Below are 111,061 nucleotides of genomic sequence, written 5' to 3'. Positions count from 1 at the left end.
AGCGAAAGCGGCGGGACGGGGCGGTGCTGCTGGACATGGATGGCGGCGTATTGTCGTTGGCATGGGCGGCCGGCGGGCCGGCGCGGGCGCGCGGCCCGGCACGCATTCTACGATGCCCGATCGGGGCAGGTCACCCTCGGGCTGCGTCAAGGTGCCGCATAGGTCACGCGGTAGATGGCGCCCGCGTAGTCGTCGCTCACGAGCAGCGAGCCGTCCGGCAGCGGCAGTACGTCGGCCGGGCGTCCCCATGCCGTGCCGTCGGGCCGCAGCCAGCCCGTGACGAACGGAGTCTGGTGCGCATGGCTGCCGTCCGCCGAGACGACGACGCGCATCACGCGGTAGCCCACTTTCTTGCTGCGGTTCCACGAGCCGTGTTCGGCGATGAACACGTTATTGCGATACGACGCCGGAAACATCGGGCCCGTATAGAAGCGCATGCCGAGTGCCGCGACGTGCGCGCCGAGTTTCAGCACGGGTGGCACGTAGCGGGGGCACACGTCGGCGCTGCCGAATTCGGGGTCGGGTGTGTCGCCGCCATGGCAGTACGGGAAGCCGAAGTCGAGGCCGGCGCGCGGCGCGCGGTTCAGTTTGTCGTCGGGCACGTCGTCGCCCATCATGTCGCGCCCGTTGTCGGTAAACCACAGCTCGCCCGAATCGGGGTGCCACGCGAAGCCGACCGTATTGCGTACGCCGCGCGCGACGATCTCTCTTCCGCTGCCGTCCGGCTTCATGCGTGCGATGACCGCGAAGCGGCTGCGATCGGCGAGACAGACGTTGCACGGCGCGCCGGTCGGCACGTACAGCTTGCCGTCGGGGCCGAACGCGATGAATTTCCAGCCGTGATGGTGTTCGGTCGGCAGCGAGTCGGTGACGACGGCGGGGGCCGGTGGGGTGGCGAGCCGGTCGTCGATGTGATCGACGCGCAGGATGCGCGATACCGCGGATATATAGAGTGCGCCGTCACGATAGGCGACGCCGACGGGCATGTCGAGCCCGGACGCGATCACGTAGTGCGCGGTGATCCGGCCCTCTTGCATCGCGAACGCATGCACGCGGCCTTCCCGGGTGCCGACATACAGGATGCCGCGCGGCGACCACGCCATTTCGCGGGCGGTCGGTACCGTGTCGGTCAGCACTTCGACGTGAAAGCCCGGCGGCACGACGAGTTCGCCCACGGGCAACGGCGCGGCAAGCGCCGGTGCACACGTGAGGCAGGCAAGCCCGGCGAACAGCGCCGCAAAACGGTGCTGCCCGCCGCGCATCGAAGCGGCGCGAAGGGGTGGCATGACGGTGTGGAACGTCCCGGACACGACGATTGTAGGCCCGGCGGACAGGCCGTCCGCGGAATTTTTCCGCGTAAGTGTTTGTTGTACCTCTGGTTTCCGGCTATAATCGCGTGTTTCAGTAGTTTCGAACCCGGTTTTCCCGAAGGACATCATATGGTTATCATCCGTCTGGCTCGTGGCGGCTCGAAGAAGCGCCCGTTCTACAACATCGTTGCTACCGATTCGCGCAACCGTCGTGACGGCCGCTTCATCGAGCGCGTCGGCTTCTACAACCCGGTCGCCACGAAGGGCGAATCGCTGCGTATCGCTCAGGATCGCCTGACGTACTGGCAAGGCGTTGGCGCGCAACTGTCGCCGACCGTCCAGCGTCTCGTGAAGGAAGCGCAAAAGGCGCAACCGGCTGCCTAACATGGCACGGTGTGCCGGTCGTGCCGGCTGTGAGGTGCATTGATGGCGGGTCACGATTCCGGTAATGCAAGGCGCGGGCGTGCGTCGTTTGGCGCATTCGTCCGCAAGCCGGTCGAGCGCGACGCTGTCGCGAACGCCGGTCAGGCTGCCGAGCAGGGCAGTCTCGAAGTGGCGCAGGCGTGGCCCGACGATGCCGTCGAGGTCGGGGCGGTAGTCGACGCCTATGGCCTGAAGGGCTGGGTCAAGGTGGCGACGCATGCCGACGCCGGCCGCGGTGGCGATGCGCTGCTCAATGCGCGCCGCTGGTGGCTGGAACGCGGTGCGGAGCGGCTTTCCGTCCGCATCATGCAGTCGAAGACGCACAGCGACACCGTCGTTGCGCAACCCGCGGGCGTCAGCGACCGCGATGCCGCGCTCGCCATGCGCGGCTTTCGCGTGTTCGTGCGCCGGGAAGATTTCCCGGCATTGGCCGCGGACGAATTCTATTGGGTCGACCTGATCGGTCTCGACGTCGTCAACGAGCAGTCGGTGGCGCTCGGGAAGGTGAGCGGGATGATCGACAACGGCGTGCATTCGATCATGCGCGTCGAGTATCCGGCGACCGGCAAAGACGGTCAGCCGACCACCGACGAGCGGTTGATTCCGTTCGTCGGCGTCTACGTCAAAACGGTGGATCAGGCGGCGCGTCGTATCGTCGTCGACTGGGAAGCCGATTACTGAAATGAACCAGGTTATCGAGCGCGCGGTGCAGTTCGACGTCGTCACGCTCTTTCCCGAGATGTTCCGTGCACTGACCGACTGGGGGATCACCAGCCGGGCCGTCAAGCAAGGGCGCTTCGGGTTGCGCACTTGGAACCCGCGTGATTTCACGACGGACAACTACCGCACGGTCGACGATCGTCCGTACGGCGGCGGTCCGGGCATGGTGATGCTGGCCAGGCCGCTCGAAGCCGCGATCGATGCCGCGAAAGCGGCACAGGCGGAGCAGGGTATTGCGGGCACGCGCGTCGTGATGATGTCGCCGCAGGGCGCGCCGCTCACGCACGAGCGTGCGGTGCGGATGGCGCAGGAACCCGGCGTCGTCGTGCTGTGCGGCCGCTACGAAGCGATCGACCAGCGCCTGCTCGATCGTTGCGTCGACGAGGAAATCAGCCTCGGCGATTTCGTGCTGTCAGGCGGCGAATTGCCGGCGATGGCGATGATGGATGCCGTCGTGCGGTTGCTGCCCGGTGTGCTGAACGATTCGTTGTCGGCCGTGCAGGACAGCTTCGCCGACGGCCTGCTCGATTGCCCGCACTACACGCGTCCCGAGGAATACGACGGCGTGCGTGTGCCGGACGTGCTGCTCGGCGGGCATCATGCCGAGATCGAGCGGTGGCGGCGCCAGGAAGCATTGAGGAATACGTTGCGGAAGCGGCCGGACCTGATCGTCCGGGCGCGCCGCGAGAAGTTGTTGAGCCGGGCCGACGAGGCGTGGCTTGCGAACCTCGCACGCGAAGCGAAGGACGCCTCCTGAGGCGGCTGCGCGAGCGGGAATTGGCGGCGCCGTCCATGCGTGTACGGCGCCTGATGTGAATCCATCCTCTATCGGGGCCAGGCCTGGAAGCAGGCGGGTGCTAACGCCGACACGATGGCATAAGGAGTCAGTAATGAATCTGATCGCAAAACTTGAGCAGGAAGAAATCGAGCGCGCGCTCGCCGGCAAGACGATCCCCGATTTCGCCCCGGGCGACACGGTGATCGTGAACGTGAACGTGGTTGAAGGTAACCGCAAGCGCGTTCAGGCTTACGAAGGCGTCGTGATCGCGATTCGCAACCGTGGTCTGAACTCGAACTTCATCGTTCGCAAGATCTCGTCGGGCGAAGGCGTCGAGCGTACGTTCCAGACGTACTCGCCGCTGCTGGCAAGCATCGTCGTGAAGCGTCGCGGTGATGTGCGTCGTGCGAAGCTGTACTACCTGCGCGAGCGTTCGGGCAAGTCGGCTCGTATCAAGGAAAAGCTGGTGTCGAAGGATCGCGCCGCAGCAGCTTCCCAAGAGTAAGAGCTGTAAGGAAAAAGCACCCACCCGGGTGCTTTTTTCATTCTGGCGCGACAATATGCTCGATACGACACGAACCCGAGAGCCCCATTGAATCGCCGCCCCATCATCGATCCCGAGGTCCTGCCGGTCGAAGGCACCGGCGCCGGTCTGCCGGCCATCGATTCCAGCCTGATGACGCCGTCCGGCCTGCGCGATCGTTTCGCGCGCACGCTCGAATGGAGCGTCGAACCCGGCGAGGCCACGCTGCAGGACGGCATCGATCCGCGTAGCGCGGCCGTACTCGTGCCGCTCGTCGCCCGCGAGTCGGGCCTCACCGTGCTGCTCACCCAGCGCGCCGATCACCTGAACGACCACGCCGGGCAGATCAGCTTTCCCGGCGGCCGCCGCGAACCGTTCGATCGCGGTGCAACCGCCACCGCGTTGCGCGAGGCGAAGGAAGAGATCGGGCTGGCCGCGGAACGCGTCGAGATCCTCGGCGCGCTGCCCGACTACCTGACCGGCACGGGCTTCTGCGTGACGCCGGTGGTCGGCCTCGTGCATCCGCCGTTCACCGTGCAGGCCGACACGTTCGAAGTCGCCGAGATTTTCGAGGTGCCGCTTGCGTTCCTGATGAATCCCGCGAACCATCAGGTCCGCGTGTTCCGCTGGGAAGGCGGCGAGCGTCGTTTTTTTGCGATGCCTTATCCGAATGGCGAACCCGGCGGGCAATACTTCATCTGGGGCGCAACTGCCGCCATGTTGCGCAATCTGTACCGCTTCTTGGTCGCAGGCTAGGCACGCACGGCGTCAGGCGCGCGCGGCCGATAGTCGGGCGACCGCGCCGGCAGCCATCCGGCGCTTACGCTGTGCTATCGTTATGCAAAAAATGACATAACTCCGAAGACGGCGCCACGCATGACTTTCTTTTCGGTTCTCCTCGCTCTCATCATCGAACAGGTCCGCGCGTTGTCGCCGAACAATCCGGTGTTCGCGCTGTTCCAGTTTCATGCGGAAACCGTCGCGCATGGTCTCGACGCAGGCAAGCAGAAGCACGGCATCCTCGCATGGCTCGCGGTCGTGCTGCCGTGGGTGCTGATCGTCGCGCTGATCTATTTCCTGCTGTACAAGGTGAGCTTCGTGCTTGCCTTCATCTGGAACGTCGTCGTCGTGTATTTCACGCTCGGCTTCCGCCAGTTCAGCCACTACTTCACCGACATCCATCTCGCGCTCAACAACGACGACGTGCCGCGTGCGCGCGAAATCCTGCAGGAGTGGACGGGCATCGACACGGTCGACATGCCGGTCGGCGAAATCGTCCGCCATACGCTGATTCACGCCGTCGTCGCATCGCACCGCCACGTATTCGGCGTGTTCTTCTGGTACGTGCTGCCGATCGGCCCGGCCGGCGCCGTGCTGTACCGGATTTCCGAATACCTCGCGCGCAGCTGGTCAACGCCGGGCGACGACCGCACGGCGGCCTTCTCGACGTTCGCGCAGCGCGCGTTCTTCGTGATCGACTGGATTCCCTCGCGGCTGACCGCGCTCGGCTTCGCGATCGTCGGCAATTTCGAGGATGCGATCTACGCATGGCGCAACCACACGCGCCAGTGGCCCGACCCGAACGACGGCGTGCTGCTGGCAGCGGGCAGCGGGGCGCTCGGCGCACGTCTGGCGGGGCCGCTCGCGGAACCGTCGAGCCTCGATGCGCTGGCAGTGGGCGACAGCGGCCCGTTGTCGGTCGGTGACGACTGCACGCCGCGCACGCTGCAATCCGCGGTCGGCCTCGTGTGGCGCGCGGTGATCCTGTGGATGATTCTGCTGCTGATGCTGACGCTTGCCGTCTGGGTGTCGTGACGGGGCAGCGCGGTACGCGATGAATGGCAGAAGGCCGGCTCGATGCCGGCCTTTTTGCTGATCGGTCAGTCGTCGCGCGGGTCGCGTACGCCGCCGCATTGCCAGCACGCGGTGAATTGCGCCTCGAGCACCTCGCCGCATTGCCGGCAGCGCCACGGCGCGGCGCCGGCCGACGGGCCGTGCGACGCGGCATCGAGCAGCCGGCGCGCGAGCGCATCGTCGCGTTCGTCGTCGAGCCACAGCTCCGGCGTGCAGGCATCGGCAGGCAGGCCGCCGAGCGCGCCCCTCGCGTAGCAGTTGTGCAGCTCGCAACCGATGCCGGCCACCTGAAGCACGTTGGCCCAATGCTGCGCCGTCGCGAGATCGGGTGCCTTGAAACGCATCGCGGCTCCTGTCGGTGAAAGCCGGCCTGCACGGCGCCGGCTGGCCGTCGCGCGCACCGCGCGATCAGCGGACGATCTGGCTTGCCTCGTGCACGAGCTGCGCGTACAGCGCATGCCGCGACGGCGCGATGCGGCCGTCGGCGACGGCTTCGAGAATCGCGCAGCCGGGCTCGTGCAGATGATGACAATTATAGAAACGGCAGTCGGCGAGCAGCGGCCGGAATTCCGGAAATGCGCGTTCGAGACGGCCTTCGGTCAGGTGGTAGAGGCCGAATTCCTGGAAGCCCGGCGAATCGATCAGCGCGCCGCCGCCTTCCAGCGGGTAGAGGCGCGTGAACGTCGTCGTGTGACGGCCGCTGTTGAGCGCGGCCGAAATCTCGCGCGTGGCGGCTTCGGCATCGGGAACGAGCAGGTTCACGAGCGTCGACTTGCCCATCCCGGACTGGCCGAGCAGGATCGTCGAATGCCTGGAGAGATGCGGCATCAGCTGCGCGCGTGCATCGTCGGGCGAGCCCTTCACCGACAGTTCCAGCACGTCGTAGCCGAGTGCGCGGTAGGGCGCGAGGCGCTCGCGCGCGACCGGCAGCGCGGCTTCGACATCGATCTTGTTCAGGACGACGAGAGGCTTCAGCTCGTTCGCCTCGGCGGCGATCAGCGCGCGGCCGAGCAGATCCTCGCTGAAGTAGGGCTCGGTCGCGAGCACGATCAGCAACTGGTCGAGGTTGGCCGCGAACAGCTTCGACTTGAACTGGTCGGAGCGGTACAGCAGGTTGCGTCGTTCGCCGATCTCGACGATCACACCCTGGTCGGCCGAGGCGAGTTCGTACACGACACGGTCGCCGACCGCGATATCGCTCTTCTTGCCGCGAGGGAAGCATTGCAGCATCGGGCCGCCGTCGTCGGGCGCGACGATGTAGTGGCGCCCGTGCGCCGCGATCACGCGGCCTTCGGCACGTTGCGCGCTCGACGCGCGCGGGGCCGGCTTGCGGGAGGTCGGTCGGCTCATGCGCGCTGCAGCAGGCGGTCGATCCGCTGCGACGCGGGCGGATGCGAATAGTAGAAGGCCGTGTAGACCGGGTCGGGCGTCAGCGTCGACGCGTTGTCCTCGTAGAGCTTCACGAGTGCGCTGACGAGATCGTGCGCGTCGGTCTGGCTGGCCGCGAAGGCGTCGGCCTCGAATTCATGCTTGCGCGACGTGAGGCTGCCGAACGGCGTCGCGAAGAACAGGAACACGGGAATCGCGAGGAAGAACAGCACGAGCGCGGCGCCCGCGTTGCTCGTGTCGAGCGACGGCGTGACGCCGAGCCCCGTGTAGAACCACGTGCGTTGCGCGAGCCAGCCGAGCAGCGCAAGCAGCACGAGGCTCAGCACGAACGACACGAGCATCCGCTTCATCACGTGGCGACGCTTGAAGTGGCCGAGTTCGTGCGCGAGCACGGCCTCGATTTCCTGGCCGGAAAGGCGCGCGAGCAGCGTGTCGAAGAACACGATCCGCTTCGACGCGCCGAAGCCCGTGAAGTATGCGTTGCCGTGCGCGGAGCGGCGGCTGCCGTCCATCACGAACAGCCCCTTCGCCGCGAAGCCGCAGCGCTTCATCAGCGACTCGATGCGCGCGCGCAGCGCGTCGTCCTTCAGCGGCTCGAACTTGTTGAAGATCGGCGCGATGAAGGTCGGGTAGATCAGCAGCACGAGCATCTGGAACGCGACCCAGACGATCCAGGTCCACAGCCACCACAGGCTGCCGGCCTGGTTCATCAGCCACAGCACGACGAACAGCAGCGGCAGGCCGAGCACGGCGCCGAGCAACGCGTTTTTCAGCATGTCGGTGAAGAACAGCCGCTTCGTCATCCGGTTGAAGCCGAAGCGCTGTTCGATCCCGAACTGGCGGTAATACTCGAACGGGACGTCGATGACGCTCGTGATCACGAGCACCGCCGCGACGAGCGCGACCTGCTGCCCGTAGCCGCGGCCGAGCCAGCCGGTGAGGAGGGTGTCGAGCGCGCCGACGCCGCCGAGCAGCGTGAGGCCGACCAGCACGGCCGCGCTGACGACGATCTCAAGCATCGTGAGCCGGGTGCGCTCGACCGTGTAGTCGGCCGCGCGCTGGTGAGCGGTGAGCGGGATGGTCGCGCTGAACTGCGCGGGGACGCCGTTGCGGTGCGCGGCGACGAAGCGGATCTGCCGCGACGCGAGCCACAGCTTGGTGACGACCATCGCGAGCACGGCGAGCGCGAACAGCAGGGTGAACGAAAAGGGTGACATCGAAGGCGCCAAATGGTTCTATGCGAGAATTATATGTTCTTGCGGACCGGGCCCGCTGATGCGATGCCGGCCGCCCGGGCGGCGCCGCGCGCCGTCCGCCATTTTCCAGGATGACTCATGACCGATACCGCCGCTTCCGCCAGCCAGCCCGCGCTCGTGCGCAACGAGTTGAACCTCGTCTGGCTCGACATGGAGATGACGGGCCTCGACCCGGATAACGACCGCATCATCGAGATCGCTGTCGTCGTGACCAATTCGACGCTCGACATCGCCGTCGAAGGCCCCGTGTTCGCGATCCACCAGAGCGACGAAACGCTCGCGAAGATGGACGACTGGAACAAGTCGACGCACGGCCGCTCGGGCCTGATCGAGCGCGTGCGCGCATCGACCGTGACCGAGGCGGACGCTGCCGCGCAACTTCAGGCGTTCCTCGCGCAGTACGTGTCGCCCGGCAAGTCGCCGATGTGCGGCAACTCGATCTGCCAGGATCGCCGCTTCATGGCGCGCTGGATGCCGGAATTCGAGCGGTTCTTCCACTACCGCAATCTCGACGTCAGCACGCTGAAGGAACTGTGCCGCCGCTGGCAGCCCGCGATCTACAAGGGCTTCCAGAAGCGGGCGATGCACACGGCGCTCGCGGACATCCACGAGTCGATCGACGAGCTGAAGTACTACCGCGAGCATTTCCTGATTCCGGCCGCATCGGCCGCATCGGCCGCATCGGCCGCATCGGCCGCATCGGCCGCATCGGCCACATCGGCCGCGGCCGGCGAGTCCGCGCCGGCCGCCTGAGCGGGCCGGCGCGCGCCCGGCGCCGGGTAGAGGCTCAGCGCCGCGCGCTTTTCGGCCGGAACGCCGCGACCACCGCGGCGTCGGTCTCGACGTACGGGCCGCCGATCAGGTCGATGCAGTAGGGCACCGCGGCGAAGATGCCGGGCACGGTCGACTTGCCGTCGGCGTCGCGCAGCCCTTCGAGCGTTTCCTGGATCGACTTCGGCTGGCCGGGCAGGTTGATGATCAGCGCCGCATGGTCGGCCGTCTCGCGGATCACCGCGACCTGCCGCGACAGGATCGCGGTCGGCACGAAATTCAGGCTGATCTGCCGCATCTGTTCGCCGAATCCCGGCATTTCCTTGGTCGCCACGGCCAGCGTGGCCTCGGGTGTCACGTCACGGCGCGCGGGGCCGGTGCCGCCCGTCGTCAGCACGAGGTCGCACCCCGCGACGTCGACGAGCTCGGCGAGCGTCGCGGAGATCGTCGGCGCATCGTCCTGGATCAGGCGCGTTTCGGCGCGCCATGGCGACGTCAGCGCGCCGGCGAGCCACGCCTGTAGCGCCGGAATGCCCTTGTCTTCGTAGACGCCCGTGCTCGCGCGGTCGCTGATCGACACGAGGCCGACGACGAGCTCGTCCGGGTGGTTACGCTTCGTCGTCATGGTCGTCTCCGGCGTCGTCCGCCGCTTCGTCATCCCCGTCGGGCGTGCCGGCCGCGGTCTTGATCCACTGGAACAGCTCGCGGAAATAGCGCGGCGGTTTTCCTTGCTGCGCTTCCTTGCGGGCGTTGCGGATCAGCGTGCGGCCTTCCTGGATGTCGGCTTCCGGGTGCTGGCGCAGGAATTCGGTCAGTGCGTCGTCGTTCGCGAGCAGCTGTTCGCGCGTGCGTTCGATCCAGTGCAGGCGGGCCGTCGCGGCCTTGTTCACGCCGCGCTGCGCGTCGAGCGCGGTGCGCAGCGCGGCCGTTTCGTCGTCGGTCAGCGAGCGCATCACGCGGCCGACGTACTGGAGCTGGCGGCGCTTGCCCTCGTGATCGGTGATCCGGCGCGCTTCGCGCACGGCGTCGGCGAGGGCTTCGGGCATCGGCATGCGCTTGAGCGCGTCTTTCGGCAGGTCGACGAGGGCCTGGCCGAGCTCCTGCAGCGCGTGCATCTCGCGCTTCAACTGGGATTTGCTGGGGCGATCGTAGCCATTGTCGTCGTCTTCGACGGCATGCTCGATCGGCTGGATTCGGGTTTTGCGTGTCATGGGCGGCATTGTATCGCGGCGCGGACACCCCAAGCTTGTCGGTATCCGGCCCCGGACCTTGCTATGATCGCGGGATACGCAACATTTTGACCATGCGGGCGCCCGCCCGCCACCGGATATCAAGACGATGGCAGCCAATCTCGACGTACAAGCGCGCTATTTCCCGCACACGCAGGACCAGCTCAAAGAAATCGCCTCGGACATCCTTCGCCATGCGAAGGCGCTCGGCGCGACGGACGCCGCGACCGAAATCTCCGAGGGCGACGGCCTGTCGGTGTCGGTGCGCCGCGGCGAAGTCGAAACGATCGAGCACAACCGCGACAAGATGGTCGGCGTGACCGTGTTCATCGGCAAGAAGCGCGGCAACGCGAGCACGTCGGATTTCTCGCCGGGTGCGATCAAGGATACCGTCGCCGCCGCGTACAACATCGCGCGCTTCACGGCCGAGGACGAAGCGGCCGGTCTGGCCGAAGCCGAGCTGCTCGAAACCGACCCGCGCGACCTCGATCTGTACCACCCGTGGGCGCTGTCGGCCGACGAGGCCGTCGAACTTGCCCGCCGCGCGGAAGACGCCGCATTCGCGGTCAGCCCGCAGATCCGCAATTCGGAGGGTGCGAGCGTGTCGGCCCAGCATTCGCAGTTCGTGCTGGCAACGTCGCGCGGTTTCCTGTCCGGCTACCCGTATTCGCGGCACTACATCGCCTGCGCGCCGATCGCGGGCAGCGGCCGCCACATGCAGCGCGACGACTGGTATTCGTCGAAGCGCAGCGCGATCGATCTCGCGGCGCCCGAGGCAGTGGGCCGTTACGCGGCCGAGCGCGCGCTCGCGCGCATGGGCGCACGCCGTCTCGACACCCGCAAGGTACCCGTGCTGTTCGAGGCGCCGCTCGCGGCCGGCCTGCTCGGCGCATTCGTGCAGGCGGTGAGCGGCGGCGCGCTGTACCGCAAGACGTCGTTCCTCGTCGACAGCCTCGGCAAGCCGGTGTTCGCACCGCACATCCAGGTCGTCGAGGATCCGCACGTGCCGCGCGCGATGGGCAGTGCGCCATTCGACGAGGAAGGCGTGCGCACGCGTGCGCGCAGCGTCGTGAAGGACGGCGTCGTCGAAGGCTACTTCCTGTCGACCTATTCGGCGCGCAAGCTCGGCACGCAGACCACCGGCAACGCAGGCGGCTCGCACAACCTCGCGCTGCGCAGCTCGAACACGCAGCCGGGCGACGATTTCGACGCGATGCTGAAGAAGCTCGGCACGGGCCTGCTGCTGACCGAGCTGATGGGGCAGGGCGTGAACTACGTGACGGGCGATTATTCGCGCGGCGCGGCGGGCTTCTGGGTCGAGAACGGCGTGATCCAGTATCCGGTCGAGGAAATCACCGTCGCGAGCACGCTGCAGGAAATGTTCCGCCATATCGTCGCGATCGGTGCCGATTCGATCGTGCGCGGCACGAAGGAAACGGGCTCGGTGCTGATCGAGCAGATGACGATCGCCGGGCAGTAAGCGGCACGCGGCATCGGCCGCGATCAAACGAAAACGCCCGATCGGCTCACGGCCGATCGGGCGTTTTTCGTGGTGCGTGACGTATCAGCCGCGCTTGCGCTCGTAGACGACGAACGCATAGCCGAACGTGTTCGGTGCGGCCGCTTCATGCGCATCGCGCGACACTTCGCGCCACTGCGCGGCGTCGGGCGCGGGGAACGACGCATCGCCGTCGAAGTCGGCATCGATCTCGGTGACGACCAGCTTGTCGGCGAGTGCGAGACCTTCCGCGTAGAGTTGCGCGCCGCCGATCAGGAACGCCTCCGGCACGCCGTCGCGCGCGGCGAGCGCCAGCGCGTCGGCGAGCGACGTGACCGTGTCGCAGCCGTCGAAGCGGCGCGTGGCATCGCGCGTGACGACGATATTGCGGCGGCCCGGCAGCGGCCGGCCGATTGATTCGTGGGTCTTGCGTCCCATCACGATCGGCGCGCCCATCGTCGTGCGCTTGAAGAAGGCGAGATCCTCGGGAAGTTTCCAGGGCAACTGGTTGTCGCGGCCGATGATGCCGTTGCGGGCACGCGCGACGATCAGGGTCAACGTCGTCATGAAGGTCGGGGAAGAGGAAAACCGGAATGGCGCCGATTCTACCGGAACCGCGCCGCGCGCCGGTTCCGGGCGCGCGCATCCGCCTTTCCGCAATGCGCGCCGCGACGCGTTGCCTGAAACGTCGCGGCGACGGAATGAATAAAAAGCGTGCCCGCCGGGGAACGGAGCACAAAACCGGTCCGTGTTGCGAGATCGACGCCGCCGGCGCTGATCGACGCTGCCCGGTTCGTTCAAATCAATACGTCATCCTGATCAAATGAATCGATGCGTGCGTCACTGATGCGTCCGGCCTTGCGCGGTGCCTTCCATCGCGTGCTGTACGTCGTCCGGCTGCGGTGCCGGGAGCGGCACCGGCAACTGCGGCGGCGGGATCTCGTCCCACAGCGTCACCGAAGTCCTGCCGCCCGGCGGCGATCGCGGCGCTGCCACGGTCACGATGCCGAACCCGTTGCCGTGCTGCATGCCCGGTGCGTTTGCCGCAAGCAGCATCGCGCGGTCCGCAGGCGTGCCTTCGTCTGCGCGTGCGGCCGTGGGCGGGCCGGCGGCCGCGACCGCGATGGCCAGCGGCACGAAAGAAAGTAAAAGATGTTTTCGCATGGTCGCTGTCTCCGACGTTTTCCTTATTCAGCGAAATGCATGCCATCGCGCCGTGACCATTGTCGAGCCTGCGATTCGTGCGCAAGCGTTGCGAATTGTGTCGTGAAACGGCTGAAAATGTTTCAGCCGTGAAACGAGGGGGCTCGGGAATACTGCGGATTCAACCGATACGCTTCAAGGATGAAAATCGGCGCATGCATTGACGACCGAACGTATCGCTGCGCAAGTGCTATGTGCAGACGATTGACATGCATCGACTTCCCGAGCATCCGGCCGCATCGCGTGCCGGACTGAAACCGGATTGTCGTATTCGGTGGCTATAGATAAGCTGTCTTGAACAAAAATAACTGGACGCGAGATAAGCGCCATCATGCGAGGCCTTGTCGTTGCCGAGCATCGGCATGGCGAATCGAGCCGCCTTCGGCTGACCCGATTCGAACCTTTCTGCACGTGACCTGCGTGCACGGCAATCGTTAGACGGTTGATGAACGGGGTGAGCATATGGGAGCCGATCAGCGGCACGTGATCTACTATTCGCGCGAACCGAACGACGCGTTGCGCGGCCATTTCGACGAATGCGGCTGGCGTGTCGATCTCGCGGAGACCGTGCGAGATGTGCGGCGCGTCGTGCAGCATGGTGTCGCGACCGCCGGACTGCTCGATTTTTCGCCGGGCTTCAAGCCCTCGGATCTGCGCGAACTCGAATCCTGTCTGAGCATTCAGCACATCGGCTGGATCGCGGCGACGCGTCGCGGCCAGTTGCAGGACGCCACGCTGCGCCATCTCATTCGCGACTACTGTTTCGACTACGTGACGATGCCGTACGAGACGTCGCGGATCGTCGAGACTGTCGGTCATGCGCACGGCATGGTCGCGCTCACCGAGACCGCTGCACCGCCTGTCGGCGCCGGACGCAGCGAAGGCGAGATGGTCGGCACCTGCGATGCGATGCTCGGCCTCTTCAGGACGATCCGTCGCGTCGCGGCAACCGACGCGCCGGTGTTCATCTCCGGCGAATCGGGCACCGGCAAGGAACTGACGGCGGTTGCGATTCACGAACGTTCGTCGCGCGCGCAGGCGCCGTTCATCGCGATCAATTGCGGCGCGATTCCGTCGACGCTGCTGCAGGCCGAGCTGTTCGGCTATGAGCGCGGCGCATTCACCGGCGCGAACCAGCGCAAGATCGGCCGCGTCGAAGCCGCCAACGGCGGCACGCTGTTTCTCGACGAGATCGGCGACTTGCCGCTCGAAAGCCAGGCCAGCCTGCTGCGCTTCCTGCAGGAAGGCAAGATCGAGCGGCTGGGTGCGCACGTGTCGGTGCCCGTCGACGTGCGCGTGATCTGCGCGACGCACGTGGACATGGAAGCGGCGCTGCGTGAAGGGCGGTTCCGCGAAGACCTGTTCCATCGCCTGTGCGTGCTGAGGATCGAGGAGCCGCCGCTGCGTGCGCGCGGCAAGGACATCGAGGTGCTCGCGCGTCACATGCTCGAACGTTTCAAGGGTGACGCGCATCGTCGGCTGCGCGGCTTTTCCCCCGACGCGGTCGCGTCACTGTACGGCTATTCGTGGCCGGGCAACGTGCGCGAGCTGATCAATCGCGTGCGCCGTGCGATCGTCATGTCGGAGGGCCGGATGATCACCGCGGCCGATCTCGAGCTGAACGAGTTCGCGACGCTCGCGCCCGTGTCGCTGCTGGAGGCGCGCGAGGCGGCCGAACGGCAGGCGATCGAGCAGGCGCTGTTGCGCCATCGCGGCCGTTTCGCGGATGCCGCGCGCGAGCTCGGCGTGTCGCGCGTCACGCTCTACCGGCTGATGTGCGCGCACGGCATGCGCGATCGCGGCGATACGCTGGCAGGGTTTTCGGCGCCGTTGCCGGAGCTTCCGCATCACGCTTGCTAAAATTGGCGGGTACGGCCGCCCTCGCGGCCGAAGGAACCCGCATGAAACAGTATCTCGATCTCGTTCGTACCATTCTCGATACCGGCACCTGGCAGGAGAACCGCACGGGAATCCGCACCATCAGCATGCCGGGCGCGATGCTGCGCTTCGACCTGCAGCAAGGCTTCCCGGCCGTGACGACCAAGAAGCTCGCGTTCAAGTCCGCGATCGGCGAACTGGTCGGCTTCCTGCGCGCATCGCGCAGCGCGGCCGATTTCCGCGCGCTCGGCTGCAAGGTATGGGACGCGAACGCGAACGAGAACGCGCAGTGGCTCGCGAACCCGTATCGCCAGGGCGTCGACGATCTCGGCGACGTGTACGGCGTGCAATGGCGCCAGTGGCCGGGCTACAAGGTGCTCGACGCGGGCGCCGACGCGCAGATCGCCGATGCGACGCGCCGCGGCTTCCGGATCGTCACGCGTTTCGACGAAGACGGCGCGCCGAAGGTGCTGCTGTACAAGGCGATCGACCAGTTGCGTCAGTGCCTCGACACGATCATGGAGAACCCGTCCGACCGCCGCATCCTGTTTCATGCGTGGAATCCGGCCGTGCTCGACCAGATCGCGCTGCCCGCATGCCATCTGCTGTATCAGTTCCTGCCGAACGCGACGAAGCGCGAAATCTCGCTGTGCCTGTACATCCGCAGCAACGACGTCGGCCTCGGCACGCCGTTCAATCTGACGGAAGGGGCCGCGCTGCTGGCGCTCGTCGGCCGTCTGACGGGCTATACGCCGCGCTGGTTCACGTATTTCATCGGCGACGCGCACATCTACGAGAACCAGCTCGACATGCTGCAGCAGCAGCTCACGCGCGAGCCTTACGACAGCCCGCGGCTCGAGATTGCAGACCGTGTGCCCGACTATGCGAAGACGGGCGTCTACGCGCCCGAATGGCTGGAGCAGGTCGAACCGTCCGATTTCTCGCTCGTCGGCTACCGCCACCACGAGCCGCTGACCGCGCCGATGGCGGTCTGATCGCGCGATCGATGCCGCGCGCGCGCATCGATCCGCGCGCCGCAGGAACGAGGCCCGACCGGCTGATACCGGTCGGGCTTTTTTGTTTCACGTTTGCGGCACTCACTGGCGATGCCGCTCTTCGTGGCCGCCTTGTGGCGGCGGGTTGCCCGGGTGCGGTGCCTCGACGTGCGGCGCCGGCTGCGGCCGCGGTTCCATGCGCGGGGCGGGCATCGACGGGCGCGGCTCCATGCGGGGCGCCGGTTGCGGCCGCGGCTCCACGTGTGGCGCTTGCGGTTGCGGCCGCGGCACGTCATGGGCGGCGGGGGCCGGCGCCCGGTACTCGTTCACGCGCGGCGGGGCGACTTCACGGTGCGGCGCCGGTTGCGCGAATTCAGCGCGCGGTTGCGGTGCAGGCGCCGCGCGTTCCGGTTGCGGTTGTTCATGCCGGGGCGGCGTCGGGAAATCGGGGCGCGGACGCGGCTGCGGGATCTGCGCCGTAGTGTCGAGCCGGGGCTGCGGCAGTGCACGCGGTGCTTCGTTCCGGGCGCCGGGCTGCGCGCCCTGCGGGCTCGGCACCCCGTCCGGATGCGGTACCGCTGCGCTACGCACGGGCGGCAGCGCATTCTGTCCGGCCGCATGCAGCGCGGTGGGCGGGGCCGGGCGCTGACGCTCCATCGGCGTGTGCGGCTGCATCCACGCGGGCGACGGCGCTTCGGTCGCGTGCGCATTGCCGATGCCCGGCGGCGTGTTGTTCGCCGTCGGCGGATGCGGGACGCCGTTGCCGGGCCCGCGCGCCTGATTCGGCATCGGGTTGCCGGGCGCCGGCGGCATCCCGCCGTTGGCGAAACGCGCTGCGTCGGGTTTTTCGCCGTTCGCCGGCCGTGCGGCGTTCGGCATGCCCGGCATCGGTGCGCTTGGCCGCCCGGCCTGCGCGGCGGCCGGCTGGCCTTCGTGCGGCGCGCGGGCCGGCTGCACGACGGGCCCGTGCGGATTCACGAGCTGCACGTTGTGCATCGCCCATGCGCCGCCGCCGGGCTTGCCTGGAACGCGGACCGGGCGAGCCGTATAGTCGGCCGGCACTTTCGTATTCACGACGGGCGCGCCGGCACCCGGCACACGCCCGCCTTGCTGCGCGAGATGGGCTGCGGCCTGGTCGCGATACGCGGCCGGCACGGCAGGATTGCGCGTCGCGACGTACGGGTGTTGCGCAAGCGCCGCGGGCGGCCGGTAGCTCGCATTGCGCAGCCCGCCGGTGAAGCTCTGGCGCACCGGTGCGATACCCGGCGTACCCGGCGTGACGTGCGCATTGCGCCATTGCAGCGGATCGACGTGCTGCGCGAAGTGCGCGACGGGCTGGCCGTGCACGAACGCGGACGCCGGTACGGCCGTGATCGCGTGCGGCGCGCGGAAGTTGACGTACGTCTTGTTGATGTTGGTGATGTTCGTCACGTTCACGGTCTTGTTCACGTTGACGTTGTTCACGACGATGTTGCGGTTCACGCGGTCGTAGTAGTGCGGGCTCCAGCGGCCCCAGCCCGGATGCCACGCTTCGCCCGGACCGAGCGCGAACCACGCGCAGCCGGCAGCGGCGACGCCGCCCACCGTGAGCGCGACGCTCCAGTCGGGGCCGCCGCCCCCGCCCACGAACGCGACGAGCGCCGGTGCATAGGCCGGCGGCTGGCTGACGACCTGCGGGCCCGGCACCCACGCCCAGCTATCGTCCACGTAGGCCCAGCGGCCGTAGTGATACGGCGCGAAACCCCACGGCGCGTCGTCGACCCACGTCCAGCCCCACGGCGCCTGCCAGATCCAGTGGCCGTCGTGATACGGAGCCCAGCCGGCCGGCGTGTCGTTCGGCACCCATACCTGGCCGTAATTCGGGGTTTCGCGCCACGTGCCGTTCGCGTCGAGATCCTGGTAGCCGGGGACGTCGCGGGACACGTAACGGGCCGACACCGAGCGCTCCTCGGCCGCGTCGCGGCTGGCGGCCCACTGGTCGAGCGCGTCGGGCCCCGGCGCGGCGGATTGCTGCGCGACCTGCAGGTCGGTGCCCGTGAACACGACCTGCTGGCCCGCGGACAGCGGGTACTGCCCGTTGCTGCCGTAGACGGTCGCACTGCCGCTGCGCACCGTGACCGTCGTGCTCGCGCCGTTCGGTGCGACGTCGACGCGATAGTCGCCGGGGCCCGCGATGCCGAGCGCGAGATTCGGCGTGTCGATTTCGTACGATCCGCCGGCCGGCAGAGCGCGAACGTGCGTCGAGACGGTGCCGAGCCCCACTTTCAGCTGGGTGGTCGTGTCGTCGAGGTTCAGCACCGACAGGCTCGTCGATTCGCCGAGCCGTACCGCGGTCGAGCCGACGTGCAGTTCCGAGCGCGCGCCGGCGTCGTTCCAGATCTGGTCGCCGGTCGTCAGGGGCCGGTTCACCGCGGCATACGACCACGTATCGGTGCCGGCCGGTTCGGTCGTCACGGCGCCCGACAGGTAATTGAGCCGCGCGACGCGGCTGGGCGGATCGCCGCCCGGTTGTTGTGCGACGGCTGCGGACGGCGCGGGCGATTGCGCGAATGCGGGGGGCAGTGCCGCAAGCGCAACGAACGCGAACAGCGTGCAGCGGGCGGTGCGCTTGAGCGTGAACAGGGTGGCCATGGTGAGCGTCTTCGTCATGATCGACGGCACGTCGATTCGTGCCGCTGAGTTCACGATATCCGCTCGGCCTGTTTCAATGCGCGGTGTTTTGTAAGTCGAATGGCACGCGATGTAACAAAACCTGTCGATCGCGCGCCGTTGTCGTGAAGACGCAATGCGGGCGTCAAGCGGACGTAAGCCACCCGTCGAAAACCTGCTGTCCGGGCACGGTGACACGCAGCACGCGCGGCCGCGCCGCGCGCTCGATCCAGCCGTGCGCGCAGAAGCTCTCGAGCAGCGCCGCACCGAGCGCGCCGCCGAGGTGCGAGCGCCGCTCGCTCCAGTCGAGGCAGCCGCACGCGAAGCGGCGCCGGCGCGTGCGCTGCTTGGCGACGTCGATGCCCCATTGCGCGAGCGCCTGGGTGCCGAGCTCGGTGGTCTCGATCGCGTCGCCGTCCGCAAGCAGCCAGCCACGCGCGGTGAGCCCGTCGAAGATGCGCACCGCGAGTTCGCCGGCCATGTGGTCGTAGCAGGTGCGCGCATACCGCAATTCGGCGGGGACCGTGCGGGACGGCGACGGCACCGGGCGATGCGGCGCGGCCGCACGGGCGACGTTTGCGAGCGCCTCGAGCGACGCCGCGATGTCGGCCGACGCGATCCGGTAGTAGCGGTGGCGGCCGCGCACGTCGAGCGCGAGCAGGCCGCCATCGGTCAGGCGCGCGAGGTGGGCGCTCGCGGCGGAAGGCGACAGCCCCGCGATCATCGTCAGTTCGCCGGCCGGTCGTGCGCTGCCGTCCATCAGCGCCCACAGCATCGCGGCGCGTCCGGGATCGGCGATCAGCGAGCCGATGCGGCTCAGGCCCGGAAAGTGGTGGTCGTCCTGGTCGGTCATCGTCGTGTCTCGTCTGGCGGGATGATCATCAGTGTAGTGGGCGCGCGCATTCGATGTTTCGCTTTCGGCTGAAATGTCGGATGCACGGATGTCGGCGGCGTCGAGGCTGCGCACCGGGCTGCGACCGCTTGCTGCGCGCGCGTAGAATGGCCGAAAGCGACGGCAGCGGGCCGCCGCACGTGACACGAAGCAACGATGAAGACGATTTTCTGTTTGTTGGCCGCCGCTTTCGTTTGCGCGGCCTGTGCGCAGGGCGGGGCGGGTTCGGCCGGCGAGCGCGGCGGCAGCATCGAGATGTACGGAACGATCGATCAGGGCATCACGGTGCGCCGCTGACCGCCGCCGGGCGCGTGCGCACCCGGCACGGCCCCGGCAGCCGCGCCACGCGGGGCGCCCCGCGGCGCGTTGCTGCAGTGCAACCAACGTATAATGGCCCGATTACAGCGCCCCCGCCGCCTGGAGCCACCAAGATGTCCCAACCGTCCCCCGTACCGGCCGCCCTCGACCGCACCGAAACCGTATTTCGCTTCCTCGCCGAGCCGTCGTCCGTAAACTTCGGCGGCAAGGTGCACGGCGGCGCGCTGATGAAGTGGATCGACGAGGTCGCGTACGCGTGCGCGGCCGTCTGGTCGAGCCGCTATTGCGTGACGGTCAGCGTCGGCAACATCCGTTTCCAGCGGCCGATCATGGTCGGCAATCTGGTCGAGCTGAAGGCGCGCGTCGTCGCGACGGGCCGCACCAGCATGCACATCCACGTATCCGTGCATGCCGGCGATCCGAAGGGCGGCATGCTGCGCCAGACGACCGATTGCCTCGTCGTGTTCGTCGCGGTCGACGAGAACGGCAACCCGGTGCCGGTGCCGCCGTTCGTGCCCGAGACCGACGAGCAGAAGGTGCTCGCGAAATATGCGGCCGACGTGCGGGCCGCGCTCGACAAGCTCGTCGAGATGAAACCGGAAGAGGTGGCGAAGGGCGCGGTCTGAGCGCCGCGGGCGCCGCGCATCGCGGCGCGCCCCCGCGCCATCCTGCCGTTAGCGCGTCCCGATCATCTGCTCGGGGCGCACCCACGCATCGAATTCCGCCTCGGTCAGATAGCCGAGCGCGAGCGCGGCCGCCTTCAGCGTCGTGCCTTCCTTGTGCGCCTTCTTCGCGATCTGCGCCGACTTGTCGTAGCCGATGTGCGGATTGAGCGCCGTCACGAGCATCAGCGATTCGTTCAGCAGCAGGTCGATCCGCGCGCGGTTCGGCTCGATGCCCACCGCGCAGTGATCGTTGAAGCTCTGCGCGCCGTCGGCGAGCAGTCGCACCGATTGCAGCACGTTGTGCGCGATCATCGGCCGGAACACGTTCAGCTCGAAATTGCCGCTCGCGCCGCCGACGTTGACCGCGACGTCGTTGCCGAACACCTGGCAGCACAGCATCGTCACGGCTTCCGACTGTGTCGGGTTCACCTTGCCCGGCATGATCGAGCTGCCCGGCTCGTTCTCCGGAATCGACAGCTCGCCGAGCCCGCAGCGCGGCCCGCTCGCGAGCCAGCGCACGTCGTTCGCGATCTTCATCAGGCCGGCCGCGACCGTCTTCAGCGCACCGTGCGCGAACACCAGCGCATCGGCGGCCGCCATCACCTCGAACTTGCTCGGCGCCGTCACGAACGGCAGCTTCGCGAGCCGGCCGATTTCCTCGGCGACGCGCACCGCGAACTCCGGATGCGCGTTCAGCCCCGTGCCGACCGCGGTGCCGCCGAGCGCGAGTTCGTACAGGTGCGGCAGCGCGGATTCGACGTGACGGATGCCCTGGTCGAGCTGCGCGACGTAGCCGGAAAACTCCTGGCCGAGCGTGAGCGGCGTCGCGTCCTGCAGGTGCGTGCGGCCGATCTTCACGATGTCGGCGAACGCCTTCGATTTTGCGTCGAGCGTCGTGCGCAGCGTGCGCAGCGCCGGCAGCAGGTGATTGACGATCGCATACGCGGCCGCGACGTGCATCGCGGTCGGGAACACGTCGTTCGACGACTGGCCGCGGTTCACGTCGTCGTTCGGATGCACCTTGCGCGCTTCGCCGCGCTCGCCGCCCATCAGTTCGCTCGCGCGATTCGCGATCACCTCGTTGAGGTTCATGTTGGTCTGCGTGCCGGAACCCGTCTGCCAGACGGCGAGCGGGAATTCGCGCGGATGCTTGCCGGCGATGATCTCGTCGGCCGCGGCGATGATCGCGCGCGCCTTGTCGTCGGCCAGCACGCCGAGCGACTGGTTCACGGCCGCCGCGGCGCGCTTGACGATCGCGAGCGCGTGGATCAGCTCGGGCGACTGCTTCTCGGTCGAGATCCGGAAATTCTGCAGCGAGCGCTCGGTCTGCGCGCCCCACAGCCGGTCGGCCGGCACGGCGATCTCGCCGAACGTATCGCGTTCCATCCGCACTGCTTCGTTCATGATCCACTCCTCCAGAAAAGGGGAAAGGCCGCGCGTCGTCGCGCGGCAACAGACGTTATCAGGCGTATCGTGAGGCAGTCGCGCCGCTTGCGCGGCGTCTCGGGGGCTTCAACCGACTAGCATAGCGCCGGCCCGGATTTCGCGTGTTGTCGCGCTCAGTGCGGCGACGCGCTCTTCAGATGAAAGCGCCATGCCATCAGCACGGCCACGCTTGCGAGGCCGGCCGCGAGGCCCCACCAGAGGCCTCGCGCACCGAGGCCGACGTGGAATGCGAACCAGTAGCCGGTCGGAAAACCGATGCCCCAGTAGCCGAGGGTTGCCGCGAGCATCGGGATGCGCGTGTCCTTCAGGCCGCGCAGCGCGCCCGACGCGACGGTCTGCGCGCCGTCGACGATCTGGAACACCGCGGCGATGCCGAGCAGCGACGCGGCGAGCGACACGGTGGCCGCGTTGGCCGGATCGTCGAGGTTCAGGTACAGGCCGACGATCGCATGCGGCGCGACGATCAGCACGATCCCCGACAGCGACATGAACGCGACACCGAGGCCGAGTGCGACGAAGCCCGCATGCCGCGCGGCGACGGGCGCCCCCGCGCCGACCCAGTAGCCGACCCGCACGTTGGCCGCCTGACCGATCGCGAGCGGCACCATGAACGCCACCGAGGCGACGTTCAGCGCGATCTGGTGGGCGGCCAGCGACGTCGCGCCGAGCACGCCGATCGTCAGGCCCGTCGCGAGAAACAGCGTCGACTCGACCCCGTACGTGATCGCGACCGGCCAGCCGATGCCGATCAGTTCGCCCATCATCGGCAGCTTCGGGCGCGCGGCGGTGACGAAATGACGGAAGCGTTGCCGGCCGTGCAGCAGCCAGATCAGCGAGAGCGCGGTGAGCCAGATCGTGATCGTCGTCGCGACCGCGGAACCGAGGAAGCCGAGGCGCGGCAGCCCGAACGCGCCGTGGATCAGCCCGTAGTTCAGCACGCCGTTCACGCCGACGCCGCCGATCGACACCCACAGCAGCCGCCGCGCCGCGCCGATCGCCGGCAGGAAGGCGCGCATCAGCCCGACGCCGATCAGGCTGCCGAGCGCGGCGAAGCGCAGGATGCCCGTATATTCGCCGACGTGATGCGCGAGCAACGGCGGCTCGTGGAACATCAACAGGATCGGTTCGGACAGCGACAGCGCGACGATGGCCGGAATCGCGAGCAGCACGGACAGCACGAAGCCGGTCCAGTAGATGTGCGGCACGCGCTCGTCGGCCTTGGCGCCGCGCGCATGCGCGACGCTCACGCTGACCGACGACAGCACGCCTTGCAGCACCGTCACGATGACGAAGAAGAAGTTCGCCCCGAGGCCGCCCGCCGCGAGCGAATCGGGGCCGAGCGAGCCGAGCAGCACCGTGTCGGTGACGCTCATCGCCATCTGCGAGAGCTGCGCGATCGCGAGCGGCGCGGCGAGGCGCGCGGTATCGGCGGCGTGACTGGACAGGGACGGCGGCGCGGCGGCCGTCCGCGTAAGACCGGAATGCGACATGGAATGGGCGCTCGCGCGGGTGCGGGCCCGCGCTATATGTATTTATTTTGAGAGACGGCTAGCTTACGGCTTTATTCGAACCGTGTCGAACGCGCGCGCCGATGGCCATGTCGCAGGCAGGGGGAACGGCTCGGGTGCTAGGCCTCGCGCACGGCGATGCGCGTGTCGCCGAGCAGCACGACCTGGCCTGCGCGGATCTTGCAGGTCTTGCGCAGCTCGACCGCACCGTCGACTTTCACCGCGCCGGACGCGACGATCAGTTTCGCGGAACCGCCGCTGTCCGCGAGGCCGGTGATCTTGAGAAGGTTGTGCAGCTCGACGTATTCGCCGGTCAGCGTGAAATCCAGATTGGGCATGACGAAGATGGTGCGCGATGCGCGGGAGGAATCGCTCCGCATCATACGGCACCGCGGGCCGGCGCGCGAGCGCGGCCGACGGCCGCCCTCAGTTGTGAGGGAGTGTGAGCGATTCGTCAGCAAATGAAACGGTGGGTAACAGTCTGAGAGATTCGAGAACCGGTCGTGCGGGCCGCGGGTCTTTTGTCGTACCTGCCGCGTGTTGCGGCGGGGCGCATCGGACCGCATCACCGTGGTCCGGGCTCACAACTTCCTGAGGAGAATTGTCATGTCCAAGATTCGTACGATGCTGATCGGTGCCGCGCTGACGGCGTTCGCCACGTCGGCCGCCTTTGCCCAGACGGGCACCGCGGCGCAGGGCGCAGCCGGTGCCGGTGTACAGGCGCAGACGCCGGCTGCGGGTGTCGGCATGCAGGGCGGTGCGGGCGCGAACGCGTCGGGCAATGCGGCCGGCGGTGCGACCGATGCGGTCGGCGCGGCAGCCGACGGCGCGAAGGATACGGGGTCGTCGGCCGTCCACTCGACCAAGAAGCACGCGAAGCATGCCGCGAAGTCGGCCAAGAGCCATGCGGGCTCGGCCAAGACGAAGGCCGGCGAAGCGACCGAAGGCGGCGCATCGGCCGGCGTGCAAGGCGGCGCATCGGCCCAGGGCGCCACGCAGTAAGCGGTGTCCGGCGCCGCGCGACGCCCGTGCCTGGCGGCGCGTCGAGGCGGCCATCCGGCGGCCCGGTTCGCATCGTGCGCACCGGGCCGTTTTCATGGTCGGGCGCGCAGGGGTGCGTCGTTACGGCCGGCGCTGTCCTTGTCCTTGTCCTTGCACCGGCCCCTGCGCCGGCCGCGCGGCAGCCGGGGTGAATACGCTGCGCAGCCATGCGGCGAACCGCGCGAAGACGTCGTACGGCTCCTCGACGAAGATCTCCGGCTTCAGCAGCCGCAGGTATTCCATGATCTGCTGCGCTTCCTGCTTCTGGAACGAGCCGTGCGCGAGCCCGAGCCGCAGCAGCCCGCGCAGTTCGCCGAGCTTGTCGCGCGCGGTGCTGCCGACGCTCATCTCGCAGGCGAGCTTGGCCTCGTAGACCCGTTGCCGCAGCGATTCCGCGAGCCGCCACGCGGGCGTCTGCATCAGTTCCTCGAGGGTCTGGATGTCTTGCGCGGCGCCCTTGATCTGCGATGCGAGCGGATCGACCAGCGACGGGTCGCCCTGCGCTTCGGCGACGATCGCTTTCGCCCAGTCGCGGCACGCCTTCGCGAGCTCGTCCGGGGTCCATTCGGAGCGCGACGCGAAGCCGAAGCCGAATTCGCCGGCCTGTCGCATCAGGATCGCGACGACGTCCGGGAACTCCTTGTCGAGCGTGCGTTTGGCCCACGCGTACTGGCCGCCCTGCAGCATCCGCTGCACCGCGTGCTCGGTCAGCGGCACCATGTTGTCGAGCAGTTTGGCGCGCAGGAAATCCTCGAACGACGGTGTCGCGAACTGCGGGTCGAGTTTCAGCGACACGCGGACGAACGCGTCGTAGTCCTTGCGCAGGGACTCGAGCGTGTCGTCCTTGAGGGAAAGGGTGATCTGGCCCATGAATCGTCTCGATGGCGGCCCGCGCAAGCCGGCGGCCGGCACGGCGCACCGGAGCGGGCGCCGCGTCGACTGACCGGTGCGCGCCGAGGCCGGTGGCGGGTCTTCATCCGTTATATCGACGCGCCGGGCGAAAACTTGAGCACGCGCGACCGAGCGTGTGCTCAGGCGGGCAGCCAGTGCGGCAGCACGACCCCTTGCCAGAAAAAGAACACCGCGAGCCCCGCTGCGATCGTCACGAGCGGGCGGCGGGTCGCGGCCGACACGAGCACGGCGGCGAGCGCGCCGACCAGCTGCGGATTGCGCCACGTCAGCTCGGCCGTGCCGCCGTGCGGCGAGACGACCATCGGCACGATGATCGCGGTCAGCACGGTGACGGGCACGAAGCCGAGCGCGGTCCGCACGAGCGGCGGAAACGCCAGCCGTTCGCCGAACAGGAACAGCGTCGAACGGATCGCGTACGTGATGACCGCCATCCCGAGAATCAGCAGCGCGTAGCTCACGAGGCGGCCTCCGTGCGCGAGCCGGCGCGCGTGCGGTCGTGCAGCAGCGTGAGCGCGACGCCGATCGCGACGCCGGCGGCGACCGCGCCGAGCAGCCCGAGCTTGTACGGCCAGCCCTGCCAGAAGTACGCGAGCGTGCCGGCCGTCACGGCCGCCGCGAAATAACGCAGCGTGCCGAGCTGCGGGACGACGATCGCGATGAAGGTCGCCGCCATCGCGAAATCGAGGCCGAGCGACTGCAGGCCCGGGAACGCCGCGCCGAAGCCGATGCCCGCGAGCGTCCAGACCTGCCAGTTCAGGTACATCGCGAGGCCCGAGCCGAAGAAGTAGTGGGGGCCGATCGTGCCGGGCGGGAAGTGCCGGTAGTGCGCATAGGCGACCGCGAACACTTCGTCGGTCATCAGCGCGCCGAGCGTCGCGCGCCAGCGCAGCGGCAGGTGCGCGACATAGGGCGCGAGCGTCGCGCTGTACAGCAGGTGACGCAGGTTCACGATCAGCGTGGTCGCGAGCACGACTGCGAAGCTCGCGCTGCCCGCGATCAGGCCGAGCGCGATGAACTGGGCGGAGCCCGCGAACACGACGAGCGACATCAGCGCGCCGTGCCATGCGGCGAGCGGGCCGCCGCCGACGAGCGTGCCGAAAATCACGCCGAACGGGGCGGCGCCGATCATCATCGGGATCGTGTCGCGCGCGCCGTCGAGCCATTCGTTGAGCGGGCGGCGGGCGGGTGATGCGGGTATTGGGTTCAAAGCGTATGCCTCCATGAACGGGAGGATAGCGGGCAGCGGGTGGGCGGGCTTGTATGTTCTTGCGCTTGCGGACCGGTGCGGGGCCGCTTGCCTGCGCCGGGGAGCTCGGGCGGTATCGGGCGGTATCGGGCGATATGGCGGTGGTGGGCCGGACGCCGCGCGTCAGCTCGCCTGCCAGCGCCCGGGCGGCACGCCGAACATGCGTTTGAAATGCCGCGTGAAGTGGCTTTGGTCGACGAAGCCGCTGGCCGCCGCGACGTCGGCGACGGGCACGCCCGCGCGCAGCGGCGCCAGTGCGCGCTGTAGGCGCAACTGGTTGCGCCATGCATGCGGCGGCATGCCGGTCGTGCGGGTGAACAGGCGCGCCGCGTGGAACGGCGACAGGCCGGCCGCCTGCGCGACTTCGTCGAGCGTCACCGGGCACAGGAGATCGGCGGCGAGCCATTCACGCATCGCGTCGACGCGCGGTTCGTCCGCCGCGAGCGGCGCCGCTCGCGGCAGTGCGTCGGCATGGCGCACGATCAGCGTCGACAACGCGTCGAGCATCGCCGTTTCGGCGGCGAGCGGATCGTAGATGCGCGGTGCGTCGCCCGGTGAGTCGTTCGCCGGCTGCCCGTGCGCCTGCGCGCCGAGTGCGCGTTCGCTGCCGGCCTCCATCATCCGATGCGCGAGCGTGAGCCGGGCCGCGAGATCGGCGTCGCGAATCACGTCGGGCGCGAACCACGGCGCGTCCTGCGGGCGGTCGGCAATCGCACTCGTGAGTTCGCGGATGAATTCGACCGGGATGTAGCTGACGCGATAGCACCAGCCTTCGTCGGCTGCGCGCGAACCCGTATGCACCTCGCCCGGATTGATCACGGGCACGGAGCCGGTTTCGGCGACATGGGCGCTGCCGCGGTAGGTGTAGCGTTCCGCGCCTTCGAGAATCACGGGGATCGTGTACGCGTCGTGCCAGTGGGGGGCGAACGTGTGGTCGCGATAGGTGGCCGTGAGGAGATCCGCATCCGGCAGCAGCGGCGTGCGCCAGTAGCGTGCGGAGTCTGGAAGGCGGGCGGCGGACATGAGCGGGCGCGAGAGCGGTCGAACCGACAGTGTATCGCTCGCGCGCCCGGGCGGGCCTTACTTGACCGGAATCGTCGTGCCGGCCGGCATCGGCACCGCGGTGACGGCGTTCTTCGGGCTGCCGCTGACGACGCGGTCGCTGTAGGTCAGATAGACGAGCGTGTTGCGCTTCTTGTCGACCACGCGCACGACGTGCAGCGTCTTGAAGATGAACGACATGCGCTCGCTGAACACGTCGGTCTGCTGCTTGAGCGGTTCCTTGAAACTGATCGGGCCGACCTGCCGGCATGCGATCGACGCTTCGCTCGGATCTTCGGCGACGCCGAGCGTGCCCTTGATCCCGCCGGTGCGGGCGCGCGACACGTAGCAGGTCACGCCGTTCACGACCGGATCGTCGTACGCCTCGACGACCACGCGATCGGAGCCCGTGACGCGGAAATGGGTGTTGACGCTGCCGACTTCCTCCGCGTGCGCGAGCGGTGCCGCGGCGAACACGGAAAGCAGGAGGGCGAGGGGGGCTGAGCGGAAGAGACGATGCTTCATCGACGGAACCGGATGCGAATGCGGGACAGAGACTCTAGCATGCGCGGGACCGGCCGATGAAAGCCGAGAGAGCGGCCGAAAAACAAAAGGCCCGTCGAATGACGGGCCTTTCGCTATTTGGCTCCCCGACCTGGGCTCGAACCAGGGACCTACGGATTAACAGTCCGGCGCTCTACCGACTGAGCTATCGGGGAATAAATCGGTACATCTGCGTGTGTTGTTTCCAACAAAAAACCCGTCCACTTTCAACGGGCCTTCGTGTTTTTTGGCTCCCCGACCTGGGCTCGAACCAGGGACCTACGGATTAACAGTCCGGCGCTCTACCGACTGAGCTATCGGGGAACAAACAACAACAGCAGAGAAACGAGATTGTATGGAGCGTTCGCTAACGTGTCAATACTTTCGGGCGGCGGAACGCGAAATTTTTTTCGGTGCCGCGGCGCGATCAGCGCTCGAGCAGGTGCAGCTTGTCCTGCACGTCCTTCCACTCGTCCGCGTCGGCCGGTGCCGGCTTGGTCTTCGTGATGGACGGCCAGCCCTTCGCCAGCTCGGCATTCAACGCGGTGAACTGCTGCTGGTCGCCCGGAACGTCTTCTTCGGCATAGATCGCATTGGTCGGGCACTCGGCGACGCACACGGCGCAGTCGATGCACTCGTCCGGATCGATGGCGAGAAAGTTGGGACCTTCACGGAAGCAATCCACCGGGCACACATCCACGCAATCCGTGTATTTGCACTTGATGCAGCCTTCGGTCACAACGTGAGTCATTAAAACGCTCCTGCTTGGCGGTATATATGGGGTGGCGTTTGCGCCAAAACCGGCATTGTAACTGAAGCGCAAAACCCGCATGACGTGGTCGGCTATCCGGCTTATATCGTTTCGTGATTAGTTTATGGCGCGTACTCGGGGGACGCAGAAGGATGTCGACACCGGGGCGTACGCGGGTCGTACGGCCGGGTGACGGTGCGCCGGGAGCAGGGCGCCAGGCGGTTTCACGATGGTCGGGCACGCATTCGGGTAACATGGCCGACAGACCGGGCGGCGCGCGGTGCGCCGGGCCCTGTCTCGATATTGGCGGTGCCGCAAACATGATCATCACTTCGCTGCTCGACACGGATCTCTACAAGTTCACGATGATGCAGGTCGTCCTGCATCACTTCCCCGCCGCAAGCGTCGAATACCGGTTCCGGTGCCGCACGCCCGGCGTCGATCTCGTGCCGTACATCGACGAGATCCGCGACGAGGTGCGCGGCCTGTGCGCGCTGCGTTTTTCGGACGTCGAACTCGACTACCTGCGGCGCATGCGCTTCATCAAGAGCGATTTCGTCGATTTCCTCGCGCTGTTCCACCTGAACGAGAAGTACATCTCGATCACGCCGTCGCCGAAGGGCAACGGCGAAATCGACATCGAGATCACTGGGCCGTGGCTGCATACGATCCTGTTCGAAATCCCGGTGCTCGCGATCGTCAACGAAGTGTATTTCCGCAACACGCAGCGCGAGCCCGACTATCGCGAAGGCCGCGAGCGGCTGCGCGAGAAGATCAAGCTGCTCGGCGCGGAGCCCGAGTTCGCCGACTGCAAGATCGCCGATTACGGCACGCGCCGGCGTTTCTCGAAGGTCTGGCACGAGGAAGTCGCGCTCACGCTGCGCGACGGGCTCGGCCCGCAGTTCGCGGGCACGAGCAACGTGCTGTACGCGATGAAGCACGGCATCACGCCGCTCGGCACGATGGCGCACGAGTACCTGCAGGCATGCCAGGCGCTCGGCCCGCGGCTGCGCGATTCGCAGATCTACGGCTTCGAGATGTGGGCGAAGGAATATCGCGGCGACCTCGGGATCGCGTTGTCGGACGTCTACGGGATGGACGCGTTCCTGAACGACTTCGACATGTACTTCTGCAAGCTGTTCGACGGCGCGCGCCACGATTCGGGCGATCCGTTCGACTGGGGCGAGCGGATGCTGCGCCATTACGAGATGAACCGGTGCGACCCGCGTACCAAGGTGCTCGTGTTCTCGGACGCGCTCGACATCCCGAAGGTCATGCAGTTGTACGAACGGTTCCGCGGCCGCTGCAAGCTCGCGTTCGGCGTCGGCACGAACCTCACCAACGATCTCGGCTACGTGCCGCTGCAGATCGTGATCAAGATGGTCCGCTGCAACGGCCAGCCGGTCGCGAAGCTGTCCGATTCGCCGGGCAAGAGCATGTGCGACGACAAGGCGTATCTCGCGTACTTGCGCCAGGTGTTCGGCATCGCGCAGCCGGTCGAGGAAGACGCGTCGAAGTAAGCGCCGGCCGTTCGGCCAAGGTGCGTGGCGGCAGGGGCGGCCGGTATAATCCGACGGTATTGCACGCCAACGTCACGAGGACCGTTCATGGACACTTCCGCTGCCCGTCGTCAGATCCTCGCGCGCATTCGCGCGGCGCAGGCTCGCGCGGCCGAACCCGACGCAGCGGAGCGCGACGGCGTGGCCGACTACCTCGCCCGTCATCCGCAGGGCCCGCGCCCGCCGGCGCCGGCCGACCTCGTCGCTGCCTTCGTCGACGAAGCGGCGCGGCTGTCGACCACGGTCGACGAAGTCGCGACGCTGGCCGACGCGCCTGCCGCCGCCGCCCGCTATCTTTCCGCTCAGGGCCTGCCGATGCAGGCCGTTGCATGGCGCACGCTGGCCGATCTCGACTGGGCCGGCGCCGGCCTGTCGGTCGAGTGCCGCAAACCGCGCGACGGCGATCTGGTCGGCCTCACCGGCTGTTTTTGCGCGACCGCCGAAACGGGCTCGCTGGTGCTGCTGTCCGGCCCCGACACCTATGCGTCGGCCGGTCTGCTGCCGGAAACGCACATCGCGCTCGTTCCCGCGTCGCGGATCGTCGCCGGTCATGAAGACGCATTTGCACTGATCCGCTCGGAGCGCGGCGAATTGCCGCGCGCGGTCAATTTCGTGTCGGGCCCGTCGCGCACGGGCGATATCGAGCAGACCATCGTACTGGGCGCGCACGGCCCGTACCGCGTTCACGTGATCGTCGTACGGGGCGCATGACGCGCCCGCCGCATCCACTACCACTCGACCAAGGAAGTTCTGCATGAAACGACATGCCGCCTGGGCCGGCATGGCGTCGGGGGTTGCGCTTGGCGCCGTCCCGGCGCTGGCATCGGCCGCAACGCTCGACGGCGCCACGCTGTCTGCCCTGTGGGGTATCCCGTTCGCCGGGATCCTGCTGTCCATCGCGCTGTTCCCGCTCGTCGCCCCGGTGTTCTGGCATCACCACTTCGGCAAGATCGCGGCCGGGTGGGCGATCGTGTTCCTGATTCCGTTCGGGTTCGCGTTCGGCGCGGGCACCGCGTTCGGCACGCTCGTGCACGCGCTGCTCGAGGAATACATTCCGTTCATCGTGCTGCTCACCGCGCTCTATACGGTCGCCGGCGGCATCTGCGTGAACGGCAACCTGCATGGATCGCCGAAGCTGAATACCGCGATCCTCGCGCTCGGCACGCTGCTCGCGAGCGTGATGGGCACGACGGGCGCCGCGATGCTGCTGATCCGGCCGCTGCTGCGTGCGAACGACAACCGCAAGCACGTCGTGCACGTCGTGATCTTCTTCATCTTCCTCGTCGCGAACGCGGGCGGGTCGCTGTCGCCGCTTGGCGATCCGCCGCTGTTCCTCGGGTTCCTGAACGGCGTGAGCTTCTTCTGGACGACCACGCACCTCGCGCTGCCGATGCTGTTCATCTGCGCGGTGCTGCTGACGCTGTTCTTCGCGCTCGATACGTATTTCTACCGCAAGGGCGGCGAGGAGCGGCCGGCCACGCTCGACCCGACGCCCGACAGCGCCAGGCTGTCGATCGACGGCAAGATCAATTTCGTGCTGCTCGCCGCCGTGATCGGCCTCGTGCTGATGAGCGGCGTGTGGAAGCCGGATGTCACGTTCGATGTCTGGGGCACGCACGTCGCGCTGCAGAACCTCGTGCGCGATGTCGCGCTCGCGGTCGTGACGCTCGCGTCGCTCGCGCTGACGCCGCGCTCCGCGCGCGAGGGCAACGCATTCAACTGGGCGCCGATCGAGGAAGTCGCGAAGCTGTTCGCGGGGATCTTCGTGACGATCGCGCCGGTGATCGTGATCCTGCGCGCGGGTGCCGACGGCGCGTTCGCGCAGATCGTCCATCTCGTCACGGGGCCGGACGGCAAGCCGATCGACGCGATGTACTTCTGGGCGACGGGCATTCTGTCGTCGTTCCTCGACAATGCGCCGACCTATCTCGTGTTCTTCAACCTCGCGGGCGGCGATGCGCAGTCGCTGATGACGACCGGCGCGTCGACGCTCGCCGCGATTTCCGCGGGCGCGGTGTTCATGGGCGCGAACAGCTATATCGGCAATGCGCCGAACTTCATGGTTAAGGCGATCGCCGAATCGCGCGGCGTGAAGATGCCGAGCTTCTTCGCGTATCTCGGCTGGGCGCTGGTCGTGCTGATACCGGTATTCCTGCTGACGTCGTGGCTTTTCTTCACGGCGTAAGCTGACGATTTTCAACCCTCGGGCGGGCGGTTCCGGCAGCGCATGGCGCGCAACGATCCGTCCGCCGCATGCGGAGATGGCGATGCAGAAGATCCTGGTCGCGCGTCCGATCTTTCCGGACGTGATCGAACGGCTCAAGCAGTATTTCGACGTCGACTGGAACAACGGCGACGCACTCGCGCCCGACGCGCTCGCCGCGCGTCTGGCCGACAAGGACGGCGCACTGACGGCCGGCGATCCGGTCGGCGCGGCCGCGCTCGCGGCGGCGCCGCGCCTGCGCGTCGTCGCGAACATGGCAGTCGGCTACAACAATTTCGACATGGCCGCGTTCAATGCGGCGAACGTGCTCGGCACCAACACGCCCGACGTGCTGAACGAGTCGACCGCCGATTTCGGCTGGGCGCTGATGATGGCGGCCGCACGCCGGATCGCCGAATCCGAGCACTGGCTGCGCGCCGGCCACTGGCAGAAGTGGGCGTATGACGGTTTCCTCGGTTCCGACATTTACGGCTCGACGCTCGGCGTGATCGGGATGGGGCGCATCGGCCAGGCGCTCGCGCGCCGCGCGCGCGGCTTCGGGATGCAGGTGATCTATCACAACCGTTCGCGGGTCGCGCCCGAGATCGAGGCCGAGCTGAATGCCGAATACGTGCCGAAGGATGCGCTGCTCGCCCGTGCCGATCACGTCGTGCTCGTGCTGCCGTACACGAAGGAGAACCATCACACGATCGGGGCGGCCGAGCTGGCCAGGATGAAGCCCACCGCGACGCTGACCAACATCGCGCGCGGCGGGATCGTCGACGACGCGGCGCTGGCCGCCGCGTTGCGCGACGGGACGATCGCCGCGGCCGGCCTCGACGTGTACGAAGGCGAGCCGACGGTCCATCCGGCGCTGCTCGAGGTACCGAACGTCGTGCTGACGCCGCATATCGCGAGCGCGACCGAAAAGACGCGTCGTGCGATGGCGAACCTCGCCGCCGACAACCTGATCGCCGCACTCGGCGAAGGGCCGCGCGCCGGGCAGCCGCCGAATCCGATCAACCCTGACGTGATCGGGAAGCCGCGCGCATGACGATGACGTTGTTGCTGGCGGCGGTCGTCGTGCTGGCCGTCGCGCTCGCGGTGGCGATCGTCGTGCTCGTGCGCGGCGGGGGCCGTCACGACGATACGGCGGTACTGGGCGACCAGATCGAGGACGCCGCGCATGCGCAGGCGCGGGCGGTCGAGCGGCTCGAACGCGAATTGCGCGGCGAGATCGTCGAGAGCGCGCGCGGCTCGCGCACCGAGCTGGCCGGCAGTTTCTCGCAGCTTCAGCAGATGCTCGCCGCGCAACTGACGAGCGTGGCGACCGTACAGAACAACCAGATCGAGGGTTTCGCGCAGCAGCTCGGCAAGCTCGTGGCCGGCAATGCGCAGCAGTTCGACGCGATGCGCGAGAGCCTGCAGCGGCAGGCGCAGCAGGCGCGCGACGAGCAGACGGGCGCGCTCAGGCTGTTCGGCGACACGCTGCACCGGCAGCTCACGCAACTGACCGAGGCGAACGACCGCCGGATCGGCGAGGTGCGTGCGACGCTCGAGCAGCGGCTGAAGGAAATCGAGACGAACAACGCGGCGAAGCTCGAGGAGATGCGCCGCACCGTCGACGAGAAGCTGCACGCGACGCTCGAACAGCGGCTCGGCGAATCGTTCAAGCTGGTGTCGGACCGGCTCGAGCAGGTGCATCGCGGGCTCGGCGAGATGCAGACGCTCGCGGCGGGCGTCGGCGACCTGAAGAAAGTGCTGACCAACGTGAAGACGCGTGGCACCTGGGGCGAAGTGCAGCTCGAAGCGTTGCTCGAACAGATGCTGACGCCCGACCAGTACGCGAAGAACGTCGCGACGGTGCCGAAGAGCAGCGAACGCGTCGAGTTCGCGATCCGGCTGCCGGGGCGCGAAGCCGGCACGCGCGATGCGCCGCCCGTATGGCTGCCGATCGACGCGAAATTCCCACGCGAAGACTACGAGCGGTTGATCGATGCGCAGGAGCGCGCCGATGCGGTGGCGGTCGAGGAAGCGGCGCGCGCGCTCGAAGCGCGCGTGCGGCAGGAGGCGCGCACGATCGCCGAGAAGTACGTCGCGCCGCCGCACACGACCGATTTCGCGCTGCTGTTCCTGCCGACCGAAGGGCTCTACGCGGAGATTCTGCGTCGCCCGGGGCTGACCGACCTGCTGCAACGCGACTATCGCGTGACGGTGGCTGGCCCCACGACGCTCACCGCACTGCTGAACAGCCTGCAGATGGGGTTCCGCACGCTCGCGATCGAGCAGCGCTCGAGCGAGGTGTGGCAGGTGCTCGGCGCTGTGAAGACGGAGTTCGGCAAGTTCGGCGACGTGCTCGCGCGCACGAAGGCGCAGCTCGAAACGGTCACGCGCTCGATCGAGTCCGCCGAGCAGCGTACGCGCGTGATGAGCCGCAAGCTGAAGCAGGTCGAGGCGCTGCCGGGCGACACGGCGGCGGGGCTGCTGGGTGCGGAAGGCGCCGACGGCGCCGATGCGGACGACGCATGACACGTGCTGCGTGTCGCTGTCGGAAAGAATACGGGCGCCGAGGCGCCCGTATTCTTTTGCAACGTTCACCGGCACGGGGCCGGTGCGGGGTCATTGCCCGGCCAGCGTGTCCAGCGCGTCGCCCGTGACGCGAACGATGCGCCAGTCGGGCAGCACGGTGGCGCCCATTTTTTCGTAGAAATCGATCGCAGGCTGGTTCCAGTCGAGAACCGACCATTCGAAGCGTCCGCAGCGGCGCTCGACGGCCAGCGCCGCGAGGTGGCGCAGCATCGCGGTGCCGAGACCGGTGCCGCGCTGCGACGGCTGCACGTACAGATCTTCGAGATAAAGGCCGCGACGGCCGAGGAACGTCGAATAATTGTGGAAGAACAGCGCATACGCGACGATCGCGCCGTCTTGCTCGGCCACCCGTGCCTCGGCGGCGGGGTGTTCGCCGAACAGCGCGTCGGCGAGATCGGCTTGCGTCGCAACGAACAGATCCGTGAGCTTTTCGAACTCGGCCAGTTCGCGCATCAGCGCGAGGATCGCGCCGACGTCGCGAGCCTCGGCCGCGCGAATCAGCGGCGTGCCGCTCACGCTTCCTCCGGCGGATCGGACAGCACGATCTCGATGCCGCCGAAGCGCGATGCGACCCAGTTGTACGCGTGGCATGCGATCCACAGCAGCACGAAGCCGAGGATCGCGTTCAGCAGCAGCGCGCTCAGGATCGTGCTCAGTTCGACCATCCCGTAGCGGACGTAAGCGACGAGAATGCCGAGCAGCACGATCGGCACGCTGAACGTCAGGTAGACGAGAATCAGCGCCTTGGCGGTCTGCCCCGCGGCGATCGACGAAATTTGCTTCTTCATGTGCGGATTGCCCCCGTAGAAATATACCGATAGTGGAATTCAGATCAGGCCGTCGAACGGCAGGATATCGACCGGGGTGCCCGCGTCGACTGCCGCGGTATCGTGGCCCAGGACGATGAAACAATTGGCGGCCGACAGGCCGCTCAGCGATGCGGAACTCTGCGAGCCGGCCGGTGCGACGTGCCAGTGGCCGTCGGCGGCGCGTGTCGCGATGCCGCGCAGGTAGTCGGTGCGCCCCGTGCGTGTCTTCAGCGCGTGCGTGCTGAGCGCCGTGTACATCGCCGGCGGCTGCGCCTGCGCGCCGGCCAGCGTCAGCAGCGCGGGCCGCACGATCGCGTAGAACGTCACGGCGGACGCGACCGGATTGCCGGGTAGCCCGAAGAACAGCGTGTGACCGGCGCCGTCGGCCGGGCGGGCGAGCGTGCCGCACGCGAGCGGCCGGCCGGGGCGCAGCGCGAGGCTGGCGAACGTCACGTCGCCGAGCGTGGCCATGACGTCGCGCGTGAAGTCGGCTTCGCCGACCGATACGCCGCCCGACGTGATCACCGCGTCGGCCTGCGCGGCGACGGCGTCGCGCAAGGCGGTTTCGAGTGCGGCCGGGTCGTCGCGGACGATCCCGAGATCGATCGCGTCGACATGCAGCCTTTCGAGCATCGCGATCAGCATCCCGCGATTGCTGTCGTACAGGGTGCCGCGGCCGAACGGCGCGCCGGGCTCGCGCAATTCGTCGCCGGTGGAGAAGACGGCGACGCGCACGCGCCGGCGCACCGCGACTTCGGAGAAACCGAACGACGCGAGCAGACCGAGATCGGACGGCCGCAGGATGCGGCCCGCGGCGAGCGCGCAGGCGCCGCGCGCGAGATCCTCGCCGGCCTTGCGGCAGTTCGCGCCGCGCGCGATGTCGTGCGCGGCGAAGTGGATCGTGTCGCCGTCGACGCGCACGCGTTCCTGCGGAATCACGGTGTCGCATCCGGCCGGCATCGGCGCGCCCGTCATGATGCGCACGCATGATCCGGCCGTCACCGCGCCGTCGAACGGATGGCCGGCGAGCGCGGTGCCGGCGATCGTCAGCGCGACGTCGGCTGGCGGCGCCGCGTGCGTGCCGGCACTGCCGTCGAACGCATAGCCGTCCATCGCCGAGTTGTCGTACGCGGGAATGTCGAATGGCGCGTTCACGTCGGCCGCGAGCACGCGGTCGAGCGCATCGCGCAGCGCGACCGTGGCGCACGCGTCGACCGGCACCGCGAAGCGGCACGCGAGCGCCTGTGCGTCCGCGAGCGACAGCGGGGCATCGGAATCGGGTGCGCTTCGGGACGCGGAGGAGGATTGCGTGATCATCAGTCGGACTGCGCCGCAAGGCGTATCGGGTTCGTGGCCGGTGGCGCGGGGAGGATGCCTGGGCGCGGGCTTCGCGTGCGGCGGGCGCCGGGCGGGAACCGCACGGGTGCCGTCAGCGGCGGGCCAGCGCGGCGAGTTCCTGCCAGGAGTTGGCATTGTAAAACGCACGCTCGTCGCGAAACTCGACTTCGACCGTCTTGTGGCGTGCGTACCACGCACGCACCTTGCGGTCGCCGGCCGCGAGCCGGGCGGCGAGATCGTCGGCCAGCGACGTGCGCAGCAGCGCGAACGTCGGCTGCGGCGAGCGCGCCTGCCGGGCGTCGACGGTCACCGCCATCGCGATGTCGGCCTGCCGCGTGTCGAGCGCCGCCAGCAGCCGTGCGACGAGGTCGGCAGGCAGATAGGGCGTATCGCACGGCGAGCACGCGACGAGCGGCGCGCGCGCCGCCCGCATGCCGGCGAGCAGGCCCGCGAGCGGGCCGGGAAAGTCGGGGGTTTCGTCCGCGACGATGCGCGCGTCGAACGGCGCACCGAGTTCGGCATAGCGATCGGCATGGCGATTCGCGCTGATCAGCGTCTCGTCGACCTGCGGCGAGAGCCGGCGCAGCACGTGCAGCGCGAGCGGCGTGCCGTCGAGCAGCTGCAGGCCCTTGTCGACACCGTCCATGCGCGTGGCGCGCCCGCCTGCGAGCAGCAGGCCGGCGATCGAAGGCGGGGTGGAAGCGGGCATCGTCGGAAGGCGGGAAGGGCGGCGCGTCAGCCGCCGATATACGACATTTCGACCCGCTTGCCGCCGCCGTCGGGCAGTGCGTCGGCCGATGCACTGCCGCGCAGTTGCGAATAGCGGTCGGTGCGCGCCTGCCAGATGCGGGCGATCGCGGTCGCGATCTCGGCGTCGCTCGCGCCGCCGCGCACGAGCGCGCGCAGGTCGTGGCCCGTCGATGCGAACAGGCACAGGTACAGCTTGCCTTCGGTTGAAAGCCGCGCGCGCGTGCAGTCGCCGCAGAAGGCCTGCGTGACGCTCGAAATCACGCCGATCTCGCCGCTGCCGTCCGCATAGCCCCAGCGCTGCGCGGTTTCCGCCGCGGTGTGCGGGTCGAGCGGGACGAGCGGGAAGTGCTCGGCGATCCGTGCGACCACGTCCGCCGACGGCAGCACCTCGGTCATGTTCCAGCCGTTCGACGTGCCGACGTCCATGTATTCGATGAAGCGCAGGATCACGCCGGTGCCGCGGAACCGCTCGGCCATCGGCAGGATCTCGCTGTCGTTGGTGCCGCGTTTCACGACCATGTTGACCTTGACCGGCGCGAGGCCGGCGGCCTGCGCGGCGAAGATACCGTCGAGCACGTCGGCGCTCGCGAACTCGGCATCGTTCATGCGCTTGAACAACGTGTCGTCGAGCGCGTCGAGGCTGACCGTCACGCGCGTGAGCCCGGCGTCCTTCAGCGCACGCGCCTTGCGTGCGAGCAGCGAGCCGTTGGTCGTGAGCGTCAGGTCGAGCGGACGGCCGTCATGCGTGGTCAGCCGTGCGAGGCGCTCGATCAGGAATTCGAGATTCTTGCGCAGCAGCGGCTCGCCGCCGGTGATGCGGATCTTCTCGACGCCATGCGCGACAAAGAGCCGCGCCACGCGTTCGATTTCCTCGTGCGTGAGGAGCGCGCTGTGCGGCAGGAACGGGTAGTCCTTGTCGAAGACGGCGCGCGGCATGCAGTACACGCAACGGAAGTTGCAGCGATCCGTCACCGAAATGCGCAGGTCGCGCAGCGGCCTGGCGAATGTGTCGGCCAGCGTGCCGTTCGGGGCGTGCGCGACGCCGGAGACGTCCGGCATCCCGCTGACGTCGGCGAGAGGAATGATGCGTCGGGACATGTTGGAAGAAGTGCGGACCAGACCTCTATTTTAGCCGCAAGCGGCGAGCCGGGCCGGGGGGCGGAAACCCGCAGCGCGGACGTGAAAAAGCCCGCCGGCGGCGGGCTTTTTCGGGTCGGACGACGCGTCGGTCAGTGATGCGTCGTTTCAACCTGCTGCATCGGGGTCGTATCGACCGGAGGCAGCGGCTTGCGTTCGCGCGGCACGCGAGCCGGACGCGGAAGGCGCGATGCGGCTTCCTGCGCGGCGGCGAACTTGCCGGCGTCCGTGTTCACCCAGACGAGACCGGCCTGCTCCAGCACGGCGTCCAGGCTCGCCGAAGCGGGCGCGGCTGCCGGCTGTGCGGGGGCCGGTGCAGGCGCCGGAGCTGCGGCAGCTTCGACCGGCGCTACTTCGATCGGCGCTGCTTCGACACGGGCCGGCTCGACTGCCACCGGAGCGGCTTCGCTCGTCGCGACCGGTGCGGCCTGCTCGACGGGTGCGGGTTGCGGTGCGTCGACGGCGGCAGGCGCTGCCGGCACTTCGAACGCGTCGGTCGGCGAAACCGCGACCGGAGCCGGACCGGCTTCGGTTTCGACAGCCGGTGCGACCGGTGCCGGTTCCGCTGCGTGGGCGACGACTGCCGGCTCGGCCGGTGCAGCCGGGGCTGCTTCGACGTGTACCGGTGCCGGCTGCGGCTCGACAGCGGCCGGCGCAACCGGTTCGGCACGGTGCTCGATCACGGCTTCGACGACGACGGCGCTCGCTGCCGCCGCAACCACGGTGACTGCCGGTGCGGCCGTATGAGCCGGCTCGACGGCAGCCGGTGCTTCCGGCGTCACGGCTTGCACGGTGCCTTCGCCTTCCGCGCCTTGCTCGGCGTGGTCGACGACTGCGCCGTCTTCCTCGCGCTCGCGACGACCGCCGCGGCGGCCGCGACGGCGACGGCGGCGTTCGTCGCCATCACGCGCGCCGGCTTCCGCATCGGCTGCCAGCTCGGCGCCCGGCAGGGCTTCAGCCGCGGCCTTGTCGGCTTCCGGTTCCGGATGGGTTTCGCCACGGGTGACGGTTTCGAGCGTAGCCGCATGCTGGGTCGGCTTGCGGCGCTCGCCGCGCTCGCGACGTTCGCCGCGTTCCTGGCGCTCGCCACGACCGGCTGCGTCGACGCCTTCCGGCAGTTCGGCGCGCTCGCGCGGTTCGCGGCTCTCACGCGGTTCGCGCGGCTCACGGCTTTCACGCGGCTCGCGGCCTTCGCGCGGGGCGCGACCTTCGCGACCCTCACGGCCTTCGCGGTTCTCGCGACCTTCACGCGGTTCACGACCCTCGCGCAGTTCGCGGTTTTCGCGCGGCTCACGCACTTCACGCGGCTCGCGTCCTTCCTTGCCTTCGCGTTCCTGGCGTTGCGACTGGCCACGGCCGGCTGCCGCCTGGTCGCGGCCGCCTTGCGCCTGCTGGGCGCCGCCGCGACGGTTGCGGTTGCGATCGCCGCCGCGTTCGCCGCGCTGCTCGGACTTCTCGGCGCGTTCGCCGCGAGCCGGACGGGCTGCCTGCTCCTTCGCCGGTGCCGGAGCGGCCGGTGCGGGCGCCGGTGCCGGCGACACGCCGAACAGGCCCTTCAGCCAGCCGATGAAGCCGCCGCTTGCCGGCGCGACCGGTGCGGGCGCTGCAACGGGCTCGACCGGGCGCTGCGGTGCGGGGCTCGGGGCCGGACGCTCGGGCGTGATGCCCTTGACCGCGGCTTCCTGCTTCGGCTTCACTTCCGCCGCGCGCTTGCTGTAGCCGGTTTCCGACTCGAGTTCGCGGGCCGCTTCCTCGGCCATCTTCCACGACGCGCGCGGATCGTCGAGGCGTGCGTCGTCGTGACGCAGGCGCTCGAGCTTGTAGTGCGGCGTATCGAGGTGCTTGTTCGGGATCAGCACGATGCCGACCTTGAAGCGCGACTCGATCTTGTTGATTTCCTGACGCTTTTCGTTGAGCAGGAAGGCGGTCACCTCGACCGGCACCTGGCAATGGATCGCCGCGGTGTTTTCCTTCATCGCTTCTTCCTGAATGATCCGCAGAACCTGCAGCGCGGACGATTCGGTATCGCGAATGTGGCCGGTGCCGTTGCAGCGCGGGCAGGTCACGTGGCTGCCTTCCGACAGCGCCGGACGCAGGCGCTGGCGCGACAGTTCCATCAGGCCGAAACGGGAGATCTTGCCCATCTGGACGCGCGCTCGGTCATGCTTGAGCGCGTCTTTCAGGCGCTGCTCGACTTCGCGCTGGCTCTTCGCCGATTCCATGTCGATGAAATCGATCACGATCAGGCCGCCGAGGTCGCGCAGGCGCAGCTGGCGGGCGACTTCGTCGGCCGCTTCGAGGTTCGTGCGGGTGGCCGTTTCCTCGATGTCCGCGCCCTTGGTCGCGCGCGCCGAGTTCACGTCGATCGCGACGAGCGCTTCGGTGTGGTCGATCACGATCGCGCCGCCCGACGGTAGCGGCACCGTGCGCGAGTACGCGGTCTCGATCTGGTGCTCGATCTGGAAGCGGGAGAACAGCGGCACGTCGTCGTGATAGCGCTTCACCTTCGCGACGTTGTCCGGCATCACGATATCCATGAAGGCGCGGGCCTGGTCGTGGATTTCGTTCGTGTCGATCAGGATTTCGCCGATATCGGGCTGGAAATAGTCCCGGATCGCGCGGATCACGAGGCTCGATTCCAGATAGATCAGCATCGGCTGGCCGGCATTGCCGCTCTGCGACGCCGCTTCGATCGCGCGCCACAGTTGCAGCAGGTAGTTCAGGTCCCACTGCAGTTCCTCGGCGCTGCGGCCGATGCCCGCGGTACGGGCGATCATGCTCATGCCGTCCGGGATCTGCAGTTGCGCCATCGTCTCGCGCAGTTCCTGACGCTCGTCGCCTTCGATCCGGCGCGACACGCCGCCGCCGCGCGGGTTGTTCGGCATCAGCACGAGGTAGCGGCCGGCGAGCGAGATGAAGGTGGTGAGGGCGGCGCCCTTGTTGCCGCGCTCTTCCTTCTCGACCTGGACGATCAGCTCCTGGCCTTCGCGCAGGGCATCCTGGATGCGCGCGGAGCGCATGTCGATGCCTTCCTTGAAGTATTGACGCGCGACTTCCTTGAACGGCAGGAAGCCGTGGCGGTCTTCGCCGTAGTTGACGAAGCACGCTTCGAGCGACGGCTCGATACGGGTGATGACACCTTTGTAGATATTGCCTTTGCGCTGTTCGCGCCCGGCTGTCTCGATGTCGATGTCGATGAGCTTTTGCCCATCGACGATGGCGACGCGCAGCTCCTCCTGCTGCGTCGCATTGAACAGCATGCGTTTCATGAACGACTCCAGGCGGCTCCGCTGCCGGCGCCTCGCGGTTGTCAGACGCGAGGGCGGTAACGACGGCAGGCCGCACCTTGTTGTGTTGTCACAAGCACGCTGGAGCGGGAAAGATGGCGGGGAGAATTGCCTGAAGAGGCGCTTGGGCCCGAAAGACGGGGCCGGCGGCCATAGGGCACCTGCGAATACGGTTTCAAAGCACGGCGTTCACACACCGCACGCTGCACAAGCGCGCTAAGCCTGAGTCCGGGCATTGCCACGGGCGCGCGCAATGCGTCGCGCGCGCCGACGGGCGGCAGATGCTGCGGCTTGGGCCGCAGCGGGGAGTATCGAATCCAGCCCGACTTTCCCGCTTGGGGTGTACTTCCCTGGTTTGACGTCGCCAAGCTCCGCACGCTTCGCGGAGCCAAATCGGGCGCAACGCCGTAATATTCGCAACCGGCAGCCTGCGGACGCACTTCGCGCCGTCCGGCTGCCGATCAAATTCTTTTCAACCAACTTTCCGTTACCGCGGCGCCTTGCCGACCGAATCCGCCTGTGGGCGCGATCCTTGCCGGCGAGCGGCGCCGTGCGTGCAACTTGCTGCATCTCTTTGATCAGGGGCGAGCAGCGGACCCCCGGCGCAAGTAAAATAGCGGTTTGCGCTTGCGCCTTGCCCAATTCAGCCGGGGCCGGCCGGTCAGGCCACCCTCAACGTCAGGCTGGGCAAAATTATATTCAGTATGAATGAGTTAGGCAAAATATCCCAGAATTCGCTCGCAAGCGGCCAGGTATCGATGATCGAGATCGACGAAAACTCGGCCGGTCAGCGGATCGACAACTTCCTGCTGCGCGTCTGTAAGGGCGTGCCGAAAAGCCATATTTACCGGATCCTGCGCAGCGGCGAAGTGCGCGTCAACAAGGGCCGGGTCGACGCGCAGTACCGTCTTGCCCACGGCGACGTCGTGCGCGTGCCGCCCGTGCGCGTGGCGGCGGCGGACCTCGCGCGCGCCGATACGCCCGTCGTGCCGCCCGCGAATTTCAACGTGCTGTACGAGGACGACGCGATGCTCGTCATCGACAAGCCGGCCGGGGTCGCCGTCCACGGCGGCAGCGGCGTCGCGTTCGGCGTGATCGAGCAGATGCGCCAGGCGCGCCCGCGCGCGAAATTCCTCGAACTCGTGCACCGGCTCGACCGCGAGACGTCCGGGATCCTGATGCTCGCGAAAAAGCGAACGGCGCTGGTGGGCCTGCACGAGCAGATTCGCGAAAACAGGATGGACAAACGCTATTTCGCATGCGCGCACGGCGAATGGCAGCCTGACTGGGGCCGCCGCCGCGCGGTGAAGGCGCCGCTGTTCAAGTATTCGACCCCGGAAGGGGAGCGCCGCGTGCGCGTGCAGGACGACGGGCTGCCGTCGCATACGGTGTTCAACCTCATCGACCGCTGGCCTGAATACGCGCTGGTCGAAGCGGAACTCAAAACGGGTCGGACCCATCAGATCCGTGTGCACCTCGCGCATCTCGGCCTGCCGATCGCCGGCGACGCCAAGTATGGCGATTTCGCACTGAACAAGGCGCTGGCGCGCGCGAACGCGCAGCCGTCGTTGAAACGGATGTTCCTGCATGCGTACCGGCTGCGGCTCGCCCACCCGCTGACCGGCGAGGCGCTGCAGTTCGATGCGCCGCTGCCGGACGAATGCCGGCGCTTCCTCGACCAACTCAGCGCACTGCGCGATACCGCCTGAACCGCATGGCTCGACAGCAATTTGACCTGATCGTCTTCGACTGGGACGGCACGCTGATGGATTCGACTGCGCACATCGCGCACAGCATCCAGGCCGCGTGCCGCGATCTCGGCCTGCCCACGCCGTCCGACGAGGCGTCGCGCTACGTGATCGGCCTCGGCCTGCGCGATGCGCTGCAGATTACCGCTCCGACCCTCGATCCGTCCGATTATTCGCGGCTCGCCGAGCGCTACCGCTATCACTATCTGCTCGACGACCAGCGTATCGAGCTGTTCGCCGGCGTGCGCGAACTGCTCGCCGAATTGCGCGACACGGGCTATCTGCTCGCCGTCGCGACCGGCAAGGGCCGGGTCGGTTTGAACCGCGTGCTCGATCAGTCGAAGCTGACGAGCCTGTTCGATGCGACGCGCTGCGCGGACGAAACCTTCTCGAAACCCCATCCGGCGATGCTGCACGAGCTGTCCCGTGAATTGGGGCAGGACCTGGCGCGCACCGTGATGATCGGCGACACGACGCACGATCTGCAGATGGCCGCGAGTGCCGGCGCGGCCGGCGTCGGCGTCGCGTACGGCGCGCACACGGCCGAGGCGCTGGCGGCGCTCGCGCCGCGTTTCGTCGCGCCGGACGTCGACGCGCTGGCCGCCTGGCTGCGGGAGCACGCATGAGCGCGGCGCCGGACGCCGTGCGCGTGTGCGCATCGGACGCGCTGGCAGACGGCGGCGCCGGCGTGCGCGTCGATGCGACGCTGCGCGGCGAGCAGGCCGTCGTATTCTTCGTGCGCTACGAGGGCCGCGCGTACGGCTACCTGAACCGCTGCGCGCACGTGCCGATGGAGCTCGACTGGGCCGAAGGGCAGTTCTTCGAATCGTCGGGCCTGTACCTGATGTGCGCGACGCATGGCGCGATCTACGAACCGAACACCGGCAAGTGCGTCGGCGGCCCGTGCCGCGGCGGCCGCCTGCGGCCGGTCGAGGTCGACGAGCGCGACACGTCCGACGGGCGTGCGGTATTCTGGGTGCCCGACGCCGACCTGCGTCCCGCTGTTTCCGCTACGACCGACTGACGACATCACTGCATGGCCGACCAACCGAATTCCCCGCAATCCTCCTCCCTTCCCGACAGCCGTGAACCGAACTGGGAGCGCGCGGCGCTCGAGCGGATCGCGCTGGCGGCCGTCAAGGAGCAGCGCGCGGCGCGGCGCTGGAAGATCTTCTTCCGCTTCGCGTTCCTCGGCGTGTTCGTGCTGCTGGCGTTCGCGCTGATCGATTTCTCGAGCGACGCGAAGTTCACGTCGAGCGGGCGGCATACGGCGCTCGTGACGATCGACGGCGAGATCGCGGCCGGCGTCAGCGCGAACGCCGACGACATCATCACGGCGCTCGACGCCGCGTTCGACGACGACGGCACGGCCGGCGTGGTGCTGCGGATCAACAGCCCGGGCGGCAGCCCGGTGCAGGCCGGGATGGTCTACGACGAGATCCGCCGGCTGCGCGCGAAGCATCCGGACACGCCGCTGTACGTCGTCGTGACCGACATGTGCGCATCCGGCGGCTATTACATCGCGTCCGCCGCCGACAAGATCTTCGTCGACAAGGCGAGCATCGTCGGGTCGATCGGCGTGCTGATGGACGGGTTCGGCTTTACCGGCCTGATGGGCAAGCTCGGCGTCGAGCGGCGCCTGCACACGTCGGGCGAAAACAAGGGCTTCTACGATCCGTTCTCGCCGGAAACGCCGAAGATGGACGCGCATGCGCAGGCATTGCTCGACCAGGTGCACGCGCAATTCATCAAGGCCGTGAAGGATGGCCGCGGCAAGCGGCTGCACGAGACGCCCGACATGTTCTCGGGCCTGTTCTGGACCGGCGAGAAGAGCGTCGAGCTCGGGCTGGCGGACGGTTATGGCACGACCGACACGGTCGCGCGCGACGTGCTGAAGGCGCCCGATCTCGTCGACTATACGGTGAAGGAAAGCCTGACGAACCGAGTCGCGCGCAAGTTCGGCGCGGCCGTCGGCAGTGCCGCGATGAAGGCGCTGACGGCCGGCGGCGCGTCGGTCAGCCTGCGCTGACCTGAAGCGGGCGGGCCGCAATAGGCCGCCCGTCGCGACGCGGTTCGGCCGCCGCGGCTTCAGTTCGCCAGCAGCAGGAAGATCGCAGGGCGCTTGTGCAGATTCGGCGCAGGCGCCTTTTTCCAGTCCGCCACGGTGCGGCTCGCGATCGTCTCGGTCGCGAGGGTCAGGTCGGCTGCGACGCAGATCTGCGTCGACGGCGCGCAGGTCGCGACGAGCGTGTCGAGCATCGCGTGATTCCGGTACGGCGTTTCGATGAAGATCTGCGTCTGGCGCGCCTTGCGTGACAGTTGCTCGAGTTCGCGCAGGCGTTTCGCGCGCGCGGCCGCGTCGACCGGCAGGTAGCCGTTGAACGCGAAACTCTGGCCGTTCAGGCCCGATGCCATCAGCGCGAGCAGGATCGAACTCGGCCCGACGAGCGGCACGACCTTCACGCCGCGCTCGTGCGCGCGGCGCACCAGCAGTGCACCGGGGTCCGCGACGGCCGGGCAGCCGGCTTCCGACACGAGCCCGGCGTCCGCCCCGGCCAGCACGGGCGCGAGCAGCCGGTCGATCGCGCCGGCCGGCGTATTGACGTTCAGCTCGCTGATCTCGATTTCCTGGATCGGACGCGTCGTGCCGATTTTCTTCAGGAATGTACGCGTGGTCTTCGCGTTCTCGCCGATGTAATAGCCGAGCGTCCCGGCGCGGGCCTGCACGGCCGCGGGCAGCACGGCGGCGAGCATCGATTCGTCGCCTTCGCCGAGCGTGTTCGGGACGAGGTAAAGCGTGCCGGCGGTCATGCGCGGTCTCCACGGGTGGTTGCAAAGAGCGGGTAGCCGGCGGCGCGCAGCATGCGCGTGAGCGCGATCAGCGGCAGGCCGACGAGCGCGGTCGGATCGTTCGAATCGATCGCGTCGAGCAGCGCGATGCCGAGCCCTTCGGACTTCGCGCTGCCGGCGACGTCGTACGGCGTTTCCGCGTGCAGGTACGCGTCGAGCTCGGCCTCGGGCAGCGAGCGGAAGCGCACGTGCGTGACGACGTCCTCGACCTGCGCGTCGTCCGTGCGGCTGTCGTACAGACAGAGCGCGCTGTGGAATTCGACTTCGCGGCCCTGCATCGACACGAGCTGAGCGAGCGCGTGCGCGTGCGTGCCGGGTTTGCCGATCTGCAGGCCGTCGAAGGTCGCGACCTGGTCCGACCCGATCACGAGCACGCCGTCCGGCGCGTCGATCGTCGCGGCGACCGCGCGCGCCTTCGCGCCGGCGAGGCGCAGTGCGGTCGCGGCGGGCGTTTCGCCGTCGTGCGGGGTTTCGTCGAGGTCGGGCGACACGACGTCGAACGGGATGCCGAGGCGCTCGAGGAGGGCGCGGCGGTAGCGTGAACTGGAGGCAAGAATCAGCCGCGGCGGGCGGCAAACGGTATCCGGCATGGTCGGTTGGGTCGGTGAGTCGTCGGTTGTGGTGCGGCGTTGCGCGGACGCAAGCTTAAGTGATTGACCGCAAAAGGTAAAACAGGTATGCTTTCCCGCTTTTCGTCGGCAGGCTTCCGCTGTGGTGGCGCCTGCCGGGTCTTCGGAAGTAAAGTACGTCATCCGCGGATGAGCCGTACGCGAGCGGTACCAAGCCGGATCCGCAAGTCAGCCTGTAGGCGGGAGCGCACATGAACACCTCTTCTGGCAAACCGGCGGCGGCGCTTGATCCGCACGCGGTCGACCTGTTCGAATTCGCCCGCAGCGGGCGGCAGGCAGCAGGCGCGGTGCGCCTCTCGCAACTGCCGCGCATGTTAAACGAAGTGCCCGCGGACGCGCCGGATCGCGACACGGTCTTCACGTGGCAGGCGGAAGGGTTCACCCAGAAGGAGTTGCAGGACGATGGCGCCGACGGGCAGCAGCCGTATCTGCGCCTTGCGGTGCACGGCCATGCGTGGCTCGTGTGCCAGCGCTGCATGACCCCGTACGACCAGACGTTCGACGTCGACATGACGTACCGGGTCGTTGCGACCGAAGAAGAAGCTGAAGAATTTCCGCTCGACGACGATGAAGCCGATGTGATCGTGGGCTCACGCCAGTTCGATCTCGTCGACTTGATCGAAGAGGAATTGCTGCTTTCGTTGCCGCTCGTGCCCAAGCACGAGGTTTGCCCGGCAGTTCACGAAAGCCTCGTGTCGGGCGCGAGCGGTCCCGCGGAAGAGACGGACGACACGTCCGACGAAGCCGGGGACGAAGGCAAACGGCCGAATCCGTTCGCAGCGCTGGAAGCGCTGAAGAAGGACGGTGACGGCACCAAGAAACACTAAGCAGTTGTGGCGCGGGAAGGCGTAAAGGCTTTGGGCCAGGGTAGTTAAGCGCCGGATCGGGCTGTGTTAGAATCCGGAAAATTATTTAGGAGTTAGTCATGGCAGTCCAGCAAAACAAGAAGTCGCCGTCGAAGCGCGGCATGCATCGTTCGCACGATTTCCTGACGGCAGCGCCGCTGGCAGTCGAGCCGAGCACGGGTGAAGTGCACCTGCGTCACCACGTCAGCCCGAACGGCTACTACCGCGGCAAGAAAGTCGTCAAGACGAAGAACGACTAAGCGTCAAGTCACGCGTTGCGCGCTACGGTTGCCGTTCGCGTGACAACTGGTTCGCTTGACACTTTCCTGGCTCGACAAAAAGGCGGCATTCAACTGCCGCTTTTTTGTGCCTGAAATTCGTCGCATTCCATGACCGTAAAGCTCACAATCGATTGCATGGGAGGCGACCACGGCCCGTCCGTGACCGTTCCCGCGGCAGTCAAGTTCGTCCGCGCGCATCCCGATGCGCACCTGATGCTCGTCGGCATCGAAAGCGCGATCCGCGCTCAGCTGAAGAAGCTGAAAGCCCTCGACGATCCCGCGCTGACCATCGTTCCCGCCACCGAAGTCGTGGCGATGGACGATCCTGTCGAAGTGGCGCTGCGCAAGAAGAAGGATTCTTCGATGCGCGTCGCCCTCAACCACGTCAAGGAAGGCGCGGCGCAGGCCTGCATCTCCGCAGGCAACACCGGCGCGCTGATGGCCGTTTCCCGTTACGTACTCAAGACGCTGCCCGGCATCGAGCGGCCGGCGATCGCGTTCGCGCTGCCGAACCCGACCGGCTATACGATGATGCTCGACCTCGGCGCGAACGTCGACTGCGAGCCGCAGCACCTGCTGCAGTTCGCGGAAATGGGGCACGCACTCGTGGCCGCGCTCGAAGGCAAGGAGCGCCCGACGATCGGCCTGCTCAACATCGGCGAAGAGATGATCAAGGGCAACGAGACGATCAAGCGCGCAGGCGAGCTGCTGCGTGCCAGCACGCTCAATTTCCGCGGCAACGTCGAAGGCAACGACATCTACAAGGGCACGGTCGACGTGATCGTGTGCGACGGCTTCGTCGGCAACGTCGCGCTGAAGACGTCCGAGGGGCTCGCGCAGATGCTGTCGGACATCATCCGCGAGGAGTTCGGCCGTTCGCTGATGTCGAAGCTGATGGCGCTGCTTGCGCTGCCTGTCCTGATGCGTTTCAAGAAGCGCGTCGACCACCGCCAGTACAACGGCGCGGCGCTGCTGGGGCTGAAGAGCCTCGTGATCAAGAGCCACGGTTCGGCCGATGCCTACGCGTTTGAGTGGGCGATCAAACGCGGGTATGATGCCGTCAAAAACGGCGTGCTTGAGCGCCTCGCGCGCGCGATGGCGGATAATTCAGTGTCGCTCGGCGAAGGCGAACACGACTCGGGCGGCGCGGGCCATGCAAGCCCCGCCGCAGGCCCTCACGCCGAACCTTCCGCTGCGCAATCCTCTAAAGCATAAATGGCCCAATCGACTCTCTACTCCCGCGTGCTCGGCACGGGCAGCTACCTGCCGCCCGACCGCGTCACGAACCAGCAGTTGACCGATCGTCTTGCGAAGGATGGCATCGAGACGAGCGATGAATGGATCGTTGCACGCACGGGTATCCACGCGCGCCATTTCGCCGCGCCGGACGTCACGACGAGCGACCTCGCGCTCGAGGCGTCGCGTCGCGCGATCGAAGCGGCCGGCATCGATCCGCAGTCGATCGACCTGATCATCGTCGCGACTTCGACCCCCGATTTCGTGTTTCCGAGCACCGCATGCCTGCTGCAGAACAAGCTCGGCATCAAGAACGGCGGCGCGGCATTCGACGTGCAGGCCGTATGTTCGGGCTTTGCGTACGCGATGGCGACGGCCGACAGCTTCATCCGCAGCGGTCAGCATCGCACGGCGCTCGTGATCGGCGCGGAGACGTTCTCGCGCATCCTCGACTTCAAGGACCGCACGACCTGCGTGCTGTTCGGCGACGGCGCGGGCGCGGTGATCCTGTCCGCGTCGGAAGAGCCGGGCGTGCTCGGCAGCGCGCTGCACGCGGACGGCAGCTATTCGCACATCCTCTGCACGCCGGGCAACGTGAATCGCGGCGTGATCGAGGGCAGCGCGTTCCTCTACATGGACGGGCAGGCCGTGTTCAAGCTCGCGGTCAACGTGCTCGAGAAGGTCGCGATCGAGGCGCTCGCGAAGGCGAATCTCGCGCCCGAGCAGATCGACTGGCTGATTCCGCACCAGGCGAACATCCGCATCATGACCAGCACCTGCCGCAAGCTCGGCTTGCCGCAGGAACGCATGGTCGTGACGGTCGACCAGCACGGCAACACGTCGGCCGCGTCGATCCCGCTGGCGCTCGACACCGCGGTGCGCGACGGTCGCATCCAGCGCGGCCAGCACGTGCTGATCGAAGGCGTCGGCGGCGGCTTCACCTGGGGCGCGTCGGTCTTCCGCTACTGATCCGCGGCGCGCGACTGCTGCGCGCGGATCCCATCGGCGCGCCATTCGCGTGCGCCGTCCGAATCGATTCAATTGGGGACGATATGAAATTTGCATTCGTATTTCCGGGGCAGGGCTCGCAGGCGGTCGGCATGCTCAACGCATTCGCCGATCTGGCCGTCGTGCGCGAGACGCTTCAGGAAGCATCCGATGCACTCAATCAGGATCTCGGCAAGCTGATCGCCGAAGGCCCGGCCGAAGAGCTGAATCTCACCACCAACACGCAGCCCGTGATGCTGACCGCCGCCTACGCGTGCTACCGCGCGTGGCAGCAGGCAGGCGGCCCGGCGCCGTCGATCGTCGCCGGCCACAGCCTCGGTGAGTACACGGCGCTCGTCGCGGCCGGTGCGCTCGCGTTCAAGGACGCCGTGCCGCTCGTGCGCTTCCGCGCGCAGGCGATGCAGACGGCCGTGCCGGTGGGCCAGGGCGGCATGGCCGCGATCCTGGGCCTCGACGACGATACGGTGCGCGCGGTGTGCGCCGAAGCCGCGCAAGCGGGCGTCGTCGAAGCGGTGAACTTCAATGCGCCCGCGCAGGTCGTTATCGCAGGCAACAAGGCCGCGGTCGAAAAGGCCTGCGAGATCGCGAAGGCGAAGGGCGCGAAGCGCGCGCTGCCGCTGCCGGTGTCGGCGCCGTTCCATTCGTCGCTGCTCAAGCCGGCGTCGGATCAGCTGCGCGACTATCTCGCGAACGTCGACGTGAAGGCGCCGCAGATTCCGGTCGTCAACAACATCGACGTCGCCGTGGTGAGCGATCCGGCCGCGATCAAGGATGCGCTGGTGCGCCAGGCCGCGGGCCCGGTGCGCTGGGTCGAGTGCGTGCAGCACATTGCCGGCACGGGCGTCACGCACGTGATCGAATGCGGGCCGGGCAAGGTGCTCGCGGGCCTGACGAAGCGCATCGACAGCAGCCTGACGGGCGCGTCGGTGTTCGATCCGGCCTCGCTCGACGAAGCGCTCAAGCTGGTGACCGCCTGACGCGGCGCCTTTTCCCAAGAAACGGATATTCGATTCATGGACAAGACTCTCGATAAACAGGTTGCGATCGTCACCGGCGCATCGCGCGGCATCGGCCGTTCGATCGCGCTCGAACTCGCGCGCCTGGGCGCGACGGTGATCGGCACCGCGACGAGCGAATCGGGCGCCGCCGCGATCAGCGCGGCGTTCGCGGAAGCGGGCGTCACGGGCCGCGGTGCGGTGCTGAACGTCAACGACGCGGCCGCCGCCGAGGCGCTGATCGATGCGACCGTGAAGGAATTCGGCGCGCTGAACGTGCTCGTCAACAACGCGGGAATCACGCAGGACCAGCTCGCGATGCGGATGAAGGACGAGGACTGGGACGCGGTGATCGACACCAACCTGAAGTCGGTGTTCCGCCTGTCGCGCGCGGTGCTGCGCCCGATGATGAAGGCGCGTGGCGGCCGCATCATCAACATCACGTCGGTGGTCGGTTCGGCCGGCAACCCGGGTCAGGTCAACTACGCGGCCGCGAAGGCAGGCGTGGCGGGCATGACGCGTGCGCTCGCGCGCGAAATCGGCAGCCGCGGCATCACCGTGAACTGCGTGGCGCCGGGCTTCATCGACACCGACATGACGAAGACGCTGCCGGAAGAACAGCAGGCCGCGCTCAAGACCCAGATTCCGCTCGGCCGCCTCGGCAGCCCGGAGGACATCGCCCATGCCGTCGCGTTCCTCGCATCGCCGCAGGCCGGTTACATCACCGGTACGACGCTGCACGTGAACGGCGGCATGTACATGTCGTAACGATTTTCGTTTACCATCCGCGCCGTATCCTGATTTTCAGGCGGATCGGCGCTTGATCGACCATCAAGCCAACGCGCGTTTTGGCGTCAGCAAACCTGATAAAATGCGCGCACTTGTAAATCTGAACTTTCCCTCGGAGGGGTAATGGACAACATCGAACAACGTGTCAAGAAGATCGTCGCTGAACAACTCGGCGTCGCGGAAGCCGAGATCAAGAACGAAGCTTCGTTCGTGAACGACCTGGGCGCCGACTCGCTCGACACGGTCGAACTGGTGATGGCTCTGGAAGACGAGTTCGGCATGGAAATCCCGGACGAAGAAGCAGAGAAGATCACGACCGTTCAGCAAGCGATCGACTACGCTCGCGCAAACGTCAAGGCGTAACGAGCGCCTTTCGCGCTTGTCCGCCACGTCGCCGCGGTCTTCGCGATTGACGCGCCATCCTGCCGGCCTCGCGCCGGACGGACTAACAGCCACAGGGCTCGCAGGGCTGGTTCCTGTGGCCACTGTGGCTTTTGTTTTTGTCATCCAATAATGGAAAAGAGGTTACCGTGAGCCGCCGTCGTGTTGTTGTTACAGGCCTGGGGCTGATTTCGCCTGTTGGCAATAATGTTGCCGACGGCTGGGCCAATCTCGTCGCCGGCAAGTCCGGTATCGCCACCGTCGCGAAGTTCGATGCGTCGAACCTCGCCTGCCATTTCGCGGGCGAAGTGAAGGGTTTCAGCGCCGAGGAGTACATCCCGGCGAAGGAAGCCCGGAACATGGATACGTTCATCCATTACGGCATCGCCGCCGGCGTCCAGGCCATCCGGGACAGCGGGCTGGAAGTGAACGAAGCCAATGCGGAACGCATCGGCGTGCTGGTCGGTTCCGGCATCGGCGGCCTGCCGATGATCGAAGATACGCACCAGACGTACGTCGATCGCGGCGCGCGCCGGATCTCGCCGTTCTTCGTGCCGGGTTCGATCATCAACATGATCTCGGGCCACCTGAGCATCATGTTCGGCCTGAAGGGCCCGAACCTCGCGGCCGTCACCGCCTGCACGACCGGCCTGCACAGCATCGGCCTGGCCGCGCGGCTGATCCAGGCCGGCGACGCCGACGTGATGGTCGCAGGCGGTGCCGAATCGACGGTGTCGCCGCTCGGCATCGGCGGCTTCGCCGCCGCGCGCGCGCTGTCGACCCGCAACGACGATCCGGCTACCGCGTCGCGTCCGTGGGACAAGGACCGCGACGGCTTCGTGCTGGGCGAGGGCGCAGGCGTGATGGTGCTCGAGGAGTACGAGGCGGCGAAGGCGCGTGGGGCGAAGATCTACGCGGAAGTGTCGGGCTTCGGCATGACGGGCGACGCATACCACATGACCGCGCCGAACATGGACGGCCCGCGCCGCTGCATGGTCGCGGCACTGCGCGACGCCGGCGTGAATCCCGACGAGGTCCAGTACCTGAACGCGCATGGCACGTCGACGCCGCTGGGCGACAAGAACGAGTCCGACGCGGTGAAGGCGGCCTTCGGCGAGCACGCGTACAAGATGGTGGTCAACTCGACGAAGTCGATGACGGGCCACCTGCTGGGCGGCGCGGGCGGCCTCGAATCGGTGTTCACGGTGCTGGCGCTGCACAACAACGTGTCGCCGCCGACCATCAACATCTTCAACCAGGACCCCGAGTGCGATCTCGATTACTGCGCGAATACCGCGCGTGACATGAAGATCGACGTCGCCGTGAAGAACAACTTCGGCTTCGGGGGCACCAACGGCACGCTGGTGTTCAAGCGCGTCTGACGCCGCAATCGCTTGACGAGTCCATTCGATGCTCCGGCCGGGCGTCCGCAGCGCTTTGCGTTGCGGGCCTCGGCCGTGTCGTATCTCGTGCTGGCCGCGTTTGTCGCATCGGCTGCCGCGTCGGTCTACCTGTTCTGGGCGCCGCGCGCGGGCACTGCCGCCGGCGCATGCGTGTCGGCCGTCACGGCCGCGCTGCTGGCCGTGTGCGCCGCGCGAGCCTGTGCCCGCCGGCTGCCGGCCGAGCTTCGGATCGATGCTTTCGGGGAAATCGCGGCGTTTGGTCGCACCGGGCGCCTGCTGGCCCGCGGTCGCGTGACGGGTCATGCGCACTGGAGCAGTCTGCTGCTGGTGCTGTCGGTCGGGCAGGGTGCCCGGCGGGCCCGGCCGCTGCTGATTCCGGCCGATGCGCTCGACGCCGCATCGTTCAGCGCGCTGTCCGTGCTGGCGAGAACGGCGGGCGCGGCGGGGCGGGTGTGACGGCGGCGCGGTTACCGACCGTAACTTGCGCCCCGCGCCGGAACGCTACAATAACGCTCCGCGTTGCATCCCTAGTTAACGGATTTGTCAGGTGAGTGAAAAAGAAATCGATCAGGCTCTGGTCGAGCGCGTACAGAAGGGCGACAAGGCAGCGTTCGAACTCCTGGTCTCCAAATACCACCGAAAGATCATTCGGCTGATCTCGCGCCTCGTGCGGGATCCCGCCGAGGTCGAGGATGTGGCCCAGGACGCGTTCATCAAGGCGTATCGTGCGCTGCCGCAATTCCGCGGCGAATCGGCGTTCTATACGTGGTTGTACCGGATTGCCGTCAATACGGCGAAGAACTACCTTGCGACGCAAGGCCGCCGGGCGCCGACTTCGACCGAGGCCGATGCGGAGGAAGCGGAAACTTTCTCCGACGCAGACCAACTAAGGGATATCAACACGCCTGAATCGATGTTGATGAGCAAGCAGATTGCCGAGACGGTCAACGCTGCAATGGCTCTGCTGCCCGAAGAACTGCGCCAGGCAATCACGCTGCGCGAGATCGAGGGCCTGAGCTACGAAGAGATCGCGGAAATGATGGGCTGTCCGATCGGGACGGTCCGGTCGCGGATCTTCCGTGCACGCGAGGCAATCGCTGCCAAATTGCGTCCGCTGCTCGATACGCCCGAAGGCAAGCGCTGGTAAGCGCGACAGGCGGAGCGACGCGGGTCGGGGTCTAGTTACGGTTAAGAGTCGTGAAGTCACGACGGGGTGTGCAAGATGGGGAGCATCATGGGGTCGGTCAATACGCAGTCGCAAGCGTGCTCGCGCGGCGAGCGCCTTTCCGCGCTGGTCGACGGCGAAATGTTCGATGGCCCGGACAACGGGCAGTTTCTGGCTGAGCTCAACCGCGCGGATCGCGCTGCGTGGGCCCATTACCACCTGATCGGCGATGCGCTGCGCTCGGACGAGCTGGCGCTGTCGCCCGCGCTGAGCGTCGCGTTCACCGCGCGCATGTCGGCTGCGCTCGAAAGTGAGCCGCACCTGCTCGCGCCGGCCGCCGCGCCGGTCGCGCGCAGGCTGCTGTCGCTGCGCCGGCGCGTCGTGCCCGCGTTCGCGGTCGCGGCCGCGGCGGCTACGCTGACGTGGATTGTCGTCCCGCAAATGCAGACGGCCGGTGCGCCCGGCGCCGTCCAGGTCGCGTCGGCCGGTGCGCCGCGAGGCGGCAACCTGCAGCGCGTGACGGTTGCGCAGGCATCGGCCCAGCCGGGGCTGCAGGACGTCAACATCATCCGCGACGCCAGCCTCGACCAATACCTTGAAGCGCATCAGCAATTCGCGCAGCAGCCCGTCGTCACGGGTTCGATGCCGCTGATCCGCGCAGCCGTGAACACCACGCCAGGCCAATAACCCCGATGCGGACATTGCAGTTGAATCACGCCATCTCCGGATGGAAGCGGCTGCCGGCCCTCCTGCTTTGCGCAGCCGCCCTGTTGTCCGTTCAATCCCTTCCTGCCGGCGCCCAGCAACCGGACGATCCCGTCGCGACCCGCAAGGGTGCCGCCGACTGGCTCGACCGCGTCCAGCAGGCGGCGCAGCAGCAGACTTACGAAGGCACGTTCGTCTACCAGCGCGGCGGGTACGTGCAGTCGTCGCGCATCGCGCACGTCGCGTCCCGCGAAGGCGAGTTCGAGCGCATCGAGACGCTCGACGGCAAGCCGCGCAAGCTGCTGCGTCACAACGACGAGCTGTACACGTTCGTGCCCGAGCGCAAGCTGTGCGTGGTCGAGCGCCGTCAGACGCGCGATTCGTTCCCGTCGCTGCTCGGTGCGAGCGGCGAACACGTGATGTCCGTCTACGACGCGAAGTCGCTCGGCAAGGACCGCGTGGCCGGGATCGACGCGCAGGTCGTCGAGCTCGTGCCGAAGGATGCATACCGCTTCACGTACAAGCTGTGGGCCGACGCGCGCACGGGGCTCTTGCTGCGCTCGCAGACGCTCGACGCGAACGATCACGTGCTCGAGCAAATCGCGTTCTCGCAATTGCAGACGGGCGGTGCGGGGGGCGACAAGGCCGCGATCGCGGCCGGCATGCGCAACCTGAACGGCTGGACGGTCGTGCGGCCGCCGGTCGCGACGGTCGACATGGAAGCGCAGGGCTGGCAGCTCGCGCCGGGTGTCGCCGGCTTCCAGAAGATTCGTGAAGTGCGCCGCCCGATGGCTGCGCGCGACGCGGGCGAGCCGCCGATTCCGGTCGATCAGGCCGTCTTCACCGACGGTCTCGCGACGATCTCGGTCTTCATCGAGCCGGCCGAAAAGAATACGCGCAAGGAAGGCGCGGGCAGCACCGGCGCGACGAACGTGCTCGTCAAGCGCCGCGGCGACTACTGGATCACCGTGCTCGGCGAAGTGCCGCCGGCCACGTTGCAGCAGTTCGCGTCTGCCATAGAATACAAGGCTTCCAAGTAACGCTACGGCTTCCACATGATGAAACTCACGCTGCGCAAATGGCTCGTGGCGGCGACGCTGTCTGCCTGCCTGCCGCTCGTGCCGCATGCCGCGTTCGCGGTGACGGCTCCCGCTGCCAGCCTGCCCGACTTCGCCGACCTGGTCGAGAAGGTCGGGCCGGCCGTCGTGAACATCCGGACCACCGCCAACGTGCCGACGAGCAGTGGCCCGCGCGGGATGCTCCCGCCGGGCTTCGACAACGGCGACATGTCGGAATTCTTCCGGCGCTTCTTCGGCATTCCGCTGCCGCAGGCGCCCGGCAACGGTAGCGGCAATGGCGGCGGCAACCCGAAGAACGCGCCGGCGCCGGACAATCCGCCCGATACCGAGCAGAATCGCGGCGTCGGTTCCGGGTTCATCGTGTCGGCCGACGGCTACGTGATGACCAATGCGCACGTCGTCGACGATGCGGACACCATCTACGTGACGCTGACCGACAAGCGCGAATTCAAGGCGAAGCTGATCGGCGTCGACGATCGCACGGACGTCGCGGTCGTCAAGATCCAGGCATCGAACCTGCCGGTCGTCGCGATCGGCGATTCGAACAAGGTGCGCGTCGGCGAGTGGGTCGTCGCGATCGGTTCGCCGTTCGGCCTCGACAACACGGTGACGGCCGGCATCGTCAGCTCGAAGAGCCGCAACACGGGCGATTACCTGCCGTTCATCCAGACCGACGTCGCTGTGAACCCCGGCAACTCGGGCGGCCCGCTGATCAACATGCAGGGCGAGGTGATCGGCATCAACTCGCAGATCTACAGCCGTACCGGCGGCTTCATGGGCATCTCGTTCGCGATTCCGATCGACGAGGCGATGCGCGTGGCCGACCAGCTGAAGGCGACGGGCAAGGTCACGCGCGGCCGGATCGCGGTGGCGATCGGCGAAGTGACGAAGGACGTGGCCGATTCGATCGGGCTGCCGAAGGCCGAAGGCGCGCTCGTCAGCAGCGTCGAGCCGGGTGGTCCGGCCGACAAGGCGGGCATCCAGCCGGGCGACATCATCCTGAAGTTCAACGGCCGTCCGGTCGAGGCGGCGTCGGATCTGCCGCGCATGGTCGGCGACACGAAGCCCGGCACGAAGGCGACGGTCAGCGTGTGGCGTAAGGGCCAGGCTCGCGATTTGCCGATTACGATCGCGGAGACGCCGTCGGAAACGACCGCGAAGGCCGAGCAGCGCAAGAACGCGCCGCAGAAGCCGCGCCAGGCCAATTCGCTCGGTCTGACGGTCAGCGACCTGACGGCGGAGCAGATGAAGACGCTGAAGCTGAAGAACGGCGTGCAGGTCGACGGCGTCGACGGCCCGGCCGCCCGTGCGGGCCTGCAGCGCGGCGACATCGTGCTGCGTGTGGGCGACACCGACATCACGAACGCGAAGCAGTTCGCCGACGTGACCGCGCAGCTCGATCCGCAGAAGGCGGTCGCGGTGCTCGTGCGGCGTGGCGACAATACGCAGTTCGTGCCCGTGCGGCCGCGCCAGAAGTAACGCGCCGATGTTCACGCTCTACGGCCGCGGCTGGTGCCACCTGTGCGACGACATGCGCGACGCACTGGCGCCGGTGGCGGCCGAATTCGGTGTCGCGGTCGAATATGTCGACATCGACACCGATGCGGCACTCGTCGCCCGCTACGACGAGGACGTGCCCGTGCTGCTGCTGGACGGCGCGGAAGTGTGCCGTCACCGGTTCGACGGCGCCCGGGTGCGCGCCGTCCTGGCAGCCCGGCGTTGAGCGCCGCGCGCCGCTGGCCGGCTTCGCTTCGCAACGGGTGACCGGGGCAGACGCCCGCGGCGGCCCGCTGCACGGCGCGGCGTCCGAAATCCCGCCCGTCCTAGGCCTTTTCGGCTAAAATAAGCCGTTTTTTCACCGACTTACAAGGCGTGCTCCGCAGTCGTCGAGCGCGCCTTTTTCGCTTGATCGGCACTGAATGGATCATATTCGCAATTTCTCGATCATCGCGCACATCGACCATGGCAAGTCGACGCTCGCGGATCGCATCATCCAGGTATGCGGCGGCCTCGCAGACCGTGAAATGGAAGCGCAGGTGCTCGACTCGATGGATATCGAGCGCGAGCGCGGCATCACGATCAAGGCGCAGACGGCAGCATTGTCGTATCGCGCCCGCGACGGCAAGGTCTACAACCTCAACCTGATCGATACGCCGGGGCACGTCGACTTTTCGTACGAGGTCAGCCGCTCGCTGTCCGCGTGCGAAGGCGCACTGCTCGTGGTCGACGCGAGCCAGGGTGTCGAGGCGCAGACTGTCGCGAACTGCTACACGGCCATCGAGCTCGGCGTCGAAGTCGTGCCGGTGCTGAACAAGATCGACCTGCCGGCCGCGAACCCCGAGAACGCGATCGAGGAGATCGAGGACGTGATCGGCATCGACGCGACCGACGCGACGCGTTGCAGCGCGAAGACGGGCCTCGGCGTCGAGGACGTGCTCGAGTCGCTGATCGCGAAGGTGCCGCCGCCGAAGGGCGATCCGGCCGCACCGCTGCAGGCGCTCATCATCGATTCGTGGTTCGACAACTACGTCGGCGTCGTGATGCTCGTGCGCATCGTCAACGGCACGCTGCGCCCGAAGGACAAGATCAAGATGATGGCGACCGGCGCGCAGTATCCGGTCGAGCACGTCGGCGTGTTCACGCCGAAGTCGCGCAATCTCGAGTCGCTGTCGGCGGGGCAGGTGGGCTTCATCATCGCCGGCATCAAGGAACTGACGGCCGCGAAGGTCGGCGACACCGTCACGCATGCGAACAAGGCCGCTGCCGAACCGCTGCCGGGCTTCAAGGAAGTGAAGCCGCAGGTGTTCGCGGGGCTGTATCCGGTCGAGGCGAACCAGTACGACGCGCTGCGCGAATCGCTCGAGAAGCTGAAGCTGAACGACGCGTCGCTGCAGTACGAGCCGGAAGTGTCGCAGGCACTCGGGTTCGGTTTCCGCTGCGGCTTCCTCGGGCTGCTGCACATGGAAATCGTGCAGGAGCGGCTCGAGCGCGAGTTCGACATGGATCTCATCACGACCGCGCCGACGGTCGTCTACGAGGTCGTGCAGAGCGACGGCTCGACGATCATGGTCGAGAACCCGGCGAAGATGCCGGAGCCGGGTCGCATCGCCGAAGTCCGCGAGCCGATCGTCACCGTGAACCTGTACATGCCGCAGGATTACGTAGGCTCCGTGATCACGCTGTGCGAGCAGAAGCGCGGCTCGCAGATCAACATGCAGTATCACGGCCGCCAGGTGCAGCTCACGTACGAGATCCCGATGGCCGAGATCGTGCTCGACTTCTTCGATCGCCTGAAGTCGGTGTCGCGCGGCTATGCGTCGATGGACTACGAGTTCAAGGAATACCGTTCGTCGGACGTCGTGAAGGTCGACATGCTGATCAACGGCGACAAGGTCGATGCGCTGTCGATCATCGTGCACCGCTCGCAGTCGCAGTACCGCGGCCGCGAAGTCGCCGCGAAGATGCGCGAGATCATCCCGCGCCAGATGTACGACGTGGCGATCCAGGCTGCGATCGGCGCGCACATCGTCGCGCGCGAGAACATCAAGGCGCTGCGCAAGAACGTGCTCGCGAAGTGCTACGGCGGCGACATCACGCGGAAGAAGAAACTGCTCGAGAAGCAGAAAGAAGGCAAGAAACGGATGAAGCAGGTGGGTTCGGTCGAGATCCCGCAGGAAGCGTTCCTTGCGATCTTGCGCGTCGAAGACAAATAACAGGACTGATCCTTTTATGAATTTTGCGCTGATTCTTTTTGTGCTCGTCATCGTGACGGGCGTAGCGTGGGTGCTGGACAAACTGGTGTTCCTGCCGCGGCGACGCAAGGCGGCCGACTTGGCGGTCGACGAGTTCGACCGTCAGCAGTCGCGCATCGACAAGCGTTTCGCGGATGAAAATGCGGTGCAGACGCGTTCGAAGCTGCGCGACGAGAAGCTGCGCCAGCCGTGGTGGCTCGAGTACACCGCGAGCTTCTTCCCGGTGATCCTCGCCGTCTTCGTCGTGCGCTCGTTCGTCGTCGAGCCGTTCAAGATTCCGTCGGGCTCGATGGTGCCGACGCTGCTCGTCGGCGACTTCATCCTCGTCAACAAGTTCGAATACGGGCTGCGCCTGCCGGTCACGAACACGAAGATCACGCAGGGCAGCCCGCTGTCGCGTGGCGACGTCGTTGTGTTTCGCTATCCGAAGGACGAGTCGGTCGACTACATCAAGCGCGTGATCGGCCTGCCGGGCGATACCGTCGCGTATCAGGACAAGCAGCTCACGATCAACGGCCAGCCGGTGCCCGAAACGCCGCTGCCCGATTTCTTCGACGACGAGCGCCAGAATTACGCGAAGCAGTTCGAGGAAACGATCGGCAACAAGAAGAATGCGATCCTCAACAATCCGGCCGTGCCGCCGTTCGTGATGGGCGCATATGACTATCCGTATCGCGACAACTGCACGTACAACAGCCGCGGCGTGATCTGCAAGGTGCCGCCCGGCCACTACTTCATGATGGGCGACAACCGCGACAACAGTGCGGACAGCCGCTACTGGGGTTTCGTGCCGGACCAGAACATCGTCGGCCGTGCATTCTTCATCTGGATGAACTTCAGCGACCTGAAGCGCATCGGTTCCTTCAACTGATCGCGGTCGACTCACTCGCAATACGCGATGCACGGGCCGCGTCGCGTATTGCCGAACTACTTTAAGAACCGGCGGTAACACCGCCTCGTCACGCCTTTTCGCGTCCGGCCGTGCCGTTTCGGCCCGACCGGCGCCCGCGTTATACTCCTGCACATGCCCTTATCCCAGTTGGAAAGCCGGCTGCGCTACGAATTTCGCAATGCGGAATTGTTGCGCCAGGCTTTGACCCATCGTAGTCACAGTGCCACGCACAACGAACGGCTCGAGTTTCTCGGCGATTCCGTTCTGAATTGCGCGGTGGCCGCCCTTTTGTTCCAGCGTTTCAGCAAGCTGGACGAAGGCGACCTGTCGCGCGTGCGCGCCAATCTCGTCAAACAGCAGTCGCTGTACGAAATTGCTCAGGCCCTGAATATCTCGGACGGGCTGCGGCTGGGCGAGGGCGAACTGCGCAGCGGCGGGTTCCGCCGGCCATCGATCCTCGCGGACGCGTTCGAAGCCATCATCGGGGCCGTGTTCCTCGATGGCGGCTTCGAAGCCGCCCAGGGGGTCATCAAGCGCCTCTATATCCCGATTCTCGACCATATCGATCCGCGTACGCTCGGCAAGGACGCGAAGACGCTGCTGCAGGAATATTTGCAGGGGCACAAGATCGCGCTGCCGACCTATACGGTGGTCGCGACGCATGGTGCGGCGCACAATCAGCAATTCGAAGTCGAATGCACGGTGCCGAAGCTCGACGTGAAGGTGTCGGGCTCCGGTGCGAGCCGGCGCGCAGCCGAGCAGGCCGCCGCGAAGAAGGCGCTCGACGAAGTGATGGCGGCCGCGCCGATGCTGGCCACGAAACCGAAGCGCTCGAAAAACGCGCGCGGCTCGAAGCACGTCGAACCCGAAATCGTGCCGGGCGTGAAGGGCGTGCAGGAAGCGCTCGACCTGCGCTCGCCGGAGCGCAAGGAGCGCGCGGCGGCGCGCGACGCGCGGGCGGCGGCCGGCGCGGTGCCCGCGGCCGGCGCTGCGAGCGCTGCCGAACCGGCCGTTGCGCCGATGGCCGCGATTCGCGCGGCGCATGTCGACGCGACGGCGGAAAAGGGCGAGCGGGCAGCGAAGCCGGCGGCCGACAAGGCTGCCGACAAGCCGGCCGAGCGATCCGACAAGTCCGCGGAGAAACCTGCTGAAGCCGTGCCCGCTGCGCGTGCGGCCGACAAGCCGGCGGGCCAGCCAGCCGAGCCGGCCGCGTCGTCCGCCGACAAGTCTTCCGCTGGCACTGACCCCGCTTCCCGCGCGGCTGCGCGCACACGCGATGCGGCGGCGCCGGATGCCGAGACGCCGCAGGGCGGCGCGAGCCTCGCTGCCGCGCAGGCGCGCGTGGCCGATGCCGACCACTGAATTGCCCATCGATCGTGCCGCGCGCCGCGCGGCCGTTTCCGAACCTGTCTCCCAAACGATATGAACACTCCCGCTCCTACCGGTTTCCGTTGCGGCATGATCGCGATCGTGGGCCGCCCGAACGTCGGCAAGTCGACGTTGATGAACGCACTCGTCGGCCAGAAGATCAGCATCACGTCGCGCAAGGCGCAGACGACCCGCCACCGCATTACCGGCATCAATACGTTCGACGACGCGCAATTCGTGTTCGTCGACACGCCCGGCTTCCAGACCCGCCACAGCACCGCGCTGAACCGCTCGCTGAACCGGGCGGTCACGTCGACGCTCACGTCGGTCGACGTGATCCTGTTCGTGATCGAGGCGGGCCGCTTCGGGCCCGACGACCAGAAGGTGCTCGACCTGATCCCGCCCGGCATGCCGACGCTGCTGATCGCGAACAAGATCGACCGCGTGACCGACAAGGCGACGTTGTTCCCGTTCATGCAGCAGATGAGCACGCTGCGCGAATTCACCGAGCTCGTGCCGCTGTCGGCGCAGCGCCCGGAAGACATCAAGCGCCTGCTGGACACGATCAAGCCGTACCTGCCGGAAGGCGAGCCGATCTACGGCGAGGACGAGCTGACCGACCGCAGCTCGCGCTTTCTCGCGGCCGAAATCCTGCGCGAGAAGGTGTTCCGCTGGACCGGCGACGAACTGCCGTACACGAGCACCGTGCTGATCGACAAGTTCGAGGAGGAAGGGCGCCTGAAGCGCATCTTCGCGACGATCCTCGTCGAGCGCGATTCGCACAAGGCGATGGTGATCGGCAAGAAAGGCGAGAAGCTCAAGCAGATCAGCACCGAAGCGCGGATGGATATGGAGAAGCTGTTCGACGGCCCCGTGTACCTCGAGACCTTCGTGAAGGTGAAGAGCGGCTGGGCCGACAACGAGGCGGGGCTGCGTGCCTATGGGTACGAATGACGCGCTGACGTCGACCGAAGACGCGGTGACGGCCGGCGCGAACGACGCGCCGCTGCCGGCACCGCCCGAACCGCCGCGCAAGGCGCGGCGCGCGACGTCTCGCACGTCCGATTTCCGCGTCGCCGAGCAGCCGGCGTTCGTGCTGCACAGTTACCCGTATCGCGAAACGAGCCTGATCGTCGACGTGCTGACGCGTGATCACGGCCGGCTCGCGCTCGTCGCGAAGGGCGCGAAGCGCCCGCATTCCGCGCTGCGCGGCGTGCTGCAGACGTTTCAGCCGCTGCTGCTGTCCTGGTCGGGCAAATCCGAGGTGCGCACGCTGACGGGCGCCGAGTGGGTCGGCGGCATGTTGCCGCTCGGCGGCGACGGGCTGCTCTGCGGTTTCTATGCGAACGAGCTGCTCGTGAAATTCTGCGCGCGCGAGGATCCCCAGCCGCCGCTCTTCAATCATTACGTGCTGACCCTCACGCGCCTCGCGCACGGCGAGCCCGCGGTGCAGGTGCTGCGCTCGTTCGAGCGCGTGCTGCTGCGCGAGACCGGTTATGCGATGGCGCTGAACCGCACGGTCGCGCGTCGGGCGGTCGAGCCCGAGCGTCGCTACGTGTTCGATCCCGAGCGCGGCGTGCGCAATGCGGACGACGACGTCCCGTCGCACTGGCCGGTCATTTCGGGCCAGACGTTGCTCGACATGGAGCAGGACGATTACCATCGAGCCCAGACGGTTGCGCAAAGCAAGACGCTGATGCGCTTCCTGCTGAACACCTATCTCGGCGGCACGCCGCTTGCCACGCGTCAGATCCTGATCGACCTGCAAAACCTATGAGCTTCTTCCTGACAACGCCCACCGCCATCGACCTCGGCGTGAACATCGACCACGTCGCGACGCTGCGCAATGCGCGCGGCACGACCTATCCCGATCCGATCCGCGCGGCGCTCGCCGCCGAGGAAGCCGGCGCGGATGCGATCACGCTGCATCTGCGCGAGGATCGTCGTCACATCGTCGATGCGGATGTGCGCAAGCTGCGCCCGCTGCTGAAGACGCGGATGAACCTCGAATGCGCGGTGACGGCCGAGATGCTCGACATCGCATGCGAAGTGCGCCCGCACGACGCGTGTCTGGTGCCCGAGAAGCGCGAGGAGCTGACGACCGAAGGCGGTCTCGATGTCGCCGGCCACTTCGAGGCCGTACGTGCGGCCTGCAAGCAACTGGCCGACGTGGGCGTGCGCGTGTCGCTGTTCATCGATCCGGACGACACGCAGATCCGCGCCGCGCACGAAGCGGGCGCGCCGGTGATCGAGCTGCATACGGGCCGTTACGCCGAAGCGCACGACGAAGCCGAACAGCAGCGCGAATACGAGCGTATCGTCGCGGGCGTGCAGGCCGGTGCGCAGCTCGGCCTGAAGGTCAACGCGGGCCATGGCCTGCATTACACGAACGTGCAGCAGATCGCCGCGATCGACGGCATCGTCGAGCTGAACATCGGCCACGCGATCGTCGCGCACGCGATCTTCGCGGGCTGGGACAACGCGGTGCGCGAGATGAAGGCGATCATGGTCGCCGCACGCGTGGCCGCGCTGCACGGCGGCGCGCGCTGAAGATGCAATACCGCCGCGCGTCGCGCGTGATGACGGGCCCGGCTTCGCCGGGTCGCACCGGTGCGTACTGACATGGCGATCTACGGCATCGGTACCGACATCGCCCAGGTGAGCCGCATCGCGGCCGTGCTCGAACGCACCGGCGGCCGCTTCGCCGAGAAGGTGCTGGGCCCCGACGAGCTGCGAGTGTTCCATGCACGGCGCGCCCGCTCCGAGGCGCGCGGCATCGCGTTCCTCGCGACGCGCTTTTCCGCGAAGGAAGCGTTCTCGAAGGCGATCGGACTCGGCATGCACTGGCCGATGACGTGGCGTGCGCTGCAAACCCTCAACCATCCGAGCGGCGAGCCGTACGTGGTCGCGTCGGGCGAGCTGGCCGACTGGCTGGCCGCCCGCGGCATCACGGCGCGCGTGACGGTCAGCGACGAACGCGACTACGCGGTGTCGTTCGTGATCGCCGAGACGGACGCCGCACCTGCCCCTGTTTCCCGAACCTCCCCCTGACGGAATTTCCGATTCGATGAAAACGACTCCCGGCCCGGTCATGCTCGACGTCGTCGGCACGGCCCTGTCGCGCGACGATGCGCGGCGCCTCGCGCATCCGAATACCGGCGGCGTGATCCTGTTCGCGCGGCACTTCCAGAATCGTGCGCAACTGACCGCGCTGACCGACTCGATCCGCGCGGTGCGCGAAGACATCCTGATCGCCGTCGATCACGAAGGCGGCCGCGTGCAGCGTTTCCGCACCGACGGCTTCACGGTGCTGCCCGCGATGCGCCGCCTCGGCGAGCTGTGGGATCGCGACGTGCTGCTCGCGACGAAGGTCGCAACGGCCGTCGGCTACATCCTGGCGGCCGAATTGCGTGCGTGCGGGATCGACATGAGCTTCACGCCCGTGCTCGACCTCGACTACGGGCATTCGAAAGTGATCGGCGATCGTGCGTTCCATCGCGATCCGCGCGTCGTCACGCTGCTCGCGAAGAGCCTGAACCACGGGCTGTCGCTCGCCGGCATGGCGAACTGCGGCAAGCATTTCCCGGGGCACGGCTTCGCGGAGGCCGATTCGCACGTCGCGCTGCCGACCGACGACCGCCCGCTCGACACGATTCTCAAGCACGACGTCGCGCCTTACGACTGGCTCGGCCTGTCGTTGTCCGCGGTGATCCCCGCCCACGTGATCTACACGCAGGTCGACAAGCGCCCGGCCGGGTTCTCGCGCGTCTGGCTGCAGGACATCCTGCGCGGGCGGCTCGGCTTCACCGGCGCGATCTTCAGCGACGACCTGTCGATGGAGGCCGCGCGCGAAGGCGGCACGCTCACGCAGGCGGCCGACGCCGCGCTCGCGGCCGGGTGCGACATGGTGCTCGTCTGCAACCAGCCGGACGCGGCCGAAGTCGTGCTGAACGGGCTGAAGGCGCGGGCGACGGACGAGTCGGTACGGCGCATCAAGCGGATGCGCGCGCGCGGCAAGGCGCTCAAGTGGGACAAGCTGATCGCGCAGCCCGAGTATCTGCGGGCGCAGGCGCTGTTGAGCAGCGCACTGGCATAAGCTGAGCCGGCGAGGAGTGGGCGCGGGATGCGCCCTTCAGGACGTCGAAACGAAAAGCCGCGCAACTGCGCGGCTTTTTTATGCGTGACTGCCGGCGCGGACCGGGCAGTCGCGGAAATCGAGCAGGCCGGCCACGCGAATCTCGACGCAACTAACGGTCGAGCCCTGCCAGCGCCTGCGCGCATCGCCGCCCGCTCAGTTCACCTTCATCCGCTGCAGCTTGTTGTACAGCGTCTTCGGGCTGATGCCGAGCAGCGTTGCCGCACGGTGACGCGTACCGCCGACCGCGTCGAGCGTCGCGCGGATCAGCAGATCCTCGACGTCGGACAGCGGCGTCCCGACCTTGATCTGCACGCTGCTGCCGTTCAGCGCGGCGCCGGCCGAGAAGCTCGGCTCGCCCGCGCGCAGCGTCTCGATGAAATCGCCCGATGCGTCGTAGGCGAAGCGCACGCGCTCCTGCAGCTCGCGCACGTTGCCCGGCCATTCGTAGGACACGCACTCGCGCACGAAGCCCGGCGCCGCGCGCTTGTCGGTCGTGCTGCGGCCGGTTGCGCGCGCTTCGCGATTCAGTTCGTCGATCAGCGCATCAGCGATCGCGAGCGCGTCGCCGTCGCGCTCGCGCAGCGGCGGCATCGTGATCGACGCCGCATCGAGGCGCAGCCACAGATCCTCGCGCAGCGTGCCGTTCGCGACCGCTTCGCGCGCCGGGCGGCGCGTGGTCGCAATCAGCCGGAAGTCGCTCGCAATCGAGCTCGTGCCGCCGATCCGCATGAAGTTCTGCGAATCGAGCGCCTGCAGCAGCGCTTCCTGCAGCACGAGCGGCAGCGCGGTGATTTCGTCGAGGAACAGCGTGCCGCCGCCCGCCTGTTCGAACAGGCCCGATTCGCGGCGCTCGGCCCCGTCGAACGCGCCGCGCTCATGGCCGAACAGCACGCTGTCGAGCGATGCGCCGTGCCGGCCGGCCTGCGCGATCGTCCGGCAGTCGCACGACACGAACGGCCCCTTGCGGCGCCGGCTCAGGTCGTGCAGCGTGCGCGCGGCCAGCTTCTTGCCGGTACCGGCTTCGCCCGAGAACAGCACGGCCGTTTCGGTGCGTGCGTTGTGCTCGATCATGTCGTACACGTGCTGCATCGCGTCGCTGCGGCCGACCAGCGCGCCGAAGCGGCCGAGATGGCGCAGCGATGCGCGCAACGACTGCACTTCGTCGATCAGCTCGTACGGGCGCGGGATCCGCGCGAGCAGGCTGCGTAGGCGCGGAATGTTGATCGGCTTCAGCAGGTAGTCCCAAATACCGTGACGCAGGCCCTCGATCGCGCTCTCGACCGTCGCGTTGCCCGTCAGCACGATGACGGGCAGCGAGCCGTTCGGCTGTTGCTGCGGCAGGTGCTGGAGCAGGTCGAACCCGCTGCCGTCCGGCAGGTTCAGGTCGACGAGAACGACGTCGGGAATCGACCGGCCAAGCGCCGTGCGAGCTTCGGCGAGCGACGTGGCCGTGTCGACCGAGAAGCCGTCCGCGGCGAGCAGCGCGGTGAGGCCGGACAGACTGTTGGGATCGTCTTCGACAATCAGGGCGTGTGGCATGGTGGACGCAGGTCGAGTCAAGAGAGGCGGGCTGTCGGCCGGCGGGGCCGCAGCCGCATGTCAGATTAAAAACTGATTTTATGCCCCGCCGAACGCGTAACGACCATTATTTTTCCGGCGCTATAAAACAGTTACCGATGATACAAATTGAATATCTTTACCGGTGGCTTTTGTGCTCCAGATGAGAGCAGCCAGAGGCCGCTTGTTGGCGCCGGACAAACAAAAAGCGCCCCGAAGGGCGCTTTGTTCGATGCGGATCGTGCTGGCGATTACGCGCGGCTGCGGTATTCGTTCGTACGCGTATCGATTTCGATCTTGTCGCCGGTGTTGCAGAACAGCGGCACTTGCAGCTCGAAGCCCGTTGCGAGCTTCGCGTTCTTCAGCACCTTGCCCGACGACGTGTCGCCCTTGACTGCCGGTTCCGTGTAGGTGATTTCGCGAACCAGGACCGTCGGCAGTTCGACCGAGATCGCCTTCTCGTTGTAGAACACGACTTCGCAAGCCATGCCGTCTTCGAGGTAGTTCAGCGCTTCGCCCATCATTTCCGCTTCGACTTCGAACTGGTTGTAGTCGGCGTCCATGAACACGTACATCGGGTCGGCGAAGTACGAGTACGTCACTTCCTTGCGATCGAGCACGACGACGTCGAACTTGTCGTCGGCCTTGTAGACCGCTTCCTGGCCGGCGTTCGTCAGCAGGTTCTTCATCTTCATCTTGACGACGGCGGAGTTACGGCCCGACTTGTTGTATTCGGCCTTGGCGATAACCCATGCATCGCTGCCGATCTGCACGACGTTGCCTACGCGGAGTTCCTGTGCGGTTTTCATAAAAAACTGTCCTGATCAAATCAAATAAATAGGTGCCTGAGCGTTGCACAACGGCTGACGGCGCAAGCGGTCCGGTCCGGTGGACGCCAAAAGCGAGCGCTTGCCTGGTCAGCCGTCGGATAACCGCTTATTTTAACTGAGATTTTGCGTATTCCGCCAGCTTTCCAGCGAGATCGCCGACGGCCGCGAGCGCATCGGCCCAGCGGGCCGCGTTGGCGTCCAGTGCGGCGCGGTGCTGCCAGAAATCGGCCCAGTCGGGCGTGCCGGCGCCGTTCCACGCATGCCAGAACCGCTCGAGCGCCGCGCGCGGCGCGGCGGCGAGGCCGGCCGACAGGTGCGCGAGCGCGGCGTCGAGCTTCGGCAGGTGCACGTCGTCGGCCTGCGGGTAGATGTGCCACACGAACGGTTTGCGTGCCCACTGCGCCCGGACGAACGAATCCTCGCCGCGCACGAAATTGACGTCCGCGGCCCACAGCAACGGATCGTAGTCGGCCTGGGGGACGAACGCGAGCCCGTGCGCCGACAGGTTGCCGCTGCGCGCGTGCGTGCCCGCGTCGAACGACTCGACCCCGAAAAAACGCGCGACGGCGGGCGATACGCGGCCGGTCGGCACGAGCGCGACGACCGGCGACGGGCCGTCGCGCCACTGGGCGAGCAGCGCGTCGACGGCCGGGTTTTCGTACGCGAACAGGCTGACGACCGTCTTGCCGGGAGCCGGCGGTGGGCCGCCGGTCGCGCGCCGCCACCATGCATCGCGCGCCGCCGCATCGGTTTCGAAGGCCGTGCGGCGCGCATCGAGGTCGCGCTCCTTTGGCACGCCGCCGGTGCCGGCCGACAGACCGGGAAAGAAAAACGTCTTCAGCAGCGGGTAGCGCGGATGCGGCGACGGCCGCAGATGGAAATCGGCGACCCAGTCTTCGGCGCTCAGGTATTCGAGGTTGATCCATACGGGGCGACGCGCGCGGCGTGCCATCGCCGCGAGATACGCGCCGGGCAGCTCGCACGCGAACGCTTCGATCACGACGTCGGCGATCTCCAGCGCGTCGCCGACTTCCGCGTGCCAATGTTCGATCACGATCGCATCGACCGTCTGCCGCGCCGCGTCGGGATCGACCCCGGGCAGCAGGCGCGCGAACGTGCGGAGATCGTCGATGAACAGGCGGACCTGCCAGCCGTGCTCGTGCGCGAGCTGGCGCGCGACGCGCCAGCAGACGCCGATGTCGCCGAAATTGTCGATCACCGTGCAGAAGAGGTCGCAGGCGATCGGTTCGCCCGGCGCGAGCGGCTCGGCGGGCAGGGGGGCAGCGGTGGTGCGGGGCATCGAAGCGGGCGGTGAATGCTCTAAACTGGCGATTCTAATGGACCCGTTCCGCGTTACAAGGCGCCCGGATCACGCATGACATCCCCTGAAGCTCCCGATACCCCGTTCGAACCGAAGAAGATCCTTGCGCAGTTGCCGCACATGCCGGGCGTCTATCGCTATTACGACGCGGCGGGCGCCGTGCTCTACGTCGGCAAGGCACGCGACCTGAAGAAGCGCGTGTCGAGCTATTTCACGAAGACGCAGCTGTCGCCGCGCATCGCGATGATGGTCACGCGCATCGCACGCATCGAGACGACCGTCACGCGTTCGGAGGCCGAAGCGCTGCTGCTCGAGAACAACCTGATCAAGGCGCTCGCGCCGCGCTACAACATCCTGTTTCGCGACGACAAGTCCTATCCGTACCTGAAGCTCACCGCGCACCGTTTCCCGCGGATGGCCTACTACCGCGGCTCGGTCGACAAGCAGAACCAGTATTTCGGGCCGTTCCCGAGCGCGTGGGCCGTGCGCGAGAGCATCCAGATCCTGCAGCGCGTGTTCCAGTTGCGCACCTGCGAGGATTCGGTCTTCAACAACCGCACGCGGCCGTGCCTGCTGCACCAGATCGGGCGTTGCACGGCGCCGTGCGTCGGCGCGATCTCCGACGAGGATTACGCGATCGACGTGTCGAACGCCGCGCGTTTCCTGCTCGGCCGGCAGTCCGAAGTGATGAAGGAGCTCGAGCAGAAGATGCACGCGTTCGCGGCCGAGCTGAAATTCGAGCAGGCGGCGGCCGTGCGCAACCAGATGAGCTCGCTCGCGACGGTGCTGCACCAGCAGGCGATCGAGGTCGGCAGCGACAGCGACGTCGACATTCTCGCCGTCGTCGCACAGGGCGGGCGCGTGTGCGTGAACCTCGCGATGGTGCGCGGCGGCCGGCATCTCGGCGACAAGGCGTATTTCCCGACGCATGTCGAAAGCGCGCTGACGCTCGCCGAGGGCGGTCTCGGCGACGACGCGGAGTTGGCGGAGGCGCCCGATACGGCCGACACGGCCGGCATGAGCGCCGATGCGTTGCCGGACCAGCCCGTGGAAGAAACCGGCGGCGCGCGTGAGAAGGCGGCGTCGGTCGAAGCCGAGGTGCTCGACGCGTTCATCGCGCAGCACTATCTCGGCAATCGCGTGCCGCCGGTGCTGGTCGTGAGCCATGCGCCCGCGAGCCGCGACCTGCTCGAGCTGCTGTCCGAGCAGGCCGGCCACAAGGTGTCGCTGGTGCGGCAGCCGCAGGGGCAGCGGCGCGCGTGGCTGTCGATGGCCGAACAGAATGCGCAGATCGCGCTGATGCGGCTGCTGTCCGAGCAGGGCTCGCAGCAGGCGCGCACGCGCGCGCTCGCGGACACGCTCGGCTACGACAGCGACGATCTCGCGACGCTGCGGATCGAATGCTTCGACATCAGCCACACGATGGGCGAGGCGACGCAGGCGTCGTGCGTCGTCTATCACCATCACAAGATGCAGTCGGGAGATTACCGCCGCTACAACATCACCGGGATCACGCCGGGCGACGATTACGCGGCGATGCGCCAGGTGCTCACGCGCCGCTACGAGAAGATGGTCGAACAGGCCGCGCAGGCGGCCGCCGCCGACGCAGCGGCCGGCATCGACGGCGAGTCGACGCGCGAGGCCGAGGCGTCGAGCCTGCTGCCGAACATCGTGCTGATCGACGGCGGCAAGGGGCAGGTCGAAATCGCCCGACAGGTGTTTACCGAGCTTGGCCTCGATACGTCGATGCTGGTCGGCGTCGCGAAAGGCGAGGGGCGCAAGGTCGGCCTCGAGACGCTCGTGTTCGCGGACGGCCGCCCGCCGCTCGAACTCGGCAAGGAAAGCGCCGCGCTGATGCTCGTCGCGCAGATCCGCGACGAGGCGCACCGGTTCGCGATCACCGGCATGCGCGCCAAGCGGGCGAAGGCGCGCCAGACTTCGCGGCTCGAGGAACTCGAAGGCGTCGGCGCGAAGCGCCGGCAGCGGTTGCTCGCGCGGTTCGGCGGGTTGCGCGGCGTGGTGGCCGCGAGTGTCGAGGAACTGGCGAGCGTCGAGGGCATCTCGCACGCGCTCGCCGAGCAGATCTACAAGCAGCTTCACTGACGCGGCCGTGCGGCCGGCTGCGTTGCCAGCGTTCTTGTGGCTGGCCGGTCGACACGGCACAATTGCGAATCCTTTACTGTCCCGCAAGCCATGCCGTTCAATTTCCCGATTTTCCTGACGTGGGTACGGATCGTGCTGATTCCGCTCGTCGTCGGCGTGTTCTACCTGCCGGACACGGTGATGGGCGGCGCGCACCGCAATCTCGCGGCGGCGGCGATCTTCATCCTCGCGGCGCTGACCGACTGGTTCGACGGCTATCTCGCCCGCAAGTGGAACCAGACGTCGTCGTTCGGCGCATTTCTCGATCCGGTGGCGGACAAGCTGATGGTGACGGCCGCGCTGCTGATCCTCGTACAGATTTCGCGGGTCGACGCGGCGATCGCGCTCGTGATCGTCGGCCGCGAAATCGCGATTTCGGCGCTGCGCGAGTGGATGGCGCAGATTGGCGCATCGAAGAGCGTTGCGGTGAACCAGCTCGGCAAGTTCAAGACCGCATGCCAGATGGTCGCGATTCCGATGCTGCTGTTCTACGGGCCGCTGCCGCTCGGCGTCGTGACGATCGACACGCGCGTGTGGGGCGAATGGCTGATGTATCTCGCCGCGGTGCTGACGATCTGGTCGATGCTGTACTACATGAAGCTCGCGTGGCCGCAAATTCGCGAGCGCGGCGGCGCGTGAGCCGCGCCGCGTAGCCGGCAGAGCAGGTTTTTTGGAAAAAGGGCTCGAAAAGCCCTTGACACACGAAAGTGCCTTCGACATAATCTCGCTTCTCCGCTGCACGACGAAGTAAGCGTGTGACGGGGACGCAGTAGCGTAGCAATACGCGGGAGTAGCTCAGTTGGTAGAGCGCAACCTTGCCAAGGTTGAGGTCGCGAGTTCGAGACTCGTCTCCCGCTCCAGATTTTTTCTGGCAGCGCGTTGTACGGCAAAGCGCTGCAGATGCAGGACACATGCGGGAGTAGCTCAGTTGGTAGAGCGCAACCTTGCCAAGGTTGAGGTCGCGAGTTCGAGACTCGTCTCCCGCTCCAGATTTTTCTGGCAGCGTGTTGTACGGCGAAGCGCTGCAGGTGCAGGACAATGCGGGAGTAGCTCAGTTGGTAGAGCGCAACCTTGCCAAGGTTGAGGTCGCGAGTTCGAGACTCGTCTCCCGCTCCAAGTCATGGGGAAGCCACGCTTCCCTTTTTATTTGATGGACCTGTGGTCCTCGAATAAAAATCTGTCGCTTGCCTCACGGCATCCGGACAGTCCGCTTTTGGCGCGATAGCAAAGCGGTTATGCAGCGGCCTGCAAAGCCGTTTAGGCCGGTTCGACTCCGGCTCGCGCCTCCAGGTAGGAAAAGAAAAAGCCCCGCTTCGGCGGGGCTTTTTCTTTTTGTGCGCCGATCACGTCCGAGTCGGCCCGTCGGCCGCATGGCGCCCGGCTCTCGGCAGCGCATGGCGACACCAGGTCATCACGACCCGCTCGAACGTGGGAATACATTATTCGACGTTCGAAGCTTCTTCCAAAGCCGCTTTTCCTGACGTTCCAAGCCGAAGAGGGGCAGATGCGCACGTTGTTCGCCTGAGCAGCGAGTCGACCACGCCGTGACGAACAGAAAACCTGCGGAGGAGCGGATCGCCGAAGCCTCGTCAATCCTCTACCGCGCCGCCGATTATTCGCTGGCACCGCGCGTCAGTCGCGCAAATCTCGCGAGGCATAAAAATAAATGGTGAGGCACTTTGTTTCACATAGATCTGTTCGCGTTATGAAATGCGTTTCAAGTTGCGACAAACCAAACATCTTGCGGCTGTCGAATCCGTCTTTGCTGTCCTAAGATCCAGTATCAACATTCACAAAAGTCGTTTTCCATCGTTATTGACAGGTATTCGGTAATCATCAATCGATTTGTTTACTCGTCAGTGGAGCCCGTAATGCCGGCAAACAATCTCAAAGTCCGTCCGCTGGTCGGCGGCATCAAAATTGTGACCGAGAGCAAGATTGGCACTTTAGGCCTGGTTGTGACATATGAAGGCGACCTGTGCTTTGTGACGGCGGGCCATGTATTTGGAAAAAAGGATCAAAAGGTGGGACAGCCGGACGACGCAAATCAGGCGGGCGTTCTGCGCGACAACTTCCTCGAGGACAAGCAGGATATCGCTATCGTGAACGTATTGTCTGGCGTCGATGCAACGCCCAATGAGATATGGACGGACAGCGGTAAAAAGAAGGTGGAGTTCGGTTCAAACGTTCGCCCCATAAAAGACCAGCGTTTGTGGTTGCAGGGGGCATTCTCCGGTCTCGTGAATTGCTCGGTTGCAGAGCCGGATGTGGATATCACGGTGCCGGATACTAACGACAGAGTTGAGCACGTCGTCCTGCTCAATCTGGACGGAGATGCTCAGACGCAACCGGGCGACAGCGGCGCCCCCGTGGTGGGAAAAGGAAAGGACAAAGATGTCTGTTACGGTGTGTACGGAGGGCGAGTCGTGGTCAACAAAAAAACGTATGGATGGTTCACGCCGTTCGAGAACTTGAATTGGGATTAGTCCGGCAGGCGGCGCATGAAGCGAGATTCTCGAACGGGATTCGGCAATGCAATATTGAGATTTCCGCTCAACCATCCACCGGCTGCGCCGGCGTTTCGAGCGTCAACTGATAGAACGCCGCGTCGAGCCACCGGCCGAACTTGAATCCTGCCTGCGTGATTGTGCCCGAGTACACGAATCCGAGCTTCGTATGCAGTGCGATGCTTCCCGCATTGGTCGCATCGATACAGCCGACCACCACGTGCACCTGCGCTTCCCGCGCGCGCCGGACCACTTCGCGCAGCAGCACCTCGCCAAGCCCGCGGCCGCGCTGGTCGCGATGCACGTACACGCTGTGTTCGACCGTGTACTTGAACGCGGGAAACGCACGGAACGTGCCCCAGCTCGCAAAGCCGAGCAGCGTGCCCGCCGCGTCGACCGCGCCGATGACCGGGAAGCCGCCCGCGCGCTTCGCCGCGAACCACGCGACCATCGCTTCCGGCGGACGCGGCTTGTAGTCGTACAGCGCGGTCGAGTTCGCGATCGCGTCGTTCAGGATTTCCAGGATGGCCGGCGCATGCTCGGCCTCGCTGCAATCGATCAGGCGCACGTCGTCGAGCGGGTTCGGGGCATTCATGCGGGCTCCTTCCAGTGGGTAGTCAATCGGTCGCGCGCACGGCTGCTGCGACGACGCGTTCATCAAGGGTTCCGCACGCCGGCGGCGGACGCATCGCAGATCACGACGACATAGTGCGCGGCATGAGAGGACGGGTTGCTGAAAATCAGCGGCTGGTCGAGCCGCATCGCCAGACAGTCGCCTTCGTGAAGTTCGTGGAGCGTATCGCCGTACGTGACGTCGACGCGGCCGCTGACGACCCAAACCTGCTGATGCAGCGCGTTTTCGCGTCCGCCGCTGTCGTACGCGACACGCGCACCGGGCGGGAAATCCACTTCCACGAGCTGAATCGGCGACGGCCACCCGGCAGGCGACAGGTTGCGCCGCACATAGCCGGATGCCGGATCGCGCCATTCGGCCTGCTGCGCGCGGCGTGCCAGCGGCTGCGCGGGCGTGTCGTCCCGGTCGCCGCCGAACAGTCCGGCCAGCGACACGCCGAGCCCGGCCGCGAGCTTGTCGAGCACGACGGCCGTCGGGCTGGCCGACGCGCGTTCGATGAGCGAGATCATCGAACGGCTGACGCCCGAGCGCGCGGCCAGCGCGTCGAGCGTGTAGCCTCGAACGGCGCGCAGGTCGCGCACGCGTCGGGCGATGCGTTCGTTGATGCCGGTGTCGTCGGCCGTGGCGACTGCTGATTCTTTCATGATGGAGATATTTTCCAGCAAACTGGAATTCGATGTCAACGACAGGGATCGCCGCCGGCCGATAGCTCGGCGAAGTCCGGACGGCTTGCCCGACGGGCGCGCGCGGCGTAATATACGAATCGACTACGTTTCGTTTAATTGGGGATATATGGGCATCATCAAGATTTCCGAGCACATGCACGAGCGGCTGCGCTCGACCAGCACGGCGCTGAGCCGCTCGATCAACGCGCAGGCCGAACACTGGCTGCGCGTCGGCATGCTGGCGGAACTCAATCCGGCGCTGTCGTACGGCGACATCTGCCGGATGCTGATCGAGGCCGAAGCGCGGGGCGGCGACGCGGGGCCGGCGGAACCGGTCGAACACGGCATCGAGCAGGTGGCGTAATGGCGAAGCGAGACATCCCGATCCGCGGCGCCGCGGAAATCGCCAAGTCGCGCGAAGCCGCGAAGCTCGCTTCGCAGGTGCTGACGATGATCACCGAGCACGTGAAGCCGGGCGTCTCCACCGACGAACTGGACGCACGCTGCCGCGAATACATCGTCGACGTGCTCGGCGCGATTCCCGCGAACATCGGCTACCACGGCTATCCGAAAACGCTGTGCACGTCGGTCAACCACGTGGTGTGTCACGGCATTCCGACGTCGCGGCCGCTGCGTGACGGCGACATCGTGAACCTCGACATCGCGGTGCTCAAGGACGGCTGGTTCGGCGATACGAGCCGCATGTATTTCGTCGGCGAGCCGAACGAGCTCGCACGGCGGCTCGTCGCGACGACCTATGAGGCGATGCACGCGGGCATCCGCGCGGTGCGGCCGGGCGCAACGCTCGGCGACGTCGGCTACGCGATCCAGCAGGTCGCGCATCGCGAAGGATTCAGCGTGGTGCGCGAGTATTGCGGGCACGGCATCGGCGATGTCTATCACGACGAGCCGCAGGTGCTGCACTACGGCCGCCCGGGCACCGGCGTGCCGCTGCGGCCGGGGATGATCTTCACGATCGAGCCGATGCTCAACGCGGGCAAGCGCGACACGCGCATGCTGGCGGACGGCTGGACGGTCGTCACGAAGGACCATTCGCTGTCGGCGCAATGGGAGCACATGGTCGTGGTGACGGAAACGGGCTTCGAGGTGCTGACCGAGGACGCGAAGCCGCAGGCGTTTGCGGCGTTGTCCGGCACGCACGCCGCCTGATACCGGCCGTGCGCCGCGAAGGGCGGGGCGGCGGCACAGTGAAACGAGCCTCTTTGCGGGGCCCGTTTCGTTTTCGTTCGCGGTCGTGAGGCGCGATTCACATGCGAACGCGGCGACCGGTTGCCCGATGGATGGGCGTGGCCTGGCCGCCGTTTAACCGCGCGTCTTCTGCCATGCGTGTTCGATGAACACGCGGCACAGCGCTTCCATCCCCTCGCGATCTGCCTCGTCGAAGCGCGCGGCGACCGGACTATCGACGTCCCACACGCCGATCAGCGTGCCGTCGGCGGCCACCAGCGGCACGACGATTTCCGATTCCGATGCCGCGTCGCACGCGATATGGCCGGGGAAATCATGCACGTCGCGCACGACCTGCGTCTCGCGCGTCTGCGCGGCCGTACCGCACACGCCCTTGCCGAGCGCGATCCGCACGCAGGCGGGCTTGCCCTGGAACGGCCCGACCACGAGTTCGGTGCCGTCGAAGAAGTAGAAGCCGGCCCAGTTGAGACGGTCGAGCGAGTGGTACACCAATGCGGCGAAGTTGGCCGCGTTCGCGGTCAGGTCGCGTTCGGACTCGACGAGCGCGCGCGCCTGCTCGACGAGCGTCGCGTATTGATCGGCCTTGGAGGCGGTGGGGTCGTTGGACAGCGTGAACATGGCGGGAATGCGATCAGGGTTGGGGAATGCGCAATGCGCGTACCGCAGTTTACGGCACGCACGCGCGGTTTGCAGCGCCCGGACACGCGCGGTCATGCACGGTCATGCACGAAGCGGCACGCTCAATCGGGTTCGAGTTCGGCGAACCGCTCCGCCAGAAAATCGAGCAGCGCGCGCACTGCGGGCAGCAGCCCGCGACGGGACGCGAACACCGCGTGCACGATCTCGCGTCGCGGCGCCCAGTCGGGCAGCACGATCGCCAGTTCGCCGCGCGCCACTTCGTCGCGCACCATCATCGTCGGTAACTGCACGATGCCGACGCCCGCGATCGCCGCCGCACGCAACGCGAGCATGCCGCCCGTCACGAAGCGCGGCTGGTGATGGATTTCCGCATGCGCGCCGTCGGGCCCGCGCAGTCGCCACACGTGCGCGGACTGCGGGGCGCCGTGATCGAGGCTCGGCAGGCGCGCGAGATCGGCGGGCACGGCCGGCGCGCCCTGCTCGCGCAGCAGCGCGGGGCTCGCGACGAGGCACTGGCCGCGCTCGGCCAGCACGCGCAGCGCGAGATCGCTGTCCTCGAGCGGCGGCGGGCGCACGCGGATCGCGACGTCGATCCCTTCGCCGACCACGTCGACGCGCCGGTTGGTCGCTTCCAGATGGATTTCGACGCGCGGACACGCGGCCATGAAGCCGGCGATCATCGTGCCGACCAGCGAATCGAGCAGCACGATCGGGCAACTGACGCGCACGATGCCGCGCGGCTCCTCGTGCAGCAGCGCGATCGCCTCGTCGGCCGCATCGGCTTCGACGAGCATCGCGCGGCAATGCGCGTAATAGGTCTGGCCGACGTCGGTAACCGTGAAGCGGCGCGTCGAGCGCTGGATCAGCCGCATCCCGAGCCGCGCCTCGAGCAGCGCGATGCGGCGGCTCAGCTTCGATTTCGGCATGTCCAGCGCGCGCCCGGCCGGTGCGAAGCCGCCGTGTTCGACGACCTGCACGAAGTAGTAGAGATCGTTCAGATCCCGCGCTTTATCGTTCATGAAATGGAACGCTGAGTGCGATTTCGGCAGTCTACCGGATCGATCGTTCCATCTCTATATTGTGACTCATGGATGCGAAACACGTGTTTCGCCGCAATTCGGAGAAGGCAATGAAGAAGATCCAGGGTGTGTACAGTGCGCCGCGCGGCCATTGGGTCGGCGACGGTTTCCCGGTGCGTTCGATGTTCAGCTACCAGTCCCACGGCGCGCACCTGAGCCCGTTCCTGCTGCTCGATTATGCGGGCCCGGCCACGTTCGAGCCGGGCTCGGTCTCAGCGCCGCGCGGGGTCGGCCAGCATCCGCACCGCGGGTTCGAGACGGTGACGATCGTCTATGACGGCGAGGTCGCGCACCGCGACTCGACCGGCGCGGGCGGTGTGATCGGCCCGGGCGACGTGCAGTGGATGACGGCCGCGAGCGGGATCCTGCATGAAGAATTCCACTCGGAAGGGTTCACGAAGCGTGGCGGCCCGCTCGAGATGGTGCAGCTGTGGGTGAACCTGCCCGCCGCGGACAAGATGGGGGCGCCCGGCTACCAGACGCTGCTGAACGCCGACATCCCGGTGGTCGAGCTGCCGGACGGCGCGGGGCGTGCGCGGATCATCGCTGGTGAGCTCGACGGGCGGCGCGGCCCGGCCCGCACGCATACGCCGATCGACGTGTGGGACGTGCGGCTCGTGGCCGGCGGCCATGCGCGGTTCCCGGTCGCCGAAGGGCGCACGCTCGCGGTGGTCGTGCTGGGCGGCACCGTGCTGGTGAACGGCGAGACGGTCGCCCGCGAAGCGCAGTTCGTGCAGCTCGGCCGCGACGGCAGCGACGTCGAGATCGAAGCGAACGGCGACGCGAAGCTGCTGATCCTGAGCGGCGAACCGATCGACGAGCCCGTCGTCGGTTACGGGCCGTTCGTGATGAACTCGCAAGCGGAGATCCGTACCGCGATCGAGGACTTCAACAGCGGCCACTTCGGCCAGATGCCGGCATGACGGACAGGCCCCGCGTAATGCGGGGCCTTTTTTTCGCGGCGGGGGCGGCGGTCGCGCGGCGACGGCGCTTCGAGGCATAATCGACGATTGCCGCGCGCCGGTCGGCGCGCCCGAATCAGGACCGCACATGAACGCATCCGCACCCGCCGCATCCCCGAGCGCCGCCGATCTCGACTGGCGCTGGAAATCCTTCGACGTGCTGACGGCGCGCGAAGTCTATTCGATCCTCGAGGCACGCAGCGCCGTGTTCGTCGTCGAGCAGAACTGCGTGTATCGCGACATCGACGACGCGGACCAGACCGCGTGGCACCTGGCCGCCTTCGATCCGGCCGGCCGCGTGGCCGGCTATCTGCGCGTGCTGCTGCCCGACGCGCAGCACACCGACGTCCGTATCGGCCGCGTGCTGACGACCGCCGCGTTTCGCGGCGCGGGCCTCGGCAACGGGCTGCTGTCGCGCGCGCTCGAGCATATCCGCGCGCAGTGGCCGGATACGCCGGTGAGCCTGCACGCGCAGGCCCACTTGCAGCGTTTCTACGGCGCATTCGGCTTCGCGCCGAGTTCGGACGTGCACGACGAGGACGGCATCCCGCACGTGTGGATGAGCCGCGCACGCGCGTAATGCGCGCCGCGCCGCGCGGCGGTTAGTGCGCGGCGCGTGCGACCGGCTGCCGGTCCGCGCGCGCGGACCGTTCATCGATCAGGCGCCCGCGCGCGGACAGCCGCAGCCAGTGGCGCAGCGCGATCAGCGCGCCGATCACGCTCATCATCGAGCCGGGAATCCACAGCAGCAGGCCGCCGATCTGCTGATCGCGCAGCGGGCTCAGCCACGTGAACGCGCGGCCGCAGATCGAATAGATCGGATACAGCTCGTGCGGCGTGAAGAAGATCAGCGCGCCGAGCGCGATCTGCGGCGGGATCGCCGCGACGACGATCAGGATCCGGCGCCCCGGCGACAGCCGCGCGGGCGGCGCGGGACGCGGATCGACGACGAGCCACCAGAACAGCAGCCCGTCGATCACCATGCTCCAGTTCATCACGCGATAAAGCCGCCAGTCGAGCATCGCGATGAAGTGGATCGGCGACAGCAGCCAGAAATAGATCAGCCCGACGAACAGCACGACCGCGACGACGGGATGGAACACCACGTCGAGCGTCGCGCGCACGGGCGCCCACGCGAGGGCGGGGCGCACGAAGCGCTGCCGCCAGCGAAACGGGATGCCCGCGCGAATCGCCGCGCCCGGATACGACAGCGCGATGAAGAACGGCCCGAGGTGGTGCAGCACGAGATGCTGCGCACGATGCATGAAGAATTCGTGCTCGAAGAAATAGTCGAGCCGCGTATGCAGTGCGATGTAGAGCGCCGTCAGCCCGAACCAGAACGAGAACTGCCGCAGCGGCGACACCTTCGCCTTCTTCACGCCGCGCGCGAACAGCACGGCGGCGGTCAGCACCGCGATCACCACGGTGGGCGACGGCTCCCACGGATCGAGCCAGTACAGGAGGTTCATCGCGCGCGCATCACTTCGCCTGGGCCGGCGATTTCACGGCGAACGGTGCATCGACCGTTTCGCCGTCGGAGAATTTCAGGCGCAGGTGCACGGTGTCGCCCGGCTTGATCGCGTGCTTCGGCTCCTCGAGCATGAAGTGGTAGCCGCCCGGCGCGATGTCGACCTTGCCGCGCGCGGGAATCGTCAGCTTGTCGACCATCTCCATCTTCTGCGTCGAGCCGTTCGACACGGTCTGGTGCAGCATCGCCATCCCGTAGTCGGGGCTGTCGACGTCGACGAGATCGACCGGCTTGTCGCTCGCGTTCACGAGCGTCACGTAGCCGCCGGCGGGCAGCTTGTTCGGCAGCCAGCGTACCCACGCGTTCTGCGCGGTGATCGCGCCGGCCGCATACGCGTGAGCGCTGGCGCACAGCGTGGCGAGGAGGGCGAGCGTCTTGAGAGTCGTTTTCGTTTTCATGTCGGGATGCATTCAGGCAGGGGAGGCGGTGTCGATGATCCGGCGCACATCGGCGGCGATGGCGTCGGGCGAATCGCGGTCGGTCGCGAGCAGGCGTGCGCGGCCGGTGGCGTCGAAGATGTAGACGGCCGAGCTGTGCGTGACTTCGTAGCCGCCGGACGGATCGCGTTTTTCCATCTGATACGCGACGCGATAGCGTTTCGCGAGCGATTCGATCTGGCGGTCGGTGCCGGTCAGGCCGCGCGCGTGCGCGGCGTCGAACGCGGCGACATAGGACTGCATCGCCTGCGGCGTATCGCGCGCGGGATCGACCGATACGAACAGGATGCGCACGTCATCGGCCTTCGGGCCGAGCCGGGCGAGCACTTCCATCAGCCGCGCCAGCGTTTCGGGGCAGACGTCGGGGCAGTGCGTGTAGCCGAAGTAGACGAGCGCGACGCGGCCGTGGAACGCATCGGCGTCGACCGGACGGCCGTCGCCGCCCGTCAGCGTGAACGACAGGTCGGGCAGGTGGCCGGTGACGTTGGTCAGGTTCCAGCGCGGCTCGTCGTGCGTGCACGCGGCGAGCGCCACGGCGGCGGCGAGGGCCGCGGCCGTGCGGATGAGGCGGGAGAAGCGCCGGTGCGGCGCGGGACGGGCAGACATCATCTCAGGGACTGTTTCCATATGGAACGCGCATGCGTTGCCACGAGAACGGCCGCTCGCGAGGCGCGTGACGCCGCGAATACTGACGTATTCGCAAGGAGCGCAACGCGGCGAGCGGCCGTTCTCGTGGCAACCCCAAATTAAAAAATTCATGTCACGGGAATGCCCGAAATCGCCCGTATGGCGGCGTCGCTCGTCACTTGTTTGGCCCGGCCAAACGGCGCTCCTTACTCCTTGCCCTACGAGCGATTTCGGGCATTCGCATGTGCGTTCCATATGGAAACAGTCCCTGGGGCTCGATCGGACGAAAGGGCAGCCGGCCGGCGCGATGCCATGCGTCGCGCGGCAGGCGGTTGCGACTGTAGCGCAATTCGCGCGCCCGCGTCCTTTCGAAAGCCGTACGGGGCGGGCGAGCGGGGCAATATGTCGCAGTTGACGCCACGGGCTGCACGCGGCCGGCGCTGCGCCGGTTTCGCCCATCTGGACGCGCAGGCGCGGTAAGATGCGCACAATTCCATTCGCGCAGCGGCGGCCCGGTTTGTGCCGGCCGGCCCTCAGACTATCGAATCGATGCAATCCGTTCCGGCTTCCCTGTCCCTGACCGATACCGCGTTCTTCTTCGACTTCGACGGCACGCTCGTCGAGCTGGCGCCGACGCCCGACAGCATTCATGTTCCGTCGTCGCTGCCGACGCTGCTCGGCGAGCTGCAGCGCCGCTCGCACGGCGCGGTCGCGGTCGTGTCCGGGCGCGGCATCGACAGTATCGACTCGTTCCTGAAGATTCCCGGCCTGCCGATCGCCGGCCTGCACGGCGCGGAGCGCCGCGATGCGAACGGCGACACGCAGCGCATCGGCTTCAACGACGAGCGCCTGCTGCGCATCGAGCGCGAGCTGGCGGCCGTCGTCGACCGTCATCCGGGCATGCTGCTCGAAATCAAGGGCGCGGCCGTCGCGCTGCACTACCGCAACGCGCCCGAGCGCGAGGCGGCCGCGCGCGCCGCCACCGAGCGCCTCGTCGCCGACTATCCCGATGCGTACGTGCTGCAGCCCGGCAAGATGGTGTTCGAGATCAAGCCGAAGGGCGTCGACAAGGGGCGCGCGCTGGCCGCGTTCCTCGACGAGCCGCCGTTCGCGGGCCGCATGCCGCTGTTCGCGGGCGACGACCTGACCGACGAGAAGGGCTTCGCGGTGGTCAATGCGCGCGGCGGCCTGTCGATCAAGATCGGCGCGGGCGAGACGTCCGCGCGGATGCGTCTCGATTCGGTCGACGCGCTGCACGAGCAGATCGCCGGCTGGCTCGGTGCGGAGCAGCCGCACGCATGAGTCGCCTCATCATCGTTTCAAACCGCGTCGCGCCGATTTCGGAAGGCGAACCGGCGGCGGGCGGCCTCGCGATCGGCGTCTATGACGCACTGAAGGAAACGGGCGGCATGTGGTTCGGCTGGAGCGGCGAAGTCGTCGCGTCCGGCGCGCCGCAGATCCGCGTCGAGGAGCACGGGCCGGTCACGTTCGCGACCATCGGGCTGTCGAGGCGCGACTACGACCAGTATTACCGCGGCTTCTCGAACGCGACGCTGTGGCCCGCGTTTCACTATCGTACCGACCTGATCCAGTACGACCGTCACGAGTTCGAAGGCTACAGCCGCGTGAACGTGTGGCTCGCCCGGCAGCTCGTGCCGCTGCTGCAGGACGACGACGTGATCTGGGTGCACGACTATCACCTGATCCCGTTCGCACGCGCGCTGCGCGCGGCCGGCGTGAAGAACCGCATCGGCTTCTTCCTGCACATCCCGTTTCCCGCCGCGCAGGTGCTCGTCAACGTGCCGCCGCACCGAGATCTCGTCGAATCGCTCTGTGCGTTCGACCTGCTCGGCTTCCAGACCGAACCCGACCTGCGCGCGTTCTGCGACTACGTCGAATCCGAAGCGGACGGCGCGATCGAGCGCGACGGCCATCTGGCGACGGTGCGCGCATTCGGCCGGACGCTGCGCGCGGCCGCGTATCCGATCGGCGTGCATCCGGACGAAATCGCGTCGCTCGCGCAGGCCGGCGAGCACGGCAAGGCGGTGCGCACGCTCGCCACGTCGCTGCGCGGCCGCAAGCTGATCATGAGCGTCGACCGGCTCGATTACTCGAAGGGGCTCGTCGAACGCTTTCGCGCGTTCGAGAAGCTGCTCGAGCACGAGCCGTCGCATCGCAATCGCGTGTCGTTCCTGCAGATCGCGCCGTCGACCCGCGCGGAGCTGCGCGCTTACCAGGACATCCGGCTGCAGCTCGAAGGGGAGTCGGGGCGCATCAACGGACGCTTCGCGGAGCTCGACTGGGCGCCGATTCTGTATATCCATCGCCAGTACGATCGCCAACTGCTCGCCGCGCTGTACCGGCTTGCGCGGGTCGGCTACGTGACGCCGCTGCGCGACGGGATGAACCTCGTCGCGAAGGAGTACGTGTCCGCGCAGAATCCGGACGATCCGGGCGTGCTCGTGCTGTCGCGTTTCGCGGGCGCCGCACGCGAGCTGACGGGCGCGCTGATCGTCAATCCGATCGATATCGACGGGATGGCCGATGCGCTGTCGCAGGCGCTCACGATGCCGCTCGCCGAGCGGCGCGCGCGTTACACGGACATGATCGCGCAGCTGCGCGAGAACAACGTGTCGGTGTGGCGCGACAACTTCCTGCGCGATCTGCAGCACGCATAGCCGGCGGTTTCCCGTGCGATGAAAAAAAGCCGCGGTGCGTGAAGCACCGCGGCTTTTTTGTCGGCGACGGGCCGGTGCGTCAGGCCACGCGTTCGCCGGTCGGCGTGCCGCCGTCGGCGGCCGGATGATGACGGCCGTGCTGCTTCGCGAGCAGGTCGCGGTACAGGCCGGGGCGGTTGCGCAGCACGTCGGGCGGGCCGTCGTCGATCACCTTGCCGTTGTTCATCACGATGATCCGGTCGAAGTTGCGCAGCGTCGACAGCCGGTGGGCGATCGCGATCACCGTGCGGCCGACCATCAGGCGGTCGAGCGCGCTCTGGATCGCTTCCTCGGACGCGCTGTCGAGCGCCGACGTCGCTTCGTCGAGCAGCAGGATCGGCGCATCCTTCAGGATCGCGCGCGCGATCGCGATGCGCTGGCGCTGGCCGCCCGACAGCTTCACGCCGCGGTCGCCGACGATCGTGTCATAGCCTTCCGGCATCGCTTCGATGAACTCGGCGCAGCGGGCGTCGCGCGCGGCGGCGAGCACTTCGTCGCGCGTCGCATCGGGGCGGCCGTACGCGATGTTGTCGTAGATCGTCCGGTGCAGCAGCGAGATGTCCTGTGGCACGAGCGCGATCGCCTGGCGCAGGCTGTCCTGCGTGATCGTCTTCACGTCCTGGCCGTCGACCTGCACGGCGCCATCCTGCGTGTCGTAGAAGCGCTGCAGCAGCGCGAGCACGGTCGACTTGCCGGCGCCCGACTTGCCGATCAGGCCGACGCGCTGGCCCGGCTCGATATGGAGGTCGAAGTGGTCGAGGATCGCGCGGCGATGCGGATACGCGAACGTCACGCGTTCGAAGTCGACGCGGCCGCCCTTGGCCGACAGCGGCTGCGCGTCGGAGCGGTCCGGCATCCCGTGCGGTTCGAGCAGCGTCTTGACCGCTTCGGACAGGCGCGCGATGTGCTGCGTGACGTCGACGAGCGCGACCGCGAGATCGCGCGTGCCGTGCAGGATCGTGAAGCCGAGCGAGCTGACGAGCACGATGTCGCCCGACGTCGCGCGGCCCTGGTCCCACAGCCACAGCGCCCAGCCGAGCAGGCCGGCGGACAGCATCGCGGTGATCACTGCGTGCAGCAGGCGCAGCTTCTCGAGATAGAGCAGGCTCTGCTGGCGCGCATCCATCTCGGCCTTGACCGTCGCGCCGAAGCGCTTCTGTTCGCGCAGCGTCATCCCGAACGCGCGCACGAGGCCCATGTTGCCGATCACGTCGACGAGCTCGCCGTCGACCGCCGCGGCCTTCGCCGCGAACGCGTGGTGGCGCGCGGAGCCGCGGCCGGCCAGCTTGAACAGCACGACGGACAGCACCGCGGAGCAGCCGAGCAGGCCGGCCGCCATCATCGGATTGACGACGATGATCATCAGGATCGCGCCCACCACCGCGATGCACGGCGGCAGCACGTTCCACGCCATCGTGTTCTCCGACGTGTAGACGGCGTTCGACGTGGCCGTGATGCGGCTCGCGAGCGTGCCGGGCTGCTTCTCCGCGTAGTAGGTGGGTGAATGGCCGATCAGGTACTGGAACAGGTCGCGCCGCAGGTCGCCGGTGACCGCGACGAACGTGTGCGCGGCGAACCAGCCGCCGACGCGCCACAGCAGGTTGTCGGCGGCGATCAGCCCGACGAGCAGCGCGAACGCGCTCCACAGCGGGCCGGGATGATGGCGCCCGGTCGCCAGCACGTCGATCAGGTGCTTGATCGCGTACTGCGAGCCGAGCGCGCAGCCGACGGCGGCCAGCACACTGCCGAGCACGACCAGGTGGGCGACGGGGTGAAGGCGGATGTAGCGGAACAGGAACGCGAGCGGCCGGTGCGCGTAGCTCGACAGCTTCGCGTTGTGGGCGTTGCGCTGGGCAGGGGTGAGATATTCCAAAATATGCGTGCGGTGATTCGGTGATTGAGCGTGGCGGCTGGGTCGCATGCCGACGTTCGCCCGGACTGAATAATCCGGCATTGTAAACAAGGCCGTGCGCTGCGCTGCGCGAATCTTGACTGGGTCAGCGGCCCGCGATCGATTTTGAGATAAAATCCGGCATCCCGTCCTGCCTCATGTGCCGGAATCACGCTGCCGGCAGCCACGGGGGCGAGGAATGCCAAAAGGGCCTTCCACTCTAGAACGGACACCCAAGTCCGCGGGTTGCAAAGTGTTGCACCTTTGTAACAAAGTAAAGTGTTTGAAATGTTGTGCGCCGTATCGGGATTAACCCTAGATAATCGGCTCCGGGTTCGATTCCAGGTTTTTTACGAACCCCTGTCAACGGGTCTTCGTTTCAAACGTTCTATGCCTGTCGCGTCGCCGACGCTCCTTGAGCAGCGCGGGTTCGACGCCCCCGGCAGGCTGATTCGTCCGACGTTCGGGCGACATGCATCCAGCCCGGACCGCCGGCAGGTTGCCGACCCATACCTGGTTTTTAGCCGATTTTTTAGGAGTTACGCATGCGAATCGCCCAAATCGCTCCGTTGCACGAAGCGGTGCCCCCGAAACTGTACGGTGGTACCGAGCGAGTGGTGTCCTACCTCACCGAAGCGCTTGTCGAGATGGGGCACGACGTCACGCTCTTCGCGAGCGGCGATTCGCAGACTTCCGCGAAGCTCGAAGCGTGCTGGCCGCAGGCGCTGCGCCTCGATCCGACGATCCGCGACGTGATGGCCCCGCACATGCTGCTGCTTGAGCAGGTGCGCCGCCGCGCGGAAGAGTTCGACGTCCTGCACTGCCACATCGACTACTACCCGTTCTCGCTGTTCTCGCGCCAGCCGGTTCCGCATCTGACGACGATGCACGGCCGTCTCGACCTGCCGGAGCTGCAGCCGATCTTCAACGCATTCAGCGACGTGCCGGTCGTGTCGATCTCCGACAACCAGCGCATCCCGCTGCCGCAGGCGAACTGGCTGTCGACCGTGTACCACGGCCTGCCGGAAAACCTGCTGACGCCGATCCCGAACGTGAAGCCGAGCTACCTCGCGTTCCTCGGCCGCATCTCGCCGGAGAAGCGCGTCGACACGGCGATCCGCATCGCCGAGCAGGCCGGCCTGCCGATCAAGATCGCCGCGAAGCTCGACAAGGCCGACCGCGCGTATTACGAAGAGAAGATCAAGCCGCTGTTCGCGCTGCCGCACGTCGAGTACATCGGTGAAATCAGCGAGTCCGAAAAGACCGAATTCCTCGGCAACGCGCACGCGCTGCTGTTCCCGATCGACTGGCCGGAGCCCTTCGGCCTGGTGATGATCGAGGCGATGGCCTGCGGTACGCCGGTGATCGCGTTCAAGCGCGGCTCGGTGCCGGAAGTGATCGACAACGGCGTGTCGGGTTTCGTCGTCGAAGACGAACTGTCGGCCGTCGCCGCGCTCAAGCGCCTCGATACGCTGCCGCGCGAGAAGGTCCGCGCTGCGTTCGAAGCACGCTTCTCGTCGAAGGTGATGGCGCAGAACTACGTGAAGGGCTACGAGGAACTGCTGCGCCAGAAGCGCCGCACGGTGCTCCGCGAAGTCAACGCAAGCTGATTGCGGGCCGCCGCCGCGCTGCGGCGGGCGGCTTGTCATCGACGCCCCGTCCGGGTTCCCGGCGGGGCGTTGTCACATCCGCGGCGCGGATCTGTTGTATTCTCGCCGCGCCCGACGCCGCGAACGGCCCCCGAAGCGGCCCGACAGGGCATCCGTCCGTCTGTCCAGACGGTAATGTCCCTATAATGGCCGTGCCGTGAAATCCGGCCCCGAACGAATATCCAGAAGAGGAGAGCAGTCTTGGCGAGAACGAAATCCACGCGCGCAGCGCCGGCCCCCGGCGCCGGTGTGATCTTCGCGTTGCGTGCGATCGGTCTCGTGCTGCTCGCGCGCTGGCTGTTCTCGATGTCCCAGATGGGCTATCGCTCGTCGCTGTCGGCGATGGTGTCGTCGCCCTGGGCGTTCGTCTACCTGCTGTTGATCTTCCTGTTGCTCGCGCTGCCGGGCGCCGCCGCGCGCGCCGAACGGCCGTTTCATCCGCTGCCGCAGTGGCTGCGTCAGGCGCTGCGCGCCTTCGCGCTGATCGGTCTGCTGTTCGCGATCTGGTCGATCGGCATGTTCGTCTGGGCGGACGGCTGGCGCCTCGCGCTGCATGCGGTGACGGCGACCAACGGCTGGCTCGTCGCCGCGCCGGCGCTTTATGCGGCGATCGTGTGGATCTGCCGCCCGCGGCCGCTGTGGCGCACCAACGTGGCCGCGCGTCGCTTCGCGATCGGCCGTTATGCGATTTCGCTCGACGTGCTGACGCGTACCGTGATCGTCTGGATGGAAAGCCGCAAGGTCGGCCAGTACGACGCACGTGAACTGTCGGTGCGCTGGCCCGGCCACGCCGCGCCCGCAGCGGGCGACGGGGCGCCGCACGCGCAGCCGGCCGTCGTGCCGCCGCGTCGCGGCAGCCTGTTCAATCGACCGAAGGTCGAACTGCTGTGGGATTCGCCGGCGGCCGTCGGCCATAACCGGCAGATCGTCATGCGCGCGCCGCTCGCGACCGAAGGCGACCGCGTCGCGGTGCTCGCGCTCGACGCCGCGCTCAAGCAGATCGTCTGACAAGGCCCGCGCGCGGGCGAGAGGGAGGCGTGATGATCGTCCGCTGGTTGCTGGCTGCCGTTCACCTGAGCGCGTTCGGCGTCGCGTTTGCCGCGATCGCGGGGCGCAATCGCGCGTTGCGCCGGCTCATCGCGTCGGCGCAGGCGGCCGACCTGCCCGGTGTATTCAAGGCCGATGCCGCGTGGGGGCTGTCGGCGCTCGTGCTGATCGCGACGGGCCTGACGCGCGCGTTCGGCGGTTTCGAGAAAGGCACCGCGTACTATCTGCACGAACCGCTCTTTCACCTGAAGATGACCGCGCTCGTGCTGATCCTGCTGCTCGAGGTCGTGCCGATGCTCGGGCTGATCCGGTGGCGCATCGCCGCGCGGCGGCAGCAGATGCCCGATCTCGGCCGTGCGCGCACCTATGTGCGCATCGGCCATTGGCAGGCGGTGCTCGTGATCGTCATCGTGTTCGCCGCGTCGGGGATGGCGCGGGGGATCGGGGCAGGCGGGTAGGTCCGATCGACCGGGCGAATCTGCCGCCCGGTCCGTGTGCGTTCAGCGCACGAGGCAGGGACGCTTGTTGTTGAAGGTCCAGCCGGGAATCAGGTACTGCATCGCCGCCGCGTCGTCGCGGGCGCCGAGCCCGTGCTGCTTGTACAGTTCGTGCGCGCGCGCGACCGCATCCATGTCGATGTCGATGCCGAGCCCCGGCCGCTTCGGCACGTCCACCAGGCCGTTCTCGATCTTCAGCGGCTCGCGCGTCAGCCGTTCGCCGTCCTGCCAGATCCAGTGCGTGTCGATCGCGGTGACCTGGCCCGGTGCGGCCGCCGCGACATGCGTGAACATCGCGAGCGACACGTCGAAGTGGTTGTTCGAATGCGAACCCCACGTGAGGCCCCAGTCGCGGCACATCTGCGCGACGCGCACCGAACCCTGCATCGTCCAGAAGTGCGGATCGGCGAGCGGGATGTCGACGGCCTGCAACTGCACCGCGTGACCCATCTGCCGCCAGTCGGTCGCGATCATGTTGGTGGCCGTCGGCAGCCCCGTGGCGCGGCGGAATTCGGCCATCACCTCGCGGCCCGAGTAGCCGTTCTCCGCGCCGCACGGATCTTCCGCGTAGGCGAGCACGTGATGCTGGTCGCGGCACAGCCGGACGGCCTCGTCGAGCGACCACGCGCCGTTCGGGTCGAGCGTCACGCGCGCGTCCGGGAAGCGCTCGGCGAGCGCCGTCACGGCCTCGATCTCCTTCGCCCCTTCGAACACGCCGCCCTTCAGCTTGAAGTCGTTGAAGCCGTAGCGCGCATGCGCGGCCTCGGCGAGCCGCACGACCGCCTCGGGCGTCAGGGCGGCTTCGTCGCGCACGCGCGTCCAGTCGTCGGTCGCGCCGCTGCCGTCGCGGTAGGCGAGCGCGGTTTTCGTGCGGTCGCCGATGTAGAACAGGTAGCCGAGCATTTCGACGCGCTCGCGCTGCTGGCCTTCGCCGAGCAGCGCGGCGACCGGCACGCCGAGATGCTGGCCGAGCAGGTCGAGCAGCGCGGCTTCGAGCGCGGTGACCGCGTGGATCGTCGTGCGCAGGTCGAAGGTCTGCAGCCCGCGGCCGCTCGCGTCGCGGTCGGCGAAGGTGCGCCGCACGTCGTTGAGCACCGCGTGGTAGTTGCCGACCGGTTGGCCGACGACGAGCGCGCGCGCATCGTCGAGCGTGCGGCGGATGCTTTCGCCGCCGGGCACTTCGCCGACGCCCCTGCGGCCCGCGCTGTCCTTCAGGATCACGAGGTTGCGGGTGAAGAACGGGCCGTGTGCGCCGCTCAGGTTGAGCAGCATGCTGTCGTGGCCGGCGACCGGAATCGCTTGCAGGTCGACGATACGCGGCGTGTCGTGGGAGGGCGAGGCAGTGACGGCGTTCATGGGCGGCGGTGGCGAAAGGGTGGTCGGTGCCGTGCGGCAAAAGCTTTGCCGCGCGCGGCGGGAGGTGCGATCATTCGACAACCGACGTGCGCGACGCGCAAGCCCCGCATATCGACGCAACCCCGAAACGGGGTGGAGCGACAACCGGGCCAGCGGAGCGCAGAACGCGAGCGCTGGCCGATCGTCACGCACGGGACCGGGTGGTGCAGCAGGCCGACCTGAGTCGACAGGAGATCCGTGCACCGATCATCAGTCGTCGGATGACTTGTGACGCAGTATAATGAATCATCGGCTTTCGCTCAAACCCCGCGTAAACCCTCGGCTCACATTACGATCATTCAAAAAGGAACCGGCCTCATGTCCACGCTTCCCGCAGCGCCGCGCCGTCGCGCACGCAGCCTCGCACAAGATGTCGTCGACGCGCTGACCGCGCAGATCGAAAACGGCACGCTGCGTCCCGGCGACAAGCTGCCGACCGAAACCGAAGTCATGGCGGCGCAGGGCGTGAGCCGTACGGTCGTGCGCGAGGCGATCTCGCGGATGCAGGCGAGCGGCCTCGTCGAGACGCGCCACGGGATCGGCAGCTTCGTGCTGGAGCCGTCGCGCCGGCAGACGCTCGGCATCGACCCGGCGACGATCACGACGCTGCGCGACGTGCTCGCGGTGCTGGAACTGCGCATCAGCCTCGAAAGCGAATGCGCGAGCCTCGCCGCGCAGCGCGCGAACGATACCGATCTGGCCGCGCTGCGGCGCGCGCTCGACGCGATCGCGACGGGGGCGGGCGGCGGCCGCGGCACGGCGCAGCTCGACTTCCAGTTCCATCTGCAGATCGCGCAGTCCACCGGCAACCGCTATTTCGTCGACATCATGACGCAGCTCGGCACGTCGATCATCCCGCGTACGCGCGTAAATTCGGCCCGCTTCGCCGGCGACGACCTGGAGCGCTACGTCGGCCGGCTGAACCACGAGCACGAGGACATCTACGAGGCGATCGCGCGCCACGACCCGGAAGCCGCGCGCGCAGCGATGCGCACGCATCTCACCAACAGCCGCGAGCGGCTGCGTCGCGCGCACGAGGCGGCCGAAGCCGAGCGCGACACGCAGGCCGGCTGACGCGCGGGGCGGCGCGGCCCGCATGGCCGCCGGCCCGGTTGAATCGCGTCAACATCAGTCGTCATACAAGATGAAGCCCGATGCATCGATTACCGGGGCCGGGCGGCGCATCCGCCGCCGGCCGCCGGCATCGCCGTTCAGCCTCCCTTCGTCGTGATCGTCTTCCACGCGCCGTTCTTCACCTGGTACAGCGTCGACATCCCGCTCTTCAGCGAGCCGTCGTTCGCGAACGAGATGCGGCCGGTGACGCCTTCGAAATCGATCTTCTTCAGCGCGGGGCGATAGGCCTTCGGGTCGGTCGAGCCGGCCGCCTGCATCGCCTTGATCGCGGCCCACGCGGCGTCATAGCCGAACTGCGCGTACGACAGCACATCCACGCCGAAGCGTTTCCTGAAACGCTGTTCGAAATCCTTCCCCTGCGGCAGCTCGTCGAGCGGCCGGCCGTATTCCCACGCCATCGCGCCTTCGGCGGCCGGGCCCGCGATCTTGATGAACTCGTTGTCCTTCACGCCGCCGCCGCCGACGAACTGCGCGTTCAGCCCGAGCTGGCGCATCTGCTTGATGAAGTTCGCGGCGAGCGAATCGAGGCCGCCGAAGAAGATCAGGTCGGGGTTCTTGGCCTTCAGGCTCGTGATCTGCGCGCGGAAGTCGACCGCCTGGTTGCTGGTGAATTCGCGGCCGATGAGGTTCCCGCCGGCCGCCTTCACGGCCTTCTCGAATTCGTCGGCCTCGCCTTGGCCGAACGCGGTGCGGTCGTCGATGATCGCGATGCGCTTTGCCTTCGTCACGTCGACCGCGTACTTGCCCGCGTTGCCGGCGTTCTGCCCGTCGGTCGCGATCACCATGAACATGTTCGCGAGCCCGCGCGACGTGAGCGTCGGGTTGGTCGCGGCCGGATCGATCACCGGGATGCCGGCCTTGTCGTAGACGACCGACGCCGGAATCGTCGTCCCCGAGTTGAAGTGGCCGACCACGACCGACACGTTCTGGTCGACGAGCGCCTGCGCGGCCTGCACGCCGATGCGCGGGTCGGCCTGGTCGTCCTGCACGACGAGGTTGAAGTGCGCGGGCTTGCCGGCGATCTGCACCTTCTGCGCGGCGGCATCGTCGAGCGCGAGCTGCACGCCGTTCTGCAGGTCCTTGCCGTAGCCGGCGTTCACACCCGTGAGCGGCGCGGCGAAACCGACCTTCACGTCGGTCGTATCGGCGGCCTGGGCGGCGTGTTGCGAGAGGAGGGCGAGCGCGGAGGCTACCGACACCGACAGCAGGGAATGACGGAATTTCATGGGGTTCCTCTTGTTCGATACCTGCGAGTGGGTACCGCATGCGCCCGGGCGAGCAGGGCGCGTGCGACGGGCGGGCGGTTCGACCGCTTCTCGGAATCGGGCGGGGAGGTCGGCATCGTGATCCTCGGAAGGTCTCCCGTCAGGCGCCGCGAAGCGCCCCGATCGCCTCGATATATAGGTCGCCGATATGCGTGGGTCTTGGAAAATTGCCGCGCATTCGGTGCGGATTTGCGCATAGCTTCCGCGCGTGGGCGGGCGGCCGGTATCGGGAGTTTCCCGTCGCGGATCGCGCGGGCGCAGAGGAGGAGAGCGAGGGAGAGCGAGGGAGAGCGAGGGAGAGCGAGGGGCGGGGAAGCGGCACGGCCCGCCGGGGCCGTGCCGCGCACGGGATGCCGTCAGTCGGACAGTGCGTCCGATGCGGCTTCGGCATCGTCGTGCGATGCATGCGTGCGGATCAGCGGATCGCTGGTGCTCGGGCGGCCCGTCTCGACGTGGCCCGCGAAGCGGCGCAGGAAGCCGAGCAGCCGGCCGTCGCTGACGGTCAGGTCGTACCAGCCGTGGCTGCCGCGCAGATCCCAGTAGTCGTCGACCTGCTGGCCCGGCGCGAGGTCGAACGTACGCGCGCGGCCGTGGCCGTAGGCGTTCGTGACCTTGAGCCGCACCGCCTTGTGGCCGCGGTTCATCAGGCGCAGCGTGATGTTGCCGTTCGCGACGTCGTAGCCGTAGATCACTTCGGGGTTCACGTTCGCGCTGCCGACGCCGGTCGCAAACGGGCCGCGGAAATGGCAGTAGAAGCCGTTCGGGCCGTACACGTCGAGATCGTACAGGCCGAGCGACGCCGCGGCGCTCCACGTATCGGCGATCCGCTTGCCGGCTTCGACCGTGTATGCCCACGGGCCGTCGACGCGGTTGCGGGACTGCACCTGGAACGCGGCGCCCGCCCGGCCCGTGTTCGCGAAGGTCAGCCGGAACAGGCCGTTCACCGATTCGACGCGGCCGTGCACGAACAGCTCGTACGGCAGCGCCCGCGCCGGACGCAGCCCGGCCTCCTGCGTCGGCAGCTTCTGCAGCAGCGGCGGCACGGGGATGTAGTCGGGATGGCGCAGGCGGTCGGGCGGCGCGTAGCCGCTCGTGTCCGGCAGCGTCGGCCAGCCGGCGTTGGCCGTCGCGAAATCGAACGCGGCGGTCAGGTCGCCGCACACCGCGCGGCGCCACGGCGAGATGTTGCCGGCCTTGACCGGGTATTGCGCGCCGAAACGCGCTTCGATGAATTGCAGCAGCGACGTGTGATCGAAGGTCTGCGAGCAGACCCAGCCGCCTTTCGTCCACGGCGACACGACGAGCATCGGCACGCGCGGCCCGAGCCCGTACGGGCCGGCCATGTGCGACGCGTCGCCGGCGAACACCTCGTTGGTCGTCGCGACGGTCGACAGCCCGTTGTCGCGCGACTGCGGCGCGAACGGCGGCGGGACGTGGTCGAAGAAGCCGTCGTTCTCGTCGTACGTGATGAAGAGCGCGGTCTTGCTCCACACGTCCGGATTCGACACGAGCGCCTTCAGCACCTCCTCGATGTACCACGCGCCGTAGTTCGCCGGCCAGTTCGGGTGCTCGGAATACGCTTCCGGCGCGCAGATCCACGACACCTGCGGCAGCGTGCCGTTCTTCACGTCCTGCTGCAGCACGTCGAACAGCGTGCCGCCGGCGCTGATGTTGGTGCCGGTGCGCGCCTTGTCGTACAGCGGCGTGCCGGGCAGCGCGGTGCGGTACTGGTTGAAGTAGAGCAGCGAGTTGTCGCCGTAGTTGCCGATGTACGGGTTCTGCGTCCAGCCCCACGAGCCTTTCGCGTCGAGCCCCGTGCCGACGTCCTGGTAGATCTTCCACGACACGCCGGCGTTCTCCAGCACTTCCGGATAGGTCGTCCAGCCGTAGCCCTTTTCCTCGTTGCCGAGCACCGGGCCGCCGCCCGTACCGTCGTTGCCGACGTAGCCCGTCCACATGTAGTAGCGGTTCGGGTCGGTCGAGCTCGGGATCGCGCAGTGGTACGCGTCGCAGATCGTGAACGCGTCGGCGAGCTGGTAGTGGAACGGGATGTCGTCGCGCTTCAGGTACGCCATCGTCGTGGTGCCCTTGTTCGGCACCCACTGGTCGTAGCGGCCCTTGTTCCATGCCGCGTGCATGTCCTGCCAGCCGTGCGGCAGGTCCTGCAGGAACTGCATGCCGAGCTTGTCCGCGCCCGGGTGGAACGGCAGCAGTTCGGCCGGGCCGACCGGCTGGTGGAACACCGACTTGCCGTTCGCGAGACGCAGCGGGCGCGGGTCGCCGAAGCCGCGCACGCCGCGCATCGTGCCGAAGTAGTGGTCGAACGAGCGGTTCTCCTGCATCAGGATCACGATGTGTTCGATATCGCGGAGGGTGCCGGTGCGGCGGTTCGCGGGAATCGCAAGCGCATCGCGAATCACGGGCGGGAACAGGTTCAGCGCGGCGGCGCCGGCGGTGCCGGCAGCGACGCGCAGGAAATCACGACGGTTCGATCGGGTCATGGTCGTTATCGTGCGGTAAAGGAGGGAGCCGATTGGCGGGACCTGCTGGAAGGGCGTGCCCGGGTCGCAGGATGCGGCTGCGCCGGGTCGTGCCGCCGCGAGCATAGCGAGGAATCGGTGTCATTCATGTGAAGTCCGGAAACGTTTGCAGGCGCGGCGAAGCGGTGTCGAAGCCGTGTCGGAGCGCGAAACGCCGGCGGTCGCGGCGACGCACGGGTAAGGCGGGAAAGCGGTACGGGTAAGGCGGGAAAGCGGTACGGCGCGGGACGCGCGCCGGTGACGTGCAGGGCGGCGCCGGCGCGTCACGCGCGTCAGGCGTCGGTCACCCACGCGCCGAACCATTCGCTCGGGCGCGCGATCTCGTCCTGCGCGGCGACGAGTTCGAGCTCGTAGCGGCGCGCATCGTAGGTGGCCTTCACGACCGCGTGCACGGCCGCGAGCGTATGCTCGAACGCGGCGCGCACGGAGTCGCCGCGCAGCCGGCAGGCGACGAAGATCGCGCTGGTCAGGTCGCCGACGCCGACCGGATGGCGCGGAAACGCGTACAGCGGACGCTGGCCGATCCACGCTTCGGTTTCGGTGACCGCGAGCATGTTGAAACGATCGGCCGGGCTGTTGCGGTCGTGCAGGTGCTTGACGAGGACGATCTGCGGGCCGCGGCGGATCAGCGCGCGGCACGCTTCGACGGCTTCGGCGACGGTTTCGATGCGCCGGCCGACGAGCTTCTGCAGTTCGGTGTGGTTCGGCGACATGCCGTCCGCGAGCGCCGGCATCTCCTGGACCATGAATTCCTCGACGCCGGGCTCGGGCCGGATGCCGCCCGTCTGGCCCATCGCCGGATCGCAGAAGTACCACGCGTTCGGGTTCATCGCCTTCACGGTGCGGACGATCTCGACGGCGGCGCGCGCCTGCGGCGGCGAGCCGAGGAAGCCGGACAGCACCGCGTCGCAGCGTTTGAGCGCGCCGATCGCGGCGACGCCGTCGACGAGCTGCTCCATCTTCGCGGCATCGATCGCGCTGCCGGCCCAGTGGCCGTACTGCATGTGATTCGACAACTGGACCGTGTTGAGCGGCCAGACGTTGATGCCGAGGCGCTGCATCGGGAATACGGCCGCGCTGTTGCCGGCATGGCCGTAGATGACGTGCGACTGAATGCTGAGGACGTTTTTCATGGGAATCGCCTGCACGCGTTTCAGGGTCACGTCACACGATACCCGAGTTCGTCGCGCGCGCGGAAGTCGCGCGGCCCCGGAGTGTTGCGCGCCGTCGTCAGCGCGACCGCGTAGAATCGCGGGGCGCGAGGCGGCCCGGCCGCCCGCGTGCGTCCCCAATCACCGTGATTCGCCATGCTTTCGATTCGCAAGATGTTGTACGCCGCGCGCGCCGTCGCGCTCGGCGCGTGTGCCGCCGTCGCGTGCGCGATGCCGGCGGCCGCCGCATCGCCCGCCGGCAACGACGGGCCCGTGTACGGCCCGCGCCTGGAAGGATTCGCCTATCCGGCGCCCGTGCATCTGTATATGTTCGTGTCGCAGCGCGAGACCCTCGAGATGGCCTACCTCGACGTGCCGCCCGCGCATCCGAACGGCCGCACCGTCGTGCTGCTGCACGGCAAGAACTTCTGCGCGGCGACCTGGGAGGACACGATCGGCGTGCTGAGCCGTGCGGGCTTTCGCGTGATCGCGCCGGACCAGATCGGCTTCTGCAAGTCGTCGAAGCCCGAGCGCTACCAGTACACGTTCCAGCAACTCGCGCGCAACACGCACGCGCTGCTCGAATCGCTGGGGGTGAAGTCGGCGACGATCGTCGGCCACTCGACGGGCGGGATGCTCGCGATGCGCTACGCGCTGATGTATCCGAAGGCGACCGACGAGCTCGTGCTGGTGAACCCGATCGGTCTGGAGGACTGGAAGGCGCTCGGCGTGCCGCCGCTGTCCGTCGACTACTGGTATGCGCGCGAACTGAAGACCACGGCAGACGGCATCCGCCGCTACGAGCAGGCCACGTACTACGCGGGCAAGTGGTCGCCGTCGTACGAGCGCTGGGTGCAGATGCTGGCCGGGATGTATCGCGGCGCCGGTCGCGACGTGGTTGCGTGGAACTCGGCGCTGATCTACGACATGATCCTCACGCAGCCGGTGGTCTACGAACTCGGCGCGATCCGCGTGCCGACGCTGCTGATGATCGGCGACAAGGACACGACCGCGATCGGCAAGGACGTCGCGCCGCCCGACGTGCATGCGAAGCTCGGCCGCTACCCGGAACTGGCGAAGCGCACGCAGGCCGCGATTCCCGGCGCGCAGCTCGTCGAATTCCCGGCGCTCGGGCACGCGCCGCAGATCCAGGACCCGGACGCGTTCCACAAGGCGCTGCTCGACGGGCTGGAGGCCGTGCACCCGCAGTGACGCGGGAGCGGCCGCGTGCAGCCCGGGCGTGCGCCGTCAGCGCGTTTCGCTCGCGAGTTCGTCGCGGATCTGCGCGGTCAGCTCGAACGAGCGCAGCCGGGCGGCGTGATCGTAGATCTGCGCGGTGACGATCAGCTCGTCGGCGCCCGTCTGTGCGATACGGTCGCGCAGCTTGTCGCGCACCGTGTCGCGCGAGCCGACCGCCGCGAACGACAGCGAATGCGCGACCGTCGCGAGTTCGAGCTCGTTCGCCTCGAGCACGTCGACGGGCGGCGGCAGCTTGCCCGGCGTGCCGCGCCGCAGGTTGATGAACTGCTGCTGCAGCGACGTGAACAGGCGCCGCGCCTCGTCGTCGGTATCGGCCGCGAACACGTTGACGCCGACCATCGCATGCGGCTTCGGCCACGCGGCTGACGGCCGGTACTGCGCACGATAGATCTCGAGCGCGCGCATCAGGTAATCCGGCGCGAAGTGCGACGCGAACGCGAACGGCAAGCCGAGCATCGCGGCGAGCTGCGCGCTGAACAGGCTCGAGCCGAGCAGCCAAACGGGGACGTCGAGCCCCGCGCCGGGTACCGCGCGCACGCGCTGGCCCGGCACCGGTTCCGCGAAGTAGCGCTGCAGCTCGGCGACGTCGTCCGGAAACGAGTCGGCGCTGCCGATCAGGTCGCGGCGCAGCGCGCGCGACGTGGTCTGGTCGGTGCCGGGCGCGCGGCCGAGGCCGAGGTCGATGCGCCCCGGATACAGCGACGCGAGCGTGCCGAACTGCTCGGCGATCACGAGCGGCGCATGGTTCGGCAGCATGATGCCGCCCGAGCCGACCCGGATCGTCTGCGTGGCGCCCGCGACGTGGCCGATCACGACGGCCGTTGCCGCGCTCGCGATGCCGGGCATGTTGTGATGCTCGGCGAGCCAGTAGCGCCGGTAGCCCCAGCACTCCGCATGCTGCGCGAGATCGACGGTGTTGCGGAACGCCTGGGCGGCGTCGGCGCCGGCCGGAATGGGGGCGAGATCGAGTACGGAAAACGGAGTCATCGGGCGGCCTTCGAAGAGGGGGCAAGGTGATGCGCGTACGCAACAAATGCCGAGGATTTTGCCAAAGGGTTCCGGAACGTGCAGGGCGCGGCCCGATACCCATGCGCCTTTCAGGGGTGCAGGGTTGAATTTCGCGGTCGTTGCAAAAATCAATCTAATCGCCGATTAATTACCAATCTTTACGGCGATTGAACGTGAATCCGCATCGACGTACAAATTTGCACGAAACGACTGATTTTCAAGACTGCAATACGCCTGCAAACCGCTTACGCTAACGTGAACGCGGGTATACGCGAGTGGCTCGCCAACTGCGCAGCTTTGCCGAAACAGCACAAGTCCGTTTCTCATAGCGCCGAGCGCCGGGGGCCGCAGACTGCTAAAATCCGGCGCCTGTCCGTTGTGCCAAAGGTCGCCATACGCGTCTTCCCGCATCCCGTCCGGATATCGCGCGGCGTGCACCGCGCGAAACCGGGCACGGCCGGACCCGCAGCACGGGTCGGGCCTCCCCCTACACAGACGCTGCTGGAAAAGGAGTCGGGTCGTGCCCGCGTTCGCCGTTGCCGGAATACCGCATCACGCTCAATCACGTTCACGTGGTCTCCATGGCGTTCAGGTCGCCGGGAGGCGTCACGCATGACGGCTACCGCAACGATGTTCGACTGGCTCCTGATCGTCTTCACGCTGGCCGCGGCCGGTTATGCGCTCGTCGCCGCGTTCGCGCCGCGGCCGCGTACGCCGCGCACGGCGGCGCGCGACGGTTTCGAGCCGGTCAGCGTGCTCAAGCCGCTGTGCGGCGCGGAGCCGCACCTTTACGAGAACCTCGCGACCTTCTGCGAGCAGCGTCATCCGCGTCATGAAGTGCTGTTCGGCGTCGCGTCGGCGGCCGATCCGGCCGTGGCCGTCGTCGAACGGCTGCGCGCCGATTATCCCGAGTGCGACATCACGCTCGTGATCGATGCGCGCGTGCACGGCAAGAACCTGAAAGTCAGCAACCTGATCAACCTGGCCGAGCGCGCGAAGTATGGCCGGATCGTGATCGCGGACAGCGACATCGCGGTGCAGCCCGACTATCTGGAGCGCGTGACGGCGCCGCTCGCCGACGCGTCGGTAGGCGTCGTCACGTGTCTGTATCATGCGCGCAGCGTCGGCGGATTCTGGACGCGGATCGGCGCGCAGTTCGTCGATGCATGGTTCGCGCCGTCGGTGCGGATCACGCACCTCGGCCGCTCGAGCCGCTTCGGCTTCGGCGCGACGCTGGCGCTCACGCGCGACACGCTCGACCGGATCGGCGGGTTTTTCGCGCTGAAGGACGAGCTGGCCGACGATTTCTGGCTGGCCGAGCTGCCGCGCCGCCTCGGGCGCCGCACCGTGCTGTCGGAGGTCGAGGTCGCGACCGACGTGATCGAGCCGTCGTTCGGGCCGCTGTGGCACCGCGAGACGCGCTGGCTGCGCACGATCCGTTCGCTGAACCCGGCCGGCTTCGCGTTCCTGTTCATTACATTTACCGCGCCGTGGCTCGCGATCGGCGCGGCGCTCGCGCTGCGCCTCGACGGCACCTTCGCCGGCTCGCTGGCGGGCGCGGCGGCCGTGGTGGGCGCGTTCGGGCGGCTCGTGCTGCACGCGCGCGGCGAGGACGGCTGGCGCGCGTTCTGGCGCGACCTGCCGCTCGTCGCGGTGCGCGACACGCTGCTCGCGCTCGAATGGCTCGCGGCCGTGTTCGGCACGCACGTCGTGTGGCGCGGCGCACGGATGACGGTGGTCGGCGGCGAGCGCGCGACGGCCGCAGTGGAAGCAGTGGACGGCCGCTAGGGCCGTCGATCGAACCCGGCCCGAGGGCCGGGATGCGTTGCGCGGCGAGGCCGCGCGGCGCGACATGACAGAGAGGCGGGCGCCGGTACGGCGGCCGCGGTTTTTTGACTGGATCGTGGTGACGAATCGAACTATGCAGGCTACCGGAGCATTCATGAAAACGCTGTTCTTGCAGGCCCCTTCGTATGACGGCTTCGACGGCGGAGCCGGCTCGCGCTATCAGGCGAAGCGCGAAATCCGTTCCTTCTGGTACCCGACGTGGCTCGCGCAGCCGGCCGCGCTCGTGCCGGGCAGCCGCGTCGTCGACGCACCGGCCGACGGCCTGTCGGTCGAGGAAACGCTGAAGATCGCGAACGACTACGATCTCGTGATCATCCACACGAGCACGCCGTCGTTCCCGACCGACGCGATGTTCGCGCAGGACCTGAAGAAGATGAAGCCGTCGATGCTGGTCGGCATGGTGGGCGCGAAGGTGATGGTCGATCCGCACAACTCGCTCACGGCGAGCGACGCGATCGACTTCGTGTGCCGCGAGGAATTCGACTACACCTGCAAGGAACTCGCCGAAGGCAAGCCGTTCGCCGAGATCAAGGGCCTGAGCTGGCGCGCGAAGGACGGCTCGATCGAGCACAACGAAGCGCGTCCGATCCTCGAGAACATGGACGAGCTGCCGTTCGTCGCGCCCGTCTACAAGCGCGACCTGAAGATCGACAACTACTTCATCGGCTACCTCAACTATCCGTACGTGTCGATCTACACGGGCCGCGGCTGCAAGTCGCGCTGCACGTTCTGCCTGTGGCCGCAGACGGTCAGCGGCCATCGCTACCGCACGCGCTCGGTCGAGAACGTGCTCGCGGAAGCGAAGTGGATCCGCGACAACATGCCGGAAGTGAAGGAACTGATGTTCGACGACGACACCTTCACCGACGACCTGCCGCGCGCGGAAGCCATCGCCATCGGGCTGGGCAAGCTCGGCATGACGTGGTCGTGCAACGCGAAGGCGAACGTGCCGTACAAGACGCTCAAGGTCATGAAGGAAAACGGCCTGCGCCTGCTGCTGGTCGGCTTCGAGTCGGGCGACGACCAGATCCTCGTGAACATCAAGAAGGGCGTGCGCACCGATTTCGCGCGCCGCTTCAGCGCGGACTGCAAGAAGCTCGGCATCAAGATCCACGGCACCTTCATCCTCGGCCTGCCGGGCGAGACGAAGGAAACCATCAAGAAGACGATCGAGTACGCGAAGGAAATCAATCCGCACACGATCCAGGTCTCGCTCGCCGCGCCGTATCCGGGCACGACGCTCTACAAGCAGGCCGTCGAGAACGGCTGGATGGAAGAGAACAAGACCATCAACCTGGTGAGCAAGGAAGGCGTGCAGCTCGCGGCGATCGGCTATGCGCACCTGTCGCGCGACGAGATCTATCACCATCTCGAGCAGTTCTATCGCGAGTTCTACTTCCGTCCGTCGAAGATCTGGGAAATCGTGCGCGAGATGCTGACGAGCTGGGACATGATGAAGCGTCGCCTGCGCGAAGGCGTCGAGTTCTTCCGCTTCCTGCGCGCGCACGAGGCGTAATCCGTGGCGACGCAGCGGGCGGCGCGGGCGCTGATCTTCACCGCGGACGACTTCGGGCTGCATCCGCGCGTCAACGCGGCGGTCGAGCGTGCGCACCGCGACGGCGTGCTGAACGCCGCGAGCCTGATGGTCGGCGCGCCGGCCGCGGCCGATGCGATCGACCGCGCGCGGCGGCTGCCGTCGCTCGCGGTCGGCCTGCACCTGGTGCTCGCGGACGGGCCGGCCACGCTGCCCGCGCATGAGATTCCCGCGCTCGTCGGCCCCGACGGGCGGTTCGGCGACGCGATGGCGAAGGACGGCTGCCGCTTCTTCTTCCTGCCGCACGTGCGTGCGCAACTGCGTCGCGAGATTCGCGCGCAGTTCGATGCGTTCGCGGCGAGCGGCCTGCCGCTCGACCACGTGAACGCGCACAAGCATTTCCATCTGCATCCGACCGTGCTGTCGCTGATCATCGAGATCGGCCGCGACTACGGGCTGCGCGCGGTGCGGCTGCCGTACGAGACGCGCGCGCCCGCGCTGCTCAAGCCGTGGATCGCGCTCGTGCGCGCGCGGCTCGACCGCGCGGGGCTCGCGCACAACGACTACGTGGTCGGGATCGAGCATACGGGCGCGATGGACGAGGCCGTGTTGCTCGATGCGCTGGCCGCGCTGCCGCAGGGCGTCGGCGAGATCTACTGCCATCCGGCCGAGGCCGGCGACGGCCCGATCACGCCGACGATGGCCGGCTACCGTCCGGTGGACGAACTCGACGCGCTGCTGTCGCCGCGCGTCGCGGCCGCGCTGAAGGCGGCGGGCGTTGCGACCGGCGGCTTTGCCGACGTGTTCGGCCAGCGTGCGGCACGGCGCGGCGCGCAGGTGCCGCGCGCGGCGGGAGCGCGGCCGTCATGACCCGGTGGATCAAATGGCTCGGCTGGCCGCTCGGCATCGGCATCCTGCTCGCGCTGGGGCTGCACGAGGGTGTCGGCGACGTGTCGCAGATGCTGGCGCGCGCCGGTTACGCGCTGCTGTGGCTGGTGCCGTTTCATGCGCTGCCGCTGCTGCTCGATGCATACGCGTGGCACCTGCTGCTCGACAGGCGCGCGTCGCTGCCGTTCCTGTGGTGGATCGCGACCGTGCGCGAAGCGGTGAACCGGCTGCTGCCGGTGGTCGGGATCGGCGGCGAGCTGGTCGGCATCCGGCTCGCGCGCTGGCAGGTGCCCGACGCGAGCCGCGTGACGGCATCGGTGATCGTCGAGGTGCTCGTGACGATCGTCGTCCAGTATGCGTTCGCCGCGCTCGGTCTCGTGCTGCTGCTCGCGACGACGGACAACATGGGCGGCGGCACGATCGGCCTTGCGCTGCTGCTCACGCTGCCGCTGCCGGTGCTCGGTGTCGTGCTGATGCGCCGCGGCGGGATCTTCCATGCGATCGAGCGTTTCGCAGGCCGCCTGCTCGGCGATTCGCACCGGCTGCTGCAGGGCGTCGACGGCAAGCGGCTCGATGCCGACATCGATGCGCTGATGTCGCGCACGGGCCTGCTGTTCAGCGCGTTCTTCTGGCAACTGGCCGGCTACGTGCTCGGCGCGCTCGAGATCTACTGGGCGCTCGCGCTGCTCGGCCATCCGGTGTCGATCGGCGGCGCGATCGCGATCGAGGCGATGACGCAGGCCGTGCGCCATGCGGCGTTCATGGTGCCGGGCGGCCTCGGCGTGCAGGAGGCGACCGTCGTGCTGCTCGCGCAGATGTTCGGCGTCGACCGCGAGACGGCGCTGTCGCTCGCGGTGGTCAAGCGCGGCCGCGAGGTGCTGTTCGGCTGCCTGGCGCTCGGTTCGTGGCAGCTTGCCGAACTCGTGCGCACGCGGCGGCGCATCGATGCGCCGCCGGCCGCGCCGCGCGCGCCGCAGGCGGCGCGCCGCGCGGACCACGCCAAAACCGAAACGACGCATTGAACACGAGACGGGCCGCGCGCCCGTCTCGCGCTTTTGGCGTGGCGCGGGTATCCTTGCCGCGTGTTTTCTCGACGCGCATTTCTTCCGATGAATTTCCGTTTCCGGCTGCTCCCCGTGACGATGCTGGCCGCCGCGCTGGCGCTGACCGGCTGCGACGACAAGCAAGGCAACCTCGACGTGCAACGTATCAGGGACTTCTTCAACGCGATCAAGCCCGCGCCGCTGCTGCTGAAGGGGCTGAAGGTCGGCGAATCGACCGAGGCCGACGTGCGCGGCACGATGGGCAAGCCCGAGACCGAGCGCGACTTCACCGACGGCTCGAAGCGGCTCGAATACCCGCGCGGCCCGATGGGCAACCAGACGTGGTTCGTCGATCTCGATGCGAACGGCCGCTACACGGGCGCGACGCAGGTGCTGACCGCCGAGAATTTCGCGAAGGTGCGCCCCGGGATGAACGAGGACGAGGTGCGGCGCCTGCTGGGCAAGCCCGGCGACGTCGCGCAGTATCCGCTCAAGCCCGAGATCGTCTGGAGCTGGCGCTGGCTCGAGGACGGCGTCAACACCGACGCGTTCTTCAACGTCCATTTTGGCCCGGACGGGCTCGTCTATACGACTTCGCGCTCCGACATCCTGAAAGGGCGGTAAGCGCAACGGTCGTCGGCGCTATATCGAAAAAGCGACCGGAAAATTGCAAAAAGTCCGCTTCCTGGCCGGTTATCCGGTTGTCAGGAAGCGGCTTTTTTCCTTTTGAAACAGCGGTGTAGACCTCGATTGCAAATGGTGGGATGAATTGCTGCAACGCAGCAACCGGATGGCGGGTGATTTGAGGCAATCTATTTCGCTTGCGACTATCCGCGTCAGCCCGACGCGGGACAGGTAGACGCGTCGGCATTCATTCCAACTCTGGAGACGCGCGTGTTCCTTTACGGCTTTGGTCCCGTCCTCTGGGCCGGCACCGTGCAGACCATCGAGCTGTCGGTGCTGTCGCTCGCCACTGCGGTGGTGCTGGGGCTGATCGGCGCGGTGGCGAAGCTGTCGCACAACCGGGTGCTGCGATCGATCGCGACCGGTTATACGACGCTGATCCGCTCGGTGCCCGATCTCGTCCTGATGCTGCTGCTGTTCTACAGCATCCAGATCTGGCTGAACCAGTTCACCGATTTCGTCGGCTGGAACCAGATCGACATCGACCCGTTCGTGGCCGGTGTGCTGACCCTCGGCTTCATCTACGGCGCGTACTTCACCGAGACGTTTCGCGGTGCGTTCCTGTCGGTGCCGCGCGGCCAGCTCGAAGCCGGTGCGGCATACGGGATGAGCGGCGCGCGCGTGTTCGCGCGGATCATGTTTCCGCAGATGATGCGCTTTGCGCTGCCCGGCATCGGCAACAACTGGCAGGTGCTCGTGAAGGCCACCGCGCTGGTGTCGATCATCGGTCTCGCGGACGTCGTGAAGGCCGCGCAGGACGCCGGCAAGAGCACGTTCAACATGTTCTTCTTCATCCTCGTCGCGGCGCTGATCTATCTCGCGATCACGACCGTTTCCAACCTCGTGCTGATCCAGCTCGAGAAGCGTTATTCCATGGGCGTGCGGCACGCAGAACTATGATCGAGATCCTCCAGGAATTCGGCCAGGCGTTCCTTTACTGGGACGGCCAGCGCCTCTCCGGCCTCGCGGTGACGCTGTGGCTGCTCGTCGCGTCGATTTCGCTCGGCTTCGTGTGCGCGGTGCCGCTCGCGGTGGCGCGCGTGTCGAAGAAGAAGTGGGTGTCGACGCCGGTGCGGCTCTACACGTACGTGTTCCGCGGCACGCCGCTCTACGTGCAGTTGCTGCTGCTGTACACCGGCATGTACAGCCTCGAGTTCGTGCGGTCGCACTCGCTGCTCGACGCGTTCTTCCGGAGCGGCTTCAACTGCGCGATTCTCGCGTTCGCGCTGAACACCTGCGCGTACACGACCGAGATCTTCGCGGGGGCAATCCGCGCGATTCCGCACGGCGAGGTCGAGGCGGCGCGCGCGTACGGGATGTCGCCATTCACGATGTACCGACGCGTGATCCTGCCATCGGCGCTGCGCCGTGCGCTGCCGCTGTACAGCAACGAGGTGATCCTGATGCTGCACGCGACGACCGTCGCGTTCACGGCGACCGTGCCGGACATCCTGAAGGTCGCGCGCGATGCGAATTCGGCGACCTACATGGCGTTCCAGTCGTTCGGAATCGCCGCGCTGATCTATCTTGCGGTATCGTTCGCACTCGTCGCGGCGTTTCGCCGCGCCGAGCGCCACTGGCTCGCGTACCTCGCGGCCGCCCGTCATTGATTCACTTCGAGGAGAGCCAGTTGGCCGAGATCATTCAAACGAGCGCAGCCGCTTCCACCAAGCTTGCCGCGGTCGACATCCACAAGCGCTACGGCGACAACGAGGTGCTCAAGGGCGTATCGCTGAGCGCGAAGGCCGGCGACGTCATCAGCATCATCGGCGCGAGCGGCTCGGGCAAGAGCACGTTTCTGCGCTGCATCAATTTCCTCGAGCGGCCGAATGCGGGGCAGATCGTCGTCGACGGCGAGACCGTGCGCACGAAGACCGACCGTGCCGGCGCGCTCGAAGTCGCCGATCACAAGCAGCTTCAGCGCATCCGCACGAAGCTCGCGATGGTGTTCCAGCACTTCAATCTCTGGGCGCACATGAACGTGCTCGAGAACGTGATGGAAGCGCCGGTGCACGTGCTCGGCATTTCGAAGAAGGAAGCCGAGGAGCGTGCGCGCGCGTATCTCGAGAAGGTCGGCCTCGCGCCGCGCGTCGAGAAGCAGTATCCGTCGCACCTGTCGGGCGGCCAGCAGCAGCGCGTGGCGATTGCGCGCGCGCTGGCGATGCATCCGGACGTGATGCTGTTCGACGAGCCGACGTCGGCGCTCGATCCGGAGCTGGTGGGTGAAGTGCTGAAGGTGATGCAGAAGCTGGCCGAGGAAGGCCGCACGATGATCGTCGTCACGCACGAGATGGGTTTCGCGCGCAACGTGTCGAACCACGTGATGTTCTTGCATCAGGGGCGGACCGAGGAAGAGGGCGATCCGAAGGAGGTGCTGGTGCGTCCGCAGAGCGAGCGGCTCAAGCAGTTCCTGTCGGGCAGTCTCAAGTAACGCGAAGGGCGGTTTTCAACCGTGGTACCGGTGTCTCGTCCCGCAGGCGCCACCCGCACGACGCAGGTGGCGATCGTTGCATTGCCGCCCGTGTCGATGTCGGGTGTGGGTCCGATCGTCGATGCGTTGAATCTCGCGAACGAGATCGACGGGCGGCTGCTGTATCGGTGGCAGGTGTGTTCGTGGGACGGGCGGCCGGTGCCGCTCGCGGGCGGTGCGCAGTGGCATGCCGATGCGGCGTTCAACGATGCGATCGCGTGCGACTGGGTGATCGTCGTGTCGGAGCGGTTTCAGCAGTTTGCCGACTATCGGTTGTTTCTCGCGAGTCTCGCGCGGGTGGGGCAGCGTACGCCGGTCGTGACCGGGATCCATCACGGCGTGTGGTGGCTTGCGATGGCCGGGCAGCTTTCCGGGTATCGCGTGAGCGTGAACTGGGAGACGTATCAGCAGTTCGCCGAACAGTTCGAGCGGTCGATCGTCACGCAGCAGATCTTCGAGATCGATCGCGATCGGGCGACCTGTGCCGGGGGGCAGGCGACCGTCGACTTCATGCTGGCCATGATCGGCCGGGAACATGGGGTGGATCTCGCGGAGCGGATCGCCGATGCGCTCGGGGCCGGCACGCTGCGCAGCGGCGAGGAACGCCAGCGGATTCCTTTCGTCACCGCGCCCGGTGAGCGGCATCCTCGGTTGAACGACGCGTTGCTTCTGATGGAAGCCAATGTCGAGGATCCGCTCACTACCGATGAAATCGCTGAGCTCGTGGGCGTTTCTCGCCGGCAACTGGAGCGGCTCTTTCGACAGTATCTCGGGGCGATGCCCTCCAAGTATTACCTCAATCTTCGGTTGCTCAAGGCTCGGACTCAGTTGCAGCGGACTAGCAAGTCGGTTGTGCAAGTTAGTCTTGCCTGTGGGTTTTCTTCCGCTGCGCATTTTTCTAATGCCTATCGGGAGAGGTTTGGCGTGACGCCTCGGGAAGATCGGAGGGCTTGGCTCGAGAAGCAGACCGGCGGAGGTGGGGAGCCTCGCGGGGGCGCGCTTGTCGAGCGTGGGGGGAAGGATTAGGTTTTTTTGGGTGGTTCGCTTGCCAGTTTTCGTGAAGCACCTGTTGTCGTGTCGGTCTATTAGTGTCGCCCCTGCGCGGGGCGGCGGTTACTTTTCTTTGTC

Annotated in this window: 112 protein-coding genes and 6 tRNA genes (1 of these 118 cut by a window edge); 72 read left to right on the top strand and 46 right to left on the bottom strand. The window is 67.2% G+C overall.

Going from position 1 to position 111,061, the window contains the following annotated elements; genetic code table 11:
• Both HWX08_RS32435 and HWX08_RS32430 read right to left on the bottom strand, forming a co-directional pair.
• Nucleotides 1-37, bottom strand: the 5' portion of a protein-coding gene (locus HWX08_RS32435) for an NINE protein (protein WP_069257959.1). 431 nt of this gene lie to the left of the window's left edge; the window shows 37 of its 468 coding nt (coding positions 1-37); the start codon lies at nt 35-37; the stop codon falls past the left edge of the window.
• Between the two features lie 109 nt (nt 38-146).
• Complete coding sequence (locus HWX08_RS32430; protein WP_174922947.1) at nt 147-1,286, bottom strand: PQQ-dependent sugar dehydrogenase; 1,140 nt, start codon at nt 1,284-1,286, stop codon at nt 147-149.
• A gap of 153 nt (nt 1,287-1,439) precedes the next feature.
• Between HWX08_RS32430 and rpsP the strand changes: the two genes are divergently transcribed.
• The 6 genes from rpsP (at nt 1,440) to HWX08_RS32400 (ending at nt 5,569) form a co-directional block, all read left to right on the top strand.
• Nucleotides 1,440-1,694, top strand: coding sequence for a 30S ribosomal protein S16 (gene rpsP / locus HWX08_RS32425; RefSeq protein ID WP_006476550.1), 255 nt, complete (start codon nt 1,440-1,442; stop codon nt 1,692-1,694).
• Nucleotides 1,695-1,736: 42 nt separating this feature from the next.
• On the top strand, nt 1,737-2,414 hold the full coding sequence (rimM, locus tag HWX08_RS32420; RefSeq protein ID WP_043181889.1) for a ribosome maturation factor RimM: 678 nt from the start codon (nt 1,737-1,739) through the stop codon (nt 2,412-2,414).
• Between the two features lies 1 nt (nt 2,415).
• Entirely contained in the window at nt 2,416-3,210 is a 795-nt protein-coding gene (gene trmD / locus HWX08_RS32415; RefSeq protein WP_069256105.1) for a tRNA (guanosine(37)-N1)-methyltransferase TrmD, read from the top strand.
• Nucleotides 3,211-3,343: 133 nt separating this feature from the next.
• The gene (rplS, locus tag HWX08_RS32410; RefSeq protein ID WP_006486838.1) at nt 3,344-3,736 is read left to right on the top strand and encodes a 50S ribosomal protein L19; all 393 of its coding nucleotides are present in this window, start codon (nt 3,344-3,346) and stop codon (nt 3,734-3,736) included.
• Nucleotides 3,737-3,823: 87 nt separating this feature from the next.
• Nucleotides 3,824-4,510, top strand: a complete 687-nt coding sequence (locus HWX08_RS32405) for a CoA pyrophosphatase (RefSeq protein ID WP_174922948.1) — start codon at nt 3,824-3,826, stop codon at nt 4,508-4,510.
• A 120-nt stretch (nt 4,511-4,630) separates the two neighbouring features.
• A complete protein-coding gene (locus tag HWX08_RS32400; RefSeq protein WP_107312007.1) occupies nt 4,631-5,569 on the top strand; it encodes a CobD/CbiB family protein in 939 nt (312 codons plus the stop codon).
• 65 nt (nt 5,570-5,634) lie between these two features.
• Here the strand turns inward: HWX08_RS32400 and HWX08_RS32395 are convergent, their stop codons facing one another.
• The 3 genes from HWX08_RS32395 to HWX08_RS32385 form a co-directional block, all read right to left on the bottom strand.
• Nucleotides 5,635-5,952, bottom strand: coding sequence for a putative signal transducing protein (locus HWX08_RS32395; RefSeq protein WP_069256108.1), 318 nt, complete (start codon nt 5,950-5,952; stop codon nt 5,635-5,637).
• A gap of 64 nt (nt 5,953-6,016) precedes the next feature.
• On the bottom strand, nt 6,017-6,958 hold the full coding sequence (rsgA, locus tag HWX08_RS32390; protein ID WP_174922949.1) for a ribosome small subunit-dependent GTPase A: 942 nt from the start codon (nt 6,956-6,958) through the stop codon (nt 6,017-6,019).
• Entirely contained in the window at nt 6,955-8,214 is a 1,260-nt protein-coding gene (locus tag HWX08_RS32385; RefSeq protein ID WP_069256110.1) for a M48 family metallopeptidase, read from the bottom strand. The genes rsgA and HWX08_RS32385 overlap by 4 nt, the downstream gene beginning before the upstream one ends.
• A gap of 117 nt (nt 8,215-8,331) precedes the next feature.
• Here HWX08_RS32385 and orn point away from each other — a divergent pair, with 117 nt between their 5' ends.
• Complete coding sequence (orn, locus tag HWX08_RS32380) at nt 8,332-9,006, top strand: oligoribonuclease (protein WP_174922950.1); 675 nt, start codon at nt 8,332-8,334, stop codon at nt 9,004-9,006.
• A gap of 34 nt (nt 9,007-9,040) precedes the next feature.
• Here orn and mog read toward each other — a convergent pair whose 3' ends face one another.
• Together mog and yjgA are read right to left on the bottom strand one after the other, a co-directional pair.
• The gene (gene mog / locus HWX08_RS32375) at nt 9,041-9,649 is read right to left on the bottom strand and encodes a molybdopterin adenylyltransferase (protein ID WP_069257960.1); all 609 of its coding nucleotides are present in this window, start codon (nt 9,647-9,649) and stop codon (nt 9,041-9,043) included.
• Entirely contained in the window at nt 9,633-10,235 is a 603-nt protein-coding gene (gene yjgA, locus HWX08_RS32370) for a ribosome biogenesis factor YjgA (RefSeq protein ID WP_272481920.1), read from the bottom strand. Before yjgA ends, mog begins: the two co-directional genes overlap by 17 nt.
• A 127-nt stretch (nt 10,236-10,362) precedes the next feature.
• On the opposite strand from yjgA, the gene pmbA reads away from it, so the two are divergent.
• Nucleotides 10,363-11,733: a metalloprotease PmbA gene (gene pmbA / locus HWX08_RS32365; RefSeq protein WP_069256113.1), complete on the top strand. Its 1,371-nt coding sequence runs from the start codon at nt 10,363-10,365 to the stop codon at nt 11,731-11,733.
• Between the two features lie 84 nt (nt 11,734-11,817).
• Here the strand turns inward: pmbA and HWX08_RS32360 are convergent, their stop codons facing one another.
• Nucleotides 11,818-12,318: a dihydrofolate reductase gene (locus tag HWX08_RS32360; RefSeq protein ID WP_069256114.1), complete on the bottom strand. Its 501-nt coding sequence runs from the start codon at nt 12,316-12,318 to the stop codon at nt 11,818-11,820.
• 26 nt (nt 12,319-12,344) lie between these two features.
• Between HWX08_RS32360 and HWX08_RS32355 the strand changes: the two genes are divergently transcribed.
• Nucleotides 12,345-12,578 (top strand): hypothetical protein, encoded by a 234-nt coding sequence (locus HWX08_RS32355; RefSeq protein ID WP_159069069.1) that lies wholly within the window; start codon nt 12,345-12,347, stop codon nt 12,576-12,578.
• Nucleotides 12,579-12,591: 13 nt separating this feature from the next.
• Here the strand turns inward: HWX08_RS32355 and HWX08_RS32350 are convergent, their stop codons facing one another.
• On the bottom strand, nt 12,592-12,915 hold the full coding sequence (locus HWX08_RS32350) for a hypothetical protein (protein ID WP_174922951.1): 324 nt from the start codon (nt 12,913-12,915) through the stop codon (nt 12,592-12,594).
• Nucleotides 12,916-13,416: 501 nt separating this feature from the next.
• Between HWX08_RS32350 and HWX08_RS32345 the strand changes: the two genes are divergently transcribed.
• Nucleotides 13,417-14,814, top strand: coding sequence for a sigma-54 dependent transcriptional regulator (locus HWX08_RS32345; RefSeq protein ID WP_069256116.1), 1,398 nt, complete (start codon nt 13,417-13,419; stop codon nt 14,812-14,814).
• A gap of 41 nt (nt 14,815-14,855) precedes the next feature.
• Nucleotides 14,856-15,827, top strand: a complete 972-nt coding sequence (locus HWX08_RS32340) for a thymidylate synthase (protein WP_069257961.1) — start codon at nt 14,856-14,858, stop codon at nt 15,825-15,827.
• 102 nt (nt 15,828-15,929) lie between these two features.
• Here HWX08_RS32340 and HWX08_RS32335 read toward each other — a convergent pair whose 3' ends face one another.
• Entirely contained in the window at nt 15,930-18,458 is a 2,529-nt protein-coding gene (locus HWX08_RS32335; RefSeq protein WP_174922957.1) for a DUF6600 domain-containing protein, read from the bottom strand.
• A gap of 163 nt (nt 18,459-18,621) precedes the next feature.
• On the bottom strand, nt 18,622-19,329 hold the full coding sequence (locus HWX08_RS32330; protein WP_174922952.1) for an ArsR/SmtB family transcription factor: 708 nt from the start codon (nt 19,327-19,329) through the stop codon (nt 18,622-18,624).
• A gap of 195 nt (nt 19,330-19,524) precedes the next feature.
• Here HWX08_RS32330 and HWX08_RS32325 point away from each other — a divergent pair, with 195 nt between their 5' ends.
• Together HWX08_RS32325 and HWX08_RS32320 are read left to right on the top strand one after the other, a co-directional pair.
• Nucleotides 19,525-19,665 (top strand): hypothetical protein, encoded by a 141-nt coding sequence (locus HWX08_RS32325; RefSeq protein ID WP_167375361.1) that lies wholly within the window; start codon nt 19,525-19,527, stop codon nt 19,663-19,665.
• Nucleotides 19,666-19,799: 134 nt separating this feature from the next.
• Complete coding sequence (locus HWX08_RS32320; RefSeq protein ID WP_069256118.1) at nt 19,800-20,312, top strand: acyl-CoA thioesterase; 513 nt, start codon at nt 19,800-19,802, stop codon at nt 20,310-20,312.
• Nucleotides 20,313-20,360: 48 nt separating this feature from the next.
• Here HWX08_RS32320 and fumC read toward each other — a convergent pair whose 3' ends face one another.
• From fumC to HWX08_RS32305, 3 genes are all read right to left on the bottom strand, one after another.
• Nucleotides 20,361-21,755, bottom strand: a complete 1,395-nt coding sequence (fumC, locus tag HWX08_RS32315) for a class II fumarate hydratase (protein WP_069256119.1) — start codon at nt 21,753-21,755, stop codon at nt 20,361-20,363.
• Nucleotides 21,756-21,910: 155 nt separating this feature from the next.
• Nucleotides 21,911-23,287: a multidrug efflux MATE transporter NorM gene (gene norM, locus HWX08_RS32310; protein ID WP_069256120.1), complete on the bottom strand. Its 1,377-nt coding sequence runs from the start codon at nt 23,285-23,287 to the stop codon at nt 21,911-21,913.
• Nucleotides 23,288-23,424: 137 nt separating this feature from the next.
• Complete coding sequence (locus tag HWX08_RS32305; protein ID WP_021159725.1) at nt 23,425-23,643, bottom strand: RNA-binding S4 domain-containing protein; 219 nt, start codon at nt 23,641-23,643, stop codon at nt 23,425-23,427.
• Between the two features lie 268 nt (nt 23,644-23,911).
• On the opposite strand from HWX08_RS32305, the gene HWX08_RS32300 reads away from it, so the two are divergent.
• Nucleotides 23,912-24,307 carry a hypothetical protein gene (locus HWX08_RS32300; RefSeq protein ID WP_069256121.1) on the top strand — a complete coding sequence of 132 codons (396 nt, stop codon included), beginning with the start codon at nt 23,912-23,914 and terminating at the stop codon, nt 24,305-24,307.
• Between the two features lie 120 nt (nt 24,308-24,427).
• Here the strand turns inward: HWX08_RS32300 and HWX08_RS32295 are convergent, their stop codons facing one another.
• The 8 genes from HWX08_RS32295 to fdxA all read right to left on the bottom strand — a co-directional run bounded on the left by HWX08_RS32295 (nt 24,428) and on the right by fdxA (nt 28,839).
• Nucleotides 24,428-25,216, bottom strand: a complete 789-nt coding sequence (locus tag HWX08_RS32295; RefSeq protein WP_174922953.1) for a DUF4088 family protein — start codon at nt 25,214-25,216, stop codon at nt 24,428-24,430.
• 161 nt (nt 25,217-25,377) lie between these two features.
• Nucleotides 25,378-25,716, bottom strand: coding sequence for an AzlD domain-containing protein (locus HWX08_RS32290; protein WP_069256123.1), 339 nt, complete (start codon nt 25,714-25,716; stop codon nt 25,378-25,380).
• On the bottom strand, nt 25,713-26,480 hold the full coding sequence (locus HWX08_RS32285) for an AzlC family ABC transporter permease (protein WP_174922954.1): 768 nt from the start codon (nt 26,478-26,480) through the stop codon (nt 25,713-25,715). Before HWX08_RS32285 ends, HWX08_RS32290 begins: the two co-directional genes overlap by 4 nt.
• Before the next feature lie 147 nt (nt 26,481-26,627).
• Entirely contained in the window at nt 26,628-27,527 is a 900-nt protein-coding gene (locus tag HWX08_RS32280; RefSeq protein WP_174922955.1) for an AraC family transcriptional regulator, read from the bottom strand.
• A 57-nt stretch (nt 27,528-27,584) separates the two neighbouring features.
• The gene (locus HWX08_RS32275) at nt 27,585-28,070 is read right to left on the bottom strand and encodes a CreA family protein (RefSeq protein ID WP_174922956.1); all 486 of its coding nucleotides are present in this window, start codon (nt 28,068-28,070) and stop codon (nt 27,585-27,587) included.
• A gap of 118 nt (nt 28,071-28,188) precedes the next feature.
• Nucleotides 28,189-28,264 (bottom strand) — tRNA-Asn (locus tag HWX08_RS32270).
• Nucleotides 28,265-28,336: 72 nt separating this feature from the next.
• Nucleotides 28,337-28,412: transfer RNA gene (locus HWX08_RS32265), tRNA-Asn, on the bottom strand.
• Between the two features lie 103 nt (nt 28,413-28,515).
• The gene (gene fdxA, locus HWX08_RS32260) at nt 28,516-28,839 is read right to left on the bottom strand and encodes a ferredoxin FdxA (protein ID WP_069256127.1); all 324 of its coding nucleotides are present in this window, start codon (nt 28,837-28,839) and stop codon (nt 28,516-28,518) included.
• 320 nt (nt 28,840-29,159) lie between these two features.
• Here fdxA and pncB point away from each other — a divergent pair, with 320 nt between their 5' ends.
• The 5 genes from pncB (at nt 29,160) to HWX08_RS32235 (ending at nt 35,130) form a co-directional block, all read left to right on the top strand.
• Nucleotides 29,160-30,359, top strand: coding sequence for a nicotinate phosphoribosyltransferase (pncB, locus tag HWX08_RS32255; RefSeq protein WP_069256128.1), 1,200 nt, complete (start codon nt 29,160-29,162; stop codon nt 30,357-30,359).
• 87 nt (nt 30,360-30,446) lie between these two features.
• Nucleotides 30,447-31,109 carry a LutC/YkgG family protein gene (locus tag HWX08_RS32250; RefSeq protein ID WP_069256129.1) on the top strand — a complete coding sequence of 221 codons (663 nt, stop codon included), beginning with the start codon at nt 30,447-30,449 and terminating at the stop codon, nt 31,107-31,109.
• A 43-nt stretch (nt 31,110-31,152) separates the two neighbouring features.
• Nucleotides 31,153-32,583, top strand: coding sequence for a sodium:proton antiporter (locus tag HWX08_RS32245; RefSeq protein WP_069256130.1), 1,431 nt, complete (start codon nt 31,153-31,155; stop codon nt 32,581-32,583).
• 82 nt (nt 32,584-32,665) lie between these two features.
• Nucleotides 32,666-33,655, top strand: a complete 990-nt coding sequence (locus tag HWX08_RS32240) for a 2-hydroxyacid dehydrogenase (RefSeq protein WP_174922918.1) — start codon at nt 32,666-32,668, stop codon at nt 33,653-33,655.
• Nucleotides 33,652-35,130 carry a DNA recombination protein RmuC gene (locus tag HWX08_RS32235; protein WP_174922919.1) on the top strand — a complete coding sequence of 493 codons (1,479 nt, stop codon included), beginning with the start codon at nt 33,652-33,654 and terminating at the stop codon, nt 35,128-35,130. Before HWX08_RS32240 ends, HWX08_RS32235 begins: the two co-directional genes overlap by 4 nt.
• Nucleotides 35,131-35,220: 90 nt before the next feature.
• On the opposite strand, the gene HWX08_RS32230 is transcribed toward HWX08_RS32235, so the two are convergent.
• From HWX08_RS32230 to HWX08_RS32205, 6 genes are all read right to left on the bottom strand, one after another.
• Complete coding sequence (locus tag HWX08_RS32230) at nt 35,221-35,706, bottom strand: GNAT family N-acetyltransferase (protein ID WP_069256132.1); 486 nt, start codon at nt 35,704-35,706, stop codon at nt 35,221-35,223.
• Nucleotides 35,703-35,978, bottom strand: a complete 276-nt coding sequence (locus HWX08_RS32225; RefSeq protein ID WP_006401288.1) for a hypothetical protein — start codon at nt 35,976-35,978, stop codon at nt 35,703-35,705. The genes HWX08_RS32230 and HWX08_RS32225 overlap by 4 nt, the downstream gene beginning before the upstream one ends.
• 39 nt (nt 35,979-36,017) lie before the next feature.
• Nucleotides 36,018-37,316: a molybdopterin molybdotransferase MoeA gene (moeA, locus tag HWX08_RS32220; protein ID WP_069256133.1), complete on the bottom strand. Its 1,299-nt coding sequence runs from the start codon at nt 37,314-37,316 to the stop codon at nt 36,018-36,020.
• A 112-nt stretch (nt 37,317-37,428) separates the two neighbouring features.
• Nucleotides 37,429-38,046, bottom strand: coding sequence for a molybdenum cofactor guanylyltransferase MobA (gene mobA, locus HWX08_RS32215; RefSeq protein WP_069256134.1), 618 nt, complete (start codon nt 38,044-38,046; stop codon nt 37,429-37,431).
• A gap of 26 nt (nt 38,047-38,072) precedes the next feature.
• Nucleotides 38,073-39,185 carry a GTP 3',8-cyclase MoaA gene (gene moaA / locus HWX08_RS32210; protein ID WP_174922920.1) on the bottom strand — a complete coding sequence of 371 codons (1,113 nt, stop codon included), beginning with the start codon at nt 39,183-39,185 and terminating at the stop codon, nt 38,073-38,075.
• Between the two features lie 131 nt (nt 39,186-39,316).
• Nucleotides 39,317-42,493 (bottom strand): Rne/Rng family ribonuclease, encoded by a 3,177-nt coding sequence (locus HWX08_RS32205; RefSeq protein ID WP_174922921.1) that lies wholly within the window; start codon nt 42,491-42,493, stop codon nt 39,317-39,319.
• Nucleotides 42,494-43,215: 722 nt separating this feature from the next.
• Here HWX08_RS32205 and HWX08_RS32200 point away from each other — a divergent pair.
• Genes HWX08_RS32200 through HWX08_RS32185 form a run of 4 tightly spaced genes read left to right on the top strand, consistent with a single transcriptional unit; the run spans nt 43,216 to nt 46,288 of the window.
• Entirely contained in the window at nt 43,216-44,220 is a 1,005-nt protein-coding gene (locus tag HWX08_RS32200) for an RluA family pseudouridine synthase (protein ID WP_069256137.1), read from the top strand.
• 5 nt (nt 44,221-44,225) lie between these two features.
• Nucleotides 44,226-44,885, top strand: coding sequence for an HAD-IA family hydrolase (locus HWX08_RS32195; RefSeq protein ID WP_069256138.1), 660 nt, complete (start codon nt 44,226-44,228; stop codon nt 44,883-44,885).
• A complete protein-coding gene (locus HWX08_RS32190; RefSeq protein ID WP_069256139.1) occupies nt 44,882-45,283 on the top strand; it encodes a Rieske (2Fe-2S) protein in 402 nt (133 codons plus the stop codon). The genes HWX08_RS32195 and HWX08_RS32190 overlap by 4 nt, the downstream gene beginning before the upstream one ends.
• 12 nt (nt 45,284-45,295) lie before the next feature.
• Entirely contained in the window at nt 45,296-46,288 is a 993-nt protein-coding gene (locus HWX08_RS32185; RefSeq protein ID WP_069256140.1) for a S49 family peptidase, read from the top strand.
• Between the two features lie 59 nt (nt 46,289-46,347).
• On the opposite strand, the gene HWX08_RS32180 is transcribed toward HWX08_RS32185, so the two are convergent.
• Nucleotides 46,348-47,070 carry an SAM-dependent methyltransferase gene (locus HWX08_RS32180; RefSeq protein ID WP_174922922.1) on the bottom strand — a complete coding sequence of 241 codons (723 nt, stop codon included), beginning with the start codon at nt 47,068-47,070 and terminating at the stop codon, nt 46,348-46,350.
• A complete protein-coding gene (locus HWX08_RS32175; protein ID WP_174922923.1) occupies nt 47,067-47,699 on the bottom strand; it encodes a Maf-like protein in 633 nt (210 codons plus the stop codon). Before HWX08_RS32175 ends, HWX08_RS32180 begins: the two co-directional genes overlap by 4 nt.
• A 230-nt stretch (nt 47,700-47,929) precedes the next feature.
• Between HWX08_RS32175 and HWX08_RS32170 the strand changes: the two genes are divergently transcribed.
• The 22 genes from HWX08_RS32170 to nagZ all read left to right on the top strand — a co-directional run bounded on the left by HWX08_RS32170 (nt 47,930) and on the right by nagZ (nt 67,733).
• Nucleotides 47,930-48,565: a YceD family protein gene (locus HWX08_RS32170; protein WP_069256142.1), complete on the top strand. Its 636-nt coding sequence runs from the start codon at nt 47,930-47,932 to the stop codon at nt 48,563-48,565.
• A 98-nt stretch (nt 48,566-48,663) separates the two neighbouring features.
• Nucleotides 48,664-48,843 carry a 50S ribosomal protein L32 gene (gene rpmF, locus HWX08_RS32165; protein WP_006051932.1) on the top strand — a complete coding sequence of 60 codons (180 nt, stop codon included), beginning with the start codon at nt 48,664-48,666 and terminating at the stop codon, nt 48,841-48,843.
• Between the two features lie 129 nt (nt 48,844-48,972).
• Nucleotides 48,973-50,079: a phosphate acyltransferase PlsX gene (plsX, locus tag HWX08_RS32160; RefSeq protein WP_069256143.1), complete on the top strand. Its 1,107-nt coding sequence runs from the start codon at nt 48,973-48,975 to the stop codon at nt 50,077-50,079.
• Nucleotides 50,080-51,069 carry a beta-ketoacyl-ACP synthase III gene (locus tag HWX08_RS32155; RefSeq protein WP_069256144.1) on the top strand — a complete coding sequence of 330 codons (990 nt, stop codon included), beginning with the start codon at nt 50,080-50,082 and terminating at the stop codon, nt 51,067-51,069.
• Between the two features lie 83 nt (nt 51,070-51,152).
• Complete coding sequence (gene fabD / locus HWX08_RS32150) at nt 51,153-52,085, top strand: ACP S-malonyltransferase (RefSeq protein WP_069256145.1); 933 nt, start codon at nt 51,153-51,155, stop codon at nt 52,083-52,085.
• A 36-nt stretch (nt 52,086-52,121) separates the two neighbouring features.
• The gene (gene fabG / locus HWX08_RS32145; protein WP_069256146.1) at nt 52,122-52,871 is read left to right on the top strand and encodes a 3-oxoacyl-ACP reductase FabG; all 750 of its coding nucleotides are present in this window, start codon (nt 52,122-52,124) and stop codon (nt 52,869-52,871) included.
• Between the two features lie 144 nt (nt 52,872-53,015).
• Nucleotides 53,016-53,255 (top strand): acyl carrier protein, encoded by a 240-nt coding sequence (gene acpP / locus HWX08_RS32140; RefSeq protein ID WP_004197638.1) that lies wholly within the window; start codon nt 53,016-53,018, stop codon nt 53,253-53,255.
• Nucleotides 53,256-53,422: 167 nt separating this feature from the next.
• A complete protein-coding gene (fabF, locus tag HWX08_RS32135) occupies nt 53,423-54,655 on the top strand; it encodes a beta-ketoacyl-ACP synthase II (RefSeq protein ID WP_069256147.1) in 1,233 nt (410 codons plus the stop codon).
• A 12-nt stretch (nt 54,656-54,667) separates the two neighbouring features.
• Complete coding sequence (locus HWX08_RS32130; protein WP_107312036.1) at nt 54,668-55,132, top strand: protein YgfX; 465 nt, start codon at nt 54,668-54,670, stop codon at nt 55,130-55,132.
• A gap of 91 nt (nt 55,133-55,223) precedes the next feature.
• On the top strand, nt 55,224-55,823 hold the full coding sequence (gene rpoE / locus HWX08_RS32125; protein ID WP_006490873.1) for an RNA polymerase sigma factor RpoE: 600 nt from the start codon (nt 55,224-55,226) through the stop codon (nt 55,821-55,823).
• Between the two features lie 87 nt (nt 55,824-55,910).
• Nucleotides 55,911-56,528, top strand: coding sequence for a sigma-E factor negative regulatory protein (locus HWX08_RS32120; RefSeq protein ID WP_174922924.1), 618 nt, complete (start codon nt 55,911-55,913; stop codon nt 56,526-56,528).
• 5 nt (nt 56,529-56,533) lie between these two features.
• Nucleotides 56,534-57,586, top strand: coding sequence for a MucB/RseB C-terminal domain-containing protein (locus HWX08_RS32115; RefSeq protein ID WP_069256150.1), 1,053 nt, complete (start codon nt 56,534-56,536; stop codon nt 57,584-57,586).
• A 15-nt stretch (nt 57,587-57,601) separates the two neighbouring features.
• A complete protein-coding gene (locus HWX08_RS32110) occupies nt 57,602-59,104 on the top strand; it encodes a DegQ family serine endoprotease (RefSeq protein WP_069256151.1) in 1,503 nt (500 codons plus the stop codon).
• Between the two features lie 7 nt (nt 59,105-59,111).
• Complete coding sequence (locus HWX08_RS32105) at nt 59,112-59,348, top strand: glutaredoxin family protein (protein WP_069256152.1); 237 nt, start codon at nt 59,112-59,114, stop codon at nt 59,346-59,348.
• Nucleotides 59,349-59,544: 196 nt separating this feature from the next.
• A complete protein-coding gene (gene lepA, locus HWX08_RS32100) occupies nt 59,545-61,338 on the top strand; it encodes a translation elongation factor 4 (RefSeq protein WP_069256153.1) in 1,794 nt (597 codons plus the stop codon).
• A gap of 16 nt (nt 61,339-61,354) precedes the next feature.
• Nucleotides 61,355-62,248, top strand: a complete 894-nt coding sequence (gene lepB, locus HWX08_RS32095; protein WP_069256154.1) for a signal peptidase I — start codon at nt 61,355-61,357, stop codon at nt 62,246-62,248.
• Nucleotides 62,249-62,401: 153 nt separating this feature from the next.
• Entirely contained in the window at nt 62,402-63,631 is a 1,230-nt protein-coding gene (gene rnc / locus HWX08_RS32090; protein ID WP_069256155.1) for a ribonuclease III, read from the top strand.
• 60 nt (nt 63,632-63,691) lie between these two features.
• Nucleotides 63,692-64,591, top strand: coding sequence for a GTPase Era (era, locus tag HWX08_RS32085; protein ID WP_069256156.1), 900 nt, complete (start codon nt 63,692-63,694; stop codon nt 64,589-64,591).
• The gene (recO, locus tag HWX08_RS32080; RefSeq protein ID WP_069256157.1) at nt 64,578-65,414 is read left to right on the top strand and encodes a DNA repair protein RecO; all 837 of its coding nucleotides are present in this window, start codon (nt 64,578-64,580) and stop codon (nt 65,412-65,414) included. Before era ends, recO begins: the two co-directional genes overlap by 14 nt.
• A complete protein-coding gene (gene pdxJ, locus HWX08_RS32075) occupies nt 65,411-66,187 on the top strand; it encodes a pyridoxine 5'-phosphate synthase (RefSeq protein ID WP_166957639.1) in 777 nt (258 codons plus the stop codon). The genes recO and pdxJ overlap by 4 nt, the downstream gene beginning before the upstream one ends.
• Nucleotides 66,188-66,259: 72 nt before the next feature.
• Nucleotides 66,260-66,688, top strand: a complete 429-nt coding sequence (acpS, locus tag HWX08_RS32070; protein ID WP_174923192.1) for a holo-ACP synthase — start codon at nt 66,260-66,262, stop codon at nt 66,686-66,688.
• A gap of 16 nt (nt 66,689-66,704) precedes the next feature.
• Complete coding sequence (nagZ, locus tag HWX08_RS32065; RefSeq protein WP_069256159.1) at nt 66,705-67,733, top strand: beta-N-acetylhexosaminidase; 1,029 nt, start codon at nt 66,705-66,707, stop codon at nt 67,731-67,733.
• 195 nt (nt 67,734-67,928) lie between these two features.
• On the opposite strand, the gene HWX08_RS32060 is transcribed toward nagZ, so the two are convergent.
• The 3 genes from HWX08_RS32060 to earP all read right to left on the bottom strand — a co-directional run bounded on the left by HWX08_RS32060 (nt 67,929) and on the right by earP (nt 71,462).
• Nucleotides 67,929-69,314 carry a sigma-54-dependent transcriptional regulator gene (locus tag HWX08_RS32060; protein WP_069256160.1) on the bottom strand — a complete coding sequence of 462 codons (1,386 nt, stop codon included), beginning with the start codon at nt 69,312-69,314 and terminating at the stop codon, nt 67,929-67,931.
• A gap of 269 nt (nt 69,315-69,583) precedes the next feature.
• The gene (efp, locus tag HWX08_RS32055) at nt 69,584-70,141 is read right to left on the bottom strand and encodes an elongation factor P (RefSeq protein WP_011351421.1); all 558 of its coding nucleotides are present in this window, start codon (nt 70,139-70,141) and stop codon (nt 69,584-69,586) included.
• 127 nt (nt 70,142-70,268) lie between these two features.
• The gene (gene earP / locus HWX08_RS32050) at nt 70,269-71,462 is read right to left on the bottom strand and encodes an elongation factor P maturation arginine rhamnosyltransferase EarP (protein WP_174923190.1); all 1,194 of its coding nucleotides are present in this window, start codon (nt 71,460-71,462) and stop codon (nt 70,269-70,271) included.
• Between the two features lie 75 nt (nt 71,463-71,537).
• On the opposite strand from earP, the gene uvrC reads away from it, so the two are divergent.
• From uvrC to HWX08_RS32015, 7 genes are all read left to right on the top strand, one after another.
• On the top strand, nt 71,538-73,586 hold the full coding sequence (gene uvrC, locus HWX08_RS32045; protein WP_174923188.1) for an excinuclease ABC subunit UvrC: 2,049 nt from the start codon (nt 71,538-71,540) through the stop codon (nt 73,584-73,586).
• 90 nt (nt 73,587-73,676) lie between these two features.
• Nucleotides 73,677-74,264: a CDP-diacylglycerol--glycerol-3-phosphate 3-phosphatidyltransferase gene (pgsA, locus tag HWX08_RS32040; protein WP_034186518.1), complete on the top strand. Its 588-nt coding sequence runs from the start codon at nt 73,677-73,679 to the stop codon at nt 74,262-74,264.
• A gap of 145 nt (nt 74,265-74,409) precedes the next feature.
• Nucleotides 74,410-74,485 (top strand) — tRNA-Gly (locus HWX08_RS32035).
• A 53-nt stretch (nt 74,486-74,538) separates the two neighbouring features.
• Nucleotides 74,539-74,614: transfer RNA gene (locus HWX08_RS32030), tRNA-Gly, on the top strand.
• 51 nt (nt 74,615-74,665) lie between these two features.
• Nucleotides 74,666-74,741, top strand: a tRNA-Gly gene (locus HWX08_RS32025).
• 99 nt (nt 74,742-74,840) lie between these two features.
• Nucleotides 74,841-74,914, top strand: a tRNA-Cys gene (locus tag HWX08_RS32020).
• 582 nt (nt 74,915-75,496) lie between these two features.
• Complete coding sequence (locus tag HWX08_RS32015) at nt 75,497-76,111, top strand: chymotrypsin family serine protease (RefSeq protein ID WP_069256163.1); 615 nt, start codon at nt 75,497-75,499, stop codon at nt 76,109-76,111.
• Nucleotides 76,112-76,178: 67 nt separating this feature from the next.
• Here the strand turns inward: HWX08_RS32015 and HWX08_RS32010 are convergent, their stop codons facing one another.
• Nucleotides 76,179-76,727 (bottom strand): GNAT family N-acetyltransferase, encoded by a 549-nt coding sequence (locus tag HWX08_RS32010; RefSeq protein WP_174922055.1) that lies wholly within the window; start codon nt 76,725-76,727, stop codon nt 76,179-76,181.
• A gap of 62 nt (nt 76,728-76,789) precedes the next feature.
• Entirely contained in the window at nt 76,790-77,410 is a 621-nt protein-coding gene (locus tag HWX08_RS32005) for a helix-turn-helix domain-containing protein (protein WP_174922054.1), read from the bottom strand.
• A gap of 148 nt (nt 77,411-77,558) precedes the next feature.
• On the opposite strand from HWX08_RS32005, the gene HWX08_RS32000 reads away from it, so the two are divergent.
• Nucleotides 77,559-77,795, top strand: coding sequence for a ParD-like family protein (locus HWX08_RS32000; RefSeq protein WP_021163089.1), 237 nt, complete (start codon nt 77,559-77,561; stop codon nt 77,793-77,795).
• Complete coding sequence (map, locus tag HWX08_RS31995; RefSeq protein ID WP_174922053.1) at nt 77,795-78,601, top strand: type I methionyl aminopeptidase; 807 nt, start codon at nt 77,795-77,797, stop codon at nt 78,599-78,601. Before HWX08_RS32000 ends, map begins: the two co-directional genes overlap by 1 nt.
• Before the next feature lie 153 nt (nt 78,602-78,754).
• Here map and HWX08_RS31990 read toward each other — a convergent pair whose 3' ends face one another.
• Nucleotides 78,755-79,258, bottom strand: a complete 504-nt coding sequence (locus HWX08_RS31990) for a GAF domain-containing protein (RefSeq protein ID WP_174922052.1) — start codon at nt 79,256-79,258, stop codon at nt 78,755-78,757.
• 122 nt (nt 79,259-79,380) lie between these two features.
• Complete coding sequence (locus HWX08_RS31985; RefSeq protein WP_069256168.1) at nt 79,381-80,298, bottom strand: LysR family transcriptional regulator; 918 nt, start codon at nt 80,296-80,298, stop codon at nt 79,381-79,383.
• Nucleotides 80,299-80,408: 110 nt separating this feature from the next.
• Here HWX08_RS31985 and HWX08_RS31980 point away from each other — a divergent pair, with 110 nt between their 5' ends.
• Both HWX08_RS31980 and HWX08_RS31975 read left to right on the top strand, forming a co-directional pair.
• Complete coding sequence (locus HWX08_RS31980; protein ID WP_174922051.1) at nt 80,409-81,281, top strand: pirin family protein; 873 nt, start codon at nt 80,409-80,411, stop codon at nt 81,279-81,281.
• Between the two features lie 127 nt (nt 81,282-81,408).
• On the top strand, nt 81,409-81,900 hold the full coding sequence (locus HWX08_RS31975) for a GNAT family N-acetyltransferase (protein ID WP_069256169.1): 492 nt from the start codon (nt 81,409-81,411) through the stop codon (nt 81,898-81,900).
• Between the two features lie 22 nt (nt 81,901-81,922).
• Here HWX08_RS31975 and HWX08_RS31970 read toward each other — a convergent pair whose 3' ends face one another.
• Genes HWX08_RS31970 through HWX08_RS31960 form a run of 3 tightly spaced genes read right to left on the bottom strand, consistent with a single transcriptional unit; the run spans nt 81,923 to nt 83,894 of the window.
• The gene (locus HWX08_RS31970) at nt 81,923-82,789 is read right to left on the bottom strand and encodes a cytochrome c oxidase assembly protein (RefSeq protein WP_069256170.1); all 867 of its coding nucleotides are present in this window, start codon (nt 82,787-82,789) and stop codon (nt 81,923-81,925) included.
• Between the two features lie 10 nt (nt 82,790-82,799).
• A complete protein-coding gene (locus tag HWX08_RS31965) occupies nt 82,800-83,246 on the bottom strand; it encodes a copper chaperone PCu(A)C (RefSeq protein WP_174922050.1) in 447 nt (148 codons plus the stop codon).
• 12 nt (nt 83,247-83,258) lie between these two features.
• Nucleotides 83,259-83,894 carry an SCO family protein gene (locus tag HWX08_RS31960; RefSeq protein ID WP_069256171.1) on the bottom strand — a complete coding sequence of 212 codons (636 nt, stop codon included), beginning with the start codon at nt 83,892-83,894 and terminating at the stop codon, nt 83,259-83,261.
• A gap of 567 nt (nt 83,895-84,461) precedes the next feature.
• Between HWX08_RS31960 and otsB the strand changes: the two genes are divergently transcribed.
• The gene (gene otsB / locus HWX08_RS31955) at nt 84,462-85,214 is read left to right on the top strand and encodes a trehalose-phosphatase (protein ID WP_069256172.1); all 753 of its coding nucleotides are present in this window, start codon (nt 84,462-84,464) and stop codon (nt 85,212-85,214) included.
• Nucleotides 85,211-86,590: an alpha,alpha-trehalose-phosphate synthase (UDP-forming) gene (otsA, locus tag HWX08_RS31950; protein WP_069256173.1), complete on the top strand. Its 1,380-nt coding sequence runs from the start codon at nt 85,211-85,213 to the stop codon at nt 86,588-86,590. The genes otsB and otsA overlap by 4 nt, the downstream gene beginning before the upstream one ends.
• A gap of 79 nt (nt 86,591-86,669) precedes the next feature.
• Here the strand turns inward: otsA and HWX08_RS31945 are convergent, their stop codons facing one another.
• Entirely contained in the window at nt 86,670-88,502 is a 1,833-nt protein-coding gene (locus tag HWX08_RS31945) for an ABC transporter ATP-binding protein (RefSeq protein ID WP_174922049.1), read from the bottom strand.
• 563 nt (nt 88,503-89,065) lie between these two features.
• On the opposite strand from HWX08_RS31945, the gene HWX08_RS31940 reads away from it, so the two are divergent.
• The 3 genes from HWX08_RS31940 to HWX08_RS31930 all read left to right on the top strand — a co-directional run bounded on the left by HWX08_RS31940 (nt 89,066) and on the right by HWX08_RS31930 (nt 91,674).
• Nucleotides 89,066-90,130, top strand: a complete 1,065-nt coding sequence (locus tag HWX08_RS31940) for a glycosyltransferase family 4 protein (protein ID WP_006476459.1) — start codon at nt 89,066-89,068, stop codon at nt 90,128-90,130.
• Nucleotides 90,131-90,370: 240 nt separating this feature from the next.
• The gene (locus HWX08_RS31935) at nt 90,371-91,177 is read left to right on the top strand and encodes a hypothetical protein (protein ID WP_069256175.1); all 807 of its coding nucleotides are present in this window, start codon (nt 90,371-90,373) and stop codon (nt 91,175-91,177) included.
• Nucleotides 91,178-91,209: 32 nt separating this feature from the next.
• On the top strand, nt 91,210-91,674 hold the full coding sequence (locus HWX08_RS31930) for a DUF2214 family protein (RefSeq protein ID WP_107313887.1): 465 nt from the start codon (nt 91,210-91,212) through the stop codon (nt 91,672-91,674).
• A gap of 42 nt (nt 91,675-91,716) precedes the next feature.
• Here the strand turns inward: HWX08_RS31930 and gudD are convergent, their stop codons facing one another.
• Nucleotides 91,717-93,069, bottom strand: coding sequence for a glucarate dehydratase (gene gudD, locus HWX08_RS31925; RefSeq protein WP_174922048.1), 1,353 nt, complete (start codon nt 93,067-93,069; stop codon nt 91,717-91,719).
• 357 nt (nt 93,070-93,426) lie between these two features.
• On the opposite strand from gudD, the gene HWX08_RS31920 reads away from it, so the two are divergent.
• Nucleotides 93,427-94,182 carry a FadR/GntR family transcriptional regulator gene (locus HWX08_RS31920; protein WP_174922047.1) on the top strand — a complete coding sequence of 252 codons (756 nt, stop codon included), beginning with the start codon at nt 93,427-93,429 and terminating at the stop codon, nt 94,180-94,182.
• A 137-nt stretch (nt 94,183-94,319) separates the two neighbouring features.
• Here HWX08_RS31920 and HWX08_RS31915 read toward each other — a convergent pair whose 3' ends face one another.
• The 3 genes from HWX08_RS31915 to pdxY all read right to left on the bottom strand — a co-directional run bounded on the left by HWX08_RS31915 (nt 94,320) and on the right by pdxY (nt 99,180).
• A complete protein-coding gene (locus HWX08_RS31915) occupies nt 94,320-95,468 on the bottom strand; it encodes a branched-chain amino acid ABC transporter substrate-binding protein (RefSeq protein WP_069256178.1) in 1,149 nt (382 codons plus the stop codon).
• Between the two features lie 395 nt (nt 95,469-95,863).
• On the bottom strand, nt 95,864-98,008 hold the full coding sequence (locus HWX08_RS31910; RefSeq protein WP_174922046.1) for a phosphocholine-specific phospholipase C: 2,145 nt from the start codon (nt 98,006-98,008) through the stop codon (nt 95,864-95,866).
• Between the two features lie 311 nt (nt 98,009-98,319).
• Nucleotides 98,320-99,180, bottom strand: a complete 861-nt coding sequence (pdxY, locus tag HWX08_RS31905; protein ID WP_069256180.1) for a pyridoxal kinase PdxY — start codon at nt 99,178-99,180, stop codon at nt 98,320-98,322.
• Between the two features lie 174 nt (nt 99,181-99,354).
• On the opposite strand from pdxY, the gene HWX08_RS31900 reads away from it, so the two are divergent.
• Nucleotides 99,355-100,410 carry an alpha/beta fold hydrolase gene (locus HWX08_RS31900; RefSeq protein ID WP_174922045.1) on the top strand — a complete coding sequence of 352 codons (1,056 nt, stop codon included), beginning with the start codon at nt 99,355-99,357 and terminating at the stop codon, nt 100,408-100,410.
• A gap of 36 nt (nt 100,411-100,446) precedes the next feature.
• Here HWX08_RS31900 and HWX08_RS31895 read toward each other — a convergent pair whose 3' ends face one another.
• Nucleotides 100,447-101,445, bottom strand: a complete 999-nt coding sequence (locus HWX08_RS31895) for an LLM class flavin-dependent oxidoreductase (RefSeq protein ID WP_174922044.1) — start codon at nt 101,443-101,445, stop codon at nt 100,447-100,449.
• A gap of 633 nt (nt 101,446-102,078) precedes the next feature.
• On the opposite strand from HWX08_RS31895, the gene hpnI reads away from it, so the two are divergent.
• The 9 genes from hpnI (at nt 102,079) to HWX08_RS31850 (ending at nt 110,959) form a co-directional block, all read left to right on the top strand.
• The gene (hpnI, locus tag HWX08_RS31890) at nt 102,079-103,254 is read left to right on the top strand and encodes a bacteriohopanetetrol glucosamine biosynthesis glycosyltransferase HpnI (protein ID WP_174922043.1); all 1,176 of its coding nucleotides are present in this window, start codon (nt 102,079-102,081) and stop codon (nt 103,252-103,254) included.
• A 133-nt stretch (nt 103,255-103,387) separates the two neighbouring features.
• Nucleotides 103,388-104,830, top strand: a complete 1,443-nt coding sequence (gene hpnJ, locus HWX08_RS31885) for a hopanoid biosynthesis associated radical SAM protein HpnJ (protein ID WP_306427094.1) — start codon at nt 103,388-103,390, stop codon at nt 104,828-104,830.
• Nucleotides 104,831-104,833: 3 nt separating this feature from the next.
• Nucleotides 104,834-105,718 (top strand): hopanoid biosynthesis-associated protein HpnK, encoded by an 885-nt coding sequence (hpnK, locus tag HWX08_RS31880; protein ID WP_174922042.1) that lies wholly within the window; start codon nt 104,834-104,836, stop codon nt 105,716-105,718.
• Complete coding sequence (locus HWX08_RS31875) at nt 105,715-106,758, top strand: lysylphosphatidylglycerol synthase domain-containing protein (protein WP_174922041.1); 1,044 nt, start codon at nt 105,715-105,717, stop codon at nt 106,756-106,758. Before hpnK ends, HWX08_RS31875 begins: the two co-directional genes overlap by 4 nt.
• Nucleotides 106,759-106,845: 87 nt before the next feature.
• Nucleotides 106,846-107,403, top strand: coding sequence for a hypothetical protein (locus tag HWX08_RS31870; RefSeq protein ID WP_069256186.1), 558 nt, complete (start codon nt 106,846-106,848; stop codon nt 107,401-107,403).
• Nucleotides 107,404-107,673: 270 nt separating this feature from the next.
• Complete coding sequence (locus HWX08_RS31865) at nt 107,674-108,363, top strand: ABC transporter permease (RefSeq protein WP_069256187.1); 690 nt, start codon at nt 107,674-107,676, stop codon at nt 108,361-108,363.
• The gene (locus tag HWX08_RS31860) at nt 108,360-109,073 is read left to right on the top strand and encodes an ABC transporter permease (RefSeq protein ID WP_069256188.1); all 714 of its coding nucleotides are present in this window, start codon (nt 108,360-108,362) and stop codon (nt 109,071-109,073) included. Before HWX08_RS31865 ends, HWX08_RS31860 begins: the two co-directional genes overlap by 4 nt.
• A 20-nt stretch (nt 109,074-109,093) precedes the next feature.
• Entirely contained in the window at nt 109,094-109,894 is an 801-nt protein-coding gene (locus HWX08_RS31855) for an ABC transporter ATP-binding protein (protein WP_069256189.1), read from the top strand.
• Between the two features lie 21 nt (nt 109,895-109,915).
• On the top strand, nt 109,916-110,959 hold the full coding sequence (locus HWX08_RS31850; protein WP_069256190.1) for a GlxA family transcriptional regulator: 1,044 nt from the start codon (nt 109,916-109,918) through the stop codon (nt 110,957-110,959).
• Nucleotides 110,960-111,061: the final 102 nt, after the last annotated feature.

Origin of the sequence: Burkholderia metallica, assembly GCF_902832845.1 — a bacterium.
Taxonomy (GTDB): Bacteria; Pseudomonadota; Gammaproteobacteria; order Burkholderiales; family Burkholderiaceae; genus Burkholderia; species Burkholderia metallica.
Note: the sequence above shows the minus strand (reverse complement) of the source record. Positions and strands in the feature narration are given on the sequence as shown.

Excerpts from the sequence above, each read along its gene's own strand:
- hpnJ (WP_306427094.1), top strand. The coding sequence starts at position 103,388 with ATGCAGGCTACCGGAGCATTCATGAAAACGCTGTTCTTGCAGGCCCCT.
- HWX08_RS32320 (WP_069256118.1), top strand. The coding sequence starts at position 19,800 with ATGTCCCAACCGTCCCCCGTACCGGCCGCCCTCGACCGCACCGAAACC.
- HWX08_RS32345 (WP_069256116.1), top strand. The coding sequence starts at position 13,417 with ATGGGAGCCGATCAGCGGCACGTGATCTACTATTCGCGCGAACCGAAC.
- fdxA (WP_069256127.1), bottom strand. The coding sequence starts at position 28,839 with ATGACTCACGTTGTGACCGAAGGCTGCATCAAGTGCAAATACACGGAT.
- HWX08_RS32295 (WP_174922953.1), bottom strand. The coding sequence starts at position 25,216 with ATGGGCCAGATCACCCTTTCCCTCAAGGACGACACGCTCGAGTCCCTG.
- HWX08_RS32185 (WP_069256140.1), top strand. The coding sequence starts at position 45,296 with ATGGCCGACCAACCGAATTCCCCGCAATCCTCCTCCCTTCCCGACAGC.
- HWX08_RS32170 (WP_069256142.1), top strand. The coding sequence starts at position 47,930 with ATGAACACCTCTTCTGGCAAACCGGCGGCGGCGCTTGATCCGCACGCG.
- HWX08_RS31930 (WP_107313887.1), top strand. The coding sequence starts at position 91,210 with ATGATCGTCCGCTGGTTGCTGGCTGCCGTTCACCTGAGCGCGTTCGGC.
- yjgA (WP_272481920.1), bottom strand. The coding sequence starts at position 10,235 with ATGACACGCAAAACCCGAATCCAGCCGATCGAGCATGCCGTCGAAGAC.
- otsB (WP_069256172.1), top strand. The coding sequence starts at position 84,462 with ATGCAATCCGTTCCGGCTTCCCTGTCCCTGACCGATACCGCGTTCTTC.
- fumC (WP_069256119.1), bottom strand. The coding sequence starts at position 21,755 with ATGAACGAAGCAGTGCGGATGGAACGCGATACGTTCGGCGAGATCGCC.
- HWX08_RS31895 (WP_174922044.1), bottom strand. The coding sequence starts at position 101,445 with ATGACTCCGTTTTCCGTACTCGATCTCGCCCCCATTCCGGCCGGCGCC.
- HWX08_RS31920 (WP_174922047.1), top strand. The coding sequence starts at position 93,427 with ATGTCCACGCTTCCCGCAGCGCCGCGCCGTCGCGCACGCAGCCTCGCA.
- HWX08_RS32015 (WP_069256163.1), top strand. The coding sequence starts at position 75,497 with ATGCCGGCAAACAATCTCAAAGTCCGTCCGCTGGTCGGCGGCATCAAA.
- HWX08_RS32175 (WP_174922923.1), bottom strand. The coding sequence starts at position 47,699 with ATGCCGGATACCGTTTGCCGCCCGCCGCGGCTGATTCTTGCCTCCAGT.
- HWX08_RS32120 (WP_174922924.1), top strand. The coding sequence starts at position 55,911 with ATGGGGTCGGTCAATACGCAGTCGCAAGCGTGCTCGCGCGGCGAGCGC.
- HWX08_RS32350 (WP_174922951.1), bottom strand. The coding sequence starts at position 12,915 with ATGCGAAAACATCTTTTACTTTCTTTCGTGCCGCTGGCCATCGCGGTC.
- HWX08_RS31975 (WP_069256169.1), top strand. The coding sequence starts at position 81,409 with ATGAACGCATCCGCACCCGCCGCATCCCCGAGCGCCGCCGATCTCGAC.
- HWX08_RS32305 (WP_021159725.1), bottom strand. The coding sequence starts at position 23,643 with ATGCCCAATCTGGATTTCACGCTGACCGGCGAATACGTCGAGCTGCAC.
- HWX08_RS31915 (WP_069256178.1), bottom strand. The coding sequence starts at position 95,468 with ATGAAATTCCGTCATTCCCTGCTGTCGGTGTCGGTAGCCTCCGCGCTC.
- era (WP_069256156.1), top strand. The coding sequence starts at position 63,692 with ATGAACACTCCCGCTCCTACCGGTTTCCGTTGCGGCATGATCGCGATC.
- HWX08_RS31900 (WP_174922045.1), top strand. The coding sequence starts at position 99,355 with ATGCTTTCGATTCGCAAGATGTTGTACGCCGCGCGCGCCGTCGCGCTC.
- HWX08_RS32200 (WP_069256137.1), top strand. The coding sequence starts at position 43,216 with ATGAATGAGTTAGGCAAAATATCCCAGAATTCGCTCGCAAGCGGCCAG.
- HWX08_RS31980 (WP_174922051.1), top strand. The coding sequence starts at position 80,409 with ATGAAGAAGATCCAGGGTGTGTACAGTGCGCCGCGCGGCCATTGGGTC.
- HWX08_RS31870 (WP_069256186.1), top strand. The coding sequence starts at position 106,846 with ATGAATTTCCGTTTCCGGCTGCTCCCCGTGACGATGCTGGCCGCCGCG.
- HWX08_RS31985 (WP_069256168.1), bottom strand. The coding sequence starts at position 80,298 with ATGAACGATAAAGCGCGGGATCTGAACGATCTCTACTACTTCGTGCAG.
- HWX08_RS31960 (WP_069256171.1), bottom strand. The coding sequence starts at position 83,894 with ATGATGTCTGCCCGTCCCGCGCCGCACCGGCGCTTCTCCCGCCTCATC.
- moeA (WP_069256133.1), bottom strand. The coding sequence starts at position 37,316 with ATGATCACGCAATCCTCCTCCGCGTCCCGAAGCGCACCCGATTCCGAT.
- HWX08_RS31860 (WP_069256188.1), top strand. The coding sequence starts at position 108,360 with ATGATCGAGATCCTCCAGGAATTCGGCCAGGCGTTCCTTTACTGGGAC.
- plsX (WP_069256143.1), top strand. The coding sequence starts at position 48,973 with ATGACCGTAAAGCTCACAATCGATTGCATGGGAGGCGACCACGGCCCG.
- HWX08_RS32385 (WP_069256110.1), bottom strand. The coding sequence starts at position 8,214 with ATGTCACCCTTTTCGTTCACCCTGCTGTTCGCGCTCGCCGTGCTCGCG.
- norM (WP_069256120.1), bottom strand. The coding sequence starts at position 23,287 with ATGTCGCATTCCGGTCTTACGCGGACGGCCGCCGCGCCGCCGTCCCTG.
- HWX08_RS32105 (WP_069256152.1), top strand. The coding sequence starts at position 59,112 with ATGTTCACGCTCTACGGCCGCGGCTGGTGCCACCTGTGCGACGACATG.
- HWX08_RS31875 (WP_174922041.1), top strand. The coding sequence starts at position 105,715 with ATGACCCGGTGGATCAAATGGCTCGGCTGGCCGCTCGGCATCGGCATC.
- mog (WP_069257960.1), bottom strand. The coding sequence starts at position 9,649 with ATGACGACGAAGCGTAACCACCCGGACGAGCTCGTCGTCGGCCTCGTG.
- lepB (WP_069256154.1), top strand. The coding sequence starts at position 61,355 with ATGAATTTTGCGCTGATTCTTTTTGTGCTCGTCATCGTGACGGGCGTA.
- HWX08_RS32060 (WP_069256160.1), bottom strand. The coding sequence starts at position 69,314 with ATGCCACACGCCCTGATTGTCGAAGACGATCCCAACAGTCTGTCCGGC.
- rnc (WP_069256155.1), top strand. The coding sequence starts at position 62,402 with ATGCCCTTATCCCAGTTGGAAAGCCGGCTGCGCTACGAATTTCGCAAT.
- rsgA (WP_174922949.1), bottom strand. The coding sequence starts at position 6,958 with ATGAGCCGACCGACCTCCCGCAAGCCGGCCCCGCGCGCGTCGAGCGCG.
- HWX08_RS31940 (WP_006476459.1), top strand. The coding sequence starts at position 89,066 with ATGCGAATCGCCCAAATCGCTCCGTTGCACGAAGCGGTGCCCCCGAAA.
- HWX08_RS32400 (WP_107312007.1), top strand. The coding sequence starts at position 4,631 with ATGACTTTCTTTTCGGTTCTCCTCGCTCTCATCATCGAACAGGTCCGC.
- HWX08_RS32190 (WP_069256139.1), top strand. The coding sequence starts at position 44,882 with ATGAGCGCGGCGCCGGACGCCGTGCGCGTGTGCGCATCGGACGCGCTG.
- HWX08_RS32235 (WP_174922919.1), top strand. The coding sequence starts at position 33,652 with ATGACGATGACGTTGTTGCTGGCGGCGGTCGTCGTGCTGGCCGTCGCG.
- HWX08_RS32330 (WP_174922952.1), bottom strand. The coding sequence starts at position 19,329 with ATGACCGACCAGGACGACCACCACTTTCCGGGCCTGAGCCGCATCGGC.
- HWX08_RS32180 (WP_174922922.1), bottom strand. The coding sequence starts at position 47,070 with ATGACCGCCGGCACGCTTTACCTCGTCCCGAACACGCTCGGCGAAGGC.
- efp (WP_011351421.1), bottom strand. The coding sequence starts at position 70,141 with ATGAAAACCGCACAGGAACTCCGCGTAGGCAACGTCGTGCAGATCGGC.
- rimM (WP_043181889.1), top strand. The coding sequence starts at position 1,737 with ATGGCGGGTCACGATTCCGGTAATGCAAGGCGCGGGCGTGCGTCGTTT.
- pdxJ (WP_166957639.1), top strand. The coding sequence starts at position 65,411 with ATGAGCTTCTTCCTGACAACGCCCACCGCCATCGACCTCGGCGTGAAC.
- HWX08_RS32325 (WP_167375361.1), top strand. The coding sequence starts at position 19,525 with ATGAAGACGATTTTCTGTTTGTTGGCCGCCGCTTTCGTTTGCGCGGCC.
- HWX08_RS32110 (WP_069256151.1), top strand. The coding sequence starts at position 57,602 with ATGATGAAACTCACGCTGCGCAAATGGCTCGTGGCGGCGACGCTGTCT.
- map (WP_174922053.1), top strand. The coding sequence starts at position 77,795 with ATGGCGAAGCGAGACATCCCGATCCGCGGCGCCGCGGAAATCGCCAAG.
- HWX08_RS32335 (WP_174922957.1), bottom strand. The coding sequence starts at position 18,458 with ATGGCCACCCTGTTCACGCTCAAGCGCACCGCCCGCTGCACGCTGTTC.
- pgsA (WP_034186518.1), top strand. The coding sequence starts at position 73,677 with ATGCCGTTCAATTTCCCGATTTTCCTGACGTGGGTACGGATCGTGCTG.
- HWX08_RS32430 (WP_174922947.1), bottom strand. The coding sequence starts at position 1,286 with ATGCCACCCCTTCGCGCCGCTTCGATGCGCGGCGGGCAGCACCGTTTT.
- pmbA (WP_069256113.1), top strand. The coding sequence starts at position 10,363 with ATGGCAGCCAATCTCGACGTACAAGCGCGCTATTTCCCGCACACGCAG.
- nagZ (WP_069256159.1), top strand. The coding sequence starts at position 66,705 with ATGAAAACGACTCCCGGCCCGGTCATGCTCGACGTCGTCGGCACGGCC.
- HWX08_RS32250 (WP_069256129.1), top strand. The coding sequence starts at position 30,447 with ATGGACACTTCCGCTGCCCGTCGTCAGATCCTCGCGCGCATTCGCGCG.
- HWX08_RS32225 (WP_006401288.1), bottom strand. The coding sequence starts at position 35,978 with ATGAAGAAGCAAATTTCGTCGATCGCCGCGGGGCAGACCGCCAAGGCG.
- HWX08_RS32355 (WP_159069069.1), top strand. The coding sequence starts at position 12,345 with ATGGCGCCGATTCTACCGGAACCGCGCCGCGCGCCGGTTCCGGGCGCG.
- HWX08_RS32300 (WP_069256121.1), top strand. The coding sequence starts at position 23,912 with ATGTCCAAGATTCGTACGATGCTGATCGGTGCCGCGCTGACGGCGTTC.
- orn (WP_174922950.1), top strand. The coding sequence starts at position 8,332 with ATGACCGATACCGCCGCTTCCGCCAGCCAGCCCGCGCTCGTGCGCAAC.
- HWX08_RS32340 (WP_069257961.1), top strand. The coding sequence starts at position 14,856 with ATGAAACAGTATCTCGATCTCGTTCGTACCATTCTCGATACCGGCACC.
- otsA (WP_069256173.1), top strand. The coding sequence starts at position 85,211 with ATGAGTCGCCTCATCATCGTTTCAAACCGCGTCGCGCCGATTTCGGAA.
- HWX08_RS32000 (WP_021163089.1), top strand. The coding sequence starts at position 77,559 with ATGGGCATCATCAAGATTTCCGAGCACATGCACGAGCGGCTGCGCTCG.
- uvrC (WP_174923188.1), top strand. The coding sequence starts at position 71,538 with ATGACATCCCCTGAAGCTCCCGATACCCCGTTCGAACCGAAGAAGATC.
- HWX08_RS32010 (WP_174922055.1), bottom strand. The coding sequence starts at position 76,727 with ATGAATGCCCCGAACCCGCTCGACGACGTGCGCCTGATCGATTGCAGC.
- trmD (WP_069256105.1), top strand. The coding sequence starts at position 2,416 with ATGAACCAGGTTATCGAGCGCGCGGTGCAGTTCGACGTCGTCACGCTC.
- rpsP (WP_006476550.1), top strand. The coding sequence starts at position 1,440 with ATGGTTATCATCCGTCTGGCTCGTGGCGGCTCGAAGAAGCGCCCGTTC.
- rplS (WP_006486838.1), top strand. The coding sequence starts at position 3,344 with ATGAATCTGATCGCAAAACTTGAGCAGGAAGAAATCGAGCGCGCGCTC.
- moaA (WP_174922920.1), bottom strand. The coding sequence starts at position 39,185 with ATGTCCCGACGCATCATTCCTCTCGCCGACGTCAGCGGGATGCCGGAC.
- HWX08_RS31990 (WP_174922052.1), bottom strand. The coding sequence starts at position 79,258 with ATGTTCACGCTGTCCAACGACCCCACCGCCTCCAAGGCCGATCAATAC.
- rpmF (WP_006051932.1), top strand. The coding sequence starts at position 48,664 with ATGGCAGTCCAGCAAAACAAGAAGTCGCCGTCGAAGCGCGGCATGCAT.
- pncB (WP_069256128.1), top strand. The coding sequence starts at position 29,160 with ATGATCATCACTTCGCTGCTCGACACGGATCTCTACAAGTTCACGATG.
- HWX08_RS32395 (WP_069256108.1), bottom strand. The coding sequence starts at position 5,952 with ATGCGTTTCAAGGCACCCGATCTCGCGACGGCGCAGCATTGGGCCAAC.
- HWX08_RS32205 (WP_174922921.1), bottom strand. The coding sequence starts at position 42,493 with ATGAAACGCATGCTGTTCAATGCGACGCAGCAGGAGGAGCTGCGCGTC.
- acpP (WP_004197638.1), top strand. The coding sequence starts at position 53,016 with ATGGACAACATCGAACAACGTGTCAAGAAGATCGTCGCTGAACAACTC.
- lepA (WP_069256153.1), top strand. The coding sequence starts at position 59,545 with ATGGATCATATTCGCAATTTCTCGATCATCGCGCACATCGACCATGGC.
- pdxY (WP_069256180.1), bottom strand. The coding sequence starts at position 99,180 with ATGAAAAACGTCCTCAGCATTCAGTCGCACGTCATCTACGGCCATGCC.
- earP (WP_174923190.1), bottom strand. The coding sequence starts at position 71,462 with ATGCCCCGCACCACCGCTGCCCCCCTGCCCGCCGAGCCGCTCGCGCCG.
- HWX08_RS31965 (WP_174922050.1), bottom strand. The coding sequence starts at position 83,246 with ATGAAAACGAAAACGACTCTCAAGACGCTCGCCCTCCTCGCCACGCTG.
- hpnI (WP_174922043.1), top strand. The coding sequence starts at position 102,079 with ATGACGGCTACCGCAACGATGTTCGACTGGCTCCTGATCGTCTTCACG.
- HWX08_RS31970 (WP_069256170.1), bottom strand. The coding sequence starts at position 82,789 with ATGAACCTCCTGTACTGGCTCGATCCGTGGGAGCCGTCGCCCACCGTG.
- mobA (WP_069256134.1), bottom strand. The coding sequence starts at position 38,046 with ATGCCCGCTTCCACCCCGCCTTCGATCGCCGGCCTGCTGCTCGCAGGC.
- HWX08_RS32275 (WP_174922956.1), bottom strand. The coding sequence starts at position 28,070 with ATGAAGCATCGTCTCTTCCGCTCAGCCCCCCTCGCCCTCCTGCTTTCC.
- fabG (WP_069256146.1), top strand. The coding sequence starts at position 52,122 with ATGGACAAGACTCTCGATAAACAGGTTGCGATCGTCACCGGCGCATCG.
- HWX08_RS32240 (WP_174922918.1), top strand. The coding sequence starts at position 32,666 with ATGCAGAAGATCCTGGTCGCGCGTCCGATCTTTCCGGACGTGATCGAA.
- fabD (WP_069256145.1), top strand. The coding sequence starts at position 51,153 with ATGAAATTTGCATTCGTATTTCCGGGGCAGGGCTCGCAGGCGGTCGGC.
- acpS (WP_174923192.1), top strand. The coding sequence starts at position 66,260 with ATGGCGATCTACGGCATCGGTACCGACATCGCCCAGGTGAGCCGCATC.
- HWX08_RS31910 (WP_174922046.1), bottom strand. The coding sequence starts at position 98,008 with ATGACCCGATCGAACCGTCGTGATTTCCTGCGCGTCGCTGCCGGCACC.
- HWX08_RS32280 (WP_174922955.1), bottom strand. The coding sequence starts at position 27,527 with ATGTCCGCCGCCCGCCTTCCAGACTCCGCACGCTACTGGCGCACGCCG.
- HWX08_RS32005 (WP_174922054.1), bottom strand. The coding sequence starts at position 77,410 with ATGAAAGAATCAGCAGTCGCCACGGCCGACGACACCGGCATCAACGAA.
- HWX08_RS32195 (WP_069256138.1), top strand. The coding sequence starts at position 44,226 with ATGGCTCGACAGCAATTTGACCTGATCGTCTTCGACTGGGACGGCACG.
- gudD (WP_174922048.1), bottom strand. The coding sequence starts at position 93,069 with ATGAACGCCGTCACTGCCTCGCCCTCCCACGACACGCCGCGTATCGTC.
- HWX08_RS32155 (WP_069256144.1), top strand. The coding sequence starts at position 50,080 with ATGGCCCAATCGACTCTCTACTCCCGCGTGCTCGGCACGGGCAGCTAC.
- HWX08_RS32360 (WP_069256114.1), bottom strand. The coding sequence starts at position 12,318 with ATGACGACGTTGACCCTGATCGTCGCGCGTGCCCGCAACGGCATCATC.
- HWX08_RS32285 (WP_174922954.1), bottom strand. The coding sequence starts at position 26,480 with ATGGAGGCATACGCTTTGAACCCAATACCCGCATCACCCGCCCGCCGC.
- HWX08_RS32115 (WP_069256150.1), top strand. The coding sequence starts at position 56,534 with ATGCGGACATTGCAGTTGAATCACGCCATCTCCGGATGGAAGCGGCTG.
- recO (WP_069256157.1), top strand. The coding sequence starts at position 64,578 with ATGGGTACGAATGACGCGCTGACGTCGACCGAAGACGCGGTGACGGCC.
- HWX08_RS32245 (WP_069256130.1), top strand. The coding sequence starts at position 31,153 with ATGAAACGACATGCCGCCTGGGCCGGCATGGCGTCGGGGGTTGCGCTT.